This is a genomic window from Pseudomonas sp. Ost2, assembly GCF_018326065.1.
In the GTDB taxonomy this organism is placed as follows: domain Bacteria; phylum Pseudomonadota; class Gammaproteobacteria; order Pseudomonadales; family Pseudomonadaceae; genus Aquipseudomonas; species Aquipseudomonas gingeri.
The window spans coordinates 5,732,501-5,845,345 of sequence record NZ_AP021904.1; the positions used below are offsets into that span (position 1 = coordinate 5,732,501).

The following is a 112,845-nucleotide window of genomic DNA, read 5'->3' on the forward strand; positions in this document are numbered from 1 at the left end:
CATTGATCCGTTCGCCCGGGCGTATCGAGGCGCTGGAGGCAAAGCGGTCATGCAGGCTGAACAGTTGACGCAGCGGTGCCGAAGGCGACCAGCCCGGGAAGCAGTTGTAGCTGACGTAAAGCAGACCACCAGGCTTGAGATGCCGACGGACGAATTCGACGATCAGTTTCTGGTTATCGCGACTGACCCAGGTCCAGATGCCATGCAGGCTGATACTGTCGAATTGCGGCAGATCCTTACGGGCCAGCAATTGTTCGAAGCTGTCGTCATAGAGTTGGGCATTACCGCCGTAGCTGCTTGCCAGCGTGTTGGCATGGGCCGCCTGGGCCGGATGGAAGTCCGTGCCCACGTAGCTTCCCGGATTCGCCGCGGCATGGATATTAACCGAGACACCCTGGCCGAAACCAAGCTCGCAGTGATAGGCATCTGCACTCTCCAGGCTCGCAAAACCACGCAACAACAAGCAGTAGCGCTGGAACACCGGATTGATTTCCCGGCAATACCCGTAGGTATAACCTTCGTCCGTGAAATAGCCTTCATTCCAAGCTTCGCCCATGATCGATGTCCCTCTATCTATTATCGAAAGCAGAAAGGCTTTTCTTATAAAGGGTGGCCATTGCCCACCACAAGCGAAAAATCCTGTCTTCAGCGCGGCCGACCTGAACGGCCGTTTTCGGGGGCGGAGTTCGCACTGGCAGCCACCTGCCGTCATGAGCCTGGCGCTCACTTCGCATTGATAGCTGGATGCTTTGAATTGGGATGGTGTCCCAGGGCAGGTTCGAACTGCCAACCTTCCCCTTAGGAGGGGGATGCTCTATCCAATTGAGCTACTGAGACAACGAGCGACCACCCGGACGGGCGGCGCAAAGGACGGCGTGCATGTTAACGGGCATGCCACCGTTTGTCATGTCGTCCGGGGGCTTTTTGGTGCGTAGGTCGGAAAACCCGCCTCCCTACCCCCTATTGCACCGTTCGTCCACTAGATAATCGGCCAAATGCCACTATCCTCTAACAGTAGAGGCAAAAGGCCAGATCACCGCGTAGCATATGCGGCAGGGAGGTTTGATGCCTTCAGACGGGCTTGGGATGGCCGATCAGAGCGCCGCACCGGGAAAAACTTTCAAACCAGTGCGCATTTCTGATAATTGGTGCTGGCATATTGCCTGTGTCCAGTTCAATATTTGTCACAGAATTGACGCCAATGATCTGGCAAATTTGAGGCATGATGCGGGCCTCTTATCAATTCAGGTTGAACATTTGGCAAAGCATGCTGTCCTACTGACATCCTGCGGCCAATTCCGAGAACCGCTCCCCTGAACTAACCGGTTTAAAACTATGCGCCCATTGAAACAGGCAATTTATTCCAGCCGTACCGCTGACAAATTCGTCGTGCGTCTGCCCGATGGAATGCGTGAACGCATCGCCGAGGTGTCTCGTAACCATCACCGAAGCATGAATTCCGAAATCATTGCACGCCTGGAGCAGAGTCTTATTCAGGAAGGTGCACTGGGTGACGAACTGAGCATGCGCCTGGACAGCCCCGAGCTATCCCTGCATGAACGCGAGTTGCTGCAGCGCTTCCGTCAACTTTCCCACCGCCAGCAGAATGCCCTGGTGTCGCTGATTGCACACGACGCCGAAATGGCCGCAGACGCCAACTGATTCATCCCTGAAAGCTCAAGCCAGCCTCGCGCTGGCTTTTTTTTTGCGTGGAATTCGGGAGAGGCAATACACCAGGGCCGACAAGCCCGGGGATAACGCAGAGATGGCGCAGCCGATCCCATGGGGAGGCTGCGCCGGAAGACTCAGAGCAGGAAAATCGTCGCCAGCCCGAGGAAGATGAAGAAGCCGCCGCTGTCGGTCATGGCAGTGATCATCACACTCGCCCCCATCGCCGGGTCACGCCCCAGCCGCGCCAGCGTCATCGGGATCAGCACGCCCATCAAGGCCGCCAACAGCAGGTTCAAGGTCATCGCGGCGGTCATGACGACACCCAGCGACCAACTGCCATAGAGCAGATACGCCACGACACCAATCACACCACCCCACATGACCCCATTGATCAGGGCGACAGCCAGCTCCTTGCGCATCAGCCGCGAGGTATTGCCGGTACTGACCTGGTCCAGCGCCATGGCCCGCACGATCATGGTGATCGTCTGGTTGCCGGAGTTGCCACCGATGCCCGCGACGATAGGCATCAGCGCAGCCAGGGCAACCAGTTTCTCGATGGACCCTTCGAACAGACCGATCACCCGCGAGGCGAGAAAGGCCGTGATCAGGTTGATCGCCAGCCACGCCCAGCGGTTGCGAAGGGACTTCCAGACCGACGCAAAGATATCTTCCTCTTCCCGCAGACCCGCCATGTTGAGGACTTCGCTTTCGCTCTCCTCACGGATCAGGTCGACCATTTCGTCGATGGTCAGACGGCCAATGAGCTTGCCGTTCTTGTCGACGACCGGCGCGGAGATCAGGTCATAACGCTCGAAGGCCTGCGCCGCGTCATAAGCATCCTCGTCCGGGTGGAAACTCACCGGATCGCTGGCCATGACCTCGGCCACCTGCTTGTCGGGATCATTGACCAGCAATCGCTTGATCGGCAGCACGCCCTTGAGCACACCGTCGTAATCCACCACAAAAAGCTTGTCGGTATGACCCGGCAGCTCCTTGAGCCGACGCAGATAACGCAACACCACTTCCAGGCTGACGTCTTCGCGGATGGTAACCATCTCGAAGTCCATCAGCGCGCCGACCTGCTCCTCGTCATAGGACAGCGCGGAGCGAACGCGCTCACGCTGCTGACCGTCAAGGGCTTCCATCAGCTCATGGACCACGTCCCGCGGCAGCTCGGGGGCGAGGTCAGCGAGTTCGTCGGCATCCATCTCCTTGGCCGCGGCCAGGAGCTCGTGATCGTCCATGTCGGCGATCAGCGTTTCTCGTACGGAGTCGGAAACCTCGAGGAGGATGTCGCCGTCGCGCTCGGCCTTGACCAGTTGCCAGACGGTCAGGCGATCGTCCAGGGGCAAGGCTTCAAGAATATAGGCAACGTCGGCGGAGTGCAGATCATCAAGCTTGCGCTGCAACTCGACGAGGTTCTGCCGGTGAACCAGGTTCTCCACCCGGTCCTGATGATGACCTTCCTGACGATGGGTCAGGTCCTCGACCACTCGCTGGCGCTGCAACAGCTCAACGACTTGAGCGAGGCGGTCCTGCAAACTGTCTTGTGATTTCTTTACTTCAACTTCGGTCATAGGCGAACTCCACTCCCAGCAGCGGGGCACGCCGGAAGGATCAATCAGTCAATTCATGATTGGTAAAGCGGGGTACTGAGTAACTACTGGGTAAGTCCATGGAGGTATTCCACAAGCCCCGGCGGGGCTGACGGGCGCAATCATACACCGCCTCAGGTGCTTTAACGGCAAAAATCTTGGCAAGAACAAGCGCTTGCGAGACAAAGCCGAGCATTCTTCGGCTGCTTTCTACTCCGACGACTCATCCTGAAAAGAAAACACACGCCCGATGAAAAAGTCAGCGACTAGGCTTGGGTGACAACCGTCATGGAGGACGTCCGATGCCCACCAGAGCCTGCTGCCTGCTGATTCCCCTCGCGCTCCAACTGCCTTCCTGCGCCAACGCGGCCATCGTGCAGCGCTGCGAAGACAGCAGCGGCCATATCACCTTCACCACGCTGGGCTGCACACAGGAGCAGCGCCTGCAGATCCAGCGGGCCGATAACCCGCCACCTGGCGGCAAGCAGTTCGCCGTTACACCGAAAGCGCCGCCTCAGGCAAAAAGCACCGCCACCCGGGAACTGATCGTAGTCGGCGAACATGACGATGGATGTGGCAATCAGCTCGACGCCAGAAGCAGACGCCAGGCCATCATCCAGCAGCAGGTGCGTCCGGGCATGAATCGCCTGGAAGTGGAAAGCGCCCTGGGCAGGCCGGACAGGATCAGCACGAGCAACAGCGCCACGCGTTATCACTACAACCTGAAGAAAGGTCGCAGCAGCCTGGTGCTGTTCGATGAGAAGGGTTGTGTCAAACGCTAGACAGCAAAAAGCCCGCAACCAGTGCGGGCTTCTTGGTGTATGGTGCACTCGACAGGATTCGAACCTGTGACCGCTCGGTTCGTAGCCGAGTACTCTATCCAGCTGAGCTACGAGTGCAAGTTGTGTTTTTATACCAGATCACAACTGGTTGAAGCCACGCTGTTTGTATCACTACCAACAACGCTTAAATGGTGCACTCGACAGGATTCGAACCTGTGACCGCTCGGTTCGTAGCCGAGTACTCTATCCAGCTGAGCTACGAGTGCATTTGTTGCCGCGCATTATAGGCCGTCAAATCTCTTTGTAAAGCACTTTTTCTAGTAATTTCAACAACTTACAGAAGAAGCCAGATTGTAACGTACTAAACGAATAATGGCGGAGAACGGGGGATTCGAACCCCCGACACCCTTTTGAGGTGTACTCCCTTAGCAGGGGAGCGCCTTCGGCCACTCGGCCAGCTCTCCGCAACACGGGGCGTATATTAACCAGCTTTCTCCCCGTTTGCAAACAAAAAAAACGAGAAAAATTAATGGCTTGGTTCTTCGTCCTTCTCTTTCTTGATCCGCAGGTAGATTTCCTCACGGTGCACGGCCACCTCCTTGGGGGCGTTGACACCAATACGCACTTGATTTCCTTTGACGCCGAGCACGGTCACAGTGATTTCACCATCACCAATGATCAGGCTTTCTGCGCACCGACGAGTCAGAATCAGCATACCTATCTCCTCACGCATTTCAGTTCAGGGACAACACAGTCTGCAAAAAAAAGGGCTTCGGCCTACATGCTAGATAGCCATAGCCCTACGCACCTAAGTATTGACGAGCCCGGGCAAAAGGACAGCGCTTGCCCGCGCTTATCAAAAAACACGAAGGGCGCGGTTCAACCGCGCCCTTCGGCATGACGCATCACTCGCCCTGGCGGGCCGGTGCGTCCAGTTCAAACGCCGTGTGCAATGCACGCACGGCCAGTTCCAGGTACTTCTCCTCGATCACTACCGAAACCTTGATTTCGGAGGTCGAGATCATCTGGATATTGATGCTTTCCTTAGCCAGCGCTTCGAACATGCGACTGGCCACGCCTGCGTGGGAGCGCATGCCAACACCGACGATCGACACCTTGGCGATCTTGGTATCGCCGACCACTTCCCGCGCACCGATTTCACGCGCGGTGTTTTCCAGCACGGTCTGCGCCGCCTGGTAGTCGTTGCGGTGAACGGTGAAGGTGAAGTCGGTGGTGTTATCGTGCGCGACATTCTGCACGATCATGTCGACTTCGATGTTGGCGGCGCTGATCGGGCCGAGAATCTTGAAGGCCACGCCCGGGGTATCAGGCACGCCACGGATGGTCAGCTTGGCTTCATCGCGGTTGAAGGCGATGCCGGAAATGATCGGCTGTTCCATGGATTCCTCTTCATCAATAGTAATGAGGGTACCCGGACCCTCCTTAAAGCTGTGCAGGACGCGCAGCGGAACGTTGTACTTGCCGGCGAACTCGACCGCGCGGATCTGCAGCACCTTGGAACCGAGGCTGGCCATTTCCAGCATCTCTTCGAAGGTGATCTTGTCCAGGCGCTGGGCCGAGGACACGACACGCGGGTCGGTGGTGTAGACGCCGTCGACATCGGTGTAGATCTGGCACTCGTCAGCCTTCAGGGCTGCCGCCAGTGCAACGCCGGTGGTATCGGAACCGCCACGACCGAGGGTGGTGATATTGCCGTTCTCGTCGACGCCCTGGAACCCGGCGACAACAACCACACGCCCTTCCTTCAGATCGGCACGAATCTTCTGATCGTCGATCTGCAGGATGCGTGCTTTATTGTGCGCGCTATCTGTCAGGATCCGCACCTGGTTACCGGTGTAGGACACCGCCGGCACACCACGCTTGATCAGTGCCATGGCCAGCAACGCAATGGTCACCTGCTCACCGGTGGAAACGATCACATCCAGCTCACGGGGAACCGGCTGGTTTTCGCCACTGATTTGTTTGGCCAGATCGATCAGGCGGTTGGTCTCGCCGCTCATCGCAGACAGCACAACCACCAGGTCATCGCCGGCTTCGCGGAATTTCTTCACCTTGTCGGCGACCTGCTCGATTCTCTCGACGGTGCCGACCGAGGTGCCTCCAAATTTCTGTACGATCAAAGCCATTTCTAAGCCGCCTCAGCCCGTAAAGGGGCGCCCATTAATCATTCAAACCACAGCCCCGTTGCCCGTCACTAGACGACGGGCATTGGCGAGGCCTTAAACGCCATGCTCGACAAATGGCACGGTCAGGGCCAGTGCTGCATCCAGTGCCGCGGCGTCGATACCACCGCCTTGCGCCATGTCCGGACGACCACCCCCCTTCCCGCCCACTGCCGCAGCGGCCTGCTTCATCAGATCACCGGCTTTGAGTTGGCCGGTCAGGTCCTTGGTCACGCCTGCGACCAGAACGACCTTTTCCTCATGGACACTGCCGAGCAGGATCACTGCGCGGCCGAGTTTGTTTTTCAGTTGATCGACCAGTGCCAGCAGGGCCTTGCCATCCTGGCCATCCAGGCGCGCGGCCAGGACTTTCACACCCTTGACGTCCTGGGCTTGCGCCGACAGGTCGTCACCCGCGGCGCTTGCGGCCTTGGCCTGCAATTGCTCGAGCTGTTTTTCCAGCAGGCGGTTGCGCTCCAGCACAGCCGACAGCTTGTCGATCAGGTTGTCGCGGCTGCCCTTGATCAGGTTCGCGGCTTCCTTGAGTTGCTCTTCGGCGGCATTCAGGTAGGCCAGTGCCGCGGCACCGGTGACTGCCTCGATGCGCCGTACACCCGATGCCACACCACCTTCGCTGATGATTTTCAGCAGGCCGATGTCACCGGTACGGTTGGCGTGGATACCGCCACACAGTTCGACGGAGAAATCCCCGCCCATGCTCAGGACACGCACACTGTCGCCGTACTTCTCACCGAACAGCGCCATGGCGCCCTTCTTCTTGGCGGTGTCGATATCGGTTTCTTCGGTTTCCACCGCCGAGTTCTTGCGGATCTCGGCGTTGACGATGTCTTCCAGGGCCTTGATCTGCTCCGGCTTGATGGCTTCGAAGTGGCTGAAGTCAAAGCGCAGGCGCTGACTGTCGACCAACGACCCCTTCTGCTGGACATGCTCGCCCAGCACCTGACGCAATGCAGCGTGCAGCAGGTGGGTGGCCGAGTGGTTCAGCGAGGTGGCGTGACGCACATCGGCGGCGACCTGGGTTTCCACCTGGCTGCCGACCAGCAGGCTGCCCTGGGCCAGGACACCATGGTGCAGGAAAGCCCCGCCGGTCTTGGTGGTATCGCGGACATCGAAGCGACCGGCAGCCGCCTGCAGATACCCGCAATCGCCGATCTGACCGCCCGACTCGGCGTAGAACGGTGTCTGGTCCAGGACCACAACGCCTTCTTCACCTTCATTCAAGACGTCGACCGACTGCCCTTCTTTATAGAGCGCGATCACTTTCGCCGAACCACTGGTGGCGCTGTAGCCGGTGAACTCGGTGGCCACATCGACCTTGACCAGGCTGTTGTAGTCCATGCCGAAGGAACTGGCGGAACGCGCGCGCACCCGCTGGGCTTCCATCTCGCGCTCGAAACCGGCCTCGTCGAGGGTCAGGTTGCGTTCGCGGGCGATGTCGCCGGTCAGGTCCATCGGGAAACCGTAGGTGTCGTACAGCTTGAACACCACGTCACCCGGAACCACGCTGCCCTTGAGCTCGGCCAGGTCCTGCTCGAGGATCTTCAGGCCCTGCTCCAGGGTCTTGGCGAACTGCTCTTCCTCGGCCTTCAGCACACGCTCGATATGCGCCTGCTGGGATTTCAGCTCAGGGAAGGCCTCACCCATTTCGGCGACCAGGGCCGCGACGATCTGGTAGAAGAAACTGCCCTTGGCCCCGAGCTTGTTGCCGTGACGGCAGGCGCGACGAATGATCCGGCGCAGCACGTAGCCACGGCCTTCGTTGGACGGCAGCACGCCGTCGGCGATCAGGAAACCGCACGAGCGAATATGGTCGGCGACCACTTTCAGCGAAGCCTGGTTGTCATTGGTGCAACCGATGGCCTGGGCCGAAGCGCTCAGCAGGCTCTGGAACAGGTCGATTTCATAGTTGGAGTGAACGTGCTGCAGCACCGCGCTGATCCGCTCCAGGCCCATGCCGGTGTCCACCGACGGTGCCGGCAGCGGATGCAGCACGCCATCGGCGGTGCGGTTGAACTGCATGAACACGTTGTTCCAGATCTCGATGTAACGGTCACCGTCTTCTTCCGGCGAGCCGGGTGGCCCGCCCCAGATATCGGCGCCGTGGTCGTAGAAGATCTCGGTGCAAGGACCGCACGGGCCGGTATCGCCCATGGTCCAAAAGTTGTCAGAGGCGTAAGGCGCGCCTTTGTTGTCGCCGATACGGACCATGCGCTCGGCCGGTACGCCGACTTCCTTGGTCCAGATATCGTAGGCTTCGTCGTCGCTGGCGTAGACCGTGACCCAGAGCTTTTCCTTCGGCAGGTTCAGCCACTGGTCGGAGGTCAGGAAGGTCCAGGCGAAGGTGATCGCATCGCGCTTGAAGTAGTCGCCGAAGCTGAAGTTGCCCAGCATTTCGAAAAAGGTGTGGTGACGAGCGGTATAACCGACGTTTTCCAGGTCGTTGTGCTTGCCGCCGGCGCGTACGCACTTCTGGCTGCTGACGGCGCGGGTGTAGGCGCGCTTTTCCTGGCCCAGGAAACAATCCTTGAACTGGTTCATCCCCGCGTTGGTGAACAGCAGGGTTGGGTCATTGCCCGGAATCAAAGAGCTGGAGGCGACACGGGTGTGGCCTTGCTGTTCGAAGAAGCGAAGGAAGGCTTCACGGATTTCTGCGCTTTTCATAGGTTCTTCCACGGAGTCTGCGGCCGGAGGCAAGTGCATCACGTCTGAATGGATTTGCGACTTGCAAAGGGCCGCATTATATCGGCCCTGAGCCTTGGGTACAGTGTGTTTATACGATAGAAACCGTCAATTGGACGGCCTGCAGGCTCATTGGCGGTTAAATTCGGCAAATACCGCGACCACCTGCTCGATTTGTGCACGGTCGACGTCCATGTGGGTGACCATCCGCAGGCGCGGCGCGGCGCTCAGGCGCACCCCGCGCTCGGCGGCAAACGCCTTGAGCGCGTTCGCCCGCTCGCCGAGGTCGGCGTAGACCATGTTGGTCTGTACCGGCTCGATCCGATAGCCAGCCTCACGCAAGCCATCGGCCAGGTGCAACGCATTGGCATGGTCGTCGGCCAGGCGCGCGACCTGGTGATCCAGTGCATACAGCCCCGCTGCCGCCAACAGGCCGGCCTGGCGCATACCGCCGCCGACCATCTTGCGCAGGCGCCGTGCCTTGCCGATCAGTTCCTCGCTGCCGCACAGCACCGAACCGACCGGCGCGCCCAGGCCCTTGGACAAGCAGACCGAAACCGAATCGAAGTGCCGGGTGATTTCACGCGCATCGACGCCCAGCTTGACCGCCGCGTTATACAGCCGAGCACCATCCAGGTGCAGTGCCAGTCCCTGTTCCCGGGTCAAGCGACGGGCCGCCGCCAGGTATTCCAGCGGCAGGACCTTGCCCTGCATGGTGTTTTCCAGGGCCAGCAGGCGGGTGCGGGCAAAATGGAAGTCATCGGGCTTGATCGCCGCCCTGACCTGCGCCAGGTCCAGCGAGCCGTCGGCCTGGACTTCCAGCGGCTGCGGCTGGATCGAACCGAGCACCGCGGCGCCGCCGCCTTCATATTTATAGGTATGGCACTGCTGGCCGACGATGTACTCGTCACCGCGCTCGCAGTGGGCCATCAACCCCAGCAGGTTGCTCATGGTCCCGGTGGGCACGAAGAGCGCCCGGGCGAAGCCCAGCCGATCGGCCAGTTCGCTTTCAAGGCGATTGACCGACGGATCTTCGCCATACACATCATCCCCCAGGGGCGCATTCGCCATGGCCTCGCGCATACCGGCGCTGGGTTGGGTAACGGTGTCACTACGAAGATCGATAACAGTCATGAAACAGGCCTCGGCAATGGAGCGCTGATGTCGGGAATATCCCTTTCGAAAGCAATTACTGCGGTCACGGCGAGGGATAATCAAGCTCTGCCGCAGGAAATGTCGGAGAGCCGCCATGAAAATTCGATGGTTATTATCGTAAAGGCGGCATGCACACCTGTGAAATATATGGTAAAAATCGGGCGCCGCCAGAAAAGCTGGCGGCAACGTTCTCAGGGCGGGGTGTAATTCCCCACCGGCGGTAATTGCGCGCAATGCGCATAGCCCGCGAGCGCTTGGCGAGTCGGACGGTCTCGACGGTCCCTCGGCAAGGTCAGCAGACCCGGTGTGATCCCGGGGCCGACGGTCATAGTCCGGATGAAGAGAGAACGGGATTGACACCCAAGGGCCGTCCACCGGATCCCCGTGCGCATGCCTGGCAGCATCGCACAGCCGACCTGAACGTACCCTTGAATCCCATTCGATTCATAACGCCCTGTTTTTCACACAAACAGGAGTCAGAACAGATGCAACCCACCACCCTTCACCACACTCAGCGGATCGCGTTCATCCAGGCTTGCTGGCACAAGGATATCGTTGATCAGGCTCGCCACGGCTTCGTCTCGGAAATCGCCAAGCTGGGCTACCAGGAAAGTGATATCGACTTCTTTGAAGTCGGCGGTGCCTTCGAGATCCCCCTGCATGCCAAGCTGCTGGCCAAGTCCGGCCGTTATGCCGGCGTCGTCGCTGCCGGCCTGGTGGTCGACGGCGGGATCTACCGCCACGACTTCGTCGCCACGGCAGTGATCGACGGCCTGATGCAGGTCCAGCTGGACACCGAAGTACCGGTGTTTTCCGTGGTCCTGACCCCCCACCACTTCCACGCCGGCGAAGAGCACCAGAAGTTCTTCTTCGATCACTTCGTGCACAAGGGTCAGGAAGCCGCGAAAACCTGCGCCGACACCCTGAGCAAACTGCGCGCGCTGCCGCGTCCCGCAGCACAGAAACTGGCGGTCTGATCCATCTGCGCACCTGCCGGCCCCCTCGCCGGCAGGTCATAACTATCTACCCTCTCCCAGCGGCGCTGATGCGCTTAAGTGGATTCGACAGTGCCTTTTGCGGGCACCCTCGCCCCCTATCCACTGCGGAGACACCCCAGCATGAACGACTTTTCCCGACTGGGTCCGGCGATGCCTGTACAACCCGATAATGAACATTGGATTGACGGCAGCCAGGAACACCCACAGCCCTCCAGTCAACCCCTCGACCAGTACCCGGACGACCGGCGCATCATGTATGAGCACAGGCTCCACAAGGACGCCACGGCCACGGTGCAACGCAGAAAGCTCGAGGCAACTCCCAATTATTGGGGACCGATCGATCATCTGGTCTTCACCACCCGTGACGGCGCCGACCAGGTCCACCTGTACCACACCGATCATCCGGTCATCGATATCAATGACCAGCGATACCACCTGAAAATGGCCTCCTCCGGGCAAGTCATCGTGTTGCGCACTGCTGGCGGCAAGGACAATATCCGGGTGGACGACCACGTGCAGATCACCGTCTTCATCGAGTCGGGCAGCGGCGACGACTTGATACTCTGCGGCGGCGGTTTCACCAAAGTCGACGCTGGCTCCGGCAACGACAGGGTCTTCACCCGCTCCGGCGCAAGCTATATCGAGGCCGGCGAGGGCGACGACGTGGTCATTGCCAAGGGCAGCGGCCCGATGACGGCATATGGGGGCAAAGGCCATGACCTATTGTTCGGCGCAGGAGGCCCCTGCTTCATGGATGGCGGTCAGGGCAACGATATGCTGATGGGCGGCACAGGCCACAACGTGCTCAGCGGTTCCGACGGTAACGACCACATCACTCCCGGCCCGGGCCGCAACACGCTTTACACCGGCACCGGCGTAGATTTCGTCGAAAGGCTGGGGCCCGACACGCAGTTGTTCAACGCCTACGCCGCCGACGGACCGGTGCCCTCGACCCTCCACCAGGCCTCCGGCATCATCATCGCCGCCAAGGGACTGGAGCACTGTGGCGTGGTGGTCGAAGGCTCGCCGCAGTTCCAGGAGCGGGTCAAGGATGATCTGCGGCTGTTGCTGGGTTCAGGCAACGGCCAGCAACTGCTCGGTGCCCTGGGCGATGCAAAGGCAAAAAGTGGCGTACCGGTGGTGATCCGGGAGTTGACCGAAGAGGAAAACGGCATGTGCTTTGCGAACCTCTCACACCCCGACGATCCATCTGATGACGAGCACCCGTTCATCCAGGACGGCCACGCCGGCATTCCGGCCAAAGGTTGCCATGTGTATTACGACCCGTCCTTCCTCAAGGGCGAAGTCACCAGCATCATTAATCTCTACCATGAGTTGTGCCACGCCTATAACTACGTCACGGGGACAATGTTCCCGGGCTTTGGCGACGACGGTGTGGACGGGTACAAGCGACGTCACAGAGTGCCTAACGGCGAACTCCAGGCCGTCGGTTTGAAAGCCGACGTGCCGCCATTCGACTTCGACGGGGACCCCGCGACGCCACCACTCGACAGCAACCCCGAGGCCTTCACCGAAAACGGCCTGCGCAAGGAATTAGGTATTGCCCCGCGCAAGCAGTACCAGACTGACTGACCCGGCCTGGTTTTCCGTGGTCCTGACCCCCCACCACTTCCACGCCGGCGAAGAGCACCAGAAGTTCTTCTTCGATCACTTCGTGCACAAGGGTCAGGAAGCCGCGAAAACCTGCGCCGACACCCTGAGCAAACTGCGCGCGCTGCCGCGTCCAGCAGCACAGAAACTGGCGGTCTGATCCATCTGCGCACCTGCCGGCCCGTCGCCGGCAGGTCATAACTATCTACCCTCTCCCGGCAGCGCCAATGCGCTTAAGTGGATTCGACGCCAGGCCCCCTCAAGGGCTTTCGAAACCCACCGCCCGCGGAGACACCGCACATGAACGACTCCCCCACACCCGACACGGCCCCGCCGCTCATGCCCTATCAGGAGCATTGGATCGACGGCCAGGCCCGCTCCATCGACGAGCGCTACCAGATCCTCCAGGAATACCGGGACGACTACAAACCGACATCAACCTACCGACTCTCGGCAGAGAATGATCCGATCCTGATAGAGCGAAAGATCGTTTCGACGTCCTACAAGCCGCCCCACTCGACGCTGGACTACCTGATATTCACCACCGGCGACAGTGCCGACACCGTGAGGGTCCATTGTCCGCAGGAGCAATTGATAGTCGACATCAACCATGAGCGTTACCTGATCAGCCCGGCCTCTCTGCAACAGATACTGGTCATCCGCACCCGCGGCGGGCCCGACAGGGTGACGGTCGATGAACAGGTGAAGCTGCGGACCATCGTCGAAACCGCCGACGGCGACGATGTGATCCACAGCGAAGGCGCCGAAATCCAGATCCATGCCGGCCCGGGCGATGACTTCATCACCACGGGTGCAGGCGGCAAGGCTTACGTCGAGGCCGGAGAAGGCAACGACATGGTCTTTGTCGAAGGTGACGCCACCGTCTATGGCGGCGCCGGCAACGATCATATCAGCGCCACCGCCAGCCGGGACGACAGTCGCCATCTGCTCAACGGCGGCCAGGGCAACGATCTGCTGATCGGTGGCCGCGGGCACAGCATCCTCAGTGGCAGCGACGGCGACGACTCTATTCTGGCCGGCGTCGGGACCAACACGATTTACACCGGGGCCGGACAGGACACCGTCATGCTGATCAAACCGGCGGATAACGTCTTCAGCAACGATACCCGCGACCAGTTGTTCCAGGCCGCCCCCCAACCACCCGCCAATGCCGAGGAGCTGCGTGTGCAGGCATCGTCTGCCGAGGGCTTGCGGATCACCCTGCTCAGCCATCTTGGCCTGGAGCATACCGGTCTCGTGGTCAACGGTTCCCCGGCATTTCAGGACCGGGTCAACGATGACCTGAGATTGCTCGGTGGCTCGCCCGTGGGCAGCCAGCTGTTATCGGTGCTGGATCAAACCGCCAGGGCACAGGGCATCGCCGTCACGATCAACCCGCTGGAATATGAGCACAACGCGCTGTTTCTGACCGATGCCCAGGCCCAGGGCGATATCTATATCAGAGACACAAGCGCGGGAGACGGGCGCCCGGGAGGAAACATCCACTACAACCCGGCCGTTGAAATCGACGCGACTCCCGGCCTCGTCCTGCTCTACCACGAACTCTGCCACGCCTATAACCGGGTGACCGGAACGTCTTTCCCCGGGGATGGCTTCGACGGCCCCCGTGGCGACAAATCCCCACGCACGGTGCCGAATGAGGAGCTGCAGGTCATAGGCCTGCCGGCAGCGGTAACACCCTTCGATTTCGACGCCGATCCGAATACTCCGGCGCTGGACACCAACCCGACGCCCTTCACCGAAAACGGCTTGCGCGAAGAGCTGGGCTTGGCCCCGCGAAACTGGGCACAGCCACGCTAAACCAGCGTCTCGTCTCCCGACGGCACCACCAGGATCCCCGCCCGCAGGCCGTTTTTCACCTTCGGGTTGGGGAAAATGATCCGGGCGCCCTGCTCTTCCACCACCCAGCGACTGTTCGCCAGGTCTTCGGCCAGCAGGTAGCCCTTGGGCAGTTCGGTGAAATTCTCGATATCCGCCGGCAGGTGCAACAGGAAGGAATCGCTGTGCTTGATGATTTCCCGCGCCACGCTGAACAGTTGCAGGCCATCGAGGCTGTCATCGACAACCGGCTCGCTGCCCTCGATCAGTTGCTTGAGGCAGCGCTCCAGGCGGGAAACGTCAACTCCCTGGTTCTGGCCGAACGGCCGGGCCTTGCCCAGCTCCAGGGTAAAGGACTCGGCGCCCAGCTTGTCGTAGGTGTAGCTGCTGAAGACGATGGAGGGCTTGTTCTGCAGCAGCACCGCCGACATGCCGGCGGCGCGCAGGCGGGCCAGTTCGCGACGGGAATGGGCACGCCCTTCCTTGTACGGGTAGAGCGCGAACTGTTCGATCTTCGAACCGCGAATCGCCGTGTGCAGGTCGTAGTGCACACGACCGCGATCGGCGACGCTGAAGAAACTCGCCGCCAGCCGCTCCAGCTCACAGGCACGCAAGGCTTCGCTGCCACTGCTTTGTTCATGCCGGCCGTTGAACAGCCGGTTGACGTCCTGCTCGACATAACGCTCGCCGCGACGCATCGCCTCGGGGTTGCCGAACAGGAACAGAATGCGTGCCCGAGGCTTCAGGTCGCCCCGGGCAATGTCGTGCAACAGGCGATCGAGCAATTCGATCGGCGCTGTCTCGTTACCGTGGATACCGGCGGACAGCAGCAGGTCCTGGCCGTTATCCCTGGCCTCGGGAGGTCGCACTTCCAGCGCGCCCTCGCTCAGCCAGCGCATCCGCACGCCTTCGACCGTCAGTTGAGTCTTCTCTGCCGGTTCGCGACCGGCGAGGGTCAATTCAAGCAGTTTGCCGAGGGCGAGCATAATGCGCTGTTCCTTGATCAGTGATCGTGGTTGCAATCGGGGCCGTGCACGTGATCGTCGTCGCCGACGTCGGCCGGTTCCATTTCCAGTTGCAGACTTACAAGATTAGTCGCCAATGGGCGAAGCAGCAGGTTGGCGTATTCGGCATCGCCCTCTTCGACATCGACGCCGATCAGCAATTGGCCGCGACCGTCGTGCTGGATCCACAACTCCTTGCCCTGCCATATCACGGCAACGCGCGTGCAGGAGGTTTCCAGTTGAGTGCCGTCGGTGTCTTCAAGAATCAGCTGCAGGGTATCGCTCATGGTCGTGCTCTCATCTGGAGGAAAAGCCGGGCGCCCGACCTTCTGGCAAAGAAGGCCGGGCGCGCGCTTTCAATTGATCTGGAATGGATAAACCGCGCCCAGTTTAAGGATTTGCGTCAGTTCATCCAGTGCCGTCCGGCACTCCAGCAGCAACTGCGGGTCTGCCAGGTCGCTTTCGCGCAGGGAGTCGCGGTAGTGCTTTTCGACCCATTGGGTCAGCGTGTCGTACAACGGCGCGGTCATGATAACCCCTGGGTTGACCGCCGCCAGCTCGGTTTCATTCAGCGCGACACGCAGGCGCAGGCACGCCGGCCCGCCACCGTTCTGCATGCTCTGCTTGAGGTCGAAGACTTTCACCTCGCGGATCACCCCGGCGGCGGCCGTCAGGCCCTGCAGGTACTGCCAGACGCGCTCGTTCTTGCGGCACTCTTCCGGCACGATCAGCATCATGGTGCCGTCGGCGCGGGTCAGCAGCTGGCTGTTGAACAGGTAGGAACGCACCGCGTCATCCACCGTCACCAGGGCGCGCGGCACGCAGACCGCCTGGAAGTTGCCGCCGCACCTGGCCAGTTTGTCGCGCAGTTCGGCCAGCACCCGCTCGGTGTCGAGGAAGGCATCCTCGTGATAGAACAGCACCTCGCCATTCCCCACCGCGATCACATCGTTGTGGAATACGCCCTGGTCGATCACCGCCGGGTTCTGCTGGGCATAGACCACACCGTCATCGCTCAGGCCGTGCAGGCGGGCGACCGCCTGGGAGGCTTCGAGGGTCTGCCGTGCCGGGTATTTCTGCGGCGCCGGGTAGCGGGTATCGAAGGCACTGCGGCCGAACACGAAGAACTCGACACCGGCCTCGCCGTATTCACGACAGAAGCGGGTGTGGTTGGCCGCGCCTTCGTCGCCGAACTGGGCGACGGCGGGCAACGCCGCGTGGTGGGCGAAGTGCTTGCTGTCAGCGAACATCGCGCCGAGCACACGGCTGGTGGTCGGGTGTTCGATGCTGCGGTGATACTTGCAGTTCAGGTTGGCCGCGGTGAAGTGCACGCGACCGTCGGCGGTGTCGGCACTCGGGCTGACGGTGCCGGCGTTGGCCACCCACATGCTCGAGGCCGAGCAACTGGCGACCAGCAACGGCATGGCCTGCCTGGCCGCCTGCTCGATCACCTGCGCGTCGGTGCCGGCAAAGCCGAGCCGGCGCAGGGCGGCGACATCCGGACGTTCCTGGGGTGCGAGCACGCCCTGGACAAAGCCCATCTCCATCAGCGCCTTCATCTTCGCCAGGCCTTGCAACGCCGCTTCCTTCGGATTGGAAGCCTGCTGGCTGTTGCTCTGGGAGGCGACGTTGCCGTAGGACAAGCCGCCGTAGTTATGGGTCGGGCCTACAAGACCGTCAAAATTGACTTCAAAGGATTTCATCGGCGAGGCTCCATGAATCTGTTTTTATAAGCACAAATCATCTGCGTATGACGACCGCTTCGCGGTCATCGCTGACAAGCCAGCTCCTACAGGGGTCCAGGTACATTGCGCGTTGTTGTGTACGCCGCAGAACCTTGTAGGCGCTGGCTTGCCAGCGGTAGGACCCGAAGGCCCGACGGCTCAGGAAAGCCGAACACCCGGCGTCAGTGTCGCCGGAACCGTCAGGCTCGGCGTTTCCAGCGACGCCACCGGGTACGCGCAATAATCCGCCGCGTAGTAGGCGCTGGCGCGATGGTTACCCGAGGCCCCTACCCCACCGAACGGCGCGCTGCTCGCAGCACCGGTCAATTGCTTGTTCCAGTTGACGATCCCGGCACGGCTTTGCAACCAGAACTGCTGGTAGCGCGCCTCGGAATCCGACAGCAGGCCAGCCGCGAGGCCGAACTGGGTGTTGTTGGCCTCGGCAATCGCCGCGTCAAAATCGGCGTAGCGGATCACCTGCAGCAACGGCCCGAAGAATTCCTCGTCGACACGCTCACTCACCGCCGTCACATCGAGAATCCCCGGTGTCAGCAAGGCCGCGCCGGCCTGTGGTTGAGTCATCGGCAACAGCGCCACGGCGCCGTGACCCAGCAGGTGCGCCTGCGCCTCCATCAGCGCCCGGGCCGCGCCCAGGGAAATCACCGAGCCCATGAACGGTGCCGGCTGCTGGTCGAACGCACCGACCTCGATGCCCGAACTGACTTCGACCAGGCGCGCCAGCAAGCGGTCGCCCCAGGCCCCTTCGGGTACCAGCAGGCGCCGGGCACAGGTGCAACGCTGGCCGGCCGAAATGAAGGCCGACTGGATAATGGTATAGACCGCGGCATCCAGGTCTTCGACCTGATCCACCACCAACGGGTTGTTGCCGCCCATTTCCAGGGCCAGGATCTTGTCCGGACGCCCGGCGAACTGCTGGTGCAGGTGATTGCCGGTACGACTCGAACCGGTGAAGAACAGGCCGTCGATCCCCGGATTCGCCGCCAGGGCGATACCGGTTTCGCGCGCACCTTGCAGCAGGTTCAGCACGCCCGCCGGCAGGCCGGCCTCGATCCAGCACTTGACCGTCAGTTCGGCGACTTTCGGGGTCAGCTCGCTCGGCTTGAACAGCACGCTGTTACCGGCCAGCAGCGCCGGCACGATATGGCCGTTGGGCAGATGACCAGGGAAGTTGTAGGGACCGAACACCGCCACCACGCCATGGGGCTTGTGGCGCAGTACCGCCGTGGCGTCGCCCAGCGGGCCGCTCTTCTCGCCGGTCCGCTCGCGGTAGCTCTGGATCGAAATGGCGATCTTGTTGACCATGCTGGTCACTTCGGTCGCCGACTCCCACAGCGGCTTGCCGGTTTCCTCGCCGATGCACCGGGCCAGTTCGTCGGCATGACTCTTCAGGCTGGCGGCAAAGGCTTCGAGCACGACGATACGCTCATCCAGGCTGCGCCGGGCCCAGGCCGGGAATGCCTCGCGGGCGTTCTGCACGGCCTGTTCGACCTGTGCCGCGCTGGCGCCGTTGCCGGACCACAGCACCTGCTGGGTCACCGGGTTCAGCGACTCGAAGGCTTCGCCCTGGCCGGCGTGCCATTGGCCTGCGATGTAAAGCGTGCTCATTATTTCGACTCCCGGGAAGCAGACAACGGAACCGCGCGGACCTGGTCACCCGCACTCAATTGAAGACGTTTGGCGGTCAACGGATCGACCACCAGCGTGCCCGCCGCGAATCGCGCGGGAGCCGCGGTGATGCGGCAGTCTTCGCGCTTGCGGTTGTGGATCAGGAACGGCGTGGCGTCATCGCCTGGCGTACCGATGGCCAGCACCAGCGCCTGGCTGTCGCGTACCGCGCGGATCTTGCCGGTTTCGCACTCCACCGCCGGGCCGGCGTCGAAGATGTCGACATAGCCCTGGTAGCTGAAACCTTCGCTCTTGAGCATCGACAGGGCCGGCTCGGTATCGGTGTGCACCTTGCCGATCACCGCCCGGGCATCCTCGGAGAGGAAGCAGGTGTACAGCGGGAACTTCGGCATCAGTTCGGCAATGAAGGCCTTGTTGCCGACACCGGTCAGGTAGTCGGCCTGGCTGAACTCCATCTTGAAGAAGTGCCGCCCCAGGCTCTCCCAGAACGGCGAGCGCCCGGCTTCGTCGGACATGCCGCGCATCTCGGCGATGATCTTGTTGCCGAACAGTTGCGGGAACTCGGCGATAAACAGCATCCGCGCCTTGGCCAGCATCCGGCCATTCAGACCGCTGCGGTAGTCGGCGTGGAGGAACAGCGAGCACAGTTCGGAGTTGCCGGTCAGGTCGTTGGCCAGGAACAGCGTCGGGATCTCGCGGTAGATATTCAGTTCCTGGGAGGCACTGACCGTCAGGCCGACCCGGAAGTTGTACCAGGGCTCGCGCAGGCCCACGGCACCGGCAATCGCCGAAATGCCGACCACCCGGCCATTGTCGTCTTCGAGCACGAACAGGTAGTCCGCATCGGCACGCCCGGCGTCGCCCCGGAAGGTTTTTTCCGCCCAGCCGACACGATGAGCCAGACGCTCTTCGTTGGCCGGCAAGGTGGTCAGGCCGGTGCCGGTGCTGCGGGCCAGGTCGATCAGAGCGGGTAAGTCGCTGCTGCGTACGGGACGAACGATCATGCTATCTCCTCAAACGGACGCCGACTGACGGCACCCGCGAAACTCGCTGTAAGGCTGCTTGCGATACCGGCCTCAAACCGCCACCAGGCGCACGCTGGCACCTTCGCCGACGCCCAGGGCTTCGGCCGCTTGCAGATCCAGGGTGACCGGCTTGCCCGGCGCGTAATCGAGCTCCAGCAGCACGGCGCGATAGTCCTGCAGCAATGCGTTGGACACCAGGTACTGGCGACCGCCGCCCCTGGTCTCGCCGATCTTCACCGGCACCACGCGGCTCTGGGCAATCGAACGGATCCCGGTGACCCGCGCATGCAAGGTCGGGCCGCCGTCGAAAATATCGATGTAGTGATCGGTCTCGAAACCCTCGCGCATCAGGATGTCGAAGGTGATCTGCGCACGCGGATGCACCTGGCCCATGGCTTCCTGGGCGGCGTCCGGCAACAGCGGCACGTAGATCGGATAATGCGGCATCAGTTCGGCGAGGAAGGTCCGGCTCTTCAAGCCGCACAGGCGCTCGGCCTCGGCGTAGTTCAGGTCGAAGAAGTTGCGGCCGATGGCGTCCCAGAACGGCGAGTCGCCATGCTCGTCGCTGTAGCCGACGATCTCGGTCACCACCGAATCGGCGAAGCGTTCCGGATGGCTGGCGACGAACAACAGGCGGCCACGGGAGTTGAGCTCCGACCAGGCCGAACCCACCAGTTCCGGCACCACATAGAAGCTGGTCAGCAAGCTGTTGCCGGTCAGGTCGTGGCACTGGGAAAGCACGTGGATCTTGTTGTGGATCTTCAGCTCGCGCGACGCATGGACGAAGGTCTCGTTGCGGAAGCTGTAGAACGGCTCCGAGTAACCGGCCGAGGCGACGATCGCCGAGCAACCCACCAGCTTGCCGGTGTCGGTATCTTCGAGCACGAAGAAATAGCTTTCTTCACCGTTGAAACTGACTTCGGCGGCAAACGAGGCTTCGCTCGCGGCGATCTTGTCGCGCAGGCGGCCTTCGTCATCCGGCAGGGAAGTGACACCGATCGGGCTGTCGGCGGCCAGACGCCGTACCTCGTCCAGGTCAGCCATTTGCGCGGGGCGCATCACCAGCATGGTGTCACTCCTTACTGAAAAACAGATCGGCAGAATCGGCCGACACAGGGAAAAAAATGCCGGGCAGGCCCGGCACAGAAAAAATCTGCTCGTCGCCGACCCATGGGCCGACGACGGCGGTACTACGTTTCGCTCAAGCCTGTTTCGCTCAAGTCCGGCTCGCTCAAGCCTGGGTCAGCTTGGCTACCGCACGCTCGAAACGGTCCAGGCCTTCCTTGATGTCCGCGTCCTCGACCACCAGGCTCGGGGCGAAACGGATCACGTCCGGACCGGCTTGCAGGATCATCAGGTTTTCTTTCTCGGCCGCGTTGAACACGTCCTTGGCCTTGCCCTTCCAGGCATCGGCCAGCACGCAACCGAGCAACAGGCCCATGCCACGGACCTGGGTGAACAGGCCGTACTTGGCGCCGATCTGCTCCAGGCGGGTCTTGAAGGCATCGTGCTTGGCATTGACGCCGTTGAGCACTTCAGGAGTGTTGATCACGTCGATCACCGCATTGCCGACCGCGCACGCCAGCGGGTTGCCGCCGTAGGTGGTGCCGTGGGTGCCGACCACCAGGTGCTTGGCCAGCGCTTCGCTGGTGAGCATCGCGGCAATCGGGAAACCGCCGCCCAGGCTCTTGGCGCTGGTGAGGATGTCCGGAGTCACGCCGTAGTGCATATAGGCGAACAGCTTGCCGCTGCGCCCCATGCCGGTCTGCACTTCGTCGAACACCAGCAGCGCGTCGTGCTGGTCGCACAGCTCGCGGGCACCCTGCAGGTAGGCCTGTTCGGCCGGCAGTACGCCGCCCTCGCCTTGCACGGGTTCGAGCACCACGGCACAGGTCTTGTCCGAGATCGCCGCTTTCAGCGCGTCCAGGTCATTGAACGGCACATGGGTGATACCGGTGATTTTCGGACCGAAGCCGTCGGAGTATTTCGACTGGCCACCGACGTTCACGGTGAACAGGGTGCGGCCGTGAAAGCTGTTGAGCGCGGCGATGATTTCGTATTTTTCCGTACCGAAGCGATCGAATGCCACGCGACGGGCCAGCTTGAACGCGGCTTCATTGGCCTCGGCGCCGGAGTTGCAGAAGAACACGCGCTCGGCGAAGGTCGCGTCCACCAGCTTCTTGGCCAGGCGCAGGGCCGGTTCGTTGGTGAAGACGTTGGAGACATGCCACAGGTTGTTGGCCTGCTCGGTCAGGGCACCGACCAGCGCCGGATGGGCATGGCCCAGCACGTTGACCGCAATCCCGCCGGCGAAATCGACCAGCTCCCGGCCCGCCTGGTCCCAGACTCGGGAACCCGCGCCACGAACAGGGATAAAAGTCGCAGGTGCGTAGTTGGGAACCATTACCTGGTCGAAATCGGCGCGTTGCACCGGAGCTTGCTCAACGGACATCGGAGTCTCCTGAAGAGGAACGCCTGCCTGAAACTGGCGAGCGATGGGGGGATTGTAAGGACAGATTTCAGTCCGGCCTTGTCGCCAAGCGACAACTTCTTATAGCGCCAAACCGGGTTTTGCCGGGGTTGTCGGCAATGCGACAAATAGCATCGCAAAGGCGCAGTTTAAACGGTGGGAGGCTTTTGATGCAGGGTCGGCGGGATGAGATTTTCGACTGACGACCGTCGCCGCGTGAATTCCTGTGAAATGTTGTGAATTCGAGTGGACAGCCCGCCGGGCCTGGACAGGGCGAACGATCATCGCAGCGCCACTTTGCCGTTCCTCACCCGGCCGACAAGCGGGCAGATACCCTCGCCCTCGGAGCCCGCGGCAAATGGCCTTTCGAGCCAAGGTTGCCAGTATTGCGCCAGCCACTCGGCCGCCCCGTCGAAACCTGTCGGCAGGTGCCTGGCCCGCCTGTTTACATGGCTTTTGGCCTGCAATTAGGCCGGGAAATATGTAACAAAATGTACACAAGTCTCGGGCTTCATGAGCAGGCCCCCGCTCAAGCGGCGGGTCGCCGACAGCGACCCGGTAACCCCGACCACACACTCGCTTCCCTTCAGCCAGCGCCGCCCGCGGCCAGGCCGGAGCAAGGCCGTGTGCCTGGAAAACGACCCTCAGGGAGGTTCTGCATGACCCCGATACGCACCGCTACCGACCCCGCCGACCGCAAGGTCGATGCCGCCCAGAACAAATTCGAGGTTGCGCTGTTCCAGGCCGGCAACCAGCCGGTCTTCGATCCGTCAAAGATCCGCGGCAACAACCTTCCAGTACCCTTCCAGGATGTCCAGCCACCCAAGGACGGCAGCATCACCTATACGCCACTGGGCAGCGACAAACCAGTGACGGTCAAGGAAAAGGATGACCCGACCCTGTACAAGCAGGTGCTGAACCAATACCAGTTGAACCAGAAGAGCGATGCCCATGAAGCCGGTATCGTCCAGAGCCAGAAGGACGGCTACGCGCTGGCCGACAGCAGCACCGTCGCCCCGGGCCTGGCGAACTACAAGGCGATCGGCGCCGCCGACGAGGTTGGGCCGGGGCTGATCCGCTACGAGACCTTCAGCGGCGAAAAGGTCGTGGTCAGCCAGAAAGACAACCCGACCCTGTTCGACCAGGTCAGCCAGGACCATGACAAGCTGATCGCGATCAACCAGAGCGAAGCCGAGGGCTATCGACTCGCCGGCCCCAACGAAACCTTCGACGCCATGCACCTGGTAGGAGCGCCTGAAGAAGTCGGCCCCGGCCTGATCCGCTACGAAACCGACTCGGGGCAGAAGATCATCGTCTCCAGGGACATGACCCCGGAGCTCTACAACCAGGCCGCCAACGAATACAAGGGCGTTACCGGTGCGCCCGGTGCCAGCGACAACAACTGGATCGACAAGTCCGGCTACGCCGCCGGCGCCAAGGACTGGGACAAGATCACCGGCAACACCGGCACCCAGCCGACCCAGGAAGAACTCGATCTGAACCGGCCCATCGCCGCCGCCGAAATGATCTCGGCCAACTGGAACGCCTGGGGCCTGCACGACGCCCCCATCGACTTCGCCAACCCGCCGAGCAGCCTGCCGCCCGAAGCCCAGGCCGCGCTCAAGTATGTCGCCAGCAGCCCGTCGCTGATGGCAGCGCTGGATACCGGTGGCCGGGGCAAGGCCGACGCGGTGATCACCCACGCCGATGTCGACCGTTTTATCGGCAACGCCAAGGGCGATCTGTCCGCCGCGTCGAGTTCCTACTCGAAGTTCCTCGGCAACAACCCTGGCGACCTGGCCAAGGCCAACGCCAAGTCCGCCGCGATCCTGATGGCCAACAACTCGCTGGTCGCCAGCGCCGGTCCGAACATGACCACCGGCAGCAGCGACCAGCGCGAAAACAAGGGCGAGATCCACATCGACAACCTGACCGGCCTGGCCAGCGACCCGGGCCTGAGCTCGGAACTGACCGGCGCCGCCGATCTCTGGTCGCGCCCCGGCATGATGCGCTCGCTGGACCTGGGCGGTGACGACCCGGTGCTGTACCACGAAGACAAGGTCATCGTGCGCGACAACATAGGCGCCTGGCTGGAAAAGCAGGCACCCAAGACCGACTCCGACACTCTGACCTTCCTCGACGGTGCCGCCGTACGTGACGAAGTGGCCGATGTCGACACCTCCAAGCTGACCGCCGACGTACTGCAACACCCGGAAAACTACGACGGCAAGACCAAGGCCGCGGTCCTCGTCCAGCTGACCGACACCCAGACCCGCCTGGCCCTCAGCGACTACAAGGACAACGACACCGGCCTGCTCGACAAGTACACCTCGCCCAACAAAGGCCTCAACCCCAACGAGGACAAGATCAAGGGCCAGGTACAGGACGCGATCCGCACCCTGATGGCCGACAAGGACGTCCAGGGTTTCCTGCAGAACAACCGGGGCCCGGCGCTGCAGGACATCGTCAACAGCGACCCGGAACTGAAGATCGCCCTGCAGTCCTACAAGGCCAACCAGCTGGACACCGGCAATGTCCTCAACACCGACCTCAACGCCAAGGGCCCGGACGGCAAGCCGCTGCCACCCGGCGTCGCCCTGCAGAACGCGGCCAACGACATCACCATCGCCAACCTCGCGCTGGGCGGCAACGGTGACGTGGACCTGCATGCCATCGCGGAAAAGTCCGGGCAGATGGACAATCTCTACAACACCTACAAGAACGACTTCGTCTCGGGCCAGGCGTTCAAGGACATGGTGGCCAGCGGCATGGACCCGGTGGAGGCAGCCAGCAGCTTCGCCGCCAGCGCCTCGGCCTTCCAGGCCTTCCTCGGGCCCAACGCCACCTCGGGCGACGCCGCGACCCTGCAGGTCAACTTCAACGAAGCGCTGTCCGACGCCCTGGTCAACAGTGCCGACAGCAACAGCCTCAACATCACCCTGGGCGATGCCAACGGCAACTTCGACGAAGCCAAGGTCACGGCCGCCCTGAACGCCGCCGCCGAGGCCGACCCACAACTGTTCACCGCGTCCGACGGCACCAAGATCGACCCGGCGCAAGTGGTAGGCATGCTGCGCTCGGTGTGGGACAGCGGCCGCCAGAACGACAAGATCATCGACGCCCTGCCCAAGGCCATCGACGGCTTGAAACTGGGTAATGTCACCGACGCCTACAAGCAGGGCCTGCTGCATATCGGCAGCGCCATCCTCGCCGGCGGCGTGCTGATCGCCCGCTCCGCCACCGGCAGCAACACCCCCATCGCCGACGCCAGTCGCGTCTCGGCGGGCCTGCAATTCGCCGGTCTGTTGATGGAGGGTGGCACCAAGTACGCCAAGGAGTTCGGCTTTGGCACCAGCTGGGTCATCGACAAGAACGTCGGTGAAGGCATCGGTGCCTTCCCGACCCGCGAACTGACCGGCAAGGGTCCGTTGAGCGCCGACGCCATCGCCAAGCTGGGCAACGTCGGCAAGCTGGTCGGTGGCGCCGGCAGCTTTATCGGTGGTGTGCTGGGCATCATGGGCGGTATCCAGGGCATCACCCACGGCGAGCCCGTGAGCGGCGCCTTCGGCCTGGCCGGCGGCATCCTCGGCACCGGCGCCGCCACCGCCAGCCTGATCGAAGGCGGCGCCGGCCTGTTCGGCCTCAGCGACATCGCCGCCGTCGCCGGCTCCATCAGCGGTGTACTCGGTCTCGCCGGCGCGATCCTCGGCGGCATCGGCAGTGCCTTCATCCCCTTCGCCCTGGCCGATGCCCGCGGCAAGGAGCAAGACAAGTTCTATGGCGAACTGGTGCCGATCCTCAAGCAGTACGGCCTGACCGGCGGACCGGAACAGCCCGGCGACTATCCGGAGGATCCGATCCCAGCAATCAACACCTGACACCACGAAAGTCCGAGCGGTCGCCTCCGTGGCGGCCGCTCCCCCGTCCCCACTGCTCACGTAAAAAGGTAACACCATGAATTCCAGCGATATCGTTCACATCCCGGCACAGGGTGCCGTGTACACGACAGACAGCCTGGAGCATGAAATCCATTTCGGGCCCTTCAAGCTGGTGCCCTGGCAACAGGCACTGTTCAGGGATGGCCAACGCGTCACGCTCGGCAGCCGGGCCATGCAACTGCTGATCTGCCTGGCATCGCGTGCCGGCGAGCTACTGGAAAAGAAACAACTGATGGCGCTGGTCTGGCCCAAGGCGATTGTCGAGGAATGCAACCTGCGCACGCAGATCCGCACCTTGCGCCTGGCCCTGGAGGAAGATGAACAGGCCCCGCATATCGTCACCGTGGCGGGACGCGGCTATCGCTTCGTCACCCCGACCACCCTGCGCCCGGCCGCGCGGACCATCGCCGTCCAGCCCAAGCCGGACTATGCCGCCAGCTTCCTGCCACGGGCCATCGCCCAGTATCAGGTCAACGTCAACCTGAGCCTGGCCTATTCAGGCCCGGGCACGCGCGCGCGGGACGACCTGTACCGGGAAAGACCGACGATGTTCTAGTCGCGAGGGACGCTCAACCGCGCTCGGAAGGGACCGAGGACAGTTCGAACGGGCTGCTGCTGCGTCGCTGGTTGCGATCTTCCCGCGGCGTGGCGCCGAAGAAGTTGCGGTAGGCACTGGAGAAATGCGGCCCCGAGGAGAAACCGCAGGACAGGCCGATCTGGATGATCGACTTGCTGGTCTGCATCAGCATCTGCCGGGCCTTGTTCAGGCGCAGCTCCAGGTAGTACTGGCTGGGCACCCGGTTGAGATACTGCTTGAAGATCCGCTCCAGTTGCCGACGGGAGACACAGACATGCTGGGCGATCTCGTCGGTGGTCAGCGGCTCTTCGATATTGGCTTCCATCAGCAACACCGCCTGGGTCAGCTTCGGATGGCTGGAGCCCAGGCGATTCTGCAACGGAATGCGCTGGCGCTCGCCGCCTTCGCGGATGCGTTCGACCACCAGTTCCTCGGATACCGCACCAGCCAGTTCGGCGCCATGGTCGCGGGCCAGGACCGCCAGCAGCAGATCCAGCACCGACATCCCGCCACAGGCCGTCAGGCGATCGCGATCCCAGTCGAACAGATGACTGGTGGCAATCACCTTGGGGAAACGCTCGGCGAAATCATCCTGCCAGCGCCAGTGCACGGCGGCACGATAACCATCGAGCAAACCCAGTTGGGCCAACGGATAGACACCGGCGGACAAACCACCGATCACACAACCGGCGCGCACCAGTTGCTTGAGGGCACTGCTGAGTGCCGGCGCCAACACCGTCGGTGGCTCATCGGCCAGCAGGAACAGTTTCTGACAACCTTCGAGCCTGCCGGCCCAAGGCTCGCCCGGCAGCTGCCAGGCGCCCGGCAACGCGGCGTCGGCGGGCGCCTCGGCCTGCAGGAACGACAGCTCGTAGACCACCTCCGGATGCACACGCTGGGCGACACGCAAGGCCTCCTCGGCCAGCGCCAGCGTCAAGGCTTTAGTGCTGGGCCAAATCAGGAAACCAATTCGATGGGCAGTCATGGCGTGCAATCCGAAAACAGAACAGAGTGAAAAGCCGAGGGCAGCCAACTCAAAGTAGACCACACCGCGCACGGCGCGCAGCATGACCTATTTTGGTGCGCAACGGCAGCATAAAAAGCGACGACTATTTCAGGCTGCCCGACAGGAATTGCTGCAGACGCTCGGATTGCGGGTTGACCAGCACTTCGCGGGGATTGCCACGCTCTTCCACCACGCCCTTGTGCAGGAACACCAGCTGGTTGGAGACTTCACGGGCAAAGCCCATTTCGTGGGTCACCACGACCATGGTCCGACCTTCCTGGGCCAGGGCCTGCATCACTTTCAATACATCGCCGACCAGTTCCGGGTCGAGGGCCGAGGTCGGCTCGTCGAACAGCATGACCTCCGGCTCCATCGCCAGGGCCCGGGCAATCGCCACGCGCTGCTGCTCGCCACCGGACATATGGCCCGGATAGGCATCCTTGCGATGGGCCACGCCGACCTTGTTCAGGTAGTGCTCGGCCTTTTCCAGCGCTTCTTTCTTCGATACGCCCAGGACATGCACGGGGGCTTCAATAATGTTTTCCAGCGCGGTCATGTGCGACCACAGGTTGAAGTGCTGGAACACCATCGACAGCCGCGAGCGCATGCGCTGCAACTGTTTCGGGTCGGCGGCCTTCATCGCGCCGTCCTTGTTCGCCACCAGCTTCAGTTCTTCGTTGTTGAGCAGGATCCGCCCGGCGTGGGGCTGTTCCAACAGGTTGATGCAGCGCAGGAAGGTACTTTTGCCGGAGCCACTGGAGCCGATGATGCTGATCACATCACCCGCCTGGGCGGCCAGGGACACACCCTTGAGCACTTCGTGACTGCCATAGCGTTTATGCAGGTCTTGGACTTCAAGCTTGTACATGCGGTCGGTTCTCACAAAAACAGTCAGGTCAGTCGCTGAGCAGGCGCCCGTGGCGAAGAGGCTCGCGCCCCGCCACCTTGGCCAGCCAGATCGCGGGTTGGGCGTAACGCAGCCGTTCTACGGCATACAACACACCGGCTGTGCCGGCACACACGGTGCTGACCCGGTCGGATAAAGGATCAATCACTTCAAACAGCGGCTCGCCGGGCTCGACCCAACTGCCCACCGGGCACAGATAGCTGACCACGCCGGCATGGGGCGCGTAGAGCAACTCGGTGCCTTCGAAGGGCATGGCTTCACAGGCTTCATGTTGCGGCGCCGGCCACTCGCCGCCGATCAGGCCCTGCCCGGCGAGGAACGCGAGGATGCCTTCGGCGTGCGCCTCGGCCTCGGGTCGACCGGTATCGGCCTGGCCGCCCAGTTCGATGGTGGTGGACATGCCCGCCAGCGGAATCGACGCCTGCGGGAACTGCCGCGACAACTGCAACCAGGGCAGCGAACAGGCTTCATCGAAGGAAGTACCGCCCGACTCTTCCGCCAGCAACGCCACTTTCACATCCAGGTACGCCGCCAGGGAGCGCCACTGCGGCCAGTGTTGCGGCAACGCATACATGTGCAGCGCCGCCTCGCAATCGCAGTGCAGGTCCAGCACCACGTCGGCATCGCAGGCATGGCCGAGCAAGATCCGCTGCATCCCCTGCAACGGGCTGTTCGCCGGCGGCAAGGCCGCCAGCACATCGCGCATGGCCTGGCGGATCAGCTGGACATTGGCATGGGGATCGTCCCCCAGCCTGTCGCCCACCATGGCCGCGACCGGCTCGGCCAGCGCCACGAAGTCTCGGTTGAAATTCTTGCCGCTGGCGTATTCGAAACGGCCCTGGTGATTGCCTTGCAGCAACTGCCCCAGGCCAATCGGATTGGCCACAGGGACCAGTTCGATAACCCCCTTCAGGGCCCCCCGGGCTTCCAGTTCGAGCAGGCGCTTCTTCAGCTCCCAGGCAGTGCGCATGCCCGGCAGTTCGTCGGCGTGCAGGCTGGCCTGGATATAGGCCTTGCGCTCGCCGCTGCCGAAACGGAATACCGACAGCTGGCGCTCGGTGCCCAGGCTGCCCCAGGGCAGGGAATGATCGATACGTTCCATGCTCAGTGCTTCCGTGGAGCCAGGTAGCCCAGCCAGCGGCGCTCGGCCAGCTTGAACAGGCGCACCAGGATAAAGGTCAGGCACAGGTAGAACACGCCGGCAGTGATGTAGGCTTCGAACGGCAGGTAATACTGGGCGTTGACGGTACGCGCGGCGCCGGTGATATCGATCAGGGTGACGATGGAGGCCAGGCTGGTGGTCTGCAGCATCATGATCACTTCATTGCTGTACTGCGGCAGCGCCCGGCGCAGGGCCGATGGCAGCAGGATGCGTCGATACATCTTGTAGCGCGACATGCCCATGGCCTTGGCCGCCTCGATCTCGCCATTGGGCGTGGCCCTGAGGCTGCCGGCGATGATTTCCGCGGTATAGGCGCTGGTGTTGATGGCAAAGGCCAGGCATGCACAGAAGGTCGCGCTCGACAGCCAGGGCCAGAGAAAGCTCTCGCGCACCGCTTCGAACTGGGCCAGGCCGTAGTAGATCAGGAACAACTGCACCAGCATCGGCGTGCCGCGGATCACGTAGGTGTAGAGCCAGGCGCTGGTGTTCACCAGAGGCTGCCTGGACACCCGCATCAGGCCCAGCGGCAAGGCCGCCAGCAGGCCGAACAGCAACGACAAGGCCAGCAGTTTCAGGGTGGTCAGCAAGCCGCCGAAGTACAGCGGCATGGCCTCCCAGATGACGTTGTAGTCGAAGATCATAGATCAGCCGCCCTTACGCCTACCGAGTAGCGCTTCTCGAGGTGACGCAATGCCAGCAACGAGACACTGGTGATCACCAGGTACATCGCCGCCACTGCAAGGAAGAAGGTGAAAGGCTCGCGGGTGGCGTCGGCCGCCTGCTTGGCCTTGAACATCATGTCTTGCAGGCCGACCACGGAAATCAGTGCGGTGGCCTTGGTCAATACCAGCCAGTTGTTGGTGAAGCCGGGAATCGCCAGGCGAATCATCTGTGGCACCAACACCCGGAAGAACACTTGCAGGCTGCTCATGCCGTAGGCCATGCCGGCCTCGGCCTGCCCCTTGGGGATCGCCATGAAGGCACCGCGGAAGGTTTCCGACAGGTACGCCCCGAAAATGAAACCCAGGGTACCGATACCGGCCGCCAGGGGATTGAGATCGATGTAGTCGTCATAACCGAGCAACGGCGCGACACGATTGAGCAGGTCCTGGCCGCCGTAGAAAATCAGCAGGATCAGCACCAGGTCGGGAATCCCGCGGATCACCGTGGAATACAGGTCGCCGAGCCAGGCCAGCCAGCGCACCGGCGACAGGCGCAACGCCACCCCGATCAGACCCAGGACAATGGCCAGGGCCATGGACGACAAGGCGAGCTGAAGCGTCAGCCAAGCGCCATCGAGGATAACCGCCCCGTAGCCTTTCAACATGATTCAGGTCCTCGAAAACAGGGATGAAAAAATGGCGCAAACCTCAGGGAGCCTGTTGCTTGCGCCATTTCGGACGAACTGCGGCGATGACTTACTTGCCGTAAATATCGAAGTCGAAGTACTTGTCCTGGATTTGCTTGTACTTGCCGCTGGCACGGATCGCGGCGATAGCGGCGTTGATCTTGTCCAGGTCGGCCTTGTCACCCTTGCGCACGGCGATGCCGATGCCGTCACCGAAGTACTTCTCGTCGGTGAATTGCGGGCCGACGAACGCGAAGCCCTTGCCGGCGTCGGTTTTCAGGAAGCCGTCCTGCAGCAGGGTGGCATCGGCCACGGTGCCGTCGAGGCGGCCGGCGGCCACGTCGAGGTAGATCTCGTTCTGCGAACCGTAAGGCTTGATCTCGGCACCCAGCGGAGCCAGGACCTCGCGAGCGAAACGCTCGTGGATCGAGCCGCGCTGCACACCGATATTCTTGCCCTTGAGTTCGGCGAGGTTGGCGCTGATGACAGTGCCTTCCTTCATCACCAGGCGAGCCGGGGTGTTGTAGTACTTGTTGGTGAAGTCGACGGACTTCTTGCGGTCTTCAGTGATCGACATGGACGACAGGATCGCGTCGATCTTGCGCACCTTGAGCGCCGGGATCAGACCGTCGAACTCCTGCTCGACCCAGACACACTTGACCTTCATCTCTTCGCACAGGGCGTTGCCGATGTCGTAGTCGAAACCGACGATGCTGCCATCCGGCGCCTTGGAAGCGAACGGAGGGTAAGCCGCTTCGATACCAATTTTCAGAGGCTTTTCATCGGCGAATGTCGGCAGCGACAGCACGGACAGTGCCAGGGCGCCAAGAAGCACGAGTTTCTTCATCTTAGGACTCCATCGGTAAAGGGCAAAAACGGCAGAGTGAGCGTGAGCCCAATATGCGGATGGGTTAAACGGGATAGCGTTGCCGCGTCCTGCAGGCGCTGGTTCGAGTCCAGCCCAGGCAACGACGAGGGAGTGATCGGCATTCTAACGACAGGCCCGAAGTCGATATTTCTTCAATGCGACAACTAATTACAGAAGCATCGAGAATGCCGACCCGGCACATTGACAGCCCTTGAGTTTTATGCAAGAGCAAAAGACAGGCAACCGATCTATGTTGCAAATTGCGGGCCTATTATTCGCAAAGCCTTCTATTCCGGCAAGCACAGCGTGCAACGATGTTTTTTCCGCAGGCCTGGCAGGCCGAAAAACAGTGGCGGGCGTTTCCCTTTGCCCCGGTTATGGGCGACAGGTGACATATTCGGTTACTTGAAGGTGCAAGGGTAACAACCGGAAATGCCCTACGGCAAAAACCGATATTTATCTCTTTCTAACTCAAATACGCCTGCTCTTTGCAGGCGCAGGCTTGCCGACGAAGAGCCCCCTGAGCTCCGCAGAGCCCCTCCTGCCGCCATCGCCGGCAAGCCGGCTACAAGTAAAAAGCCCCGCCCGGCTCACGCCGGACGGGGCTCGATGACCTTGAAGCGCCTCAGGCGACGTTCATGGTCTTGTGGGTATCGATCAAGTGTTGCACCACACCCGGATCGGCCAGGGTGGAGATATCACCCAGCCCATCGTATTCCGCCGTGGCGATCTTGCGCAGGATACGGCGCATGATTTTCCCCGAGCGGGTCTTCGGCAACCCCGGCGCCCACTGGATCACGTCCGGCGAGGCAATCGGCCCGATCTCCTTGCGCACCCAGTTCTTCAGCTCCAGGCGCAACGCCTCGCTCGGCTCCTCGCCACTGTTGAGAGTGACATAGACATAGATGCCCTGGCCCTTGATGTCATGGGGCACGCCGACCACCGCCGCCTCGGCGACTTTCGGGTGGGCGACCATGGCGCTTTCGATCTCGGCGGTGCCCATGCGGTGCCCGGAAACGTTCAACACGTCATCGACACGGCCGGTGATCCAGTAATAGCCGTCTTCGTCGCGACGGGCGCCGTCACCGGTGAAGTACATGCCGCGGAATGTCTTGAAGTAAGTGTCGACGAAACGGTCGTGGTCGCCGTACAGCGTACGCGCCTGGCCCGGCCACGAATCGAGGATCACCAGGTTGCCTTCGGCCGCCCCTTCGATGATGTTGCCCAGGTTGTCCACCAGAGCCGGTACCACGCCGAAGAACGGACGGGTCGCCGAGCCCGGCTTGAGGGCATGGGCGCCCGGCAGCGGGCTCATCATGTTGCCGCCGGTCTCGGTCTGCCACCAGGTATCGACGATCGGGCAGCGGGACTTGCCGACATTCTTGTAGTACCAGTCCCAGGCTTCCGGGTTGATCGGCTCGCCCACCGAGCCGAGCAGGCGCAGGCTGCTGCCATCGGCGCCTTCGACGGCCGCGGTGCCCTGGGCCATCATGGCGCGGATGGCCGTTGGTGCGGTGTAGAGGATATTGACCTTGTGCTTGTCGACGATCTTCGCCACCCGGGTGATGTCCGGGTAGTTCGGCACACCTTCGAACAGCACGGTGGTCGCGCCGTTGGCCAGCGGCCCGTAGACGATATAGGTGTGGCCGGTGACCCAGCCGACGTCGGCGGTGCACCAGTAGACTTCGCCCGGACGGTAGTCGAATACACGTTCGTGGGTCAGGGCCGCATACAGCAGGTAGCCGCCGGTGGTGTGCTGGACACCCTTGGGCTTGCCGGTGGAACCGGAGGTATAAAGGATGAACAAGGCTTCTTCAGCGCCCATCTCTTTCGGCGCGCAGACACTGCCCGCCACTTTCATCAGGTCTTCGAACCAGATGTCACGATGCTGGTTCCACTTGATGTCGCCGCCGGTGCGCTTGCACACGATGACTTTCTGGATGCTGCTGGTTTCCGGGTTGGTCAGGGCATCGTCGACGTTGGCCTTGAGCGGGATCTTCTTGCCGGCACGCACGCCTTCGTCAGCGGTGATCACCACTTTAGAACGGCAGTCGATGATCCGTCCGGCCAGGGCTTCGGGCGAGAACCCGCCGAACACCACCGAGTGGATAGCACCGATCCGGGTACAGGCCAGCATGGCGACCACGGCTTCGGGAATCATCGGCATATAGATGGTCACCACGTCGCCGCGATGGACATCCTGCCCGCGCAGGGCGTTGGCGAACTTGCAGACCTGCTCGTGCAGTTCGCGATAGGTGATGTTGCGCGAATCGGCAGGGTCGTCACCCTCCCAGATGATCGCGACCTGATCGCCGCGCTCGGCCAGATGGCGATCCAGGCAGTTATAGGAAACGTTCAGGGTGCCATCGGCGAACCATTTGATATCGACATGGTGATCGTCGAAGGAAGTCTGCTTGACCGTGGTGAAAGGCTTGATCCAGTCGAGACGCTTGGCTTGTTCGCGCCAGAAGCCGTCAGGGTTGACGACCGACTGCTGGTACATCGCCTTGTAGGTCGCCTCGTCGGTCAGCGTAGTCGCCAGGACCTCAGGACGAACGGGGTACAGGGAAGCCGCACTCATCTTTCTTACCTCGGTGGATAGTTGTTGTTTTATGGCCCTGTTGTAGCCGGGCTGACGCGGGTGGGCCATTCGACGATGGTAGTAACAAAACCCTACAAAACATCGTATTAACCGCCGGCAAGGCTCAAGCACGCCGCCCGCAGCGTTTTCTGGCCCGGTGAAAATAACTCGGATCCGGGGTGTGCGAGACGTTTTTCGACGATTGTTACAGGTTTTGTCAATAGTCTTTATCAAATGCCCCTCTATATGAATGGTTTGCGCACTCTTAAAATCAACTTCGCCAACTAAGGCAACGAATTAACCAAGTGACAGCCCCCACGAAGGCCGTTAATTCGAATTCAAACTTTCGACAGCTTCACTCGCGGCCTCACAAGGGCCGCGTGCCCCCACACGACCGTCAATAGGTGAACCCGATGAAACTTTTTGCCGCTTTAATCCTCAGCAGCCTGTGTGCCACAGCCATGGCCGGCGAGGCGGCGACTGATGTAGCCAACCAGAACCTGCCCGTAGAGGAATACACTTACTCGGCACACCCGGATATTCACAAAGTTATCTCCATGAGTGAAATCCCGGAAGTTTGCGAAGTTGTACCGGCGCGCATGGTCTACGAAGATTCCCAGGGTGTCCGGCATATCATGGAATATCGCGTAATGGGTAACGGTTGCTCCAACGGCTGATAGCCGGCATAAAAAAACCACCCGCCGCAGGCAACGAGTCCTGCGGCAAAGGTGCATCCCCCGTCAAACCACCCCCTCCGGTCAAAAAACTCTTTTGCCGCCAAAGCCCTGCAAATCCGAGGCGCGTCCTGAAAAGCACGCACAAGGTCGGAATCCGTCACACCATTGACCCGAAAAAGCCCTTATAATGTCCCGGTAAACGGGCTCGCAACATTCCCTTGCAAGGTAGCGTTCTCACGCTGGCATCACTGCAGGAACAGGCGTCATTCCCTGCGCCACCCGCCCCTCGAGGGCCCCGTACAAATTTTCCGTTGTTTGCCTGCGTAGCTTTGCCTGCATAGCCAGGGCGACAAACGATTCCATCTATCCAACGCGGCCGTTGGCCGTGTGAAAAACCGACCATCAGTGTTTTCACACGGGCGACAGGCCCTCACGCAGGAGACGACACGTCATGCTGAGCTGGGACGAATTCGACAAAGAAGAAGGTGAAGCCGCGCCCAAGGGTGCCAACGCCGGCCATGCCACCGAAGCCAACATGGACCGCCTGGACAGTGCCGGTGGTGCCGCCGCCCTCGAGGCCCGTGCCGTGACCGCGTCCGACTCGGCCGCCATCGCCCGCGCCAAGGCTGCCCTCGACGCCCTCGACGTTGCCGAAGGCCTGGCCGAACTCGACGGCGCCTCGGCCCGTGTCGCAGTCGATGAAAAGCGCATGATCAACTGCCGCGCCGACCTCAACCAGCTCGTCCCCTTCAAGTACGACTGGGCCTGGCAGAAATACCTCGACGGCTGTGCCAACCACTGGATGCCGCAAGAGGTCAACATGACCGCCGACATCGCCCTGTGGAAAAACCCGGAAGGCCTGACCGACGACGAGCGCCGCATCGTCATGCGCAACCTCGGCTTCTTCTCCACCGCCGACTCCCTGGTGGCGAACAACCTGGTGCTGGCCGTCTACCGCCTGATCACCAACCCCGAATGCCGCCAGTACATCCTGCGCCAGGCCTTCGAAGAGGCGATCCACACCCACGCCTACCAGTACTGCATCGAATCGCTGGCCATGGATGAAGGCGAGATCTTCAACATGTACCACGAGATCCCTTCGGTGGCGAAAAAGGCCGCCTGGGGCCTGAAGTACACCCGCTCGATCTCCGATCCGAAGTTCGAGACCGGCACCGTCGACACCGACAAGGAACTGCTGCGCAACCTGATCGCCTACTACTGCGTGCTGGAAGGCATCTTCTTCTACTGCGGCTTCACCCAGATCCTGTCCATGGGTCGGCGCAACAAGATGACCGGCGTCGCCGAGCAGTTCCAGTACATCCTGCGCGACGAATCCATGCACCTGAACTTCGGCATCGACGTGATCAACCAGATCAAGATCGAGAACCCGCACCTGTGGGATACCGAGATGAAGGAAGAAGCCACGCAGATGATCCTGCAGGGCACCCAGCTGGAAATCGAATACGCCCGTGACACCATGCCCCGCGGCGTACTGGGCATGAACGCGGCGATGATGGAGGACTACCTCAAGTTCATCGCCAACCGTCGCCTGTCGCAGATCGGCCTGAAGGAAGAGTACCCGGGGACCACCAACCCGTTCCCCTGGATGAGCGAGATCATGGACCTGAAGAAAGAGAAGAACTTCTTCGAGACCCGCGTGATCGAGTACCAGACTGGCGGCGCGTTGAGCTGGGATTGATCTTCGTCCTGCACCAATAGTCCGGAAAGCAAAAAGCCCTGAACTTGTTCAGGGCTTTTTTATTTGCCTTGTCCCGTCCTGAATAAGGTTTACACCTTCTGACCTTTTTTCAGGAGGACGCAATGGATTCAGGCAAAAGGCGCAGTCAGCGAGATTACACACTGGCTTTTAAATTGTCGGTCATCGATCAGGTTGAAAAAGGCGAGTTGAGTTATAAAGAAGCTCAACGGCGCTATGGTATCCAGGGCCGGTCTACGGTGTTGGTGTGGCTACGCAAGCATGGTCGGCAGGATTGGAGCCAAGGCGCGTCTATTCGAGTGTTGAGGACCAGGTCCATGACCGAGCCAACTCTACCGCTGACACCCGAGCAGCGAATCAAAGAGCTTGAAGAACAGCTGGCGCTGAGTAACCAGAAAGCTCAGTTTTTCGAAGCCGTCGTGAATGTTCTGAAAAACGACTACGGTATTTCCGTCGTAAAAAAGCGACCCGGCAAGTCCTCTCACAAGGGCAAATCGAAGACCTGAGCATCACCAGGGCTTGCCTGTTCATGGGGATTTCTCGTCAGGCCTATTACAAGCGCAATCGGGCTTATGATGCACGGCTCAGCCACAATCAACGGATAGTGGATTTTGTCTTGGAAAAGCGGCGGCGTCAGCCAAGACTTGGAACACGTAAGCTGCACCATTTACTGCAGAGCGAAGCAGAAACGGTGCTGCAGGTAGGGCGGGACCGCTTGTTTGCAATCTTGCGAGAGGTGCGCGAACTGGTCCCGCGCAAGCGGGCTTATCACAAAACGACTCATAGCCATCATCGCTTTCGACGCCATCCCAATCTGCTCAAAGCAGGTCCGGATCAAGTCGTTGCCAATGGGCCTGAACAGGTATGGGTTGCGGATATAACCTATCTGCCCACCCAAGAAAGCGTGGCTTACCTGAGCTTGGTAACTGACGCTTACTCGCGAAAAATAGTGGGCCATCATGTGCATGAAAGCCTGCATACAGAGTCAGTCATCAGGGCGTTGAAGAATGCCGTTGCAGAGCGCAAAACCAAGCAGACGTTGATACATCACTCGGACCGTGGTGCCCAGTACTGTTCTGATCTTTATCAACGACTGCACATCAGGCACGGCATTATCTGCTCGATGACGGATGGTTATGACTGCTATCAGAACGCTCTGGCCGAGCGCATAAACGGAATTTTGAAGACCGAGTTCCTGTTGCATCGCCCAAGGGACTTGGCAGAGGCGAAGAAAATGGTGGATGAATCGGTCCTGATCTACAACGGAGAGCGGCCGCATTTGTCCCTGAAATACAAAACGCCCAATGCGGTGCATCGGGCGTTTTGAGTGAAATAGGTGTCAACCTATTTCAGGACTAGACACCTACCTGTATCAGGAAGCTACACGCTGCTCTTTCAGCCCTCGCGTTTCGATCACATCAAATACGTCACTGGCATCCTGTAGCAACAATCGCGAAATAGCGGCAATGTTGCCCAGATCTTGCGGATCGCTATCGCTCAGCCGGCTACAGGTAAACAAGGTCATCAACTTGTTGACCGCCCGATTGCCTCCCTCCCAGTCATCTCGCTTTGGATATGAAGGCGTTCAGGCATACAACTCACGCAAGGCCGCCGTCGCCAGAAAGCCGGAGCGTGAGGCATAGCGTTGATCTTTTTGGACACGTTCGTCGATCCGCTCAAGCAGGTGCTCAGGCAGTGACGCGTTGAATCTCACCGACTTGCCCAGGTAAGGCGTCAGATCAAAATCGACAAGGGCCCACAACCCACCCGCGTAATCAGGCACGTCCAGATAGACATCCACCTCCCGTGCATGAGGCAGCGGCTGCCCATCGGCCAACAGACCTTTTATACACACCACACACAACCAACTTTCTCCCCATCAAAGCAAAGGCAGTTACAGAAAATGTCATCTGCTGGGTGCACCCGCCATCGCGGCTCCCATACCGATAATCGGAATCCTGAAAAACCGGTTGATCAGGCTTACAAACAACTGTACAAAAACACAGTACATTTCATCCTGATCGATACCGGAGAACAGCATGTCCTGCCCAGCCAGCCTTTCAGTGCCAAGGACCACCGCCGAGCGCATCGTGCTTCATCAATTCACGCCCAAGCACTGTGCCCAGGCCCGCGTCATGCTGGGCTGGAGCCAGGAGCAGTTGTCACGGGAATCCGGCGTCTCGGTGGCCGCCATCCAGCGTTTCGAGGCCGGTGAACCGCTCAAGGATGTCACCCGCCTGGCACTGGCCTTTCGCCTGGAAGCCGAGGGCCTGGTATTTTTCCCCGGCTTTGCACCAGGTCGGGGGATGAATATTCGCGGCTGCACGCCGGATCCGATCAAGCGCGAAGATTTCGAAATGATCGAATAAGCGATGAGTGCCCACCTGGCGGCAGGAAGTCCGAAGATGGCTTGAGCAAAGCGCTGATGTCAGCGGGCGATTGATGCCCGGTCAAGCTCTTCGATCACACGGTCGACCAGGGCTTCTACCGGATAATGAGTGGAGTCCACCCGCAGCAACGGGCATCCCAGTTCCTTGATCCAGGTTTCATGGCGTTTCAGGCTGCGGGTGCCGTGGTCACCCGTGTCATAACCGGCGGCCCAGTCCAGAAAGGTCTGTGTGGCAAGAAAACGTTCACCACCCGGATATATTCGTGCACCGTAACGCTGGAACTCCCGCCAACGCAGACGTTGCAAGCGAACCTCGGGGTCCAGCCGGACGAAAACGGCATGGGTAAACGCCGGGATCAGTGCATCGCCCCAACCGCACAGCGAACCGGAGAGTATCCAGCTGTCATGCCCGGTAAGCTGTTCACGTAACAGGCGTATCCGTTCGTCCCTCGGCCGCTTGCAACTGAAGGGCTGTTCACTGGGCTGCCAGTAGAAGTTGTCCGAGTCGAAATGCGCGATACCCAGGCGCTCGGCCAGCGCCCGGCCCAGGGTCGTGGTGCCGGAGCCGGAGGCACCGAAAAGGTGGATTCTGTAGGCCATAAGGATTCCTGAGCACATCCTGTCTCACACACCATGATAGACCGGCGGCCTCCCAGGCCCTGGCACGCGCACTTACCCGGCGACGGGCAGGCCTTCTTGTGCAGCGTCTAGAGCTGCAGTTGCAGCGACCGCCGTATGACCTGCGGCGGCTGTCCGTAGGCCCGCAGAAAGGCCCGGCGCATGCGCTCGGCGTCACCGAAACCGGTGTCTCGGGCGACGATATCGATGGAATGCCAGCCCGACTCCATCATCAACCGGGCCGCCTCCAGGCGCAGGTGTTCAATGGCCTTGGCCGGGGACTGGCCGGTTTCCGCCCGAAACAGGCGGCTGAACTGACGGGGACTGAGATGCGCCACCTGCGCCAGTTGCTCCACGGACAGATCCTCGCGCAGGTTCTCCTGGGCAAAGGCCAGGGCGCTCTGCACGCGATCGGACTTCGGATCAAGGGCCAGCAGCGCGGAAAACTGCGACTGACCACCCGCCCGGCGGTGATACACCACCAGGGTGCGTGCCAGCTCCCGGGTCACTTCCACGCCCAGGTCCTGCTCCACCAGGGCCAAGGCCAGGTCGATACTGGCGGTCATGCCGGCCGAGGTCCAGATCGGCCCGTCCACGGTGAAGATCCGATCCTCTTCAAGCCGGACACCCGGATACCGCTGCCGGAAGATTCGCGCGTGATACCAGTGGGTCGTCGCCCGTCGACCCTCGAGCAGGCCGGCCGCGGCCAGATGAAACGAGCCGGTGCAGGCCGAGGTGATGCGCCGGGCAAAGGCCGGGGCAGCACGCAGATAGTCAATCAAGCCGCACGCGCCGGGCACCAGGTCGTTATCGCCCACCACCAGCAGGGTGTCGTACTCCTGTGCACCGAACGGCCTGGTCTCGACACCAAAACCCATGGAGCTCCTGACCACGCCGCCGTGCTCGGAAACCAGATCGACCCGGTAGACCTCACGCTCCACTTGCAGATTGGCATGCTCGAAGACCGAACCGGTAGCCAGCGTCAGCGCCTGGAAACCCGGGAACAGGATAATGCCGACGCTGATCATGGAAGGTTCTCCGGGATGTCCTAAAAGGTGGGATATCTGACATTGCTGACAATAAATTACCACCATAATCTTAGTTCCAGCAACGCCGACATCTCGCCGGCCATTCTGGAGACTCGTTATGACTCAAACATCCCACCCAGGCGTGGCCCTGATCACTGGCGCCTCCTCCGGCATTGGCGCCCTGTATGCCGATCGCCTGGCGCGCAGCGGCCACGACCTGATCCTCGTCGCCCGCAATCGCGAACGCCTGGAAAAACTGGCACTGCGCCTGGGCCAGGAAACCCAGCGCACCATCGAAGTGGTCCAGGCCGACCTGAACGACAACCGCGACCTGGCCCGCATCGCCCATATCCTGGAAACCGACAGCCGTATCCGTGTCCTGATCAATAACGCCGGGGTGGGCGCCGCGTCCCCGCTTCTGGAGTCCGAGCAGGCCAAGATGGATGCGATGATTCAACTGAACGTCGTCGCCCTCACCCGCCTGGCAAAATCTGCCGCGGCCAGCTTCGTGGCTCGTGGTGAAGGGACGATCGTCAATATCGCCTCCATCGTCGCCCTGGCGCCGCAACTGCTGAACGGGGTATATGGCGGGACCAAGGCCTATGTGCTGGCATTCACCCAGTCGCTGCACCATGAACTGAGCGACAAGGGCATCAAGCTCCAGGCCGTGCTGCCAGGCGCCACCAGCACCGAGTTCTGGGACGTGGCCGGCCTGTCGGTCCAGCACCTGCCGAGCGAGATCGTCATGAGCGCCGAGCAGATGGTGGACGCCGCCCTCGCCGGCTTGGCCCAGGGAGAACTGGTGACCATTCCGTCGCTGCCGGATATCGCCGACTGGCAGGCCTACGAACAGGCTCGACTGGCACTGGGCCCCAATCTGTCCCACAGCCGGCCGGCGCCACGTTACCTGACCGGCGCCTGACCCGCCCCGGAGCAAGCCCGCCAACGGGCTTGCTCACTTCACCGGGTGAATTCAGGGCAGATCCGGGTGGACCAGTTGCGCGGAAACCTGTTCATAGCCATAGGCAACCGCCAGCAGCTCGGCCTCGCTCCAGCGGCCGGCGAAGAAGTGAACCCAGGTCGGCATGCCGTCGACATCCAGCCCCGAAGGCACGGTGATCCCCGGGTATCCCGCCAGGGCGACGCTGGCGACTTCCAGGAATGCCCACGGATGCGGGTCACCCAGGATTGCATCCAGACCATGCTTGACCAATACACTGTCGATATTTGTCCGGGCTTCTCCTCCAAGTTCGGAGACCAGTTGCAGGTACTTGCCTTCGTCCAGTACCAGCGCATTGGCCCTTTTCAACAGATTCTGGTTATGGTTTTCCTCTGCCGGCTGGCTTTCGTTGTAATCAATCAACCCTTGCAACGTGGAGACCGGCAGGCCGGGGCGGCTGGCGAGATAATCCGGCAGAACGCGCTTGATCGACATGTCGAACAAACGGTCCAGGCGTGCCGTTTCACCCTGGCTCCAGTCGGTATGTGGCAGATCGACCGGAACCAGTTGCGCCCCCGCCTCCTTCATGGCCGCCAGCGCCCTGGCAAACTGCGGATGATCCTCCATGGCCTGGCTGCCAGACTGGAAACGGCTCGGATAACCGATGACCTTGCCCTTCAGCGCATCCTCTTTCAGCAATGCACTGTAGTCCTTCGCCACCGGCACCTGTGACGTGGCCGGGTCCTTCGGGTCAAGACCGGTCATTGCATTGAGCATCAGGGCGGCATCCCGCACCGACCGGGTGATCGGGCCGGCGCTGTCGAGTTCACGCGAACCCGGGACGATACCCGAGCGACTCAACAGGCCCACCGAGGGTTTCAACCCCACGACACCATTCCTCTGCGCCGGGCAGATAATCGAGCCCAGGGTTTCGGTCCCTACCGACAGCGGCGCAAAACCGGCGGCAACCGCAGCCGCCGAGCCCGAACTGGAGCCACAGACATCGCCGTCGAGTTTGTGGGGGTTATGGGTCTGCCCGCCCCGGCCACTCCAACCGTCGGGGAGTTCGTCGCCGCGGAAATTCGCCCACTCACTCATGTTGGTCTTGCCCAGGATGATCGCTCCGGCCTCACGCAGCCTGGCGACGATAAAGGCATCCCGTTGCGCCGGTTGGCCGACCATGGCCAGCGAGCCGGCCGCGGTCTGCAGGCTGTCGCCGGTTTCGATATTGTCCTTGAGCAGCACCGGTACGCCATGCAACGGACCGCGGACTTTTCCCTGTCGGCGCTCTTCATCCAGCGCCTGGGCAACCTTCAGCACTTCGAGATCCAGCTCGAGGACAGCGTTGATCGCGCGCTCTTCAATCATTTTCTTATCGAGACGGCGGATGCGCTCGTTCAGGTGCCGAACCAGGGCCACCGAGGTGAAGCACCCTTGCGCCAGCCTTTCGCCAAGGTCACTGGCACTCAAATACTCAGCACCCTGCAGAGCCTGGTCCTGGGTCGGCGGTGACGACGCGGCAACGGCCGTCTCGCAGATGCCTGCCAGGCTTGTCGCCGGAGTCAGGTACAAGGCATTCAACAAGGCGGCCTGGGCAAGCGCCAAGGCACATTTTTTGAACGGTAAAGACATGAATCGTGTCCTGATCAAACCAGAAGCCAGTGAGTCATTTCACTGGCGCCGGTCATCCTAATCGGCACTTGTGCAAGAAGCGCCGGACACGGGTCGTTACGGGTCGAGCCAAAAGTCGACGGTTGGAGTCAGATGCCTTAACGCGCGGCAGCCGGCAATTCGGCGCTTACCGTCTGCTCGACATCCAGCCACCAGGCGCGGCCACGATGGGGTTGCAGCAGATTGAACGCCTCGCCCATCTGCGGCGTGGTGATCGCCACATTGCGCTCCCAGGCCAGGGCGAGAATCCGATCGAACGGTTCATGCCAGGCATGGAACGCCAGGTCGAACGTGCCGTTGTGGATCGGCAGCAACCAGCGCCCCTTCAGGTCCAGGTGGGCCTGCAGGCTCTGTTCGGGCTGCATGTGCACATGGGGCCAGTCGACGTTGTAGGCACCGGTCTCCATCAGGGTCAGGTCGAACGGCCCGTAGTGCTCGCCGATCTGCTTGAAGCCATCGAAATAGCCGCTGTCGCCGCTGAAGAAAATCCGTACATCACCGACGATCATCACCCAGGACGCCCACAGGGTCTGGTTGTTGTCGAACAGCGTGCGCCCGGAGAAGTGCTGCGACGGCGTCGCGGCGAAACGGATGCCATCGACCGTGGTTTCCTCCCACCAGTCCAGTTGCCGGACCTTTTCGGCGGGAATACCCCATTTGACCAGCAGATCGCCCACGCCCAGCGGTGCGAGGAAGTGCCGGGTCTTCTCGGCCAGTTGCAGGACCGTTTTGTAGTCCAGATGGTCGTAGTGATTGTGGGAAAGAATCACCGCCTCGATGGGTGGCAACTCTTCCAGGCTGATCGGCGGCTGGTGGAAACGTTTCGGTCCGGCCCACTGCACCGGCGAGGCGCGCTCGACGAACACCGGATCGGTCAGCCAGAACTTGCCGTGCAACTTGAGCAACAGGGTCGAATGGCCAAGGCGGAACACGCTGAAGTCGGGCGCGGCCAATAGTTGCTCACGGCTCAACGCCGCGACCGGTACGCGGTTCGCCGGACGGGTATTGCGCGGTTTCTGGAACAGCATTTTCCAGAAGATGCCCAGGGTCTTGCCCAGACCGCCGTGAGGAGTCGGGGCCTGGTTGCGAAACAGCCCCTGCTCTTGCAGGGACGGGGATTTGTCGGGGGTGCGCGAACGAATAGCCATGACAGGGTGACTCCCGGGAACCCAGCGCAGTTCCCACGTTCAGTACGGAGTGATCGATGGCCGCCGCACGCAAGCCTTGATCCGGTAATATTGCAAAAAACAAACTACACTACACAGTGTAGTTTCTAGCTTGCAACAAAGCGCCCGACAAGTAAACTGCCGAGTGTAATTTTTATCAACCCTTTTGAAGCCTGCCCATGACCGTTCCCCTGCGCCTGACCGACCGTAAACGCGAAGCCATTATCCAGGCCGCCATCGAGGCCTTTCGCGCCGACGGTTTCGAGGTCACCAGCATGGACCGGATCGCCGCCATCGCCGGGGTCTCCAAGCGCACCGTGTACAACCACTTCCCGAGCAAGGAAGAATTGTTCGCGGAGATCCTGCACCGCCTGTGGGCCAGCAGCGCTTCGCAACTGGATATGTCCTACCATCCGGAGCGCTCGCTGCGTGACCAGTTGCGCGATTTGCTGACGCTGAAAATGCGTCTGCTCAATGACGGCAACTTCCTCGACCTGGCCCGGGTGGCGATCGCCGCCACCATCCATGCCCCCGAGCGCGCGCAGGATATGGTTTCGCGCCTGGCCGAGCGCGAGGAAGGTTTCAAACAGTGGATCCGTGATGCCCAGGCCGACGGTACCTTCAAGGCGGTCGACCCGGAATTTGCCGCCCAGCAACTGCACGGACTGCTCAAGGCCTTCGCCTTCTGGCCACAGATTACCCTCGGCCAGCCACCGCTGGATCTCCCGATGCAGACCCGCGTCATAGAATCGGCGCTGGATCTGTTCCTCGCCGGCTACGAAATCGTCAAATAGCCGGCGCAGACGCCTGAATCACCTTCCAGACCTTCGAAATGGCTTGGAAGGACACTGATTATTCTTTACGGAATGCTCGACAATATTCATCTTGCTTATCCGATGAACGGCCGTTCCGTGCAGAGCACAGCTTTTGTGCTCAGATAAAGAAAAAAGTGGCGCATAGACCTATGGAAATCCAACGTGGCAAAGGGCAGTCGTTTGCCAGACGCATTTACCTGCCCCGAACGGTAGGCGTTGGCATCGGTTGTTTCAGCGTGATCGCCGCACTCGCTCCCCTGTCGATGCCAGCCTGGATCTGGGGTCTGCTGCTGCTCAATGCCGTCGCCTGGCCGCACGTGGCGTACCGGGTCGCCCGCCACTCCAGTTACCCCTACCGGACCGAGCGGCGCAATATTCTGGTCGATTCGCTGATGGGCGGGTTCTGGGCGGCGACCATGCAGTTCAATCCCCTGGTCACCGTCAACATGCTCTCGCTGATGACCATGCACAACGTCGCCGCCGGTGGCCCGCGGCTGATGGCCCAGGGCGTGGCCGCGCAAGCGCTGGGGATCGTGGTGTCCTGGCTGATCTTCACTCCGGCGTTCAACCCGGTGACCACCCAGCTGCAGATCTATGCCTGCCTGCCGGTGCTGATCCTGTACCCGATGGTCATCGGCATGGGTTGCTTCAAGCTGGCGATCAAGCTGGCCGAGCACAAGCGTGCCCTCAGCGCCCTGAGCCGCACCGACAGCCTGACCGGCCTGCTCAATCACGGTTCCTGGAAAGACCTGCTGCACGTCAAGTTCCACAAATGCCGGCAAGCGCAATGCCAGGCCACGATCGCCGTGATCGATATCGACCACTTCAAGAGCATCAACGACACCTACGGCCACCTGATCGGCGACAGCGTGCTGCGCCAGTTGAGCCGCGACCTGCGGGCCAACCTGCGTGAACACGACCTGGCCGGGCGCTATGGCGGCGACGAGTTCTGCGTGATCCTGCCGGATATGTCGCTGGCCCAGGCCAACGAGGTCATGGAGCGGCTGCGCCAGGTGTTCAGCAATTATCGCAGCGAGGAAGTGCCGGAGTTGCGGGTCACCCTGAGTATCGGCCTGGCGCCCTGCCGCGCCGACTTCAAGGATGCCGGCGCCTGGCTGAACGAAGCCGACAAGGCGCTCTACATGGCCAAGAACACCGGGCGCAACAAGGTCAACAGCGCCGACAACACCAGCGCCGATCCGTCCACCGAGTTCCTCGCCAACTCCGCCTGACGTCCGCTCGCCTCGTACAAAAAGCCGTACGGCGGATTTCTGTACAACTCCCGGCAGATTTGTATGACGATAAGGGCAAAGTGCCACCTACGGAACGCTGGCAACCGGTCCCCTGCCTGACGGGGTGAGCCGGGCTTCGACAGGGACTGACCCTAACGCTGTCCCTTCTCCGAGCGAACACCATGTTCTTTGCCGCCCACAAGAAAGCCATCCAGACCCTGCAACAGACCATCGATCAACAAGCCCACCTGCTCGCCGCCATCGACCGCTCCATGGCCGTCATCGAGTTCGATCTCAACGGCACGGTGCTGCGGGTCAACGACAATTTCCTCAAGGCCACCGGCTATCGCCAGGAGCAGGTCCTGGGCCAGCCCCACCGCTTGTTCTGCACACCGGCCTATGCCCGCAGCGCCGAGTACAGCCAGCTCTGGTCACGCCTGAAGTCCGGGCAGTTCGAGTCCGGCACCTTCGAGCGCGTCGCGGCCGATGGGCGCAATCTCTGGCTGGAAGCCAGCTACAACCCGATCCGCGATGAAAGCGGCAGCGTGGTGAAAATCGTCAAGTACGCGCTGGACGTGACCGCCAAGATGCAGCAGGAAAGCGAAGCCAATGGCAAGTTGCAGGCCATCGACCGGGCCATGGCCGCCATCGAGTTCACCCCCGACGGCACCGTGATCTGCGCCAACCAGAACTTCCTCGATCTGATGGGCTACAGCCCGGCCGAGATCCAGGGCAAGAATCACCGGGTCTTCTGCACCCCGGCCACCGTCGGCAGCAGCGACTACCAGGACTTCTGGCGTCGCCTGAACCAGGGCGAATTCTTCAGCGGCCAGTTCGAACGCGTGACCAAGCGCGGTCAGACGGTCTGGCTGGAGGCCAGCTACAACCCGGTCTACGACGCCAGCGGGAAGCTGTGCAAAGTGGTGAAGTTCGCCTCGGACGTGACCCAGCGGGTCGAGAAACACACCCAGGACGCCATGAGCGCCAGCGAGGCGTATCACATCTCGGTCGAGACCCGCAAAGTCGCCGAGCAAGGCACCCAGGTGATCCAGCAGGCCGCCACCGAAATGCGCGAGATCGCCTCGAACATCGAGGGCTCCTCCGCGCTGATCGCCAAGCTGGGCGAACGCTCGGAGCAGATCACCGCCATCGTCAACACCATTCGCGGGATTGCCGACCAGACCAACCTGCTGGCCCTGAATGCCGCCATCGAAGCGGCACGGGCCGGCGAGCAGGGACGCGGGTTTGCCGTGGTCGCCGATGAGGTCCGCTTGCTGGCGGCGCGCACCAGCGGCTCGACCGCCGAGATTTCCAGCATGATCGACATGATCCAGAACGAAACCCAGCAGGCCATCCACAGCATGAACGGCACCCGTGACCGGGCGGCCAAGGGGGTCGGTCTGGCGGACGAAGCCGGTACGGTGATCCTGCAGATCCGCGATGGCGCCAGCAACGCCGTGCAGGCGGTCAGCATGTTCGCCAACGACCAGGGACATTGACGGGGAAACGCCAGGAAAGGGGCACTTGCCAGCGGGCGACAGGTCTATAGTGAGGCCTGTTTCCACGCCCTGAAGAGTGCCCCATGACCGCCGACACGCTCGAAGTAAAACCTGAAGAAAAAGTCGATCACCTGCGTTTCCATCGCGCCCATGCGCACCTCGGCCCGACCTTTGGCAACGACAACTTTGCCCTGAAGGCCGAAGCCTTTGCGCGGTTCTTCGGGACACCGACCTTTCTTGGCGCCCAGACCCTGATCGTATTGCTCTGGGTGGTGCTCAACGTCACCGGTATCACCCACTTCGACGTCTATCCGTTCATCCTGCTCAACCTGGCCTTCAGCCTGCAATCGGCCTATGCCGCGCCGCTGATCCTGCTGGCCCAGACGCGCCAGGCCGCCCGCGACAAGGCCCAGTCCGACGCCGACGCCCAGCACCGCGAAGCCCTGGCCATCGCCAACACCGAGCGCCAGGCCACCGCCGCAAAAAACACCGCGCAACTGTTGGAGTTGCTGGAGCAGAACACCCGCCTGACGGAAATGACCAAGCAACTGACCGAGCGCATCGAGAACCTGACCTCGGAGATGCACGAGCATTTCGTGCGCAAATCCTGACACCTCGTAGCCACACAGGCCACTAGAGACGGATTGACCGGGCCAGCTCATCGAACAGCGTCACCACCGAGCGCAAGGCACGGCAATCCGGGCGGGTCAGCAACCACAGGGCCGACTCATGGCAAGACAAGGGCGGGTGTAACGCCCGCATGCCCTGCGCCTCGCTGATCATGAAGTCCGGCAGCACCGCGATACCCAACCCGGCCCCTACCAGTTCGGCCACCGACAACATGCTGTTGCAGCCATAAACCGGGCGCACGCCAGGCAAGTGCTGCCGGCGCCAGGTGACCGTCGGGTGATCGGGCAGCGAGTCATCCGGCGCGATCCAGGCCAGCCGCTGCGCATCCTCGTGGCCAGCCGCCCGCAGGTAGGCCGCGCTGCCACACACGCGATAGCTCACCTGCCCGAGACAACGCCCCACCAGATGCTCGGGCGGCGACGTCGTCAGGCGCACCGCGATATCCGCGTCGCGTCGGCTCAGGTTGGCGAAATCGTTGGTCGTGCTCAGTTCCAGGGTCAGCGCCGGATAGGCCGGCATGAACCGCGCCAGCGCCGGCAGCAGCAGGCTCTGCAATACCGAATCGGTACAGGTCAGGCGCACGGTGCCGCTGATCACCTCGCCGCCCTGCTCGATGCTGATACACGCCGCCTCCAGTGCCTGCTCGGCACGTTCGGCCTGCTCGGCCAGGGATTGCGCCAGGCTGCCGGGCAGATACCCGGCCCGGCTCTTCTCGAACAGGCTCTGGCCCAGTGCCGCCTCCAGCCGCCGCACCGAACGGAACACCGTCGATACGTCGACCTTGAGCAACGCCGCCGCTCGCGCCAGGGAGCGGCCACGCACCAGCGCCAGGATCAAGGCCAGGTCCGCATGCTCAAGTCGATAGTGCATCGATGCATTGTTCACTTGGATAAACGCCTATATTGAATGCGCCAGCGCCACCTTATAGTTCGCGCCAGAGATCAACAAGCCAAGGGAAAGACGGATGTCCATTCAACCCAGTCTCCGGATTGCCCTGGTCGGCGATCACGATCCGCAGGTCACGGCCCACCGGGCCATCCCGGTAGCCCTGCAACTGGCGGCCCAAACCGTCGACGTGACGGTGCGGCCCCACTGGCTGGCCACCGACAGCATCGAAGCCGGCACCGATCTCTCGGTCTTCGACGGTTTCTGGTGCGTACCGGCCAGTCCGTATCGCAGTCTCGAAGGCGCGTTAATGGCGATTCGGCATGCCCGCGAGCAGCAACGACCGTTTCTCGGCACCTGTGGCGGATTTCAACATGCCATTCTCGAATATGCCCGCCATGTGCTCGGCTGGGCCGATGCAGAACATGGCGAGGAGGTGCCCGATTCGCCACGGGCGGTCATCTCGCCCTTGAGCTGTTCGCTGGTCGAAGCCACGGACAGCATCACGCTGGTGCCGGGCACGCGGATCGCCAGGGCCTATGCCCGCCTGCAGATCCACGAAGGATATCGCTGCCGCTACGGGATCAACCCCGAGTTCGAGGCCGCCTTTCTCGACGCCGGGATATCGGCCAGCGGTCGCGATACCCTGGGCGACCTGCGGGCGGTGGAACTGAAGAACCACCCGTTCTTTGTCGCAACCCTGTTCCAGCCGGAACGGGCCGCCCTGCAAGGCAACCCGCCACCACTGGTTGCTGCCTTCCTCAGCGCCTGCACGGAACGCTCGCAATAGGTAGAGCGAGCCTATCGCTTCGATCGCTGAGCAGAGCCGGCACGTCAGGTAGCGAGCACCCGGCGCAAGGCAGCAATCTCCGGAATATCCACGCGCCGCATATACACCCGCAGCGGTTCGCTGACAGCGATCCGATCATCGATATTCTGATCCAGCAGCAACTGAATACGCTCGCGGCTCAGGCACATGGTCTCCTGCGCCGCTGGCAACCAGACGAATTCGCTGGCGGGAATGATCGCGTCATCCGCCACGTCCATGCCGAAGGCGTCTTCGCTGAAACGGACAATGTATCGGCCGGTCTTGCGGTTCAGGCCGACAAAACCCTGGAGCCGGTCGGCGGCCTGGCAGATGAGTTCAGAGGTGATGCGCATGGTAAACCTCACTGGAGAGCCGGAAGGCTCATGGGTCGATGGTTTACACACAAGGCAGGCGGTGCGTTTCCCTCTGGAGGGGAAACTGCGACTCGAGCGTATTGCAGATTCCATCACGATTACGCCGGCAAAAAACGACGCATGTCAGCTTTATGTCGGTTTCGCGATAGCACTTGAAGCATTCAATTGTTAAAAGGAGTTCCCCCCGCTTCCACGAAAGGAATTCGAAATGCCCGTCACCTTCAGCAAAAGTACCCTGATCGTGAGCCTGTTGCTGGCCATGGGCCTGAGCAGCGCGCAGGCCAGCACCGCCTCGGCCGATCTCGCCGCCACCCACGGTATCCCGCATCCGGCCGTTATCGCCCACCGTGGCGCCTCGTTCGATGCCCCCGAATCCACTGCGGCGTCCTACACCCTGGCCCGCGATCTGGGCGCCGACTACCTGGAAATGGACCTGCAACGCAGCAAGGACGGTGTGATCTTCGCCCTGCACGACAACAACCTGTCGCGCACCACCGACGTCGCCAGCAAGTTCCCCGAGCGCAAGGACAGCCCGGCCAACGAGTTCACCTGGGCCGAGCTGCAGACCCTGGACGCCGGCAGCTGGTTCAACAAGGCCTACCCGGAGCGTGCCCGCCCGGCCTATGTCGGCCTGAAGATCCTCAGCCTGGACCAGATCATCGATATCGCCCAGGCCAACCCGAAACACCAGCCGGGCCTGTACATCGAGACCAAGGAGCCCAAGCAGTTCCCCGGCATCGAACATGACCTGAAGAACAAGTTGCAGGAACGCGGCCTGCTGAGCGCCAACACGGTGGTGTCCAAGGAACAGCCCCAGGTCGGCCAGGGCAAAGGCAAGGTGATCCTGCAGACCTTCGAGAAGAGCAGCCTGGAGCTGTTGCAGAAGGAAATGCCGGACACCCCGAAAATCCTCCTGCTGTGGGTCGGTGAAGGCAGCATCGAACCGAAGTCGAAGGTCAGCTTCGCCGACTCCGGCGAGAAGACCAAGGCCGCCTACTACGCCCGGCAGGAACCCAAGGACAAGGCCGAATTCGAGCAGTGGATCGACTACGCCAAGGCCCAGGGCGCCATCGGCACCGGCCCGTCGGCGGAGCTGACCCATGGCGGCGACCAGAGCTATTCGGACCTGGTCAAACCCTGGATGAACAAGTACACCCATGACAAGGGTCTGCTGGTGCACGTCTATACCGTCGACGAACCCCAGGACTTCAAGAAGGTCCTCGACGCCGGCGTCGATGGCATCTTCACCAACCGCGCCTCGGAACTGCTGAAGTACTTCAAGCGCGCTTCACCGAAGACCGTGCCGCAGATCCTCGAGGCCAACGGCTACTGAGCCGCCTCGCCCCATGGACCGGCGCCCCGGAGCGCCGGTTTCAGGGATTAAGGATGAATTAAGTTGCAACACCTAAGCTGATCCCACTGAAGCCATTCAATCAAGGGATCTTCCAGATGAAACCATTTACCACACTGCTGACTGCCACCGCCCTGACCCTCGCCGCCGGTTTCGCCCAGGCCGACGTTCGTCCGGACCATATTCCCGGGCTGCTCAAATCCGGCGCCATCGCCGACTTCGAGAAGCTCAACCAGGCCGCCCTGGCCAAGCACCCCGGCGCCACCATCACCGACACCGAACTCGATCAGGTCGCCGGCGGCGGTTATGTCTACGAGGTCGAACTGACCGGCACCGACGGCGTGAAATGGGAAGTCAAGCTCGACGCCAAGACCGCCGCTTTCCAGAGTGAAAAGAAAGACAAGTGATCCACCCGCCTGCGCAAAAGCCGCGCCCTCAACCATGAGGGCGCGGCTTTTCTGCTTCCCCTTCAGCCGAATGGAACGGCGTTATCCCGGGGCCTACCAGAGCGCCAGGGTGTAGCTGAGGATCAGGCGGTTCTCGTCCAGGTCATTGCCAAAGTTCGAGCGCACCGTCGCGTTGCGCCATTTCACGCCCACGCCCTTGAACGTACCGTCCTGCACCACGTAGCCGATGTCGGTGTTGCGCTCCCATTCCCGCCCTTCGCCCGGCGCTGCGCGTTGCACATTGTCGCCGGACACGTAGCGGGTCATGAAACTCAGGCCCGGCAAGCCGAGGGCGGCGAAGTTGTAGTCATAACGCAGCTGCCAGGAACGCTCGTTGATATTGGCGAAGTCGCCGATCTGCACGAAGTTCACCAGGTACGGGTCGCTGTGGCCGATGTACGGAAACGGATCGTCGCCACTCATGCGCTGATAGCCCACGCCAAGGGCATGGCCCTTGAGGCTGTAGGTGAACATTGCGCCCAGGGCCCGGTTGTCCAGTGGCCGGAAGTTGCCGTCCTCGGTGCTGCGGGCGTAGCGCAGGTCGCTCTTCAGGCCCTGCCCGGCCCCCAGGTCCCAGTTATGCACCAGGCCGACGAAGTTCTGCTGGTAGATGTCCTGCAACTTGCCGTAGCGATACTGGGTGAGCAGGTTCGGCAGCCACTGGTAGTCGGCCCCGGCGAACTGGAACTTGTCGCTGACGCCGCCAATGCGGTTGGCGCTCATGTCCTGGTAGTCGGTGGAGTCGACATAGTTGATCTGGCTCAGTTGCCCCGCCGTCAGCTTCAGCCGGTCGATCTCCTGCACGCTCAACACGCCGCCCTTGAACGTGCTGGGCAGCAGGCGGGTGTCGTTGGAAATCACCACCGGATCCTTGAGCTGCAGGGTCCCGACTTTCAGCACGCTGTTGGACAGGCGCACCTTGGCGGTCAGGCCCAGCTCGCCGTAGCTGTCCTGCGAACCGCCCTTCGACAGGTCGGCCGGCAACAGGCCGGTACCGGCGGTGCCGCGCCCCGAGTCGAGCTTGAAGCCGGTCATGCCCAGGGCATCGATGCCGAATCCGAGGGTCCCGGCGGTGAAGCCGGACTCCAGGCGCAACATGAACCCCTGGGCCCATTCATCGGCCTTTTCCCGCGAGCCGGGCTGGCGGAAGTCGCGATTGAAATAGACGTTGCGCGCCTCCAGGCTGCCCTTGCTGTCGGCGATAAAGTCCGCCCGGGCGCCGGGTGCGCAGAGCAGTCCCAGGCCGAGCAGAGTGCCGATGGAAAGCGGTGAACGTGACAACGTATCGAAGTGCTTCATGGTGTGCTCCTGTTTTGCGGGCACGAGCCGGCCCTCTCGGGGGCGTTGGGTTCGCGACCGATGTGGTGAAAAGCGTAGGGGTGACAATGGCCCGGGCCGTGGCGGCCCGGGCGTGCCAGGGTTCAGGACTCGAGTTGTCGGCCGCGGGTTTCCGGCAGGCTCAGGGCCGCCAGGATCACCACCCCGTAGGCCCCGGCGGCGAACACGCCGATACCGGTGCCGATGGGCAGGGTTTCACTCAGGGCGCCGATAAACAGCGGAAACAACGCGGCGATGGAACGGCCGGCGTTGTAGCAGAAGCCCTGGCCCGAACCGCGCATGCGCGTTGGAAACAGCTCGGTCAGGAACGCCCCCATGCCGGCGAAGATGCCCGAGGCGAAGAAGCCCAGGGGAAAGCCGAGCCAGAGCATCCAGGTGTTATCGATGGGCAACTGGGTATAGGTCAGGACAATGGCCATCGAGCCGACGGCAAAGAGGATGAAGTTCTTCTTGCGGCCAATGGCATCGGTCAGCAGCGCACTGGTCACATAACCGACGTAGGAACCGACGATCACCATTGCCAGGTAACCGCCGGTGCCCAGCACGCTGAGGCCGCGCTCGGTCTTCAGGTAGGTCGGCAGCCAGGTGGTGATCGCGTAGTAGCCGCCCAGCGCACCGGTTGTCAGCAGCGAGGCACGCAAGGTAGTGCTGAGCATCCGCGGGGCGAAGATCTCGAAGAAGGCCCAGGGTGAAGCCTTGGCGGGGCGCTCCTGGCGGGCCTGCTCGAAGGTGTCGGATTCCTTGACCAGGCGCCGGATCACCAGCACGAACAAGGCCGGCACCAGGCCGATCATGAACAACGCCCGCCAGGCCTGCTCCGGCGGCAGGAAGCTGAACAACCCGGCATACAGCAGCGCCGTCAGCCCCCAGCCCAGGGCCCAGCCGGCCTGCACCATGCCCACCGCCTTGCCCCTGTCCTGCGAACGGATCACCTCGCCGATCAGTACCGCCCCCGCGGTCCATTCGCCGCCGAAACCAAAGCCCATCAGGGTGCGTGCCACCAGCAACTGGTCATAGTTCTGCGCCAGCCCGCAAAGAAAGGTGAAAAAGGCAAACCAGAGGACCGTCAGTTGCAGGGTGCGTACCCGGCCGATGCGGTCGGAGAGAATCCCGGCGATCCAGCCACCGGCCGCCGAGGCGAGCAAAGTGCTGGTACCGATCAGCCCGGCTTCGCCCTTGGAAATACCCCAGGTGGCGATCAGGGTGGGAATCACGAAGCTGAGCATCTGCGTGTCCATGCCATCGAGGCCATAGCCGATCTTGCAGCTCCAGAAAGTACGCTTTTCATTTTTGCTCAGTGGTCCGTACCAGCCGAACGGGCCGGCACGGCGCGCCCCTGAAGGCACGTGGTCAGTCATGGTGTTGTCCATGGAGGTTCCTGCGGCAGCAAAGGAAAGTGACGGACACGCCTCGTTGTTTTGTTGTGAAGGCGTTGTCGTGGGGGAGCCGACGCAATGCGCTGCGTCGTGGAGCGGATTCTTCGCGCCGGGCCACACCAGCGTCAAACGGGAAAAAAGCCGGTCAATGCATAAGAAAAATTGATGAGCTGCGTCATCAACTTTTCTTGTTCACAACACCAGATTTTCTGGTTGGACAGCCTGACCCGGTTTTTTTACAAAGAGCCCTGCAAAGGCCCCTTCGGCCCCAGGAGACGCTTCGATGAACCAGCCCGCCATGCCCTTCGACCCATTGCGCCAGCGTACGCCGTTCGACCTGCGCCAGGAGATCGCCGCCGGACGCTACCAGGGCCACACCAGTGGGCTCGGCCAGGGTCGGGTGCAAGCCAATATCGTGATCCTGCCGGGTGACTGGGCCGATGAGTTCCTGCGTTTCTGTACCCTCAATCGCCAGGCCTGCCCGCTGCTGGACGTCACCGAGCCGGGCGACCCGATCTTCCGTCACCTGGGCCAGGCCGTGGATATCCGCCATGACGTGCCGCGCTATCGGGTCTACCGCGACGGCGTCCTGAGCGAAGAACCACTGGATATTGCCACGCTCTGGCAGGACGACCTGGTGGCCTTTGCCATCGGCTGCTCGTTCTCCTTCGAGCAGCCGCTGCTGGAGGCCGGGATCGGCCTGCGGCATATCGACCTGGGTCGCAACGTGGCGATGTACCAGACCGCTATCGACACCCGGCCGACCGCACGCCTGCAAGGCAAGCTGGTGGTCAGCATGCGCCCGCTGAAAGCCGCCGCGGCGATCCAGGCCATCCAGATCACCGGGCGCATGCCCAATGTCCACGGCGCCCCGGTGCATATCGGCGACCCGGCGCTGATCGGCATCCGCGACCTCGCCGCACCGGACTATGGCGATGCCGTGCCGGTGGCCGACGACGAGATCCCGGTGTTCTGGGCCTGCGGCGTGACCCCGCAATCGGTGGTGCAGGCCTCACGTCCGCCGCTGTGCATCACCCATGCGCCAGGCTGCATGCTGGTGACCGACCTGCACAATCACGCCCTATGATCAGGCGGTGGTGTTGACCGTACCGCCCGAGGTGCTGCCACCGGACTCCTGCAGGGCCTGGGTCAACGCCGCGCTGACGGTCTGCAGCGAAGCGGAAATCGTCGCCACCTGGGATTCCGCGCTCGCAACGGCGGCGGCCTTGGCATCAGGGCTTTCGTTACTCGACTGCGCCTTCTGCATGGCCTGCTCCTGTTCCTGCAACTGCTTCTGCAGTTCGGCCAGTTGCTTGCGCAGTTCCTTGACGGTATCGGATTCCGTACTGGAGCTGTCGCTGCTGCCCGAGGCGCCACCGGCACCTGCCGGCTGGCCGCCAGCGACCTTGGTGGTATCAGTGGCCGCCGCGGTCGTGCCGGCAGTGGTGGTGCCGTCGGCGCTGGCCGCCTTGGTGGCGGTGCTGGTCGACAGGCTTGGAGTGATGGTGACCGACGTGATGCTGACCATGGGGATGTTTCCTGTTCAGGTAGTGATATCCCCATCATCGACAACGCCGCCGCGTGCTTGAGACCTATCCTGTATCCCCTTGGTCAGCGGCCCGATACACAAGCGTCTGAGCCTGCGTTCCGCTACGTCGGCAATCGTACTCGGTGAGCGGCCGGGACCTTTCAGGTCGAGCCCCTCAGGCGGACACGCCAAGCTGTAACAAAAATGTCAAAAAGCCTTGAGATGATGCGGCCCAAGCGAACCTGTAAAAAAATGTTTCGGGCGCTTCATTCCTGCGAGCCTCCATGAACCACAGCCTTGACCAAAGCCACCGCGACTCGGACCTGTTCGGCCTTCTTTATGGCTTTCGCTTTCGCGCCGGCGAACGCGGCGAGGAGATCGACTCCGCCACCGCCCTGCAATGCCTGCAACAACCCGAAGACCCCGAGCAGTTTCTCTGGCTGCACCTGAACCTGGCACACGCCGCGTGCGAGCGCTGGATGAAGGCGCACCTGTCGTTGCCCGAAGAGTTCTTCGAAGCGCTGCACGAAGGTTCGCGTTCGACCCGTATCGAACATGTCGACAACGCCTTGCTGGCGGTGGTCAACGACGTGGTGTTCAACCTCAGCAGCATGGTGTCGTCGGATATTTCCACGCTGTGGGTCTGTGCCCGCAGCAAGCTGCTGATCAGCGCCCGCCTGCAACCGCTGCACTCGGTGGACAAGCTGCGCTCCTCGGTCAAGGCCGGCGAGCGCTTCCGCTCGCCGCTGGAGTTGCTGGTGCATCTGCTGCGCGACCAGGGTGAAGTCCTGACCCAGATCGTGCGCAAGACCAGCATCAGCGTCGACCAGATCGAAGACCAGTTGCTGGCCCTGCGCCTGAGCAACAACCGCGCGGAGCTCGGCGCCATGCGCCGGGTGCTGGTGCGCCTGCAGCGCCTGCTCGCCCTGGAGCCGGGCTCGCTGCTGCGCTTGCTCAACCGACCGCCGCAGTGGCTGCAGAAGGAGGACGTCAAGGAGTTGCGCAAGTCCACCGAGGAGTTCTCGCTGATCCTCAGCGACCTCGAGGCCCTGGGCGAACGGATCAAGCTGTTGCAGGAAGAGATTGCCGCCAACCTCAACGAGCAGAGCAACCGGACCCTGTTCACCCTGACGGTGGTGACGGTACTGGCGCTGCCGATCAACATCATCGCCGGCTTCTTCGGCATGAACGTCGGCGGCATTCCGCTCGCGGGCGACCCGGAAGGGTTCTGGATCCTGGTGGCACTGGTGGCGACCTTCACCGTGCTGGCCGGGCGCTGGGCCTTTCGCAAGCGTCAGGATTATTGACACGACCTGCGGCCGGACCAGCGGAGCCACTAAATCCACTGAACACTGACCTGCCGCAGTCTCTCTGTAACATTTCGCAATGATCATGACTGTTATCCGTTCCCAAACAGGATTTCAGGCATGGCTACCCCTTCACTGACTGCCGCTTCGCCCGCTGCCGGCGACGGCAGGCCGCATCTCGAAAGCAAACCCCGCGTCTTTACCGCCGTGATCTTCTTCGCGGTGCTGGCCATCGGTCTGTTGTTCACGGCCTACAGCCTGGTGCATGACATGCACGACCTGGGCACCACGGTCACCACCTGGACGCCCTTCCTGCTGCTCGGGGTAGCCTTGCTGATCGCCCTGGGCTTCGAGTTCGTCAACGGTTTCCACGACACCGCCAACGCCGTCGCCACCGTGATCTACACCCACTCGCTGCCGCCGCATTTCGCGGTGGTCTGGTCCGGCTGCTTCAACTTCCTCGGTGTGCTGCTCTCCAGCGGCGCGGTGGCCTTCGGCATCATCGCGCTGCTGCCGGTGGAACTGATCCTGCAAGTGGGCTCGTCGTCCGGCTTCGCGATGATCTTCGCCCTGCTGATCGCCGCCATCCTGTGGAACCTCGGCACCTGGTGGCTGGGCCTGCCGGCCTCGTCGTCCCACACCCTGATCGGTTCGATCATCGGTGTCGGCGTGGCCAACGCGCTGATGCACGGCCGCGACGGGACCAGCGGCGTCGACTGGAGCCAGGTCACCAAGATCGGCTACGCGCTGCTGCTCTCGCCGATCGTCGGCTTCGCCTTCGCCGCCCTGCTGCTGGTCGCGCTGCGCCTGTTCGTGAAAAACCGCGCGCTGTACAAGGCGCCCAAGGGCAAGGAGCCGCCGCCCTGGTGGATCCGCGGCCTGTTGATCCTGACCTGCACCGGTGTGTCCTTTGCCCACGGTTCCAACGACGGCCAGAAAGGCATGGGTCTGATCATGCTGATCCTGGTCGGCACCCTACCGATGGCCTACGCCCTGAACCGCACCATGCCGGCCGAGCAGGCCCTGCAGTTCGCCGCCGTGGCCGAAGTCACCCAGGCCGCGCTGGTCAAGGCCGCCCCGTTGCCGGCACCCGCCGACCCGCGCCCGGTGCTCACCCTGTATATCCGCACCAAGCAGATCACCCCGGAACTGATCCCGGCGCTGGCGTCCCTGACCGGTCATATCGGTGACGAAGTGAAGGGTTACGGTTCGCTGGCCAAGGTGCCGGCCGAAGCCATGGGCAACGTGCGTAACGACATGTACCTGAGCTCCGAAACCATCCGCATGATGGAGAAGGAAAAGGTCGGCAACTTCGACGCCGACACCCAGGGCAAGCTGCAGTTGTTCAAGCAACAGATCGACAACGCCACGCGCTTTATCCCGCTGTGGGTGAAGATCGCCGTGGCGATCGCCCTCGGCCTGGGCACCATGGTCGGCTGGAAGCGCATCGTCGTCACCGTCGGCGAGAAGATCGGCAAGACCCACCTGACCTACGCCCAGGGCGCCTCGGCGGAAATGGTCGCGATGCTGACCATCGGCGCGGCGGACATGTACGGCCTGCCGGTATCGACCACCCACGTGCTGTCCTCGGGCGTGGCCGGGACCATGGTCGCCAACGGCGGCGGCCTGCAGATGAAGACCATCCGCAACCTGGCGATGGCCTGGGTCCTGACCCTGCCGGCGGCGATCCTGCTGTCGGGCAGCCTGTACTGGTTGTTTACCAAGCTGTTCTGATTCAGCGCCGGCGCGACACCGACAAACCCCACCCCGGTGGGGTTTGTCGTTTCAGGCCAGGGTCTGCAGTATCTCCACCAGCCATTCCATGAACACCCGCACCCGCCGCGGCAAGTGTCGCTGCTGGGCATACAGCAGGGACACTTCCAGCGGCGCGGGCAGGTAATCGGGCAGCACCGCCACCAGCTCACCGCTGTCCAGATGCTTGCGCACACCGTGGCGCGGCGCCTGGATCAGGCCGAAACCACCCAGGCAGGCGGACTCGTAGCAATCGGTGCTGTTCACCGTGACGCTGCCGTCCATGGGCACCTGGACCCGCTTGCCGTTGTGCAGGTACTCGAACCCCGCCGAGCGCGATCCCAGCACACCGACGTAGTGCACCAGCCGGTGCCCGGCAAGGTCCTCGGGAGTCAGCGGCGTGCCATGGCGCCGCAGATAGGCCGGACTGGCACAGTTGACCATCTGCAACGAACTCACATGCCGCGCCACCACCGATTGGTCCGGTTGCGCGCCGACCCGCAGCACACAGTCGAAGCCCTCGCCCAACAGGTCGACCCGACGATCGGTGCTGCTGATCTCCAACTCGATCCGCGGATGACGTGCCATGAACTCCGGCAGGCGCGGCATGATCACCCGACGTGCCATGACGCTGGGCATATCGAAACGGATCCGCCCGGAGAGCAGCGCCGCATCCTGGCGAAACAGCCCTTCCAGTTCATCCATGTGCGAGAGCAGGTCCTTGCTGCGTTCGTACAACACCAGGCCGTCCTGGGTCGCCTGCACCTTGCGCGTGGTGCGCTGCAGCAAGCGCGTGCCCAGCAGTTCCTCCAGGGCCTGGATATGCTCGGAAACGCTGGACCTGGGCAAACCCAGGCTTTCGCTGGCCAGGGTAAAGCTCGACAGTTCGGTGACACGGATAAAGGTACGCAGCAGTTCCAGCTTGTTCATCACGGGCGGCCCTTGATTGTTCGGATAAAGCGATCAGTCTTTCCGATTCCGCTGAGTTTATCGCCTGCCCACCGGACAAATACACTTTTCCTCGAGGTCACCCATCACTTGAGGAATACCCATGACTCGCAAAATCGCACTGATCACCGGCGCCAGCCGCGGCCTGGGCAAGCACGCTGCCCTGCACCTCGCCGCCCAGGGCGTGGACATCATCGGCACCTACAACAGCCGGGCCGAGGACGCCCAGGCCGTGGCAAGCGAAATCGAACGACTCGGCGGACGCGCCGCCATGCTGCAACTGGATGTCGGTGTCATCGCCGGCTTCAAGGCTTTCGGCGAAAGCGTCGCCAAGGTGCTCGACAGCGTCTTCGGCCGGGAGCGCTTCGATTTCCTCGTCAACAATGCGGGCGTCGGAATCCATGGCCTGTTCGTCGATACCCGGGAAGAGCAGTTCGACCAACTGTTGAATGTTCACTTCAAGGGGCCGTTTTTCCTGACCCAGCAGCTGTTGCCGCTGATGGCCGACGGTGGCCGCATCATCAATATCTCCAGCGGCCTGGCCCGCTTCAGCCTGCCGGGCTACGGCACCTATGCAGCGATGAAGGGCGCGATGGAGGTCCTGACCCGTTACCAGGCCAAGGAACTGGGGGCACGCGGGATCAGCGTCAACGCCCTGGCACCTGGCGCCATCGAGACTGATTTCGGCGGTGGCCATGTGCGTGACAATCAGGAGCTGAATGCCTTTGTCGCCAGCGTCACGGCGCTGGGACGGGTCGGATTGCCGGATGATATAGGCGGGGCGATCGCGCTGCTGCTGGGCGAAGGTGGGCAGTGGATCAACGGGCAGCGGGTCGAGGCTTCAGGAGGGATGTTCTTGTAAATTGCGCTGTCCGGGCTGACGCTTTCGCCGGCGAGCCGGCTCCCACAGGGGCCAGGTCGTGTGCAGCACGGGTACTCGACGCGATCGTTCCCACGCTCCGCGTGGGAATGCCTCTCTGGACGCTCTGCGTCCGCTCCTGTGGGAGCCGGCTTGCCGGCGAAGAGGCCGGTCAGCCGTGCACACCACTACGGATCAACAGATCCTTCAGCACCGTCAGCAATTCCACCTGGCCCTTGCGTGGCTCGCCGGCAAATTCGATCCAGCCTTCGTTGAAGCCATCGATCATCTGCATGCGCGGCAGCGGGTTGTTCATGCCCTGGCTGCTGAACAGCGCCTGCCAGGTATCACGCGCGACCACTTCCATCCGCACCGGCTTGCCCAGCAGCTCGGCGAAACCCGCGGCGATCTGGTTCGGCGTGACCCGTTGCGGCCCCTCCAGTTCGACGATGCGCTTGCCGCTCCAGCTTTGTTGCAACAGTTGCGCCGCCAGGCGTCCGACATCCGCCGTGGCGATCATCGGCACCGGCTTGTCCAGCGGTTGCAGAAAGCTCGGGACAACCCCCGTTTCAACGGCTGCCGCCACATCCCACAAGGCGTTTTCCATGAACCAGCCCGGACGCAGGAAGGTCACCGGCAGTTCCAGGCTGCCCAGCCCCTGCTCGAGGATCTGCAGTTGATTCAGCAGGTTCGGCTGGGTGGCCTGGGCCCCGATGGTCGACAGACAGACCACCCGCCCCGGCCGCGCCTGCTCCAGGGCCGTGCGCAGGGTTTCCACCACCTGCCGGGCCTCGGGGAACCCCGGGTCGGGTCGAAGTTCGACGGCATCATCACAAAGACGGCGTCGACACCCCTGAATGCCTGCGTCAGCGCCTGGACATCATCGACATCGGCCAGCGCCACCTGGCAACCCTGCCCGGCCCACAGTGCGCCCTTCTCCGCGCTGCGCACCACCGCGCGCACCGGTTGCCGGGCGGCCAACAAGGTCCGGGCGACAGCGCCACCGACCTGCCCGGTAATGCCCATGACTGCGTACATAGAATTTCCTCCAGCGAGAAGCGACGTCTGTCGCGATGGCGAGAATTATCCGGCGCGGGCATGGATTCTCCGATAGCATGGATGTCATTGAATAAGTGACAAGGAATCACCAATGACCTTCGACTCCAGCCTCGCCAGCGGCATGGGCGTCCTCAGTGCCGTGGTCGACAGCGGCAGTTTCGCCAAGGCCGCCGACAGTCTCGACATGACGCCTTCAGGGGTCAGCCGGGCCATTGCCCGACTGGAGAAGCGCCTGGGTATCCGCCTGTTCGACCGCACCACCCGCTCGATCAAATTGACCGACGAAGGCCGTCGGCTGTACGAGGAAATCACGCCGTTGCTGGCCGGGCTGGAAGAGGCCGCCCACGCCGCCAGCGGCAGTGCCAGTAGCGTGCGCGGACGGCTGCGGGTGAATATCGACCCGTACTTCTCCCGGCTGATCCTCGGCCCCGCCCTCGGCGAATTCATGAGCCGCCATCCGCTGTTGCAGCTGGAACTCTATACCCGCGATCACCTGGGCGACGTGGTGGCCGATGGCTTCGACCTGGCGGTGCGCTTCGGCCATCCGGCGTCCTCGTCGCTGGTGGCGCGCAAGCTGCTGGACGTGCGCGTGCTGACCTGCGCGTCGCCGGCCTACCTGAAACGTCATGGCCGGCCGCTGGCCCCACTGGACATGGAAGACGAACGGCATGTCTGCGTATCGTTCCGCGACCCCGAGAGCGGTCGGCCGTTTCCCTGGGAGTTCCATCGGGGCGGGCAACGGGTCGATGTGCGCAACAATGCCCGACTGGTGCTCAACGATGTCGGCACCTTGCACAGCATCTGCGAAACCGGCTACGCGATTGCCCAGGTCCTGGACCTGGGCGTGCAGCCGATGCTCGACAGCGGCCGGCTGGTGGAACTGTTTCCCGACTGGCCCGATGAGCGCTTCCCGCTGTATGCCCTGTATCCGTCACGGCACCTGCCACCGGCCAAGGTCCGCGCCTTTCTGGACTTCATCATCGAGCTGAGTTCGCGATAACCCTCAGCGAGCCAGCCGGCGCAACAGCACACGCTCGCGCAGCACATCATAGGCCCAGTGGTAGACATAGGTGTACGGCAGGAAAAACAGCAGCACACCGATATCCAACAGCAACGCCGTAAGCAGGCTCAACTGCAGCCACCAGGCGATCAGCGGCACGCTCACCACGACCAGCCCACCTTCGAACAGCAGCGCATGCAGCAGCCGGGTCCAGCCGTTTTGAGCAAGGACCAGACGCTCGCGCAGCCGGTCGAACAGGCCGTTGAACAGCACGTTCCAACCCAGGGCGATAAAGCAGTTGAAAACCGTGACCACGCCCATGTCCAGCAGCGGCTTGTCCATCATCCAGGCAAACAGGGGCGTGCACAGCAGCACGGCGAAAAACTCGAAGCCGATGGCCTGGAAAACACGTTCGGTAAAAGACTTGCCGGTACTCATGATGGGTGCCCCCAAGGTGTCGAGGGTTGTGATTATCGCCATTCATCCAGATACTAAAAGTCGATTACCATCGAGTGAGACGATAGTTCATGGCCTCCAATGAAATGCTCCAGGCCTTTGTCCAGGCCGCGACCCTCGGCTCGTTTTCCGCCGCCGCCCGCAAGCTGGGCAAGAGCCAGTCCACCATCAGTGCCGCCGTGGCCGGGCTGGAGATCGACCTGGGCTTCGAACTGTTCGACCGCAGCACCCGCAAGCCCGGCCTGACCGCCGCCGGCCATGTGATGCTGCAAAAGGCCGAGGATATCCTCGCCGCCAGCAACCGCCTGGAGATGGCCGCCAGCCAACTGGCCCAGGGACTGGAACCGAAATTGACCGTGGTGATTTCCGACACCTACCAGTCCGATCGCTTCGAAGCTTCCCTCAGCGGTTTCGCCGCGCGCTACCCGGACCTGGAACTCGAATGCCTGATCGCCGAATGTGCCGATCTGGTGGAACTGGTCCAACATGGCCGGGCGCACGTGGCCTTTGCCGAAACCCAGGACAGCTACCCGCCGGACCTGAGCAGCGCCACCGTCGACGAGCGCACCGAGTTCGCCGTGTTCGTCCATCGCGACCATCCGCTGGCAGCCTTGAAAAAGGTCGACCAGGCGGCCTTGCAGCAACACCGCGAATTGCTCCTGGCGACCATCGTCAATCCCTATGAAACCCGCGCGCAAGGGCGGGTCTGGTCGGCGTCGAGCTACCTGATGCTGCTGGAGATGGCCCAACGCGGCTTTGGCTGGGCGCCGCTGCCGCGCTGGCTGGTAGGACGTTTCGACAGTGGCTCGCTGGTGGAACTGCAGGTTCGCGGCTGGCCGAAACCGGTATCGGTCGATGCCCTCTGGTCGCGCCTGCATCCACCCGGACCGGCGGGCAGCTGGTTGCTGGCGAAGATGCTCGAATAGAACGGCGTCAGGCGACCGCGGCAGACGGCGGCCGGTTGGCCTGGAAGTATTCGTGCAGGGCCCGCAGGGTTGGCAATTCCAGGGCCTGGGCCGCATAACACAGGCCTACCCGGCGACTCGGTGCCGGCAGATGCAGGGGCCGGACCTTTACCCCGGCATGCCCGGCCGCCAGGGAATGCGGCAACATCGCCACGCCGATCCCGGCGGCCACCATGTGCAGGGCCTGCTTGAGCGAATCGGCATGCCCGGCCACGGCTTCCGGCGACCGTCCGTACAGGGCCATCAAGCGCTGGTGGGAGTCATGACCCGGGCAGGTGATCCAGTCGCTGATCGGTACCCAGGGTTGACCGACAGCAGCGTTCGCCATCGGGTGCTCGCCCGGCAGGGCCATCACATAGGATTCCTCCCAGAGCGGCAGGAACAACTCGTCCTCGCAGCATTGCTCCTCCACCGCCAGCCGGGCATCGCCGTGGCAGCCTTCATGCACGGTCAGCAGCAGATTCGGCATGGCCTGGCGGGCCAGGCGCAGGAAAGCCTCGACCTGGCTGTCGGCAATATCGCCCTCGACGCCCAATGCCAGCGGCGCCCGGTCCTCGCGTCCGCGAAACAGCCGACCGAGGGCTTCCGCCTCGGCCACCATCCGCCGCGCCTGGGGGTACAACACCCGCGCTTCGTCACTCACCTCGACCCCACGCGGCTGACGCACGAACAGCGCGGCCCCGAGCTCCTCTTCCAACTGCCGGATCGTCACCGACAAGGTCGGCTGGCTGATAAAAAGGCGCTGGGCCGCCGAGGTGATATTGCGTTCCTCGAAGACCGCGAGAAATGCTTTGAGATGGCGAATATCCATAGAGAATTCCGATAGCAGACAGAGAAATAAGGCATTTTTAAGCAGAAGAGCGCCTGAATATACTGCCCGCCATTGTCAGGCATTGGTTTTTATTATTTCAGGAGAGTCCCATGAGTAAGCCACTGGTCATTATCACCGGCGCCAGTTCCGGTATCGGCGAAGCAACCGCCCGCCTGCTGTCGGCAGCCGGTCATCCGCTATTGCTGCTGGCCCGGCGCACCGAACGCCTGGAAGCCCTGGCCCTGCCTGCCACCCTGAGTCGCGGTGTCGACGTCACCGACCGCGGCGCCCTGCTGGCGGCCGTTGCCGAAGCCGAGGCGCTTTACGGGCCGGCCGATGCGCTGATCAACAATGCCGGGGTGATGCTGCTGGGCAACATCGGCGAACAGGACCCGGAGCAGTGGGACCGGATGTTCGATGTCAACGTCAAGGGCCTGCTCAATGGCGTGCATGCGGTGACCGCCGGGATGATCGAGCGCAAGCGCGGCACCCTCATCAACGTCGGCTCGGTGGCCGGGCGCAAGACCTTCCCCAACCATGTCGCCTACGTCGGAACCAAGTTCGCGGTACACGGGCTGTCGGAAAACCTGCGCGAGGAACTGGCGCCGCACAATGTCCGCGTGATCACCATCGCCCCTGGCGCCGTGGAGACCGAACTGCTGAGCCACACCACCGACGCCGCCATCAAGAGCGGTTACGAAGCCTGGAAGGCCGATGACATGGGCGGTGTGGTCCTCAGTGCCGAGGATGTGGCGGCGGCCATCCGTTATGCCTATGAGCAACCGCAGCATGTGTGCATCCGCGAAATCGTCCTGGCGGCGACGCGGCAGCAGCCGTAAGGCTGATGGAGTGCCTGTGCGCCCCTCTTCGCGGGCAAGCCCGCTCCCACAAGGTGGATGTCGTCCAAACGGATTGGGCACGACGCGAACACTGTGGGGGCGGGCTTGCCCGCGAAGGCGCCGTCAGGAGCAGCCCGAACCATCCGGCCAGTCACTACTCCTCCAGCTCATCCAGCCGGCCCTGGATAAAGCGCTGCTCCGGGGCCTGTTGCGTGAGTTGCAAGGCCCGCCGGTAAGCCGCCCGCGCTTCGTCAAGGCGGCCCAGTCGACGACAGAAGTCGGCCCGGGCCGAATGGGCCAGGTGATAATCCTGCAACTCGCCCCGCCCCAGGATCTCTTCCAGCAACACCAGCCCGGCCAAGGGCCCGTCGCGCATGGCCACGGCCACCGACCGGTTCAACTCGATCACCGGTGATGGCACCGCCCGCAGCAACAGGTCATACAGCCCGACAATCTGCGCCCAGTCGGTTTCATCGGCGCTGGCCGCCTCGGCATGCACCGCCGCTATCGCCGCTTGCAGGCCATAGGGGCCGAAACGTCCGGCACCCAAGGCCCGCTCGACCCAGCCACATCCTTCGGCGATCAGTTCGGCATTCCACAGCGAGCGATCCTGGACATCGAGCAACACCAGATCGCCACTCGCCGACAGCCGTGCCTGGCGCCGCGACTCATGCAGCAACATCAACGCCAGCAGCCCCATGACTTCGGGATCCGGCAGCAACTCCAGCAGCAGCCGCGCCAGGCGGATCGCCTCCGCGGTCAGTTCGTCACGGGTCAGGCTGCCGCCCAGGGAGGCCGAATAACCTTCGTTGAACACCAGGTAGATCACCCGCAGAACGCTATCCAGGCGTTCGGGCAGCTCGGCCAGGGATGGCACCTGGTAGGGAATTTTCGCATCGCGGATCTTCGCCTTGGCCCGGACGATCCGCTGGGCAATGGTCGAAGGCGTCGAGAGAAACGCGCGGGCGATCTCTTCCGTGGTCAGGTCGCAGACTTCCCGCAGCGTCAGCGGCACCTGGGCATCCGCCGAGAGCGCCGGGTGACAGCAGGTGAAGATCAGCCGCAGCCGGTCGTCCTGCAGATCCTCGACGTCCCATTCGGTCTGTTCGAGCGCTTCGGCCTGGGCGATCAACTGCGCCTGGGAGGCCGCGAAACGCGCCCGCCGGCGCAACACATCAATCGCCTTGAAGCGTCCGGTGGAGACCAGCCACGCTCGCGGGTTGGCCGGCACGCCATCGCTCTGCCAACGCTCGACCGCGACAAAGAACGCCTCGTGCAAGGCTTCCTCCGCCAGGTCGAAATCGCCGAGCAGACGAATCAGGGTCGCGAGAATCCGACGGGACTCCTGGCGATAGACGAGTTCGACCTGGCGCTTGACGGCCTCCGGCGTCCCCGTCAATCCGGCAGCCCCTGTTCGAGCAGCAAGGCCAGGCGGTCGAGGCTTTCACCCCAGCCCTGGTGAAACCCCATCCCTTCGTGGGCGTCTCGCTCCGCCGCGTTCCAATGCATCGCACTGGCGGTATAGAGGGTGCCGCCCTCGGCTTCTTCCAGGGTGATGCGCGCGGTCATGAATGGCTTGCCGGTGGGAATCCAGCCGGGGCCGAAGGCATCGGTGAAGACGATCCGTTCGGGCGCGGCGATCTCCAGGAACACCCCTTGATAGGGATACTCGGTGCCATCCGGCGCCCGCATGACCGTGCGAAACAGGCCGCCGACCCACAACTGCATATCGCAGACCGGCGTGGTCATGCCATGTGGGCCCCACCAGCGGGCGAGCAGGCGAGGTTCGGTCCAGGCCCGGAACACCTGGTTGCGCGGCGCCTCCAGCAGGCGGCTGATGGACAACTCGAATTCCGCGCCGGTCGGGGCCAGCGGTAGATTGCTCATGGGAACGCTCCTCTTATTGTTATTGGCTTGTATCCGCTTGAGGTTCGGCGCGGCTAACAGCGCTTCTACAGATTCAACTCCCGAACCGGACGGACTTCAACACTGCCGACACGGGCAGCCGGAATATTTCCGGCAATCTGCAAGGCCTCATTGAGGTCCTTGGCTTCCACCAGATAGAACCCGGCAAGCTGCTCCTTGGTTTCGGCAAACGGCCCGTCGGTGATGGACAGCTTGCCACCGCGCATGCGCACCGTGGTGGCGGTCTGCACCGACTCCAGCGGCTCGGCGGCCAGCATCCGGCCACTGGCCTGGATCGACTGCGCGTACGCCAGGCACTCGGGATCCTTGGGGCTGTCGGGATGGGAGTGCAACAGCTCTTCGTTACTGTAGATCAGGCACAGGTATTTCATCGCAGGTCTCCAGGACAGTCGGACAACTATGGCTGCTGTTTGAGAATCCGGCTTCGACATTTGTCGAAGCCCCCCACCTCCAGGCGGGAACATTGACTAGTCGAACAGGCTGGGAGCCAATCGACAACCTCCCGGGGATTTCGGAAAAAAAACGGCGTGTCCGAGAAAGCCGATAGAATCCTGCACTCTTGCCTACAGGAAAAAAGGACCCGCTGTCGTGAGAACCACCCTGGTCGACTATAAGACCCTGAACCCGGCCCAGCTCGAACAACTGAACCTGATTCAAGTCGATGCGGCGCAGAAAGAATTCTCCAGCGATATCGCTGGCGGCCTGGCCGTCCTGCACGCTCATCAGGGCAACGATGTGAAGGGGTTTGTCCTGTTGGACGGGGAGTTACCGGTGGCCTTCCTGCTGCTCAAGCGACCGCCCGCCTCACCGGCCTGGGCCACCGGCACGACCTGTACGCTGCACGCCTTGCAGGTCGATAAAGAGCAACAAGGACGCGGCCTCGGACGACGCTGCATGGAGGCCCTGCCTGCCGTCGCCCGTGCCGCCTGGCCCGAGACCACGCACCTGATGCTGGCCGTGGATGCCGGGAATCACGCGGCTCGCGGGCTCTATCTGAAACAGGGTTTTATCGATAGCGGCGAAACCTTTTACGGTCGGGTCGGCGAAGAACGCCGGCTGACCCTGGCCCTATGAACACCGCCCCGGCACCTGCGGCAACTGCCGGGGCACTCACTTCAGGTAGTGACATGCAAACCCGTCTGGCCTGCTACCACGAGCTGTCGGCCCTGCAACGCGAACAGCTCGACGGGCTGCAGGTGCATCCCGAACAGTTGCCGTTCTGCGGCGATATCCAGTGCGCCCTGTATTTTCTGCCCCGTGATCCCCATGCCGGGGTGAAGGGACTGGTGCTGCTGGAGGGGGAAACCCCGGTGGGCTTTCTGCTGCTCAAGCGCCATCCCCTTGTCCCGCACTGGGCCGGCAGCGGCAGCGTCACGCTGCACGCCGTGCAGGTGGACAAACGCGCCCAGGGCCGCGGCGTCGGTGCGGCCCTCATGCAAGCCTTGCCCGACACCGCGCGCCGACTCTGGCCCGAGGCGCTGGAACTGGTGCTGTCGGTCGGCAACGACAATCCGCACGCCATGGGGTTCTACCTCAGGCAAGGCTGGGTCGATACCGGCGAGGCGTACCAGGGCGAACGGCGCCTGGCGCTCAGGCTCTAGCGATACCCGGCCGGACAGCTCCCTTTGAGCGATGATGGCAATTACAGGGTGGCCATATATATGAGATCAACTTTTCATCACTGGTAAAACTTGAGCGCTTTGCAAACCTGTCTTTCGGTTATTAAATCAGACCGTCTCTGCTTCGGCATGAAACAGGGAATCGTTTTGTTAATAACCTGAAAGGACTCAATAATAAATGGACATACAAAACAGAACTTCAAATGATGCGCCTCCAGCCTCCGTCAGCATCGACCGGGAAACCGCCAACACCGCCGGTACACACGACTTCGAGTTCGGTGAGCACGGGGACGGCCTGGTCATTTTCTCGGAAGCAGGCCCGGGTTTTATCGGACCCTCGATATTGCAACGCGATGGCCGTCATTTCTTTATCGGCGTGCATGAATCCTCGTCAACCAGTTTGATGCAGGCAGACTTCAGTGCCGAGGGTTTTTATTATAATTACTTCACTTCGCCTCTCCCGGGCTCGAGTCGGGCACTGATCAATACCGTACTGGATAACGAAGACAAGTTTGTTGTCCTCGGAAACTTCCGCTCCGATGAACAGGCATTTTGCACCCGCCTCACGGCCACCGGCGAAACGGACCCGACCTTTGGCGAGCAGGGTGAATTCATACTGCCCTACAAAGCGCCCTGGACCGGCTACGGCCGCCGGCTCGCCGTGCAAGCGAATGGTCATATCGTCCTGCTCCTGAGGACCGCCGACCTCGGCAAACCGGACAGGGGCGTCATTGTCCGCCTGACACCCGCCGGCAGCTTTGATCCGGGCTTCGGCACCTGTGGCGTGGTCACGGCACCCGAGCCGGGCATGACCTTCGAGGCGGTTCGCATCCAGGCGGATGGCAAGTTGGTGATCGCCGGCAGGCGCGGCCGGCGGGCGGTACTGATGCGCTATGGCATCACCGGCCTGCCGGACAAGACCTTCGGCTGCACCGGCTATCTGGAGCTGGAGTCGGCTACGGAAGGCAGCGCGGCACTGTTCGATGTCGCCATACAGGCCGATCAGAAAATAGTCGCCGTGGGCTCGGCGGACCTGGCGCAGCAGGTTGCACTGCTCATTCGGGTCACCGCCGAAGGCACGCTGGACCCACTGTTCAACTCAGGAACGCCCTGGGCGTTTCCAGGCTTGGGCCTGGGTTTCGCGACCGCCATCCAGGAAGACGGGAAGATCGTCAGTTCCGGCCACAAGGACCTCGGTGGCCATACCTGGTTGATGCGCCATCTGGCCACCGGTGAGCCGGACCGGGGCTTTGGCGACAGGGGACTGAGCCGGGTCAACAGCATTCCAGGCAGTACCAGCTATCTCTCCCACTTGGAACTGCAGCCCGACGGCAAGATCCTGATTTCCGGACGCTACGCCACGCACTCGGCGGTCATTCGCTGCCACGGGGGCTGAACGAGTCTTCTTGCAGGCGCCCCGATGGCGCCTGCAAGAGGCAGGACAAGCGGGAACGCCGGTCTACAGTTCGAGGATCATTTCGTGCCAGACCATGCCACCGTGATCGGACTCCGACGGCTTGCTGTAGATAAAACCGAACGTCTGATAGAACGGCACCAGGCGCTCCTGGCACATCAGGTGAATGCTCGCCTTGCCCAGGTCGCGCATCTGCTCGATAAAGGCACTCATCAAGCGCTTGGCCAGGCCTTGTCCCTGATAGTCCGGATGCACCACCACCGACATGATCACCACGTGGGGACCCTGCGGGTCGTGGCCGATCAGTTCCTTGAATGCCTCGTCGGACATCTGCACGTCGAACGCCGAGCCGGAATTGACGAAACCGGCGACCACACCGTCAACCTCAAGCACGATAAAACCTTGCGGCCAGGTCGCGATACGGGTGGCGATCTTTTCCCGGGTCGCGGCTTCATCGCCTTCGTAGGCGATACTCTCGATGGCGAAACAACGGTCCAGGTCAGTGGTCAAGACCTGGCGGATAATGGAATTCGAAGGACTCATGGCAGTTCAGGCAACCTTGTAACAGGAAAAATAATCGGCATCAGGGAAGCGAATCCAGCCCGCTTCGTATCTGGCTCATATTGTTGTGGGAACGGTCCGTAAAGCTTTCATATAGTCGATGTCTTTGCTATCGGTTTTCGACTATTTCTCTGCAGGTCGCCGCCTTGTGCGGTGTTTTGCGGAGTGCTGCCATGACCAATATTCAGATCGGCCTGCTGATGTTGCTGGGTATCAGTGCGTTTGGCGTGATCACCCTCTACCTCGATTTCTGGCGCGCCACCAAGGCGCAAAGAGACCACAAATAAACCGTTACAAACCGACCAGGCGATAGCCAACCTGCAGTTCCGTGATCAGGTACTGCGGCTGTGCCGGGTCGGCTTCGAGTTTCTGCCGCAGATGTGCCATGTGTACCCGCAGGTAATGGGCACGATCGACATAGTCCAGCCCCCAGACATCCAGCAGCAGTTGCCGATGGGTCAACACCCGGCCCTGGCCGCGGATCAGTGCGCTCAACAGGCGAAATTCGATAGGTGTCAGGTGCACGCTCTCGTTGCCACGACGCACCTCATGGGTCGCCAGGTCGACCTCGACCTCACCGAAACGCACCTTGCTGCTCAGCGCCGCCGTGCCAGTCTGCACCTGCCGACGCAGTTGCGCGCGGATGCGCGCAAGCAATTCGGGAACGCCGAACGGCTTGACCAGGTAATCGTCGGCCCCGGCATCCAGCGCCGCGACTTTCTCGTCTTCACGGTCACGGGCCGACAGCACCAGGATCGGCACGCTCATCCAGCCGCGCAACTCGCTGATCAGGTCCTTGCCATCGCCGTCGGGCAGGCCCAGGTCGACGATCACCAGGTCCGGCTGGCGGCTGGCCGCATCGATCAGGGCGCGCTTGCTGCTGTCGGCCTCGAACACCTGGAAGCCCTCGTCTTGCAGGGCGATGCCGATAAACCGGCGAATATTGGCTTCATCCTCGACAATCAGGATACGGCTGCTGCTCATAATGATTCCATGGACGGCGGCTGACCCGCCGGTAAGCTGATGATAAAGGAAAGCCCGCCGCCCGCCCGGGCCCGGGCGACTACCTGGCCGCCGTGGGCCTCGACGATGCGCCGGACCAGTGCCAGGCCCAGCCCGATGCCGGACACCGCTGACTCCTGCTGGCCACGACTGAAGGCTTCGAACAGTTGCTCCGGGAGGATGCCGAGAGGACAGCCCGGCCCGCTGTCCGAAACCTCCAGCACGATATGGGATTCCTGCGGGTAAGCCGCGATGGTGATCGACGTACCGGGCGCAGTGTATTTCGCGGCGTTGTCCAGCAGGTTGACCAGGACCCGTTCGAGCAACAGCGCATCGACCTCCACCAGGGGCAGGTCTGCCGGCAGCAGGGTCCGCACGCCATGGCGGGCCAGCGGTTCACGCAGTTGGCGCAGGGCACTGCCGACGACTTCCTCCAGGGAGTGCCACTGTCGATTGAGGCGCACGCCGCGATCCTGCAGGCGAGCCATATCGAGCAGGTTCTCGATCAAGCGCTGCATGGCGCTGGCCTGGTCGTGAATCCCCGCCAGCAGATCCGCCAGCACGCCGTCCCGGGCATGGGGCGCCGCCGCATCGGCGGCACCGATAATGGTCGTCAGCGGCGTGCGCAGGTCATGGGAGATCGCCGCCAGCAGGGTGTTGCGCATCCGCTCGCCTTCCATCTGTACCAGGGTGCTCTGCGCCACCTCGACGAAATGCACACGCTCCAGGGCAATCGCCAACTGGCTCATGCAGGCTTCCAGCAGGCGTTGTTCCTGCGGGTCTTTGAGGCGCTCGGGATCGCTCAGGTCGAGAACCAGCACCCCACGCACGCGCATCGGCGCCTTCAACGGAAAATAGCAACCCGCCGCGGCCGCCAGGGTGTCGCTGCCGCGCCCCGCAGGACGCCCGTGATCGTAGGTCCACTGGGCGATGCTTTCATCCGCCGCAAACACACTGCCGGCCATGGACCGCACCGCGTCGCCGGGATCCGGCAGGGCCAGGGCGACCCGGGCCTCGAACACGGCAGCGAAAGTGCGTAGCGCCACCTGGGTGATCTGTTCGACCGTCAACGCTGCCGACAAGTCCCGCGCCAACAGCGCCAAGGAAGTGGCCCGCCGCTCCCGGGCGGCCGCTGTCCGCGCCTCATGACGCAGGCGCGCGGTCAATTGCCCGGTGATCAGGGCAATCCCCAGCATCAAGGCGAAGGTGAAGAAATACTGGGTATCGTTGACCGTGAACGACCACACCGGCTGCACGAAAAAGAAGTCGAAACACAGGACCGCAAGCATCGCCGCCCAGATCCCGGGGCCGCGTCCCAGGCGCAGCGCCACCAGCACCACGGTCAGCAGGAACAGCATGACCACGTTGGCCGGGTCGAAAACCTGCAGTAACAGGGCCGCCAACGCCGTGGCCGCGAAACAGGCCAGGGTGGCCCAGAAATACGCCAACCCGCGACCCACGCTCGGCTCGGGCGCCACTTGAGGTTTTGCCGCCACCTTCGGCAACGCCCCCTGGGCAATGACAATCTGGTCGATCTGCGGGTGCTGGCGGCTGATCCGATCGCTGACCGACTGGTGCCAGAACCGCCAGCGCCGACGCGGCCGATGGCCGAGCAACAGGCGGTTGGCATTGCGCTCCCGGGCGCAGGCGACCAGGGCATCGGCAACGTCGATGCCGGCGAGGATCGCCGTGTCGGCACCGAACTCGGCGGCCAGCGCCAGGGTCTTCATCGCCTGGCTTCGGCGCCCCGCCACCGACCGGCGTGCCGTGGACGACTCGACGTGCACCACGATCCAGTCCGCCTCGAGCTTCTGCGCCAGACGCGCCGCTTCGCGCACCAGGCGTTCGTCCTCGGGCACTCCGGCAATCCCCACCAGCAGGCGCTCGCGGGCGGCCCACAGGGTGTCGATGGAGCGCTCGCGACGATAGACACGCATCTGCGCATCGACCCGGTCGGCGGTACGTCGCAGGGCCAGCTCGCGCAACGCCAGCAGGTTGCCCTTGCGAAAAAAGTGCCGCGATGCCCGCTCGGCCTGGGGCGCGAGGTACACCTTACCGTCCTTGAGGCGTTGCAGCAGTTCATCGGGCGGCAGATCGACCAGCAGCACTTCGTCGGCACCGTCGAACAGATGATCCGGCACGGTTTCCCGGACGCGGGTCCCGATGATGCCGCTGACCAGGTCGTTGAGGCTTTCCAGGTGCTGGACGTTCAGGGTACTCCAGACATCGATCCCGGCCCGCAACAGCTCCTCGACGTCCTGCCAGCGCTTGGGGTGGCGCGAGCCGGGGACATTGCTGTGGGCCAGCTCGTCCACCAGCAGCACCGCCGGGCAACGGGCCAGGGCGGCATCCAGGTCGAACTCCGGCAATCTGCCGCCCCGGTGTTGCAGGGTATGACGCGGCAGTTGCTCCAGCCCTTCGAGCAAGGCCGCGGTGTCGCTGCGGCCGTGGGTCTCGACGATACCGGCGACCACCTCGCGCCCCTGCGCCTGCTCGCGGCGGGCCGCCTGGAGCATGGCGCAGGTTTTCCCGACGCCGGCGTTGGAACCGAAGTAGATGCGCAAACGGCCGCGTCGGGCGGCCTGTTCGTCCTGTTGCAGTTTCTCCAGCAGCGCATCCGGGTCGGGACGACCGTCGCGGGATGTGTCGTTCAAAGCCATGTCATTCCTTGTGCCCCCATTGCTCGCGAAGCCACTCCTTGTGAACGGATCCCGCGAACGTTGCCCTGTGGCGAGCAGGCGAGCCCCCTCGCCACACGGTCATCCGGCCTATACCAGCCCCAGCCCCGCCAGCAGCATATCGATCAGCTTGATCCCGGCGAACGGCACCAGCACGCCCCCCAGCCCATAGATCAGCAGGTTGCGGTTGAGCAACGCCGCCGCGCCGATGGCCCGGTAGGTCACCCCCTTGAGCGCCAGGGGAATCAGCACCACGATGATCAGCGCGTTGAAGATCACCGCACTGAGAATCGCCGAGTTCGGGCTGCTCAGGTGCATCACATTCAGCGCCGCCAACTGGGGATAAGTCGCCACGAACGCGGCAGGCACAATAGCAAAATACTTCGCCACGTCATTGGCGACGCTGAAGGTGGTCAGCGCGCCCCGGGTCATCAGCATCTGCTTGCCCACCTCGACCACTTCGATCAGCTTGGTCGGGTTGCTGTCCAGGTCGACCATGTTTCCGGCTTCCTTGGCCGCCTGGGTGCCGCTGTTCATCGCCACGGCGACATCGGCCTGGGCCAGTGCCGGGGCATCGTTGGTGCCGTCGCCGGTCATCGCCACCAGCTTGCCCTGGGCCTGGTAGTCGCGGATCAACTGCAACTTGTCTTCCGGGCGGGCTTCGGCGAGAAAATCATCGACCCCGGCCTCCGCCGCAATCGCCGCCGCGGTCAGGTGATTGTCGCCGGTGATCATCACCGTCTTGATACCCATGCGCCGCAGCTCGCAAAAACGCTCCTTGATCCCGCCCTTGACGACATCCTTGAGCTCGATCACTCCCAGGGCCCGCGCGCCCTCGCACACCACCAGCGGCGTGCTGCCCCGCCGCGCGACTTCATCCACCCGGGTTTGCAGTGCCACGGGAAAACCGCCGCCGAGGGCTTCCACATGCCGACGGATCGCATCGGCGGCCCCCTTGCGGATCACCCGCCCATCGGCCAGGTCGACGCCGCTCATGCGGGTCTGCGCGGTAAACGTCACAAAGCTGGCAGCCAGGCGATCGAGATCCGGCTCGGGCAGCTCGAATTTCTGCCGGGCCAAGGCAACGATACTTCGCCCTTCCGGGGTTTCATCGGCCAGGGAAGCCAACTGCGCCGCCAGTGCCACTTCACTGTCCCTGATCCCGGGAGCGGCCAGGAAAGCACTGGCCTGACGGTTGCCCAGGGTGATGGTGCCGGTCTTGTCCAGCAGCAACACGTCCACATCCCCCGCCGCCTCCACCGCCCGCCCCGAGGTGGCGATCACGTTGGCCGCCATCATCCGACTCATGCCCGCCACGCCGATGGCCGACAACAGGCCGCCGATGGTGGTGGGGATCAGGCACACCAGCAATGCCACCAGCACCGTCGCGCTGACGACATTGCCCGTACCGCTCATGCTCACGGCAAAGATCGAATACGGACTGAGGGTGACGATGACCAGCAGGAACAGCGCGGTCAGCCCCACCAGCAGAATGGTCAACGCCACTTCGTTGGGCGTCTTCTGCCGTTTGGCGGACTCGACCATGGAAATCATCCGGTCGAGGAAGGATTCGCCGGGGTTGACGCTGATGCGCACCACCAGCCAGTCCGACAGTACTCGCGTGCCGCCGGTGACCGAGGAGAAATCGCCACCGGCCTCGCGGATCACCGGTGCCGACTCGCCGGTGATCGCGCTTTCGTCCACCGACGCCACGCCCTCGATGACGATGCCGTCCAGCGGCACCAGATCGCCGGCCTCGATCAGCACCACGGCGTCCTTGCGCAGATCGCTGGCCTGCACCGGTAGCCATCTGGCGCCGTGGTGCGGCTGGTTCAGCAACTTGGCCAGGGTCTGGCGCTTCATGCCACGCAAGCTGGCGGCCTGGGCCCGGCTGCGTCCCTCGGCCAGGGCCTCGGCGAAGTTGGCGAAGAGCACGGTGAACCACAGCCACAGGCAGATGCTCAGGATAAAGCCGCTGGAGGCCTCGCCCTGACCGCCCCATGACTGGAACCACAACAGGGTGGTCAACAGACTGCCCAGGTAGACCACGAACATCACCGGGTTCTTCCACTGGGCCTGCGGCAAGAGTTTCCTGAAGGCATCCAGGCCCGCCGCGAGCAGCAGAGCACGGTCGAACAACGGCAAACGGACTTTCATTTCACTCATGGTGGTTCTCTTGTTCACTGACCGCGAGAGGGAGCTGGCGCGATGCCGCCAGGGCGTCCAGCGCCAGGTTGAGTTGCAGCACATTGACCCGTGGCTCGCCCAGCAGGCCGAAGGTGCGCCCGGCGGTATGAGCCCGGACCAGCTTCAGCAGCCCGTCCTCGGGCAACTGCCGCAGGCGGGCAACCCGCCGGGCCTGGATCAGTGCATTGGCGACCGAGATATGCGGGTCCAGGCCGGAGGCCGAGGCCGTGACCGCGTCGACCGGCACCTGGGCCTGCGGGTCCAGGCCATTGAGGCGACGGTAGGCTTCGACCCGCTCCCGGACCGCGTCCAGCAAGCGCTGGCTGATCGGGCCGAGGTTGCTGGCGCCGCTCAGGCCGGCGTTGTACGGCGTGGTGACGGTCTTGGCCGGATCGCTTGGATCGGTGCCCTGAGTCACGCTCGGCCGTGACTGGAAGTACTCCGGGCGATCGAACTGCTGGCCGATCAGCAACGAGCCGACCACCCGTCCGTCACGCTCCAGCAGGCTGCCCCCGGCCTGGAACGGAAACAGCAGGTTGGCCGCCACGGTGGTGACCAGCGGATAGGCCAGGCCGGTCAGCAACATGAAAAACGCCGAGGACACCAGCACCGGCCGCAACAGGCCTCGCAGCAGCGATGGGGTCGCCACCTGCGTTGACGTGGAAATACGCGTTGTCATGGGTTCATCCTCACTTGTAGGTCTGGCCGGAGAGCAGTTGCAGTTGCTCGACGATCGGCCCCAGCGCGAGCGCCGGCAAGAAGGTCAGGCCGCCGACCACCAGCACCACGAACACCACCAGGAACATGAACAGCGGTGTCGCGGTGGGAATGGTCCCGGCACCGGCCGGCGTGCTCTTTTTCATGGCCAGGCAGCCGGCGACCGCCAGCATCGGCAGCATGGTGAAGAAGCGTCCGAGCAGCATTGCCAGGCCGATGGTGGTGTTGAAGAACGGTGTGTTGGCATTCAGCCCGGCGAATGCCGAACCGTTGTTGGCAGTACCGGACGTGTAGGCGTAGAGCACTTCGCTGAAACCGTGGGGGCCGACATTGTTGAGGCTGTCCAGGGTCGCTGGCCAGAGTGCCGCCAGGGCGCTGAAACCGAGGATGCAGATCGGATGCGCGAGCACCGACAGCATCACCAGTTTCATCTCCCGGGCCTCGATGCGCTTGCCGAGGAATTCCGGGGTCCGGCCGATCATCATGCCCACCAGGAACACGGTCAGCAGGGCGTACTGGATCAGGTTGATAAAGCCCACGCCATCGCCGCCGAACACGCAGTTGAGCATCATCTGCGCCATGGGCACGAAGCCGCCCATGGGCATCAGCGAATCATGCATGGCATTGACCGAACCGGTGGTGGCGCCGGTGGTGGTGGCAATGAACAGGCTGGTATCGGCGATACCGAAACGCAGTTCCTTGCCTTCCATGTTGCCGCCACTCTGGAACGCCGACAGCGACTGGTCCGCCCCCAACCGGGTGAGCAAAGGGTTACCGCCCTGCTCGGCACTGAAGACCACCGCCAGGAAACCGATGAACATCACCAGGAAGGTGCCGAAGAAGACCCAGCCCTGGCGACGCCGGACCAGCATGCTACCGAACGCATAGGTCAGCGCCGAGGGAATCAGCAGCATGCTCAGGATATGCAGGGCATTGGTCAGCGGGGTCGGGTTTTCGAACGGATGGGCAGCGTTCATGCCAAAGAAACCACCGCCGTTGGTGCCGATATGCTTGATCGATTCGAAGCTCGCCACCGCACCGACGATCACCTGTTGTCGCGCGCCTTCCAGGGTGCTCGCCAGTGCCTCGGACGACAGGGTCTGGGGCATGCCCTGCCAGACATAGACCAGTGCCATGACCAGGCACAACGGCAGCATCACCCGGTACAGGATGCGGGTGAAGTCCACCCAGTAGTTGCCGATATCCGCCGAGCGGGACCGGCTCAGGCCACGGATGAAACCGGCCGCCGCGACAACGCCGGCGGTGGCGCCGACAAACATCAGGAAGGTGATCACCGCCATCTGGCTGAAGTTGGACAGGCTGGTCTCGCCCGAATAGGCCTGCCAGTTGGTATTGGTGATAAACGAGGCGGCGGTGTTGAACGCCAGGTCCGGGCTCTGGGCAGCCAGGCCCAGCGGGTTGATCGGCATCGTCCCCTGCAGGCGCAACAGCAGGTAGCCGAGCAGCATCATCGCGCCGTTGGACAGCAACAACGCCGAACCGTAGCGGGCCCAGCCCATGGTTTCGCCGGGGTCGACACCGAGCAGCCGATAGGTCGCGCGCTCCGCCCAGCCATGACCGGTGCCGCAGAAGACGCGGGTCAGCCAGCGCCCCATCAATACCGCGAGCCCGGTCATCAACCCGAGGATCAGCGCGTATTCCAGTAATACGGTCAACATGTCGAAGCTCCGTTCAAATCTTGTTCAAGGCGACAATGAACAAGGCTGTCGCGCCGAAAAACACCAGGGTCGTGCCGACGAAAATCAGGTCGTACATGGTCGATGTCCTTGCCCGGTACGGGAGGTGAGGGCTGCGCGGGCAGCCGCTGTCGAAACGTGCGGGTTCATCAGAAGTCTTCTGCGCGGATCAGCGCATAACCCAGGTAGGCGAACAGCCCGACGGCACCGAGCCCGCTGATCAGGTAGATAAGTTTGAGTGTCAACACGATGCTTCCCCTTGCTCAGTCGAAGCGTCCAGGGCGGACGCAGGCGGGGGAATTCCAGGCACCGGACATCGGGTCCGGGCCAGCCTGAATCCCCACCTCCCAGCGTAGGGAAGGCGGTATCAAGGGCGGGCACTGATTGCAGCGGGGAATGTTAAGACGGCGTATAGAAACAACCCGTGCCCTTCCCGCGGGAAGGGCGCGGGACACACAGGATCAGGGCTTGATCGGCAACCAGATCTCGACCTTGCCGGTGCCTTTTTCCGGGTTGAAGTCAGCGCTGTAGCGCTCGAACTCCGGCGCATCGGCGGCCTTGTGGCCGGAGGTGGGCAGCCACTGCTGCCAGATCGCCTCGAAGGTCTGCTTGAGGGTGTCGAGGGATCCCTGGTGCTCGAAAACCGCATAGTGCTGGGGTTGCACTTCCACCCAGCGATACAGGTCGGGCAGGTCGTCCAGCTTGCTGATGGCTACCCCGGCGATGTACTCGAAACCACCCTGGCCGTCTGGATTGCAGCAGATACCGTACGTCTCCTCGCCCACCTGGCCGGGTACATTTCCGATATGCGGTATGAAGGCGTCCCACAGATCGGGGATGGTCCCGGACGTGTCGGCGGTAAAACGCCCGCCCAATCCCGCGATCAATTGAAAGTGACCATGCTCGAAGCGTGGCGGTGACAGTGCGTGGCTAGATGCGTCGTCCATGGGTACTGAGCTCCGTAGGAAAAGTGGTGCGCATCGCAGTATAGAAGCAAAAAATAGGCTGGACAGAGTGCCATCAGCGCCTTTATCTTCAGCGCCGCAGGCCACCGCAGTGGCCGACGTCGCTCGGACGGTTCCGGGCGCTTACGTATTCAGAGGCCACCATGGCAGACCAAGGTTCGCCGCGCCGTTTCTCGCGCATCGATCGACTCCCCCCGTATGTATTCAATATCACTGCCGAGCTGAAGATGGCCGCCCGTCGTCGTGGCGAAGACATCATCGACTTGAGCATGGGCAACCCCGACGGTGCGACTCCGCCGCATATCGTCGAGAAGCTGGTGACCGTCGCCCAGCGCGAAGACACCCATGGCTACTCCACCTCCAAGGGCATCCCACGGCTGCGCCGGGCGATTTCCCACTGGTACAAGGACCGCTACGACGTCGAGATCGACCCGGAAAGCGAAGCCATCGTCACCATCGGTTCGAAAGAGGGCCTGGCGCACCTGATGCTCGCCACCCTCGACCAGGGCGACACCGTGCTGGTGCCCAACCCCAGCTATCCGATTCATATCTACGGCGCGGTGATTGCCGGCGCCCAGGTGCGCTCGGTGCCGCTGGTACCGGGCGTGGACTTCTTCGCCGAGCTGGAGCGGGCCATCCGTGGCTCGATCCCCAAGCCGAAGATGATGATTCTCGGCTTCCCGTCGAACCCGACCGCGCAATGCGTGGAACTGGACTTCTTCGAACGGGTGATCGCCCTGGCCAAGCAGTACGACGTGCTGGTGATCCACGACCTGGCCTACGCCGACATCGTCTACGATGGCTGGAAAGCCCCGTCGATCATGCAGGTGCCGGGGGCCAAGGACATCGCGGTGGAGTTCTTCACCCTGTCCAAGAGCTACAACATGGCGGGCTGGCGGATCGGCTTCATGGTCGGCAACCCCGAGCTGGTCAGCGCCCTGGCGCGGATCAAGAGCTACCACGACTATGGCACCTTCACCCCGCTGCAAGTGGCGGCCATCGCCGCGCTGGAAGGCGATCAACAGTGCGTGCGGGATATCGCCGAACAGTATCGGCAGCGCCGCAATGTGCTGGTCAAGGGCCTGCACGAGCTGGGCTGGATGGTCGAGAATCCGAAGGCGTCGATGTATGTCTGGGCGAAGATTCCCGAGGCCTATGCACACCTGGGATCGCTGGAGTTTGCCAAGAAGCTGCTGGCCGAGGCCAAGGTCTGCGTCTCGCCGGGTGTCGGTTTCGGCGAATACGGCGATGATCATGTGCGCTTTGCCCTGATCGAGAACCAGGACCGGATCCGCCAGGCCGTGCGCGGTATCCGCGCGATGTTCCGGGCTGATGGCCTGGTGAAGAAAGCCGAAGGCTGAGTTTGCCCTTTCTCCGAGGGAGCAGACTCATGTGGGAGCGGGCTTGCCCGCGAAGCTTCTGATGGCCTCAAGGCCTTCTTCGCGGGCAAGCCCGCTCCCACAATCGGCCACCCGCTCCATTGGCCGGGTGATCAGACCACCAGCGACAGCAGCATGATGAAGCCCAGGCCCACCACCGACAGGATGGTTTCCATCGCGGTCCAGGTCTTGAAGGTCTCGGCCACGGTCATGTTGAAATACTGCTTCACCAGCCAGAATCCCGCATCGTTGACGTGAGACAGGATCAACGAGCCCGCCCCTGTTGCCAGCACCAGCAGTTCACGATTGACCCCGGGAATCAGGTCCACCACCGGCATCACGATACCGGCCCCGGTGATGGTCGCCACCGTCGCCGACCCCGTCGCGACGCGAATCACCGCCGCCACCAGCCAGGCCAGCAGGATCGGCGAGATCTGCGCATTTACCGCGATATGGCCGATCACGTCGCCCACGCCGCTGGTCACCAGCATCTGCTTGAAACCACCGCCGGCGCCAATGATCAGAATGATCGCCGCCGTAGGCGCCAGGCTCGCGTCCAGCAATTTGAGGATGCGTTTGGAATCCATGCCCTGGCGCTTGCCGAAGGTGTACAGCGCCAGCAGCAAGGCCAGCAGCAGGGCGCTGATCGGGTGGCCGATCATGTCCATCCAGATACGGAAGAAATGCCCGTCCGGCAGGGCGATATCGGCAAAGGTCTTGAGCAGCATCAGGAACACCGGCAGCAACACGGTGACCAGGGTCACGCTGAAGCTCGGCAGGCTGCTGGATTCCGGCTCGCGGGCCAGTTGGTCGACCAGTTCCTGGTTCGGGTTGCCCGGAATGTACCTGGCGATAAAAGAGCCGTAGATCGGACCGGCAATGATGGCGGTCGGCAGGGCGACGATCAGGCCGTAGAGGATGGTCTTGCCGATATCGGCGTTGAACACGCCGATCGCCAGCAGCGGCCCCGGATGCGGCGGCACCAGGCCATGCACCGCGGACAGGCCGGCCAGCAACGGAATGCCGATCTTGATCAACGACACACCGGTGCGCCGCGCGACGATGAACACCAGCGGGATCAGCAGCACGAAGCCGATTTCGAAGAACAGCGGAATCCCCACCAGGAACGCCGCGAACATCATCGCCCACTGCACCCGCTCCTTGCCGAAGGCGCGGATCAGGGTCTGGGCGATCTGGTCGGCGCCCCCCGAGTCGGACATCATCTTGCCGAGCATCGTCCCCAGCGCGAGGATGATTCCGACAAACCCGAGCACCCCGCCGAAACCGTCCTGGAAGGCCTTGATGATCTTGTCCGCCGGCATGCCCGAGGTCAGGCCGAGGAACGCCGAGGCAATGATCAGGGCAATGAAGGGGTGGGTCTTGAAGCGGGTGATCAGCACGATCAGCCCGATAATGGTGACCACTGCATCCAGGAGCAGATAGGTCTCGTGGGACAATCCAAACATAAGGTGTCTCCTGCTTGTTGTTTTTATCGTATTCGTGAGTGAAGGACAGCTTTCAGGACAGCGCTATCTTTTCCAGCCAGCATTTTTTATCCGGTAATCAGGCCGTGCGCTCCAGGCCATGGGCCTGCCACCAGCGACTGGCCGATTGCGCCAGTTGCGCCACTTCCCGGGTCGCATCGAGCGCCAGGGTCAGCGGTTCGCCCACCGGCGACTCAAGGGCGGCGAACTGGCTGTCGATCAGGGTCCCCGGCATGAAATGACCGGGACGATGATTGACCCGCTCGGCGGCGACAGCCGGGGTCAGTTCGAGAAACACGAAGCCCAGGCCCGGCACGGCGCCGCGCAGGCGTTCGCGGTAGCGCAGCTTCAGCGCCGAACAGGTCAGTACCGGGCGCTGGCCGGCGGCCACGGCACGCCGCAGTTCGTCGCACAGGCTGTCGAGCCAGCCGGCACGGTCTTCATCGGTGAGGGGAGTGCCGGCGCTCATCTTGGCGATGTTCGCGGCGGGGTGAAAACTGTCGCCTTCGATCAGGGTGGCCGCGCTGAGCTGGCAGATAGCCTCGCCCACGCTGGATTTGCCGCAACCGGAAACACCCATGATAACCAGGGCAGTGATGGGTTGACTCATGTAACACCTCAGCACGCAGACAGCGCTGTCTTTGCCAGAGCTTTCAATATTGCAAAAGCAAAGCACAAAACACGCGTCGCCGACGCCTTCTTGTCATTTTTATGGGTTGCCGCGGTCAAGCTTTCCAACAGGACCAGGCGAGTTCAGGCAAACCGCGCCCGGGCATTTGCAGGCCCGTCGAGACAGCGCTACCTTAGTGCCTCGAATTTTGTTTGGCAAGCCGTCCGATGACCTCGACCAAGAACGACAAGAATCCCCGTACCACGGGACGTCCCACCCTCAATGAAGTCGCGCGCCTCGCCGGTGTCAGCCCGATCACCGCGTCCCGGGCCCTGCGCGGGATCAGCAGCGTGGCCACGGAACTGGTGGAAAAAGTCCGACGGGCGGCCGATGAGCTGAACTACGTGGTCAATCCGGCGGCCCGCGCCCTGGCCTCGGCCCAGAGCCATTCGGTGGTGGTACTGGTGCCGTCGCTGTCCAACCTGCTGTTCATCGATACCCTCGAAGCCATCCACAAGGTCCTGCGGCCCCGCGGCTTCGAAGTGCTGATCGGCAACTACCACTATTCCCGCGACGAAGAAGAAAACCTGCTGCGCAACTACATGGCCTACCAGCCCCGTGGCCTGCTGCTGACCGGCTTCGACCGCTCGGAAAGCGCCCGGCGGATGATCGAGGCGAGCAATGTGCCGTGCGTGTACATGATGGACCTGGACCCTGGCGCCGGCGTGAACTGCGTCGGTTTCTCCCAGCAGAGCGCCGGGGCCACGGCCGCCGAGCACCTGATCTCCCGTGGTCGGCGACGCCTGGCCTATATCGGCGCGCAACTCGACCAGCGCACCCTGCTGCGCGGCGAAGGCTTCCGCCGGGCGCTGCAGGCGGCCGGGCTCTACGACCCGGACCTGGAACTGCTGACGCCGCGTCCGTCGTCGGTGGGCCTGGGTGGCGAACTGTTCCTGCAATTGATGAGCAGCCATCCACAGGTCGACGCGATCTTCTTCGGCAACGACGACCTGGCCCAGGGCGCCTTGCTCGAAGCCATGCGCTGCGGCATCAAGGTGCCGGAACAAGTGGCGGTGCTGGGCTTCAACGACCTGCCCGGCTCGGCCTTCATGGTGCCGCGCCTGAGCAGCATCCGCACCCCGCGCGAAGCCATCGGCCAGCGCGCGGCCGAGCAGATGCTCAACCTGATGGCCGGTAATCCCGTGCCCCAGCCAGTGGTGGACATGGGCTTCGAATTGATGGTGCGCGAGAGCAGTTGAGACTCACCAAGGGCTGGCCGACGGTCGGTCAGCCCTCCCCCGGCCACTGCCCCCACGATACCTCTGGCCTGACTCGTGATCGCACGGGGAGCCGCAGGTCCGGCGATACCGTACAAGGCCGGGGATTTTCAGGCAGGGTTCGGACAATGGTCTACTGTGAGTATTCACCGAACCGTCATCTCCCTGTCAGAGTTCCTACTAGGAAGTCAGTATGAATCCGCTCAGAGTCCTGCTTACAGGCGCCTGTGGCCGTATTGGCAAGACCTTTTTCCTGGCTGCGCAGAACCGCTATGACTTTGTCCTCGCCGACCGCCACCAACCGGACTTTGCCATCGGCGAGCATCGTTTCGTCCGCCTCGACCTGGACGACAAGGACGAGGTAGGCGCGCTGGTCGAGGGTATCGACGTGGTGGTGCACCTGGCAGGCATTCCCTACGCGGACTCTTCCTTCGAAGAACTGCTGCCCAACAACATCATGGCCACCACCTACCTCCTGGAAGCCGCCGCCAGGGCCAGGTGCAAGCGCGTGGTGTTCGCCAGCAGCGCGCAGGCCATCGAAGGTTACGCGCAGGATCGCCAGGTCACCCCGGGCATGCCGGTGATGCCCGCCAACCTGTATGGCGTGAGCAAATGTTATGGCGAGGCCTTGTGTGCGTTCTATGCCACCCGTCGGGGCCTGTCGACCATCGCCCTGCGCATCGGCGCCTTCGAGTTCCCCGACAGCCAGGACCTGCACGACGTCGACCTGAACACCTGGCTCAGCCCGCGCGATGCCGTGCAACTGCTGCAACGGGCCATTGAAGTGGAGGACGTCCAGCACCTGGTGGCCCACGGCATTTCCGACAACCGCTTCAGGCGCCTGGACCTGAGCGAGACCACCCGGGTCCTGGGCTATCAACCGCTGGACGACAGCTTCCAGACCTTCGCTATCCCCGTACCCGTGCAGGCACTCCACCGCTGAAGAGCGATTCGGCCATCCGCCGCGACGGATGGCCGCCCCTTCAGAGAGAGTTGACGTACACCGACTTGGACACCAGGTACGGTTCCAGGGCCTCCGGTCCGCCTTCGGAGCCGTAGCCCGAATCCTTCACGCCACCGAACGGCATCTCGGCCCAGGGCGTCATCGCCTGGTTGATCCACAACATGCCGGACTCGACCCGCTGGGTCAGGCGATGCACGTTGGCGAACGAACGCGTGAAGGCGTAGGCGGCCAGGCCATACGGCAGCCTGTTGGCTTCAAGAATGGCCTCGTCGAGCGAATCGAATCCGCGAATGGCGGCAACGGGACCGAAGGGTTCGTTGTTGAACACATCGGCGTCGAGAGGAACATCCGCCAGTACGGTCGGCGCGAAGAAGTTACCCGTGGTGCCGATCCGCTCGCCGCCGGTCTCCAGGCGTGCCCCGCTGGCCAGCGCACTCTCGACCACCCGGCCCATCGCGGTCAGGCGACGGCTGTTGGCCAGGGCGCCCAGGGTGGTATCCGCCTCGAGACCGTTGCCGACGTTCAGGCCCTGCGCATACCGGACCATCTCCCGGGTGAATTCGGCGCGGATGCTGTTGTGCACCAGGAAACGCGTCGGCGAGATGCACACCTGCCCGGCATTGCGGAACTTCGCGCCGGCCATGGCCTTGACCGCCGCCGTCACGTCCGCGTCCTCGGCAATGATCACCGGCGCATGCCCGCCCAGTTCCATGGTGGCGCGTTTCATATGCTGGCCGGCGAGCGCCGCCAGGTGCTTGCCCACGGGGGTCGAACCGGTAAAGGTCACCTTGCGGATCACCGGGTGCGCGATCAGGTAGGACGAGATCTGCGCCGGGTCGCCGAAAACCAGCCCGACCACACCGGCCGGCACGCCGGCGTCGACAAAGGCCTGCAACAATGCCGCCGGCGATGCCGGGGTTTCCTCGGGGGCCTTGACCAGGAAGGAGCAGCCGGTTGCCAGGGCGGCGCTGAGCTTGCGCACCACCTGGTTGACCGGGAAGTTCCACGGCGTGAAGGCCGCGACCGGGCCGACCGGTTCGCGCACCACCGTCTGCTGCACGGCCAGGTTGCGCGACGGGACGACGCGACCGTAGACCCGCCGCCCTTCGTCGGCGAACCACTCGATGATGTCCGCGGCGGAATTCACTTCCACACGCGACTCGGCGAGCGGCTTGCCCTGCTCCTGGGTCATCAGTTGCGCGATGGTTTCGGCCCGCTCGCGAACCAGCGCCGCGGCCTTGCGCATGATCAGCGCGCGCTCGTTGGCCGGGACCCAGCGCCAGTTGTCAAAACCACGCTGGGCAGCCGCCAGGGCGAGATCGAGATCGGCGATGTCGGCATGGGCGACCTTGCCGATCACCAGGCCGGTGGCCGGATTCAGCACGTCGAGGGTCTTGCCGCTGCGGGCATCGCACCACACGCCGTCGATCAGGAGCCGGGTGTTCACGTAGCTTGCGTTTGTCATCAGTACTCTCCAGTTCAGATGGCCAATTCAGATGGCTGCATCGAGGGGTCATGGCGTCAGAACACCGACCAGTGCAATCACTATCGGGCCGGACTGCAAATGAAATTTCCCGCCGCCCGAGCGGCAAGCACGGCGGCAAGGGTTTTCCGCTTGCCGGCCAGGGACTGCAGGTCTGTATCGGCCAGAGCGCGACAGACCGGGCTTTGTAGCAATCGGCATACAAATTGCTCGTAGCCGAGGGTATTCTCAAACCCAGGTGTTTATCCCATGTTGGTCAATGCCCGCAACCAGACTCACGCGATCCAGCCGTCGAACCGTTCCGACCTGGATCCGACCACCGCCGCCAATAACGCGCTTTCCAGCGGTTTTGTGCAAAGCGCCCAGGCCGCCGCCGGCCTTACCTCGGCCCCGGCCGCCCAGAACGCCGCCAACAAGGCGGCCGACAAGGTGGCCGATAACGTCAACGCCGCGTTCGCCAAGACCCGCGTACACCTCCAGGCCAAGGTGCCGGATGTGGCCGCTGCCGCGACCATGACCGCCACCCCGCCGACCACCCGCACCGCACCCACTGCCACCAGTAATGACAGTGATGCGATGAAGGAATTCAAGGATTACATGAGCAAGTCGCCGGTCGAGCGCCTGCGCGAACAGATGCTCAAGGAACAGGGGCTGACCGAGGAAAGCTTCAACGCCTTGCCACCGGAACAGCAGCAGGCGATCAACAACAAGATTGCCGAGCGCATCAAGGAACAGTTCAGCGCCCAGACCGACAAGAACAGCCCGAACCCGGTCGACAAGCAGGCTGCCAGCGCGTTCCTGGCGACCAACAACTAACCGCGGGAGCGGGTTGATGTGGGAGCGGGCCTGCGTGGGAGCGGGCGTGCCCGTGAAGAGGCCCTCGAGAGCGGCAAAAGCCTCGGGGGCTAGCCCCCTCCCACACAGACTCAGGGCAACTGCAATGTCGCGTTGATCTGGCTGATCGCATCCACCACATGCTTGGAGCCCTGCTGGATTTCCAGGATCGCTTCCCCCGCCTCGTTCGCCAGTTCCACTCCGCGCCCCGTTCGACTCAGGCTCGACTGCATGCTGCTCACCGCGCTGTGGGACAGTTCGTGGTTCTTGCTGACCACCGCGACGATCTCCAGCGTCGCCTGGCTGGTGCGCGCCGCCAGGCTGCGTACCTCGTCGGCCACTACAGCGAAACCGCGTCCGTGCTCACCGGCCCGCGCCGCCTCGATCGCCGCATTGAGGGCCAGCAGGTTGGTCTGGTCGGCGATGCCGCGAATGGTCTGGACGATGGTGCCGATGATGTCGGACTGACGGTTCACCGCATCGATGCTTTCGGCGGCGTCATTCAGGTTGCGGGAAATCTCCTGGATGATTTCCACCGTCTGCTGCACCACCTGGGACCCCTTCTGGGCACAGGCGTCGTTCTGTACGGAAGTGCTGTGCGCCGACTCCGCCGCCGATTGCAGGCTGATCACCTGGGAGGTGATATCGCTGGCGAACTTCACCACCTTGTACAGACGGCCCTTGGAATCGAAGATCGGGTTGTAGGAGGCTTCCAGGTACACCGTATGCCCATGCTTGTCGACGCGCTCGAAACGCCGCGAATGATATTCGCCGCGATTGAGCGACGCCCAGAAGGCCTTGTAGCCCTGGGACTCGCTCTCGCTGCGATGGCAGAACATACTGTGGTGCTGGCCCACCACTTCGTTGAGCGAGTAGTGCATGGTCTTGAGGAAGTTCTCGTTGGCGGTGATCACCCGGCCGTCCGGGCTGAACTCGATCAACGCCATGGAACGTCCCAGTGCATTGACGATGCTCTGGTTCTCATGTTCGTAGTGAATGCGTTGGGTAATATCCGACGCCACCTTGATCACACTTTCTACCTGCCGGTCGGCATTGATCACCGGCATGTAACTGGCCTCCAGCCAGACTTCCCGGCCATTCTTGTCGAGCCGCAGGAAGGTCCCGCTCAGCGGCTCGCCACGGGCCAGGTCGCGCCAGAAGCGGGCGTAGTCCTCGCTCTTGGCAAAGTCCTCTTCGCAGAAGATCCGATGATGTTTGCCACGGATCTCATCCGCCGAATAGCCCATGACCTTGCAGAAGTTTGCATTGGCTTCGAGGATATGACCGTCTGGCGTGAACTCGATCATGGCCATGGAACGACCAATCGCCGCCAACTTGGCGTTGGCCTCGGACAGCGCGCAGGAAAAGCGTTGAATTTCCAGCAGGTCGGACTTGCGATGAGAATCAAACATGGCTCAAATCCCTTTAGCACTGTCGAAAGACACTCGGAGTTGATAACTTCGCTTCAGTAAACACGCTCTTTATCGCCAAACCACCTGACAGGCACACTCCCACCGCCCGGGGGCAGTAACAGAGCATTGAACGATGTTTGATCCGGGTATCCCTGGGTATCGTTCTCATCAAGCTATCCGTGACTCAACGTCCTGATTGCACAGGCAATCTTCCTCAGAACAACAGCTTGTCGTTTATGCAGGACATAAACATGGCTACTTGGGGGACAGTAATAAGCACGCGTTTGATGGCATTCCTCATACAATCCTGCCCAAGAGCATAGACAGCCGCGGGCCGGATGCAAGCCAATCGCCAGCTACTCCTGCCGGCAACAGTACCGAGACATTACCGAGGGTGATTCAACCCAGCATATCGAACAACGCCGTCACCGCCGCCGAGTTCGTGCCGGCCACCGAAGCCACCAGCGCGAACCGGCGCTCGACGGGGGTTTCCAGACGCAGGATGCGCAGCCCCTTGCGCTCCTTCGGCAAGGTCAGCTCCGGCACCAGGCTCACCCCGAGGTTCTCCCGCACCAGGGCAAAGGCGCTGTTCCACTCGCGGACTTCAACCCTTATATCTTCGAGCCGCAGGCCGGTTTCAGCGGCAATACTGCGCGCATTGACCGTGCAGCCGCCGGTGGCCAGCACAAAGGGTTCGGCGACCAGCTCCGCCAGACTGACACACCCGTCGACACCACGCGCCGCCAGGTGATGCTCGATGGAAACCACCGCGACCCAGCTGTCGCGTCCCAACTCGCGGGCCGCCCGCCCCGGCTCGGGGTTGAGCACGACGCCGACGTCCACCAGTTCACTGGCGAGCATGCTCTCCACCTCATGATCACTGACCTCCAGCGCGACCAACTCGATACCGGGGTGGCGCTGGCGAAAGCGCCGCAACAGCGGCGGCAGCAACGTGCTCAGGACCATGGGAAAACTCGCCAGGCGCAGGGTGCCGTGGGTCAGCCCCCGGGCCCTGTCGACCTGCTGGCGAATCTTCTGCAGCGACCCGAGCATCAGTCGCGCCTCTTCCAGCACCTGCAGGCCGACAGCCGTGGGCACGGCCTGCCGCGCTTCGCGCACGAACAGTTGCGCGCCCAGCCCCTCCTCCATCGCGGCCAGGGCCTGACTGGCCGCCGACTGGGTCATGCCGACCTGCTCGGCGGCACGGCTGATGGTGCCGGTATCGAGGACCGCCACCAGCAGGCGCCAGTGCATCAGGTTCATCATGCCAGTAGCTGCCCTTATGGTTGGTTTATGAAGTATTAATTATACCGGGAGCCAGGGCCAATACGAGAATGCGGGCCCCCATCCCGTCCGCCCTGGAGTCCTCCTTCATGAAGTTGTACTACGCCCCCGAAACCTGTTCGCTGTCACCGCATATCGTGCTGCGCGAACTCGGCCTGCCGTTCGAACTGGTACGGGTCGACAACCGCAGCAAACTCACCGAGCACGGTGACGACTTCCTCGCCATCAATCCCAAGGGGTATGTCGCGGCGCTACAACTGGACAACGGCCAGGTGCTGACCGAAGGCGGCGCCATCGTGCAGTTTCTCGCCGACCTCAAGCCCGACGCCGGGCTGGCGCCGGCCAATGGCAGCTGGCAGCGGGTGCGCCTGCAGGAATGGCTGAACTTCCTCGGCAGCGAGGTCCACGGGACCATGGGCCCACTGTTCAATCCGGCGATCCCCGACGAGGTCAAGGCGATCTTCCGGGCGCGTCTGTTCCAGCGTTTCGCCCTGCTGGAAAACACCCTGGCACGCCAGGACTATCTGCTCGATGACGGCTTCAGCGTGGCGGATATCTACCTGTTCACCGTGATGCGCTGGAACCGCTTCTTCGACATCGACCTGCTGCCCTGGCCGGCGCTGGGCCGCTTCATGGTGCGGATCGGCGCGCGAGCCGCGGTGAAGGCCGCGCTGGAAATCGAGCAGGCCGCCTGACGATCAGCCGACGATCTCCGGCCAGCCGCGGGTCTCGATCAGCGCCAGCAACGCCTGTACGTCCCAGGCCCCCGGCCGATCCCGATCCAGCCGGGGCACCTGGCTGCGCACCGCCTGGTAGATCGAGGCACTGCCCTGCCCCAGCCGCCGTTCTCCACGCAAGTCGACCGCCTGGGCGGCGGCAATCAGTTCGATCGCCGCCTGGGTCTGCAGCAGTCGGGTCAGCTCGCGGGTTTTCTCGATCACCGCCAGGGCCTGGCCGGCGTAGTCTTCCACCCGGTCGGCCACCGGAATGCATACCGCCGGCATCGGATTGGCCAGATGGCCGATCTGCGCCACCAGGGCCGCCGAGGTCCGTTGCAACGCCGCCAGGCCGACATGCCCCGGTGTCTCGATCAGGAAGCGCGGCAGTTCGCTGGAACCCGGCGACAGCAGCTTGGCCAGGCGCTCCGCGGAGCACACCGCCAGTCGGCTGAACGCCAACCCCAGCCCTTCGCTCGCCAACGCCAGATGGGTGCTGTCGAAGTTGGCGTTGGCCAGCACCTGTCCCTCTTCGACAATCAACGCCGGGTTGTCGGCCCCGCTCGCCAGCTCCATCGACAGCGTTTCACGCAGTTGCTCCCAGGCGTGTCGGGCAGCGCCCTGGACCACGCCGCCACAACGAAAGCTCAAGGGATCCTGCAAGCGTCTGGCCGATTGCGGCTGCTCCAGTTCCCCCCCCTTGAGCAGCGCCAGCAACGCAGCGCATTGCCGCGCGTGCCCACTGGCCGGATGCAGTCGCGCCGCCCACGGCTGGAACGGACTGAGGTTGGCCCGGTAGCCTTCACAGGACAACGCCAGCGCCGCCAGCAGCGAATCCAGGGCCCGGTCGGCCTCTGCCAGCAGCAAGGTCCCGAGGCCGACACTGGCGGCATTGGCCGAGACCAGCGCCAGGCCGTCCTTGCCGGACAGCCGCGCGACGGGCAAACCACTGCGGGCCAGGGCCTGCGCCGCCGGCAAACGCTGCCCCTGCCATTGCACCCAACCCTCGCCCAGCAAGCCCAGGCTCAGGTGCGCCAGGGGCGCGAGATCGCTTTCGCCCAGCGATCCGGTCAGGGGTATCTCCGGGCAGATATCGGCATTGAGCAACGCCAGCAGCGCCTGCGCCGTCTCCAGGGAAATCCCAGAACGGCCCTGGGCCAGTCCGGCCAGGCGGGCACAGGCGATCGCCCGTACTTCCTCGCGACTGGCCAGGCGCCCGACACCCACCGCGCGGCCCAGCGGGATCCGCTGCTGCACCGCCGGATCATCCGCCAGCAGACGGATATCCACTGCCGCGCCAAGGCCCGTGGTGACCCCATAGATCGCCTCGCCCGCCTCGGCCCGGGCCAGCAGCAAGCCGTGGGCCGCAGCGATCCGTTGCCGCGCCTGGACGCTGAACCGCAGCGGTGCGCCGTCCCGCGCCACCCGCAACAGCGCCTGTGGGGACAGCCCCTGGCCGTCGAGCTCGATCGTCGTCATGCGAAGCGCAGCCGCTGGCCGATCCCCAGGCGCGCGGCCTTCTGCAACAAGGCGTGGCCCAGGGCGATATCGCTCAGGCTCAAGCCGCGGTGCCAGAACAGAATGCGCTCCTCGGGGCTCTGCCGACCGCTCTTCAAGCCGGCGACGATCTGCCCCAGTTCGGCATGCAGGGTCTGCTCGCTGAGCTTGCCCGCTTCCACGTGGGCCCGCAGCGAACCGAACATCCCGCCCTTGCATTGGCCCCAGTCGTCGACCACCAGCTTGGCCATGATATCGGTCAGCGACAGCTCCACCGCGCTCATGGTGCCGTAGGGCACGACAAAGGCGCCGGGCGCGATCCACTCGGTATGCAGCAACGGTTGCGGCTGGTCCAGGCGCGAGGCCTCGACCACGATATCGGCGCCACGCACCGTGCTCTCCCAGTCATGGGTCACGATGACCGGCTTGCCCAGGTCGCGGCGCAGCTTCTCGGCAAAGGCCTCGCGGCTTTCCTCCCGGCGCGAATGCACGCGTATTTCGTCGAAGTCGAACAGGTGATCGAGCAGCCGCACGTTCCAGTAGGCGGTGCCCCGCGCGCCGATATGACCGAGGATCTTGCTGTCGGGCCGGGCCAGGTACTTGGCGCCGATGGCCGTCACCGCGCCGGTGCGCATATCGGTGATCGCCGAAGCGTCGAGAATCGCCTTCGGCACGCCGGTGGCCGGGTCCAGCAGGTTGAGAATCGCCAGCTCCGACGGCAGTCCCTGGCGATAGTTGTCGACGAAGTCGCCGACCACCTTGACCCCGGCATAGCCGATATCACCGCCCAGCACGCCGCGCAGGACGTTGAAATGGCCGTTGATCCCGCCTCCGGGAATCAGGTGCGTGCGTGGCTCGATCACCGCTTCGCCGCGCCCCTGGATAGCCAGGCTGGCTTCAATGGCGGCGAGGATCTCGTCATTGCCCAGATCCAGGGCTGCGATATCCAGCCCGTTGAGAAAGTCGATATAAACAGGTTGCATGGAAGGTGGTTTCCTCTGCGTGGCTCAGTCGGCCTTGAAGACAATCTGCTGCACCTTGATCGCCTTTGGGATCAGGTGATTGGCAAAGAACAGATCGGCGGTGCGTTGCTGGGTATCGATGGTGGACTGGTCGATGGTCTGCAGCGGCGCCCGCGAGCGATGCTCGAAATAGCGCTCGACCACCGCCCGTTGCAGGCCGAGGGCCTGGGTCATCAGGTCGATGCTTTGCTGCGGCTGGTCGAAAGACAGCCGCTGGGCCTGGCCAAGGGCCTTGAGCACCGGCGCGATGCTCTGCGGGTGCTGGCGAGCGAAGGCACCGCTGGCGATATACAGCGTACCGCTGGGGTTGAGGTCCTGGCCGTCGCTGAGCAGACGCGCGCTGCCGTCCAGCAGTGCCGCCGAGTAGTAAGGGTCCCAGATCACCCAGGCATCGAGCTTGCCCTGCTCGAAGGCCGCCCGGGCATCCGCCGGCGACAGGTAGGCGAGGTTCACGTCGCTCAGTTGCAGGCCCGCCTTGATCAGGCTCTTGAGAAACAGATTGTGAGCGCTGGAGCCCTTGAGCAAGGCGACACGCTTGCCCTTGAGGTCCGCCACGCCGCGCACCGTGCTGGCCGCCGGCACGATGATCGCGTCGGTCTTGCCGTTGGCCGGCTCGACACCGATATACAGCAGGTCGATACCCGCGACCTGGGCAAAGATCGGCGGGATATCGCCGATATTGCCCACATCGACGCTACCGCCGTTGACGGCCTCGATCATCTGCGGCCCGCCGGGAAACTCGATCCATTGCACCTGCGTGCCAGGCAGGGCCTGTTCCAGCAGTTTGTGCTCGCGAGCCAGGACCATGCTCACCGAACTCTTCTGGTAACCGACCCGCAAGGTCGCGGGGTCGCCGGCCTGGGCCAGGCCGGTCACCAGGCCGAGGATCGCTGACAGCCAGATACGCTTGATCATCACAGGTTCGCCTTCACACGTTCGGCCACCGCGGCCGGTACCCACTGGCTCCAGACCTGGGGTTGCTCACGCAGGAAGGCTTGTGCCACCAGGCGTGGTTCCAGGCGCTTCTCGCTCATCTGCGCCAGGGTGCGGTTCAGCAGGTCGATGGGCAGGTCGACTTTCTCGAAGACCCCGACCAGTTCCGGGTATTGCTGCTTGAACGCGGCGGAGACACCGATTGCCAGGTGCGCCGGCATCGAGCGGGTGCCACGCGGGTGCGGGTTGTTGGCATCGGCCAGGGTTTTCCAGGCTTCGGCATCGAACGGCGGCTCTTCCAGTTTCACCAGGTTGAAACGCCCCAGCAGCGGGGTTGGCGACCAGTAGTAGAACAGCACCGGCTTGCCGCGCTTGACCGAGGAGCTGACTTCGGCGTCCAGTGCCGCGCCGGAGCCGGTGCGGAAATTGACGAAGCTGTCGGTCAGGCCATAGGCCTTGAGCTTCTGGCTGTTGACGATTTCCGAGGTCCAGCCGGTGGGGCTGTTGAGGAAGCGGCCGCGGGACGGGTCCTCGGGGTCGGCGAAGACATCCTTGTAGCGCGGCAGGTCGGCCACCGACTTGAGTTCCGGCGCCAGTGGCTTGATGCCCCGTGCCGGGTCGCCCTTGATCACGTATTCCGGGACCCACCAGCCTTCGGTGGCGCCCTTGACGGTATCGCCGAGGCCGAACACCTTGCCTTCGCTTTCGGCCTTGACCCAGGCCGGGCTGCGGCCGGCCCATTCCTCGCCGATCACCTGGATATCGTTCTTGGCCAGGGCGGCTTCGAGGCTCACGGTGCTGCCGGGCAAGGTATCGGTCGGATAACCGTAACCTTTCTCGACGATCAGCCGCAGGACCTCGGTGATCAGGCTGCCGCTTTCCCAGGTGATGTCACCGAAATGGATCGGTGCCGGCTTGTCGGCGGCGGGCGCCTGTTGGGCCAGCAGGCCCAGGGCCAGTAGCGAGCCGCCGAGCAGGGTCTTGATGGATGTCATGGTCACCTCGTGGTGGTTTGGTTTTCATGTTGGGTGAAGCAAGAAACAGCGTGGTGATCGTTCCCGAGCAGCGCCCGGGAACGATCGGTGTCAGGTTCAGAAGTCGTAGCTCAGGCGCGTGTAGTAGAAGGCCCCCTCCGGTGCGGCGGGCGACAGGTAGCTGTATTGCTGGCCCGGCGTCTGGCGCAGTTGCTTGTTGAAGTCATCCGGCGTGCTGCTGAACAGGTTGTTGGCCCCGACCGACAGGCGCAGTTGCTTGCTGAACGCGTAGTTCACATCCAGGTCGGTGGTCCACTGGGCGGAAAAGGTCTGGTCGTACTGGGCATTGGCTTCGGAGGCCGCGTATTTGCGGTACTCGCCATAGCGGGTTTCGTTCAGGGCCACGGTCCACGGGCCGTAGCGGTGGGTCGCGCCGAATACCAGCTTGTCTTCCGGGTAGCCGTGTTCGAGGAAGCCGCGCGCCTCGCGGGTCAGCACATCGAAGCCATACGGGTTGGAGTTGATGCGCTCGATGATGGTCTTGGCCTTGGTGTAGCCCGCGCTCAGGGTCAGGCCGCCGTACTGCTGCAGGTCGAGGTTGTACTTGCCGACGATGTCCACGCCACGGGTGCGGGTGTCGGCGGCGTTGGTCATGAACTGCGCCCAGGTGTACTGGCCGTAGCCGGCGGCCTGGAGAATCTGCTCGGCCCGGGGACCGGAAATGCCGCCGCTGTAGAGCAGGCGGTCACGAATGCTGATCTGGTAGGCATCGATGGTCAGCGAAGCCTGGTCGGTCGGACGCAGCACCAGGCCAAGGGAGAAGTTGGTGGACTTCTCCGGTTTCAATGGCTGCGCGCCCAGGGCCCGGGCGGCCGGGTTGTCGGCCGGCAGCATGCGGGTCAGCACCGGGTTGCCGTTGATATCGACGTTGGTGGTGGTGGTCCAGGAGGTGCCGATCTGGCCCAGGGTCGGCGCACGGTAGGCGTTGTTGACGGTGGCGCGCAGGCCGACCTGCGGCGTGAAGTCATACCGCGCCGAGACCTTGCCGGTGGTCGCCGAACCGAAGTCCGAGTAATGCTCGGTACGCCCGGCCAGACCGAACTGGAACTTGTCGGTCAACTGGTTTTCCAGGCCGAAGTACACCCCGCCGACATTGCGCGTATAGGTCCCGGCATCGTCCGGGGTCAGGCCCGAAGCCTGCACCGCGCCGACCTGGACGCCGTTGATCCCGCCGAACGAGTAGGAGTCGGCATCCCCCGCTTCGAGCCGGTAACGCTCGTTGCGGTAGGCGACACCGGCCGAGACCGTCAGCGGATGCTTGGACCAGTCGACGTCCAGGTCCTTGGCGTAATCCAGGCTCAGGTTGGTCTGTTCATTGATCAGCGTCGCCACGTCGAACTTGGTCGGGCTGTTCGCGCCGAAGCTCGGGTTGACCGTGTTGTAGGCCAGTTCGTCGTGGGTATCGCGACCGTAGGTGGCGCTCAGGTCGAAGCGTCCCAGGCTCGCGTCCTCGTAGCGGCTGCCGACGGTCAACGCACCGTCTTCATAGCGGTAGCGGTACTTCGGAATGGTGCCGTTGGGATAGATCGCCGCCACGTTGTTCGGGTTGCCCGCCAGCAGCGGCGGCGTGTTGTTGACCGAGGTGTCCTGACCAAAGGTGGCGAAGCTGTAGAGGCGCCACTGATCGCTCAGGCCGACCTCGGCATTCGCCACCAGGTTGTACTTGTTGCGCCCGGCGCCACCCCAGCGCGGGTCCTGCTCGCGGCCGTCGGCAATGTATTTGTCGCCGATATCGTCGGGACGGTTGTTCAGGCTGTTGAAGCTCAGGGTCAGGAAACCGTCCCCCGGCAAGCCGATGCCGTACCAGCCGTCGGCGGTCTTACTGAAACCGTCGCCCTGGGAGTACTTGCCCAGCTGGGTGTTGAGCTGGCCGCCACTGTCGCGCTCCTTGAGCACGATGTTGACCACCCCGGCCACCGCATCGGAGCCGTACTGGGCCGAGGCGCCGTCACGCAGCACTTCGACATGGTCGATGGCGCTCAGGGGAATCATGTCCAGGTCCACCGGCTGCGCGCCAATGAACGGCACGCCGCCGGAGATGTTCACCACCGCCGAGGCATGCCGCCGCTTGCCGTTGATCAGCACCAGCGTCTGGTCCGGCGCCAGGCCGCGCAGCGAGGCGCCCTTGGGGTTCTGCCCGCGGGTCGCGCTCTGGTTCTGCGGGTAGTTGAACGAGGGCAGCAGCTGGAACAGCGCCTGATTGAGGCTGGTGGCGCCGGTCTGTTTCAGTTCTTCGCTGGTGAGCACATCGACCGGCGCGGCGCTGGTCAGTGCCGTGGCATCGTTGCGGCGGGTGCCGAGGGCGATGACCCGGTCGAGGGTCGGCACGGCTGCCTCGCTGGTGTGCACCTTGGCATTGGTCTGGGCCCTGGACTGCGCGCTGGCCTGGGTCGGCGTGGCGCCTTCCTGGATGATGAACGCGCCGTCCGGGCTGACCTGCAATTGCAGGCCGGTGCCGCGCAGCGCTTCGCTGACCGCCTGCCGGGCCGACAGGGAACCGTCGACCTGGGCCGAGGAGTAGTTGCTCAACTGCGGCGTGAAGGAAATCACCTGGCCGCTTTGCCGGCTGATGCTCAGCAGTACCTCGTCGAGCGGGCCCGAGGCGATGTGATAGACCTGCCGGGCGTCTTCGGCCGCCCAGGCCCCCGTGGCGAACAGCAGGCCGGCCAGCGGCGCGATGGCCAGGGCCCGAAGCGGATGACGCGAATAGGTCGTGGTGTTGGACGAACGCAAAATGACTCCCCCCATGGAATCGAACAACGCTGCTCCCTCGGCAGCGCTTACGGGAGTGATGTGCAGTGACCGACGAAAAACTTGCAGACCCTTTGGTTATGGTCTTAGAACCAACCCGCTACGCCGGGCTCAAGGTCACCCACAGGTCGGTATGCCGGTCGACCCGGATCGGCAGCGTGCGGGCCAGGGTGTCGAGAATCTGCTCAGGCCGGTCGAGCCGGAACAGGCCGCTGACCCGCAGCGAGGCAATCGCCGGGTCGAGGCGCAAGACACCCGGACGCCAGGGCCGCAGGGCCTCGACCACTTCGCCGAGGGTGCCGTCGCGCACTTCCAGCAGACCGTCGACCCAGGCCGTGGCACTGCCGTGACTGGGACGGATCGGGCCGAACCGATAGCGGTCATAGGAGACTTCATGGCCGGCCGGCAATTGCAGGCGTTCACCCGTCGGACCGACGATTTCCAGGGCCCCGCCCAAGGCCACCACATGACCCAGGCCGTCCCGCTCACGGACCAGCAGGTGATCGCCATAGGCGTGTACCCGGGCCTGCGGGGCCTGGACCACGAAGGGTCGCGAGGCATCCCTGGCGATCCTCGCCAACAGTTCGCCATCGAGCAGGCGCACCTGCCGCCGCTGGTGGTCGAAGTCGATATCGGCGGCGCTCCTGGCGTTGAGCTGCAACTCGCTGCCATCGGGCAATTCGAGGCTGCCGCGCTCGGCGGTGCCGGTACGCAGGTCGGCCGTCAGTTCGGCCAGGGAGGTGCCGGCGCCGCCCAGCAGCAGGCCGGCACCGAGCATCACGCCGACGCCGAGCAAGGCGCCCTGCAACAATTTGCGGCGACTGGCCGGAGCGCTCAGTGCCCGTTGCAGCAGTTCGCCACTGATGCCCTGGTCGATGGGAATCCGGAACACCCCGAGACGGGTTTCCAGCTGGCTGCACAGTTGCTCATGGCGCGGATCCTGATTGCGCCATTGCTGGTAGGCACGCCGGTCGGCGTCGCTGGCCTGGCCGGAACGCAGGCAGACGATCCAGCGCGCGGCTTCTTCGATCAGCGGGTCCGGGTCCTGTTCGCGGCTCATCTCAGTCCAGCCTCGCACGCAGGCAGCGACTGATTGCCCGGGTCATGTAGTCACTGACCGAGCGCTGGGAAATACCCAGCTCGACCGCGATCTCGGGATAGGTCAAGCCATTGACCTGGGACAGCAGGAAGGTCGCCTTGACCTTGTCCGGCAAGCCGTTGAGCAGGCGGTCGATGGTCTCCAGCGCTTCGAGCATCTGGGCCAGGTCTTCCGGTGACGGCACCTGCGCTTCGTCCTCCTGTTGCAGGGCGTCGAGGTAGGCACGCTCCAGGTCGCGGCGGCGCCAGAGCTGGTACATCAATCGCTGGGCAATGGTGGTCAGCAACGCACGGGGCTGGCGAATTGGCAGGCTGTCCGCGGCCATCAGCAGTTGCACGAAGGTGTCGGCGGCGATGTCTTCGGCGCTGGCGCTGGAATCGAGATGGCGGCGCAAGCGGGCGCAGAGCCAATCGTAATGCGTGCGGAATAACCCGCCCACGTAATCGCTGTGAGGTGTGTCGGCGCCGGACATGATGGCTCCAGATCAAGAGAGTTGCGCTGTATGTCCGGTGTTCCGGTGGCAGGATGCTACCAACACGGCTTATTCTTTAATAATACTTAAAAGGTATTTTTATATAACCATAAACACTCTAGCAGCGGCAGGCTTGCTGGCGCTCACGAGCGCTTGGTCGACATCGCTGTCGCCTGATAAACCGCTATCGCCAGCAAGCCGGCTCCTGCAGGGGGACGCTGACAGGAGGGCGTCATGCGCCCAGTCTGGCCAACCCCAGCCGCTGGGCTTCATCCCGGTAATCGAGGAGGATCTGGTAGTCCGCCTCGCTGGCCGGCAGCACCTCGGCCAGGCCCAGCACCTCGGCCACTGCGGGCAACTCGCGCAAGGCGTGGTTCATCGCCTCGCGCAGCCGCCCGAGCTGTTCTTCGTCCAGGCCCGCCGGCCCGATATACGGCAGGCAAGGGCTCGGCGCACTGCGTTGCACTACCCTCAGGCCGGCCACTTCCTCGGGGGCGAAGCGCGCCAGATAGGCGAAAGTCACGCTGTCCACCGCCGCCAGGTCGGCCAGGTCTTCGCGCAGCCAGCGCAGGCTTTCACGGTGGGCGCCGCTGTAGTCGACGCTGGCGAAGAAGCGGCCATCGCGCTGCAGCGGGGCCAGGCACTGGCGCAGCAGGTTCATGCCACTGTTGGAGCCTTCGTCATTGAGCACGCCGCGACTGTCGCGAAAGTCCTCCAGGGTCACGCGCGGGTTGTCTTCGCGGGTCAGCAGCAGACTGCAATGATTGCCCGCGCTGGCGTCCGGCAGTTCATACCGCGGGCGCCCGATAACCGTCACCTGGCCGCGCAGCAGGGTCATCAGCGGGTAACCGCAGGTCTGCGTCAGCAGCAATTGCGGGGACAGCCACAGCTGCCTCAGGTCCAGTTCCGCGGCCGGAAGGCGGCTGACGCCGAGCGTCTGGAGAATCCGCCCCAGCCATTGTTCGTTGGCCTGCTGCACGGCTGGCGGGGCCACGTACATGAGCAATTCGGCGTAGCGGGCAGTCATGGCGACTCCTCAGGAAAACGGGTGTTGGGGGCTGTCGATGGCTTTCACGGCATGGCGCCGCAGCAGCTCGCCGTAGCCTTTTACTAGAAAGCCGCCGCTGCGCGCCAGCCACTGGTCACGGCGTGCGCGGTAGACCCGGGGCAGGAAGTACCAGGGCAGCTTCGGCAGGTCGTGGTGCATCAAGTGCAGGTTGTTGTTGAGGAACAACCAGCTCCAGGGCCAGCCGGCTTCATTGATCACCGTGCGCTGCTCGGGTTCGGCGTGGGGACGATGTTCGTAGTAGGAACGCAGCATGGCCACCGACAACGCCGGGATACTGACCAGCAGCAGGTAGTGCCAGACCGGGATAATGCTGTGGCGGGCGACAAACACCAGCATCAGCACGGTCAATGCACCGTGGGTCAGCCACATCAGCCAGGCCCGGCGCTCGCCGCGCCGCAAGCGCCGGCCTTCTTCACGCACCAGAGTGAGCAAGGCCAGCGGCGCGCCCACCAGCAGGCGACCGAAGACCGTCTTGTTCAAGCGGTGCAGGGCCTTTTCGAACAGGGAACAGCGCTGCCAGTCCTGTTGCCGCAGATAGCGGCTCTCGGGGTCGATACCGGGCAGGGTCAGGTCTTCGTCGCGGTGATGGATCAGGTGGCTGTCACGATACAGCGTGTAGGGATACCACACGGCAAACGGCGCGTAGCCCAGCAGCTTGTTCAAGCCGTCGAAACGCGTCGGGTGACCGTGAAGCAGTTCGTGCTGCACCGACAGCCACAACGCGACCAGCACGATCAGCAACAGCGTGCTCGGCCACAGCCCCAGGTGCGGGCTGCCGAGCAGGACAGCGAACCAGCCGCCATGGACGGCGATCAGCAACAGCCAGGTCGGCCATTCGGTACGCCCGGTAAAGGTGCGGGACAGGGAAAGGATTTCTTCACGGTGAACAGGGTCGAGGTAGTTGGGCATCGATCGGCTTCGCACAGGACAGGCCGAGGGACAAACCCCGGCTTTATCCCCTGATGTGCATCAGCAACGCAAAATCTTGCAGATCGATTGGTTATCAGCTTAGAACGATTGCAACTCAGTGCCCGAACACGTTGGCTTTCTTGACCTTCTTCTCCGCCCGTTTCTCGTCGGCGGTCTTGGCCGGTTTCTTCTTCGCGGCTTTCTTTGAATCCATGCCCTTGCTCATGATGCGCACTCCGTCAGGATTTAGATTCAGGTATACACCTATCCGCGGGCGCCGGCTGTTTTATAATCGGCCCCCGCCCTGCCGTTGCCCGCCCCTCATGCCGACCGCCGACTACGCCCAGCTCCCGGAGCCCTTGCGACCGCTGCTGAACAAGTTCTATCGCGCCCACAACTCGTCGATGCGCTCTGCCGGCGACGGCCAACTGTGGGTCGCGCGGTGCGACGGGATCATCGCCGGGCTGTCCCTCACCGCGGTCGCCGAAGGTTTCTGGCTGACCGGCCTGCTGGTCGATCCACGCTGGCGGGGCCAGGGCATCGCCGGCCAGTTGATCGCCCGGGCGCGGCGCGATGCCGAGGGCCCGGTCTGGCTGTTCTGCCATCCGGACCTGCGGGACTTCTACACGCGCCAGGGCTTCAGCCTCGCCACGACCCTGCCCCAACCCCTGGCGGACCGTCTGGCACGCTACTCGCGCAGCAAGCCGCTGGTGGCGCTGGGCATAGAACCATTGGTTAGATCGACCGAGAAAAATGTGTGATCGGCCGCTCGGGGCTGCGTGATAGCCTCGTTCGTCCACCCGTTCCTGCCAGGATGATCATGAACCGCACCCTCGTGGCTTTATCCTTCACCGCCCTGCTCGCTCCAGCCCTCGGCCAGGCCGCCGTCACGGCAGTCATCAGCGACGCCCAGTACGCCAAGGTCCTGGCCGGCAGCTGGCGCGCCTCGGAAAACAGCGTCCGTGACGTCTATCGCCACCCGCGGCAGACCCTGCAGTTCTTCGGCCTGCGGGCCAACCAGACGGTGATCGAAATCACCCCCGGCGGCGGTTGGTACAGTGAGGTGCTGGCGCCCCTGCTCAAGGATCACGGGCAGTACATCGCCGCCGTGCAGGCCGCCTCGAGCAGCGATTACGCCAGGCGCTCGGCCGACGGCCTGAAACAGAAATTCGCCGAGGACCCGACGCACTACGCCAAGGCCGCCGTCGTCGAGTTCGATCCCCAGGCGCCGGTGCTCGGCAAGCCGGGCTCGGCCGACCGCGTGCTGACCTTCCGCAACGTGCACAACTGGGTCATGGCCGACGATGCGCCGGCCATGTTCTCGGCGTTCTTCAAGGTGCTCAAGCCCGGCGGCGTGCTCGGCGTGGTGGATCATCGGGCCAAGGACGGTGCGGATCTGGAGAGCATCAAGCAGAGTGGCTACCTGCCCACCGCCTACGTGGTGAAGCTGGCCACCGATGCCGGCTTCGTGCTGGAGGGACAGAGCGAGATCAACGCCAACCCCAAGGACACCAAGGACTATGCCGGCGGGGTCTGGACCCTGCCACCGTCGTTGCGCCTGGGCGAGCAGGACAAGGCCAAATACCTGGCCATCGGTGAGTCGGACCGCCTGACCCTGCGCTTCGTCAAGCCCGGCAAGGTGGCGTCCCGTTGAGGGTCAGTCGTCGGCGCTCGGATCGAGGTCGGGGAACAGCACTTCGGTAAAACCGAACTTGCGGAAGTCGCTGATCCGCGACGGATACAGGCGACCGATCAGATGATCGCATTCGTGCTGCACGACACGCGCGTGGAAACCTTCGGCGCTGCGCACCAGCGGCTCGCCCTTGGGCGTGAAACCTTCGTAGCGGATCCGCGCGTAGCGATCCACCGCACCGCGCATCCCCGGCACCGACAGGCAGCCTTCCCAGCCCTCTTCCAGCTCCGGGCCCAGGGGTGTGATCAGCGGGTTGATGAGGATCGTCTGGGGCACCGCCTCGGCGTCCGGATAACGCTCGCTGTGCTCGAAACCGAAGATCACCAGTTGCAGGTCGACGCCGATCTGCGGCGCGGCCAGGCCGACTCCACCGACATGCTCCATGGTCTGGAACATGTCGTCGATCAGTTGCCAGAGCTCGGCGCTGTCGAACATCTCCGGGGGAACCGGCGGGGCGATGCGCAGCAGGCGCTCGTCGCCCATTTTCAGGATTTCACGGATCATGATCAGGTTTCGTCAGTAGTCGGTTTCAGGGAATGGTCGCGCCCCAGTCCGGAGACGGGCATCTTGTCGTGGTGTTCGTGGAAGTCCTTCTCGCCGGGATTCTTGCCTTCCGACGACATATGTTCGATCACCGCATTCATTTCCGCGCCCAGCAGCAGCACCGCCGCGGAAATATAGAAGTACAGCAGGAGCACGATGATCGCACCGATACTGCCATACATCGCGTTGTAATCGGCGAAGGTTTTCACGTAGTAGCCGAAACCCAGCGATGCCACGATCCACACCACCACCGCCAGCACCGAGCCGGGGGTGATAAACACGAACTTCTGCTTCACGTCCGGCATCACGTAGTACATCAGGGCCACGGCGAACATCAGCAACAGCACGATCACCGGCCAGCGCAGGATGGTCCAGAGGGTGACCACGAAGTCTTCCATGCCGATCTGCCCGGCCAGCCAGCTCATCACCTGCGGCCCGAGGACCATCAGCGCGGCGGCGGCCAGCAACATGCCGGCGATGCCCACGGTGTAGAAGATCGACAGCGGGAAGCGCTTCCAGATCGGCCGGGCCTCGACCACGTCGTAGGCGGCGTTCATCGCGCTCATCATCAACCGGACGCCGGCCGAGGCGGTCCACAGGGCGATGACGATACCCACCGAGAGCAGGCCGCCCTTGGATTGCTGCAACTGATCGATCACCGGGTTGACCTGGTCCAGCGCCTGGGGCGGCAGCACCAGCTCCGACTGCATGCGCAGCCAGGTGAAGAAGTCCGGCAGATGCAGGAAGCCGATCAGGGCAATCAGGAACAGCAGGAAGGGGAACAGCGAAAACAGCATCTGGTAGGCCAGTGCCGAGGCATAGGTCGACATTTCGTCGTCGACGAACTCCTGAACCGTGCGTATCAGCACTCGGTGCAGGGGAAGACCACGCAAGTCCGGAAAAATCATAGCGTCTCCTTTCGCCGCAATCATGGGGGCCAGGTCAGCAGGCGACTCAAGGGCTGGTTTCTTGCCTAGGGTAATAGGTCCCACGGTAGCGCAGTTGGCCAGCGCTGAACAATTGCCCTGTCTCGTTTGCAACTGCGATACACAAGAACGGCCATCCTGGGATGGCCGCTCGATCGATCGGAACGCGGTCTATTTATCGACTGCCTTCTTGATCGCCTCCTTGGTCTTGCCCACCGCTTTCTGCGCGTCGCCCTTCACTTCCTGGGCCTTGCCTTCGGCGCGCAGCCGGTTGTTGTCGGTGGCTTTGCCGACGGCCTGCTTGACGTTACCAACCGCCTGATTCGCTGTGCCTTTGATCTTATCGCCAGTGCTGCTCATGGTCGTTCTCCATCAGTTGAGTGCGGGGCGTCAGTGTCCCGACATAAGGTTGACCCGAGGTTTTTGCACGGAGTTTCAATTATTTTCGACCGGTTGTTGATCACAGACCGCAGGTTTGCCTTTATGTTTGCCCGCCGACCCATGAGAATAGCCGCCAGATTCAGGCTCAGGCGCTGAAGATCGATAACGGTAGGAAAGTGATGAAACTCGATAAAAAGCAGGCCATTGCCCGCAGGAACCAGGAACTGGGCGGTGCCGTGCTCGGCGTGAACAACTGCCATTTCACCGAATTGAACCGCAACCGCAACATCTGGTGGTTCGATATCCCCCTGGCGCGCCTGGCGATCGGCCAATACGAATGGGTGCACCTGCTGCTGCATACCCCGGCCACCGACGAGTTGCTGCACCTGAAGGTGCCGACCGTGTTCCTGCGCGAACGGATGGAAGGCCTGGTGGTGCGCAACGCCGGCAAGCGCAAGCCGGAGCTGAGCCTGGAACTGAGCGCCGACAAGGACTCGTTCCTCAAGGACGTGCGGCCGGCGGGGGCCGGTGTAGGATTCGCGCAGTTCCAGCAATCCTGAAACCTGCAGGAGCCGGCTTGCCGGCGATAAGGCCCTTGAGGACGCTGGAAGCTTCGCGGCGGGCGGCGTTCCGACAAGCACCGCTCCGACATAAGCCTGCTCGCCAGGCATAAACGACAAAGCCCCGCATCGGCGGGGCTTTGTCGTTTATGCAGGGTCAGGCGATCTTCTTCAGGCCCAGCTTCTTCAGTTCTTCATCGCGCAGCTCGCGGCGCAGGATCTTGCCGACGTTGGTGGTCGGCAATGCATCGCGGAATTCCACGGACTTCGGCACTTTGTAGCCGGTCACGTTGGCCCGCATATGCTCCATCACCTGGTCCTTGGTCAGGGTCACGCCCGGCTTGGCGACGATGAAGATCTTAATCACTTCGCCCGACTTCTCGTCCGGCACGCCGATGGCCGCGCATTGCAACACACCCGGCAAGGTCGCCAGCACGTCTTCCAGTTCGTTCGGATAGACGTTGAAACCGGACACCAGGATCATGTCCTTCTTGCGATCGACAATGCGCATGTAGCCGTCCGGCTGGATGATCGCGATGTCGCCGGTCTTCAGCCAGCCTTCGCTGTCGAGGATCTCGTCTGTGGCGTCCTGGCGCTGCCAGTAGCCCTTCATCACCTGCGGGCCCTTGATGCACAGTTCGCCGATCTCACCCAGCGGCTGCTCGACGCCTTCGTCGTTGATCACCTTGCACAGGGTCGACGGCACCGGAATGCCGATGGTGCCGGGCTGGATCTTCTGGCTCGGGTTCACCGAGGCCACCGGACTGGTTTCGGTCATGCCGTAGCCTTCGCAGATGGAACAGCCGGTCACCGCCTTCCAACGCTCGGACGCCGCCAGTTGCAGGGCCATGCCCCCCGACAGGGTGACCTTGAGCGCGGAGAAATCCAGCTTGCGGAACGTCTCGTTGTTGCACAGGGCGACGAACAGGGTGTTGAGGCCGACAAAGGCGCTGAACTTCCACTTCGACAGTTCCTTGACCATCGCCGACAGGTCGCGCGGGTTGCTGATCAGGATGTTGTGGTTGCCGATCAGCATCATCGCCATGCAATGAAAGGTGAAGGCATAGATGTGGTACAGCGGCAGCGGGGTGATGACGATCTCGCAGCCTTCATTGAGGTCCGAACCCATCAGTGCCTTGCACTGCAACATGTTCGCCACCAGGTTGCGATGGGTCAGCATCGCGCCCTTGGCCACGCCGGTGGTGCCGCCGGTGTATTGCAGCACCGCGACGTCGCTGCTGGCCGGATTGGCTTCCTTGACCGGCTGGCCCTGGCCCTTGCTCAGCACGTCGTTGAACTTGACGGCCTTGGGCAGGTGATAGGCCGGCACCATCTTCTTCACGTACTTGATGACACTGTTGATCAGCACACGCTTGAGCGGGGGCAGCAGGTCGGCCACTTCGGTGACGATCACATGCCGCACGCCGGTCTTGGGCACCACCGCTTCGGCCAGGTGGGCCATGTTCGCCAGGCACACCAGGGCCTTGGCGCCGGAGTCGTTGAATTGGTGTTCCATTTCCCGCGCGGTGTACAGCGGGTTGGTGTTGACCACGATCAGCCCGGCGCGAATGGCACCGAACACGGCGATCGGGTATTGCAGCAGGTTGGGCAACTGCACGGCGATCCGATCGCCCGGTTGCAGGTCCGTGTGCTGTTGCAGGTAGGCGGCGAAAGCACCGGACAACTCGTACAACTCACCATAAGTGAGCGTCTTGCCGAGGTTGCTAAAGGCCGGTTTGCTGGCGAATCGTTGGCAAGACTGTTTCAATACCGTCTGAACATTCGGGTACTCATCGGGATTGATGTCGGCAGCAATCCCAGCCGGGTACTTATCCTTCCAAAAGTCTTCGATCATGGAAGCCCACTCCTCAGCAACGCGAATTCAGCACCGCATTTGATGCGATTATTATTTGTCTGTGTTTTTTATTGGGTGAATCTGGCTTTAACTTACGCCGAGAAGTCACAAAGCGCGCCGAGAGTAGCAGCTTTGCCAAGGGTCGCCTAGAGCCAAAGATGGGCTCGCCGGTCATGAATATGACTCAAGAAACAGCAATGGTCATTTTTAGAGTAAAAAGTCTATTACCCGGAATTTGGCTCTGGTTCGAGGGTTTCAGCTCTTTTAAAAGCTTCGCGGGCAAGCCCGGCTCCTGCAGTTCGCAGTTGTGCACCTTATTTGCGTACCACCGAAAACTGCAGGAGCCGGGCTTGCCGCGGTGTCGTGAAGGGCCCCTCAATAACCCCCCATCAATCACGGCCTATGGGTTATCCCGCAACTCCCGCCGCAGGATCTTGCCCACCGGCGTCATCGGCAGCGAATCCCGCAGCACGATATACTTGGGTACTTTGTAGCCAGTGAAGTTTTCCTTGCAGTAGGCCTTCAGTTCTTCAACGCTGACCCCCGCCTCCCGCGCCACCACGAACAACTTCACCGCCTCGCCCGAACGCTCGTCCGGAACGCCGATCACCGCGCAATTGGCAACTTTCGGGTGGGCCATCACCACGTCTTCGATTTCATTCGGGTACACATTGAAACCGGAGACGATGATCATGTCCTTCTTGCGGTCGACGATACGGACAAAACCATCCGGGTCGATCACCGCGATATCGCCGGTCTTGAACCAACCGTCGGCATCCAGCACTTCGCGGGTCGCTTCCGGTTGCTGCCAGTACCCCTTCATCACCTGCGGCCCCTTGATGCACAACTCGCCGCGCTCGCCCAGCGGCTGCTCGACACCGTTGTCATCGGCGATCTTCAGGCTGGTGCCGGGCACCGGGATGCCGACCGAGCCCAGGCGGCCCTTGTCGCCATAAGGATTGGTGCAGGCAATGGGCGAAGTCTCGGTCAGACCGTAGCCTTCGGTGATGCGGCAGCCGGTGGCCTTCTCCCAGCGCTCGGCGGTGGCCTTGACCAAGGCGGTGCCGCCGGAGTTGGTGAGCTTCAGACTGGAAAAATCCAGGGTCTTGAAGTCCGGGTGCTCCATCAACGCCACGAACAGGGTGTTGAGCCCCAGCAGCGCGGAAAAGCGCCACTTTTTCAGCTCCTTGATGAAGCCGCCGATATCCCGCGGATTGCTGATCAGCACGTTATGGTTACCGGTGACCATCATGCACATGCAGTTCGCGGTGAAGGCATAGATGTGGTATAGCGGCAGCGGCGCGATCATCACTTCCTGGCCTTCCTTGAGCAGCGGATGACCGTCGGGCCCGGGCTGGGACAGGCAGGCCCGCGCCTGCTGCATGTTCGCCACCAGGTTGCCGTGGGTGAGCATCGCGCCCTTGGCCAGGCCCGTGGTGCCGCCGGTGTATTGCAGCACCGCGAGGTCATCGAGGCTGACCTTGAGCGGCTGGATGCTCTGGCCCCGGCCCAGGTGCAAGGCACTCTTGAACGAGATCGCCTGGGGCAACTGGTAAGGCGGCACCAGCTTCTTCACCTTGTCGACCACCAGGTTGGTCAGCCAGCCCTTGGCCGGCGCCATCAGGTCGCCCATCTTCGCTTCGATCAGGAACTCGATCCGGGTATCGGGCAGCACTTCCTGGACCCGCGCGCCGAACAGGTTCAGGTAGACCAGCGCCCGGGCACCGGAGTCCTTGAACTGGTGGCGCATCTCGCGGACGGTGTACAGCGGGTTGGTGTTGACCACGATCAGCCCGGCACGCATGGCGCCGAACACGGCAATCGGATAATGCAGGACGTTGGGCAACTGGACGGCAATCCGGTCGCCGGGTTGCAGGTCGGTATTGGCCTGCAGGTAACCGGCAAAGGCCGCGCTGTAGCGTTCGAGTTCGGCGTAGGTCAGGGTCACGCCCATGTTGCTGAAGGCCGGACGGTCGGCGAATTTCTTGCAGGAGCGCTCGAATACCTCGACCACGGATCTATAGGCGCCCGCCTCGATATCCAGGGGTACGCCGGCGGGGCGCTTGTCGTTCCAGAAATCAGCTTGCATTGTTCTTGTCCTCTTGCCTGAGCCTCTCCGGGGCCGCGTTCGCGCGAAGCGAAAAAGCGGTGCTTAGCGGACGTTAGCAGCAATGTGGAATCAGGCAAATATGGCGGACACAGTCATCAACATCATGAATCTTGCTGCCAATGCGCAGCATGACCTGCTTCCTCGGCGAGGATGCGCTATACAATGGATCGACTCCGCATGCCATCCCGTGCCCTGTCTCGTCCCGTGCCGCCGTCTCATCTTGAGCAAAGGAACCGCCATGACCCATGACACTTTCTGGCTGACCGTGAGTGACCACAGCCGCCTCCACGTCAATCGCTGGTTGCCGGAAGGCGAGCCGAAGGCACTGGTCCTGCTGTCCCATGGCATGGCCGAACACAGTGGCCGGTATGCCCGCCTGGCCGCAGCCCTGTGCGAGGCCGGGTACGGACTCTACGCCCATGACCAGCGCGGACACGGCAAGACCGCCGAACACGGCGTGCTCGGGCATTTCGCCGATCGCGACGGCTGGTGCGCGGTGGTCAGCGA

General features: G+C 62.9%; 103 protein-coding genes, 4 tRNA genes, 2 pseudogenes and 1 riboswitch (2 of these 110 only partly in view). Of the genes and pseudogenes, 40 read left to right on the top strand and 69 right to left on the bottom strand.

Features of this window, described 5'->3' with window-relative positions:
• Together KI243_RS25255 and KI243_RS25260 are read right to left on the bottom strand one after the other, a co-directional pair.
• Window positions 1-556, bottom strand: the 5' end (the start) of a protein-coding gene (locus KI243_RS25255; RefSeq protein ID WP_212810035.1) for a class I SAM-dependent methyltransferase. Its footprint begins 989 nt before the window's first position; only the first 556 of its 1,545 coding nucleotides appear in the window; the start codon lies at window positions 554-556; its stop codon lies off the left edge, out of view.
• 204 nt (window positions 557-760) lie between these two features.
• Window positions 761-837: transfer RNA gene (locus tag KI243_RS25260), tRNA-Arg, on the bottom strand.
• Window positions 838-1,335: 498 nt separating this feature from the next.
• On the opposite strand from KI243_RS25260, the gene KI243_RS25265 reads away from it, so the two are divergent.
• Window positions 1,336-1,662, top strand: a complete 327-nt coding sequence (locus KI243_RS25265) for an Arc family DNA-binding protein (protein WP_042935290.1) — start codon at window positions 1,336-1,338, stop codon at window positions 1,660-1,662.
• 143 nt (window positions 1,663-1,805) lie between these two features.
• On the opposite strand, the gene mgtE is transcribed toward KI243_RS25265, so the two are convergent.
• Complete coding sequence (mgtE, locus tag KI243_RS25270) at window positions 1,806-3,248, bottom strand: magnesium transporter (protein ID WP_017126122.1); 1,443 nt, start codon at window positions 3,246-3,248, stop codon at window positions 1,806-1,808.
• 320 nt (window positions 3,249-3,568) lie between these two features.
• Here mgtE and KI243_RS25275 point away from each other — a divergent pair, with 320 nt between their 5' ends.
• Window positions 3,569-4,048 carry an outer membrane protein assembly factor BamE gene (locus tag KI243_RS25275; protein WP_017126123.1) on the top strand — a complete coding sequence of 160 codons (480 nt, stop codon included), beginning with the start codon at window positions 3,569-3,571 and terminating at the stop codon, window positions 4,046-4,048.
• Window positions 4,049-4,088: 40 nt separating this feature from the next.
• Here the strand turns inward: KI243_RS25275 and KI243_RS25280 are convergent.
• The 7 genes from KI243_RS25280 to ltaE form a co-directional block, all read right to left on the bottom strand.
• Window positions 4,089-4,165, bottom strand: a tRNA-Arg gene (locus KI243_RS25280).
• Between the two features lie 72 nt (window positions 4,166-4,237).
• Window positions 4,238-4,314 (bottom strand) — tRNA-Arg (locus tag KI243_RS25285).
• Window positions 4,315-4,421: 107 nt separating this feature from the next.
• Window positions 4,422-4,512 (bottom strand) — tRNA-Ser (locus KI243_RS25290).
• A 62-nt stretch (window positions 4,513-4,574) separates the two neighbouring features.
• Window positions 4,575-4,763 (bottom strand): carbon storage regulator CsrA, encoded by a 189-nt coding sequence (gene csrA, locus KI243_RS25295; protein WP_002554426.1) that lies wholly within the window; start codon window positions 4,761-4,763, stop codon window positions 4,575-4,577.
• A gap of 190 nt (window positions 4,764-4,953) precedes the next feature.
• Window positions 4,954-6,195: an aspartate kinase gene (locus tag KI243_RS25300; protein WP_017126124.1), complete on the bottom strand. Its 1,242-nt coding sequence runs from the start codon at window positions 6,193-6,195 to the stop codon at window positions 4,954-4,956.
• Between the two features lie 93 nt (window positions 6,196-6,288).
• Complete coding sequence (gene alaS / locus KI243_RS25305; RefSeq protein WP_212810036.1) at window positions 6,289-8,913, bottom strand: alanine--tRNA ligase; 2,625 nt, start codon at window positions 8,911-8,913, stop codon at window positions 6,289-6,291.
• A gap of 147 nt (window positions 8,914-9,060) precedes the next feature.
• On the bottom strand, window positions 9,061-10,065 hold the full coding sequence (ltaE, locus tag KI243_RS25310) for a low-specificity L-threonine aldolase (protein ID WP_177083853.1): 1,005 nt from the start codon (window positions 10,063-10,065) through the stop codon (window positions 9,061-9,063).
• 27 nt (window positions 10,066-10,092) lie between these two features.
• Here ltaE and KI243_RS25315 point away from each other — a divergent pair, with 27 nt between their 5' ends.
• The 5 genes and pseudogenes from KI243_RS25315 to KI243_RS25335 all read left to right on the top strand — a co-directional run bounded on the left by KI243_RS25315 (window position 10,093) and on the right by KI243_RS25335 (window position 14,516).
• Window positions 10,093-10,293: a hypothetical protein gene (locus KI243_RS25315; protein ID WP_158683233.1), complete on the top strand. Its 201-nt coding sequence runs from the start codon at window positions 10,093-10,095 to the stop codon at window positions 10,291-10,293.
• Window positions 10,270-10,439, top strand: a riboswitch (FMN riboswitch). It overlaps the preceding gene by 24 nt.
• A 132-nt stretch (window positions 10,440-10,571) precedes the next feature.
• Window positions 10,572-11,063: a 6,7-dimethyl-8-ribityllumazine synthase gene (locus KI243_RS25320; protein WP_017126127.1), complete on the top strand. Its 492-nt coding sequence runs from the start codon at window positions 10,572-10,574 to the stop codon at window positions 11,061-11,063.
• Window positions 11,064-11,204: 141 nt separating this feature from the next.
• The gene (locus KI243_RS25325; protein WP_212810037.1) at window positions 11,205-12,677 is read left to right on the top strand and encodes a M91 family zinc metallopeptidase; all 1,473 of its coding nucleotides are present in this window, start codon (window positions 11,205-11,207) and stop codon (window positions 12,675-12,677) included.
• A 10-nt stretch (window positions 12,678-12,687) separates the two neighbouring features.
• Window positions 12,688-12,855, top strand: a pseudogene (locus KI243_RS25330) (6,7-dimethyl-8-ribityllumazine synthase); the annotation flags it as partial.
• A 140-nt stretch (window positions 12,856-12,995) separates the two neighbouring features.
• Window positions 12,996-14,516 (top strand): M91 family zinc metallopeptidase, encoded by a 1,521-nt coding sequence (locus KI243_RS25335; protein ID WP_212810038.1) that lies wholly within the window; start codon window positions 12,996-12,998, stop codon window positions 14,514-14,516.
• Here the strand turns inward: KI243_RS25335 and astE are convergent.
• The 7 genes from astE to KI243_RS25370 all read right to left on the bottom strand — a co-directional run bounded on the left by astE (window position 14,513) and on the right by KI243_RS25370 (window position 22,386).
• Complete coding sequence (gene astE, locus KI243_RS25340) at window positions 14,513-15,520, bottom strand: succinylglutamate desuccinylase (RefSeq protein WP_017126129.1); 1,008 nt, start codon at window positions 15,518-15,520, stop codon at window positions 14,513-14,515. The two genes, KI243_RS25335 and astE, sit on opposite strands and share 4 nt — an antisense overlap.
• A 17-nt stretch (window positions 15,521-15,537) precedes the next feature.
• A complete protein-coding gene (locus KI243_RS25345) occupies window positions 15,538-15,825 on the bottom strand; it encodes a topoisomerase II (protein ID WP_103032975.1) in 288 nt (95 codons plus the stop codon).
• 69 nt (window positions 15,826-15,894) lie between these two features.
• Window positions 15,895-17,241: an N-succinylarginine dihydrolase gene (astB, locus tag KI243_RS25350; protein WP_017126131.1), complete on the bottom strand. Its 1,347-nt coding sequence runs from the start codon at window positions 17,239-17,241 to the stop codon at window positions 15,895-15,897.
• A 180-nt stretch (window positions 17,242-17,421) separates the two neighbouring features.
• Window positions 17,422-18,891 (bottom strand): succinylglutamate-semialdehyde dehydrogenase, encoded by a 1,470-nt coding sequence (astD, locus tag KI243_RS25355; protein ID WP_212811252.1) that lies wholly within the window; start codon window positions 18,889-18,891, stop codon window positions 17,422-17,424.
• Window positions 18,888-19,913 carry an arginine N-succinyltransferase gene (gene astA / locus KI243_RS25360; RefSeq protein WP_017126133.1) on the bottom strand — a complete coding sequence of 342 codons (1,026 nt, stop codon included), beginning with the start codon at window positions 19,911-19,913 and terminating at the stop codon, window positions 18,888-18,890. Before astA ends, astD begins: the two co-directional genes overlap by 4 nt.
• Window positions 19,914-19,985: 72 nt before the next feature.
• The gene (aruF, locus tag KI243_RS25365) at window positions 19,986-21,002 is read right to left on the bottom strand and encodes an arginine/ornithine succinyltransferase subunit alpha (protein ID WP_017126134.1); all 1,017 of its coding nucleotides are present in this window, start codon (window positions 21,000-21,002) and stop codon (window positions 19,986-19,988) included.
• A 163-nt stretch (window positions 21,003-21,165) separates the two neighbouring features.
• Complete coding sequence (locus tag KI243_RS25370) at window positions 21,166-22,386, bottom strand: aspartate aminotransferase family protein (RefSeq protein WP_017126135.1); 1,221 nt, start codon at window positions 22,384-22,386, stop codon at window positions 21,166-21,168.
• 677 nt (window positions 22,387-23,063) lie between these two features.
• Between KI243_RS25370 and KI243_RS25375 the strand changes: the two genes are divergently transcribed.
• The gene (locus KI243_RS25375; protein WP_212810039.1) at window positions 23,064-26,282 is read left to right on the top strand and encodes a type III effector HrpK domain-containing protein; all 3,219 of its coding nucleotides are present in this window, start codon (window positions 23,064-23,066) and stop codon (window positions 26,280-26,282) included.
• Between the two features lie 76 nt (window positions 26,283-26,358).
• Window positions 26,359-26,898 carry a winged helix-turn-helix domain-containing protein gene (locus KI243_RS25380; protein ID WP_052328573.1) on the top strand — a complete coding sequence of 180 codons (540 nt, stop codon included), beginning with the start codon at window positions 26,359-26,361 and terminating at the stop codon, window positions 26,896-26,898.
• Between the two features lie 13 nt (window positions 26,899-26,911).
• Here the strand turns inward: KI243_RS25380 and argR are convergent, their stop codons facing one another.
• From argR to acs, 7 genes are all read right to left on the bottom strand, one after another.
• Window positions 26,912-27,904 (bottom strand): transcriptional regulator ArgR, encoded by a 993-nt coding sequence (gene argR, locus KI243_RS25385; RefSeq protein ID WP_042935372.1) that lies wholly within the window; start codon window positions 27,902-27,904, stop codon window positions 26,912-26,914.
• Between the two features lie 124 nt (window positions 27,905-28,028).
• Window positions 28,029-28,793, bottom strand: a complete 765-nt coding sequence (locus tag KI243_RS25390; protein ID WP_103032974.1) for an ATP-binding cassette domain-containing protein — start codon at window positions 28,791-28,793, stop codon at window positions 28,029-28,031.
• Between the two features lie 28 nt (window positions 28,794-28,821).
• On the bottom strand, window positions 28,822-29,934 hold the full coding sequence (locus tag KI243_RS25395; protein ID WP_212810040.1) for a succinylglutamate desuccinylase/aspartoacylase family protein: 1,113 nt from the start codon (window positions 29,932-29,934) through the stop codon (window positions 28,822-28,824).
• A 2-nt stretch (window positions 29,935-29,936) separates the two neighbouring features.
• On the bottom strand, window positions 29,937-30,635 hold the full coding sequence (locus tag KI243_RS25400; RefSeq protein ID WP_212810041.1) for an ABC transporter permease: 699 nt from the start codon (window positions 30,633-30,635) through the stop codon (window positions 29,937-29,939).
• Window positions 30,632-31,321 (bottom strand): ABC transporter permease, encoded by a 690-nt coding sequence (locus tag KI243_RS25405; protein WP_017126140.1) that lies wholly within the window; start codon window positions 31,319-31,321, stop codon window positions 30,632-30,634. Before KI243_RS25405 ends, KI243_RS25400 begins: the two co-directional genes overlap by 4 nt.
• A gap of 91 nt (window positions 31,322-31,412) precedes the next feature.
• Window positions 31,413-32,189 (bottom strand): ABC transporter substrate-binding protein, encoded by a 777-nt coding sequence (locus KI243_RS25410; RefSeq protein ID WP_017126141.1) that lies wholly within the window; start codon window positions 32,187-32,189, stop codon window positions 31,413-31,415.
• Between the two features lie 646 nt (window positions 32,190-32,835).
• Entirely contained in the window at window positions 32,836-34,791 is a 1,956-nt protein-coding gene (gene acs, locus KI243_RS25415; RefSeq protein WP_103032973.1) for an acetate--CoA ligase, read from the bottom strand.
• A 413-nt stretch (window positions 34,792-35,204) separates the two neighbouring features.
• Between acs and KI243_RS25420 the strand changes: the two genes are divergently transcribed.
• From KI243_RS25420 to KI243_RS25430, 3 genes are all read left to right on the top strand, one after another.
• The gene (locus tag KI243_RS25420) at window positions 35,205-35,468 is read left to right on the top strand and encodes a DUF2790 domain-containing protein (protein ID WP_017126142.1); all 264 of its coding nucleotides are present in this window, start codon (window positions 35,205-35,207) and stop codon (window positions 35,466-35,468) included.
• Window positions 35,469-35,919: 451 nt separating this feature from the next.
• Complete coding sequence (locus KI243_RS25425) at window positions 35,920-37,167, top strand: ribonucleotide-diphosphate reductase subunit beta (RefSeq protein ID WP_212810042.1); 1,248 nt, start codon at window positions 35,920-35,922, stop codon at window positions 37,165-37,167.
• 122 nt (window positions 37,168-37,289) lie between these two features.
• A protein-coding gene (locus KI243_RS25430; RefSeq protein WP_212809915.1) for an IS3 family transposase occupies window positions 37,290-38,512 on the top strand; the annotation gives its coding sequence in 2 pieces (ribosomal slippage) (window positions 37,290-37,641 and window positions 37,641-38,512; 1,224 coding nt in all).
• 258 nt (window positions 38,513-38,770) lie between these two features.
• On the opposite strand, the pseudogene KI243_RS25435 reads toward KI243_RS25430, so the two are convergent.
• A pseudogene (locus KI243_RS25435) lies at window positions 38,771-39,031 on the bottom strand (type II toxin-antitoxin system HicB family antitoxin); the annotation flags it as partial.
• Between the two features lie 193 nt (window positions 39,032-39,224).
• Between KI243_RS25435 and KI243_RS25440 the strand changes: the two are divergent.
• Window positions 39,225-39,554, top strand: a complete 330-nt coding sequence (locus tag KI243_RS25440; protein WP_042935299.1) for a helix-turn-helix transcriptional regulator — start codon at window positions 39,225-39,227, stop codon at window positions 39,552-39,554.
• Between the two features lie 59 nt (window positions 39,555-39,613).
• Here the strand turns inward: KI243_RS25440 and KI243_RS25445 are convergent, their stop codons facing one another.
• Together KI243_RS25445 and KI243_RS25450 are read right to left on the bottom strand one after the other, a co-directional pair.
• Window positions 39,614-40,174 (bottom strand): AAA family ATPase, encoded by a 561-nt coding sequence (locus KI243_RS25445; protein ID WP_212810043.1) that lies wholly within the window; start codon window positions 40,172-40,174, stop codon window positions 39,614-39,616.
• Between the two features lie 107 nt (window positions 40,175-40,281).
• On the bottom strand, window positions 40,282-41,220 hold the full coding sequence (locus KI243_RS25450) for a GlxA family transcriptional regulator (RefSeq protein ID WP_017126151.1): 939 nt from the start codon (window positions 41,218-41,220) through the stop codon (window positions 40,282-40,284).
• 118 nt (window positions 41,221-41,338) lie between these two features.
• On the opposite strand from KI243_RS25450, the gene KI243_RS25455 reads away from it, so the two are divergent.
• Window positions 41,339-42,142 carry an SDR family oxidoreductase gene (locus KI243_RS25455; protein WP_177084528.1) on the top strand — a complete coding sequence of 268 codons (804 nt, stop codon included), beginning with the start codon at window positions 41,339-41,341 and terminating at the stop codon, window positions 42,140-42,142.
• 51 nt (window positions 42,143-42,193) lie between these two features.
• Here KI243_RS25455 and KI243_RS25460 read toward each other — a convergent pair whose 3' ends face one another.
• Together KI243_RS25460 and KI243_RS25465 are read right to left on the bottom strand one after the other, a co-directional pair.
• The gene (locus KI243_RS25460; RefSeq protein ID WP_212810044.1) at window positions 42,194-43,792 is read right to left on the bottom strand and encodes an amidase family protein; all 1,599 of its coding nucleotides are present in this window, start codon (window positions 43,790-43,792) and stop codon (window positions 42,194-42,196) included.
• A gap of 137 nt (window positions 43,793-43,929) precedes the next feature.
• A complete protein-coding gene (locus tag KI243_RS25465; protein ID WP_212810045.1) occupies window positions 43,930-44,979 on the bottom strand; it encodes an MBL fold metallo-hydrolase in 1,050 nt (349 codons plus the stop codon).
• Between the two features lie 197 nt (window positions 44,980-45,176).
• Here KI243_RS25465 and KI243_RS25470 point away from each other — a divergent pair, with 197 nt between their 5' ends.
• The 4 genes from KI243_RS25470 (at window position 45,177) to KI243_RS25485 (ending at window position 49,154) form a co-directional block, all read left to right on the top strand.
• Complete coding sequence (locus KI243_RS25470; protein ID WP_177107791.1) at window positions 45,177-45,791, top strand: TetR/AcrR family transcriptional regulator; 615 nt, start codon at window positions 45,177-45,179, stop codon at window positions 45,789-45,791.
• Window positions 45,792-45,961: 170 nt separating this feature from the next.
• The gene (locus tag KI243_RS25475) at window positions 45,962-47,044 is read left to right on the top strand and encodes a diguanylate cyclase (RefSeq protein ID WP_177084522.1); all 1,083 of its coding nucleotides are present in this window, start codon (window positions 45,962-45,964) and stop codon (window positions 47,042-47,044) included.
• 182 nt (window positions 47,045-47,226) lie between these two features.
• Window positions 47,227-48,543, top strand: coding sequence for a PAS domain-containing methyl-accepting chemotaxis protein (locus tag KI243_RS33125; protein ID WP_178990722.1), 1,317 nt, complete (start codon window positions 47,227-47,229; stop codon window positions 48,541-48,543).
• Between the two features lie 83 nt (window positions 48,544-48,626).
• Window positions 48,627-49,154 (top strand): DUF1003 domain-containing protein, encoded by a 528-nt coding sequence (locus KI243_RS25485; protein ID WP_017126157.1) that lies wholly within the window; start codon window positions 48,627-48,629, stop codon window positions 49,152-49,154.
• 22 nt (window positions 49,155-49,176) lie between these two features.
• Here KI243_RS25485 and KI243_RS25490 read toward each other — a convergent pair whose 3' ends face one another.
• Entirely contained in the window at window positions 49,177-50,043 is an 867-nt protein-coding gene (locus tag KI243_RS25490; protein WP_212810046.1) for a LysR family transcriptional regulator, read from the bottom strand.
• Window positions 50,044-50,137: 94 nt separating this feature from the next.
• Here KI243_RS25490 and KI243_RS25495 point away from each other — a divergent pair, with 94 nt between their 5' ends.
• On the top strand, window positions 50,138-50,848 hold the full coding sequence (locus KI243_RS25495; RefSeq protein WP_212810047.1) for a CTP synthase: 711 nt from the start codon (window positions 50,138-50,140) through the stop codon (window positions 50,846-50,848).
• A gap of 44 nt (window positions 50,849-50,892) precedes the next feature.
• On the opposite strand, the gene KI243_RS25500 is transcribed toward KI243_RS25495, so the two are convergent.
• Complete coding sequence (locus KI243_RS25500) at window positions 50,893-51,219, bottom strand: DUF2025 family protein (protein ID WP_017126160.1); 327 nt, start codon at window positions 51,217-51,219, stop codon at window positions 50,893-50,895.
• 229 nt (window positions 51,220-51,448) lie between these two features.
• Here KI243_RS25500 and KI243_RS25505 point away from each other — a divergent pair, with 229 nt between their 5' ends.
• Together KI243_RS25505 and KI243_RS25510 are read left to right on the top strand one after the other, a co-directional pair.
• The gene (locus KI243_RS25505) at window positions 51,449-52,573 is read left to right on the top strand and encodes a glycerophosphodiester phosphodiesterase (RefSeq protein WP_177084510.1); all 1,125 of its coding nucleotides are present in this window, start codon (window positions 51,449-51,451) and stop codon (window positions 52,571-52,573) included.
• Window positions 52,574-52,689: 116 nt separating this feature from the next.
• Window positions 52,690-52,998: a PepSY domain-containing protein gene (locus KI243_RS25510; RefSeq protein WP_017126162.1), complete on the top strand. Its 309-nt coding sequence runs from the start codon at window positions 52,690-52,692 to the stop codon at window positions 52,996-52,998.
• 93 nt (window positions 52,999-53,091) lie between these two features.
• Here the strand turns inward: KI243_RS25510 and KI243_RS25515 are convergent, their stop codons facing one another.
• Together KI243_RS25515 and KI243_RS25520 are read right to left on the bottom strand one after the other, a co-directional pair.
• The gene (locus tag KI243_RS25515) at window positions 53,092-54,336 is read right to left on the bottom strand and encodes an OprD family porin (RefSeq protein WP_212810048.1); all 1,245 of its coding nucleotides are present in this window, start codon (window positions 54,334-54,336) and stop codon (window positions 53,092-53,094) included.
• 122 nt (window positions 54,337-54,458) lie between these two features.
• Complete coding sequence (locus tag KI243_RS25520) at window positions 54,459-55,733, bottom strand: MFS transporter (RefSeq protein ID WP_085983778.1); 1,275 nt, start codon at window positions 55,731-55,733, stop codon at window positions 54,459-54,461.
• A 301-nt stretch (window positions 55,734-56,034) separates the two neighbouring features.
• Here KI243_RS25520 and KI243_RS25525 point away from each other — a divergent pair, with 301 nt between their 5' ends.
• The gene (locus KI243_RS25525; RefSeq protein ID WP_177128540.1) at window positions 56,035-56,838 is read left to right on the top strand and encodes a putative hydro-lyase; all 804 of its coding nucleotides are present in this window, start codon (window positions 56,035-56,037) and stop codon (window positions 56,836-56,838) included.
• Here the strand turns inward: KI243_RS25525 and KI243_RS25530 are convergent, their stop codons facing one another.
• Window positions 56,839-57,279: a hypothetical protein gene (locus KI243_RS25530; protein WP_212810049.1), complete on the bottom strand. Its 441-nt coding sequence runs from the start codon at window positions 57,277-57,279 to the stop codon at window positions 56,839-56,841.
• Between the two features lie 284 nt (window positions 57,280-57,563).
• Between KI243_RS25530 and KI243_RS25535 the strand changes: the two genes are divergently transcribed.
• Window positions 57,564-58,586 (top strand): transporter, encoded by a 1,023-nt coding sequence (locus KI243_RS25535; protein WP_017126167.1) that lies wholly within the window; start codon window positions 57,564-57,566, stop codon window positions 58,584-58,586.
• 120 nt (window positions 58,587-58,706) lie between these two features.
• Window positions 58,707-60,320: an inorganic phosphate transporter gene (locus KI243_RS25540; protein ID WP_017126168.1), complete on the top strand. Its 1,614-nt coding sequence runs from the start codon at window positions 58,707-58,709 to the stop codon at window positions 60,318-60,320.
• Between the two features lie 51 nt (window positions 60,321-60,371).
• Here the strand turns inward: KI243_RS25540 and KI243_RS25545 are convergent, their stop codons facing one another.
• Complete coding sequence (locus tag KI243_RS25545) at window positions 60,372-61,268, bottom strand: LysR family transcriptional regulator (protein WP_017126169.1); 897 nt, start codon at window positions 61,266-61,268, stop codon at window positions 60,372-60,374.
• A 121-nt stretch (window positions 61,269-61,389) separates the two neighbouring features.
• Here KI243_RS25545 and KI243_RS25550 point away from each other — a divergent pair, with 121 nt between their 5' ends.
• Complete coding sequence (locus KI243_RS25550; protein WP_017126170.1) at window positions 61,390-62,148, top strand: SDR family oxidoreductase; 759 nt, start codon at window positions 61,390-61,392, stop codon at window positions 62,146-62,148.
• 169 nt (window positions 62,149-62,317) lie between these two features.
• Here the strand turns inward: KI243_RS25550 and KI243_RS25555 are convergent, their stop codons facing one another.
• Window positions 62,318-62,926 (bottom strand): NmrA family NAD(P)-binding protein, encoded by a 609-nt coding sequence (locus tag KI243_RS25555; protein ID WP_348529707.1) that lies wholly within the window; start codon window positions 62,924-62,926, stop codon window positions 62,318-62,320.
• A complete protein-coding gene (locus KI243_RS33180) occupies window positions 62,827-63,183 on the bottom strand; it encodes an NAD(P)H-binding protein (RefSeq protein WP_348529708.1) in 357 nt (118 codons plus the stop codon). The genes KI243_RS25555 and KI243_RS33180 overlap by 100 nt, the downstream gene beginning before the upstream one ends.
• 112 nt (window positions 63,184-63,295) lie before the next feature.
• On the opposite strand from KI243_RS33180, the gene KI243_RS25560 reads away from it, so the two are divergent.
• On the top strand, window positions 63,296-64,204 hold the full coding sequence (locus KI243_RS25560; RefSeq protein ID WP_017126172.1) for a LysR family transcriptional regulator: 909 nt from the start codon (window positions 63,296-63,298) through the stop codon (window positions 64,202-64,204).
• Window positions 64,205-64,207: 3 nt separating this feature from the next.
• Here KI243_RS25560 and KI243_RS25565 read toward each other — a convergent pair whose 3' ends face one another.
• Window positions 64,208-64,642 (bottom strand): multidrug/biocide efflux PACE transporter, encoded by a 435-nt coding sequence (locus KI243_RS25565; protein ID WP_017126173.1) that lies wholly within the window; start codon window positions 64,640-64,642, stop codon window positions 64,208-64,210.
• Window positions 64,643-64,731: 89 nt separating this feature from the next.
• On the opposite strand from KI243_RS25565, the gene KI243_RS25570 reads away from it, so the two are divergent.
• Entirely contained in the window at window positions 64,732-65,586 is an 855-nt protein-coding gene (locus KI243_RS25570) for a LysR family transcriptional regulator (RefSeq protein WP_212810050.1), read from the top strand.
• Between the two features lie 7 nt (window positions 65,587-65,593).
• On the opposite strand, the gene KI243_RS25575 is transcribed toward KI243_RS25570, so the two are convergent.
• Window positions 65,594-66,436: a LysR family transcriptional regulator gene (locus tag KI243_RS25575; protein WP_017126175.1), complete on the bottom strand. Its 843-nt coding sequence runs from the start codon at window positions 66,434-66,436 to the stop codon at window positions 65,594-65,596.
• A gap of 110 nt (window positions 66,437-66,546) precedes the next feature.
• Between KI243_RS25575 and KI243_RS25580 the strand changes: the two genes are divergently transcribed.
• Window positions 66,547-67,275 (top strand): SDR family oxidoreductase, encoded by a 729-nt coding sequence (locus KI243_RS25580; protein WP_017126176.1) that lies wholly within the window; start codon window positions 66,547-66,549, stop codon window positions 67,273-67,275.
• Window positions 67,276-67,429: 154 nt separating this feature from the next.
• Here the strand turns inward: KI243_RS25580 and KI243_RS25585 are convergent, their stop codons facing one another.
• The 3 genes from KI243_RS25585 to KI243_RS25595 form a co-directional block, all read right to left on the bottom strand.
• Window positions 67,430-68,674: an RNA polymerase sigma factor gene (locus tag KI243_RS25585; RefSeq protein WP_017126177.1), complete on the bottom strand. Its 1,245-nt coding sequence runs from the start codon at window positions 68,672-68,674 to the stop codon at window positions 67,430-67,432.
• Complete coding sequence (locus tag KI243_RS25590) at window positions 68,671-69,162, bottom strand: SRPBCC family protein (RefSeq protein ID WP_017126178.1); 492 nt, start codon at window positions 69,160-69,162, stop codon at window positions 68,671-68,673. The genes KI243_RS25585 and KI243_RS25590 overlap by 4 nt, the downstream gene beginning before the upstream one ends.
• Before the next feature lie 65 nt (window positions 69,163-69,227).
• The gene (locus tag KI243_RS25595; protein WP_017126179.1) at window positions 69,228-69,572 is read right to left on the bottom strand and encodes a YciI family protein; all 345 of its coding nucleotides are present in this window, start codon (window positions 69,570-69,572) and stop codon (window positions 69,228-69,230) included.
• 217 nt (window positions 69,573-69,789) lie between these two features.
• Here KI243_RS25595 and KI243_RS25600 point away from each other — a divergent pair, with 217 nt between their 5' ends.
• From KI243_RS25600 to KI243_RS25610, 3 genes are all read left to right on the top strand, one after another.
• The gene (locus KI243_RS25600; RefSeq protein WP_017126180.1) at window positions 69,790-70,275 is read left to right on the top strand and encodes a GNAT family N-acetyltransferase; all 486 of its coding nucleotides are present in this window, start codon (window positions 69,790-69,792) and stop codon (window positions 70,273-70,275) included.
• A gap of 53 nt (window positions 70,276-70,328) precedes the next feature.
• Complete coding sequence (locus KI243_RS25605; RefSeq protein ID WP_017126181.1) at window positions 70,329-70,802, top strand: GNAT family N-acetyltransferase; 474 nt, start codon at window positions 70,329-70,331, stop codon at window positions 70,800-70,802.
• Window positions 70,803-70,998: 196 nt separating this feature from the next.
• A complete protein-coding gene (locus KI243_RS25610) occupies window positions 70,999-72,216 on the top strand; it encodes a hypothetical protein (RefSeq protein ID WP_017126182.1) in 1,218 nt (405 codons plus the stop codon).
• A 63-nt stretch (window positions 72,217-72,279) separates the two neighbouring features.
• On the opposite strand, the gene KI243_RS25615 is transcribed toward KI243_RS25610, so the two are convergent.
• From KI243_RS25615 to KI243_RS25650, 8 genes are all read right to left on the bottom strand, one after another.
• Window positions 72,280-72,777 (bottom strand): GNAT family N-acetyltransferase, encoded by a 498-nt coding sequence (locus tag KI243_RS25615; RefSeq protein WP_177107807.1) that lies wholly within the window; start codon window positions 72,775-72,777, stop codon window positions 72,280-72,282.
• 309 nt (window positions 72,778-73,086) lie between these two features.
• Window positions 73,087-73,779: a response regulator gene (locus KI243_RS25620; protein ID WP_177084484.1), complete on the bottom strand. Its 693-nt coding sequence runs from the start codon at window positions 73,777-73,779 to the stop codon at window positions 73,087-73,089.
• Complete coding sequence (locus tag KI243_RS25625; protein ID WP_017126186.1) at window positions 73,776-76,457, bottom strand: sensor histidine kinase KdpD; 2,682 nt, start codon at window positions 76,455-76,457, stop codon at window positions 73,776-73,778. Before KI243_RS25625 ends, KI243_RS25620 begins: the two co-directional genes overlap by 4 nt.
• A 108-nt stretch (window positions 76,458-76,565) precedes the next feature.
• Complete coding sequence (gene kdpB / locus KI243_RS25630) at window positions 76,566-78,632, bottom strand: potassium-transporting ATPase subunit KdpB (protein WP_103032990.1); 2,067 nt, start codon at window positions 78,630-78,632, stop codon at window positions 76,566-76,568.
• A gap of 1 nt (window position 78,633) precedes the next feature.
• A complete protein-coding gene (gene kdpC, locus KI243_RS25635) occupies window positions 78,634-79,341 on the bottom strand; it encodes a potassium-transporting ATPase subunit KdpC (protein WP_212810051.1) in 708 nt (235 codons plus the stop codon).
• Window positions 79,342-79,351: 10 nt separating this feature from the next.
• The gene (kdpA, locus tag KI243_RS25640; protein ID WP_017126189.1) at window positions 79,352-81,058 is read right to left on the bottom strand and encodes a potassium-transporting ATPase subunit KdpA; all 1,707 of its coding nucleotides are present in this window, start codon (window positions 81,056-81,058) and stop codon (window positions 79,352-79,354) included.
• 167 nt (window positions 81,059-81,225) lie between these two features.
• Window positions 81,226-81,324: a K(+)-transporting ATPase subunit F gene (gene kdpF / locus KI243_RS25645; RefSeq protein WP_017126190.1), complete on the bottom strand. Its 99-nt coding sequence runs from the start codon at window positions 81,322-81,324 to the stop codon at window positions 81,226-81,228.
• 213 nt (window positions 81,325-81,537) lie between these two features.
• Window positions 81,538-82,023 carry a GyrI-like domain-containing protein gene (locus KI243_RS25650; RefSeq protein WP_042935304.1) on the bottom strand — a complete coding sequence of 162 codons (486 nt, stop codon included), beginning with the start codon at window positions 82,021-82,023 and terminating at the stop codon, window positions 81,538-81,540.
• Window positions 82,024-82,184: 161 nt separating this feature from the next.
• On the opposite strand from KI243_RS25650, the gene alaC reads away from it, so the two are divergent.
• Window positions 82,185-83,402 (top strand): alanine transaminase, encoded by a 1,218-nt coding sequence (gene alaC / locus KI243_RS25655; RefSeq protein ID WP_177107812.1) that lies wholly within the window; start codon window positions 82,185-82,187, stop codon window positions 83,400-83,402.
• Window positions 83,403-83,533: 131 nt separating this feature from the next.
• On the opposite strand, the gene KI243_RS25660 is transcribed toward alaC, so the two are convergent.
• Both KI243_RS25660 and KI243_RS25665 read right to left on the bottom strand, forming a co-directional pair.
• Window positions 83,534-84,886 carry a GntP family permease gene (locus tag KI243_RS25660; RefSeq protein WP_017126193.1) on the bottom strand — a complete coding sequence of 451 codons (1,353 nt, stop codon included), beginning with the start codon at window positions 84,884-84,886 and terminating at the stop codon, window positions 83,534-83,536.
• A 97-nt stretch (window positions 84,887-84,983) separates the two neighbouring features.
• On the bottom strand, window positions 84,984-85,514 hold the full coding sequence (locus KI243_RS25665) for a gluconokinase (protein ID WP_017126194.1): 531 nt from the start codon (window positions 85,512-85,514) through the stop codon (window positions 84,984-84,986).
• Between the two features lie 227 nt (window positions 85,515-85,741).
• On the opposite strand from KI243_RS25665, the gene KI243_RS25670 reads away from it, so the two are divergent.
• Both KI243_RS25670 and KI243_RS25675 read left to right on the top strand, forming a co-directional pair.
• On the top strand, window positions 85,742-86,773 hold the full coding sequence (locus KI243_RS25670) for a LacI family DNA-binding transcriptional regulator (protein ID WP_017126195.1): 1,032 nt from the start codon (window positions 85,742-85,744) through the stop codon (window positions 86,771-86,773).
• Window positions 86,774-86,984: 211 nt separating this feature from the next.
• A complete protein-coding gene (locus KI243_RS25675; protein WP_017126196.1) occupies window positions 86,985-87,734 on the top strand; it encodes an NAD(P)-dependent oxidoreductase in 750 nt (249 codons plus the stop codon).
• Between the two features lie 40 nt (window positions 87,735-87,774).
• On the opposite strand, the gene KI243_RS25680 is transcribed toward KI243_RS25675, so the two are convergent.
• Window positions 87,775-89,220, bottom strand: a complete 1,446-nt coding sequence (locus KI243_RS25680) for an NAD-dependent succinate-semialdehyde dehydrogenase (RefSeq protein WP_017126197.1) — start codon at window positions 89,218-89,220, stop codon at window positions 87,775-87,777.
• Between the two features lie 267 nt (window positions 89,221-89,487).
• Between KI243_RS25680 and KI243_RS25685 the strand changes: the two genes are divergently transcribed.
• Window positions 89,488-90,054 (top strand): hypothetical protein, encoded by a 567-nt coding sequence (locus KI243_RS25685; protein WP_017126198.1) that lies wholly within the window; start codon window positions 89,488-89,490, stop codon window positions 90,052-90,054.
• A 110-nt stretch (window positions 90,055-90,164) separates the two neighbouring features.
• On the opposite strand, the gene KI243_RS33130 is transcribed toward KI243_RS25685, so the two are convergent.
• Both KI243_RS33130 and KI243_RS25695 read right to left on the bottom strand, forming a co-directional pair.
• Window positions 90,165-91,484, bottom strand: coding sequence for a PAS domain-containing methyl-accepting chemotaxis protein (locus KI243_RS33130; protein ID WP_017126199.1), 1,320 nt, complete (start codon window positions 91,482-91,484; stop codon window positions 90,165-90,167).
• Between the two features lie 399 nt (window positions 91,485-91,883).
• Window positions 91,884-92,750, bottom strand: coding sequence for a LysR family transcriptional regulator (locus KI243_RS25695; protein ID WP_177119288.1), 867 nt, complete (start codon window positions 92,748-92,750; stop codon window positions 91,884-91,886).
• A gap of 107 nt (window positions 92,751-92,857) precedes the next feature.
• Here KI243_RS25695 and gstA point away from each other — a divergent pair, with 107 nt between their 5' ends.
• Complete coding sequence (gene gstA, locus KI243_RS25700; RefSeq protein WP_177119289.1) at window positions 92,858-93,463, top strand: glutathione transferase GstA; 606 nt, start codon at window positions 92,858-92,860, stop codon at window positions 93,461-93,463.
• Between the two features lie 3 nt (window positions 93,464-93,466).
• On the opposite strand, the gene KI243_RS25705 is transcribed toward gstA, so the two are convergent.
• The 9 genes from KI243_RS25705 to KI243_RS25745 form a co-directional block, all read right to left on the bottom strand.
• On the bottom strand, window positions 93,467-94,963 hold the full coding sequence (locus tag KI243_RS25705) for an aromatic amino acid lyase (RefSeq protein WP_017126203.1): 1,497 nt from the start codon (window positions 94,961-94,963) through the stop codon (window positions 93,467-93,469).
• A complete protein-coding gene (locus KI243_RS25710; protein WP_017126204.1) occupies window positions 94,960-95,964 on the bottom strand; it encodes an ornithine cyclodeaminase family protein in 1,005 nt (334 codons plus the stop codon). The genes KI243_RS25705 and KI243_RS25710 overlap by 4 nt, the downstream gene beginning before the upstream one ends.
• A 24-nt stretch (window positions 95,965-95,988) precedes the next feature.
• Window positions 95,989-96,918 (bottom strand): aliphatic sulfonate ABC transporter substrate-binding protein, encoded by a 930-nt coding sequence (locus KI243_RS25715; RefSeq protein ID WP_017126205.1) that lies wholly within the window; start codon window positions 96,916-96,918, stop codon window positions 95,989-95,991.
• Window positions 96,918-97,931, bottom strand: coding sequence for an ABC transporter substrate-binding protein (locus KI243_RS25720; protein ID WP_017126206.1), 1,014 nt, complete (start codon window positions 97,929-97,931; stop codon window positions 96,918-96,920). The genes KI243_RS25715 and KI243_RS25720 overlap by 1 nt, the downstream gene beginning before the upstream one ends.
• A 96-nt stretch (window positions 97,932-98,027) precedes the next feature.
• Window positions 98,028-100,703, bottom strand: coding sequence for a TonB-dependent receptor (locus KI243_RS25725; protein WP_244861777.1), 2,676 nt, complete (start codon window positions 100,701-100,703; stop codon window positions 98,028-98,030).
• 118 nt (window positions 100,704-100,821) lie between these two features.
• Window positions 100,822-101,781 carry a FecR family protein gene (locus KI243_RS25730; protein WP_177146439.1) on the bottom strand — a complete coding sequence of 320 codons (960 nt, stop codon included), beginning with the start codon at window positions 101,779-101,781 and terminating at the stop codon, window positions 100,822-100,824.
• A 1-nt stretch (window position 101,782) separates the two neighbouring features.
• On the bottom strand, window positions 101,783-102,292 hold the full coding sequence (locus tag KI243_RS25735) for a sigma-70 family RNA polymerase sigma factor (protein WP_017126209.1): 510 nt from the start codon (window positions 102,290-102,292) through the stop codon (window positions 101,783-101,785).
• A 232-nt stretch (window positions 102,293-102,524) separates the two neighbouring features.
• On the bottom strand, window positions 102,525-103,319 hold the full coding sequence (locus KI243_RS25740; protein WP_212810053.1) for a PhnD/SsuA/transferrin family substrate-binding protein: 795 nt from the start codon (window positions 103,317-103,319) through the stop codon (window positions 102,525-102,527).
• 9 nt (window positions 103,320-103,328) lie between these two features.
• Window positions 103,329-104,270: a fatty acid desaturase gene (locus KI243_RS25745; protein WP_177107201.1), complete on the bottom strand. Its 942-nt coding sequence runs from the start codon at window positions 104,268-104,270 to the stop codon at window positions 103,329-103,331.
• A gap of 323 nt (window positions 104,271-104,593) precedes the next feature.
• On the opposite strand from KI243_RS25745, the gene KI243_RS25750 reads away from it, so the two are divergent.
• Window positions 104,594-105,031: a GNAT family N-acetyltransferase gene (locus KI243_RS25750; RefSeq protein WP_017126213.1), complete on the top strand. Its 438-nt coding sequence runs from the start codon at window positions 104,594-104,596 to the stop codon at window positions 105,029-105,031.
• Between the two features lie 59 nt (window positions 105,032-105,090).
• A complete protein-coding gene (locus tag KI243_RS25755; protein ID WP_212810054.1) occupies window positions 105,091-105,924 on the top strand; it encodes a class I SAM-dependent methyltransferase in 834 nt (277 codons plus the stop codon).
• A gap of 3 nt (window positions 105,925-105,927) precedes the next feature.
• Here the strand turns inward: KI243_RS25755 and def are convergent, their stop codons facing one another.
• The 3 genes from def to KI243_RS25770 form a co-directional block, all read right to left on the bottom strand.
• Window positions 105,928-106,467, bottom strand: a complete 540-nt coding sequence (gene def, locus KI243_RS25760) for a peptide deformylase (RefSeq protein WP_017126215.1) — start codon at window positions 106,465-106,467, stop codon at window positions 105,928-105,930.
• A 2-nt stretch (window positions 106,468-106,469) separates the two neighbouring features.
• Complete coding sequence (locus KI243_RS25765) at window positions 106,470-107,414, bottom strand: YihY/virulence factor BrkB family protein (RefSeq protein ID WP_017126216.1); 945 nt, start codon at window positions 107,412-107,414, stop codon at window positions 106,470-106,472.
• A 189-nt stretch (window positions 107,415-107,603) separates the two neighbouring features.
• The gene (locus tag KI243_RS25770; RefSeq protein WP_017126217.1) at window positions 107,604-107,792 is read right to left on the bottom strand and encodes a CsbD family protein; all 189 of its coding nucleotides are present in this window, start codon (window positions 107,790-107,792) and stop codon (window positions 107,604-107,606) included.
• Between the two features lie 200 nt (window positions 107,793-107,992).
• On the opposite strand from KI243_RS25770, the gene KI243_RS25775 reads away from it, so the two are divergent.
• Window positions 107,993-108,373 carry a hypothetical protein gene (locus KI243_RS25775; RefSeq protein ID WP_177084456.1) on the top strand — a complete coding sequence of 127 codons (381 nt, stop codon included), beginning with the start codon at window positions 107,993-107,995 and terminating at the stop codon, window positions 108,371-108,373.
• Window positions 108,374-108,530: 157 nt separating this feature from the next.
• On the opposite strand, the gene fadD1 is transcribed toward KI243_RS25775, so the two are convergent.
• Together fadD1 and fadD2 are read right to left on the bottom strand one after the other, a co-directional pair.
• Window positions 108,531-110,228 carry a long-chain-fatty-acid--CoA ligase FadD1 gene (gene fadD1 / locus KI243_RS25780; protein WP_103032785.1) on the bottom strand — a complete coding sequence of 566 codons (1,698 nt, stop codon included), beginning with the start codon at window positions 110,226-110,228 and terminating at the stop codon, window positions 108,531-108,533.
• A gap of 400 nt (window positions 110,229-110,628) precedes the next feature.
• The gene (fadD2, locus tag KI243_RS25785; protein ID WP_212810055.1) at window positions 110,629-112,317 is read right to left on the bottom strand and encodes a long-chain-fatty-acid--CoA ligase FadD2; all 1,689 of its coding nucleotides are present in this window, start codon (window positions 112,315-112,317) and stop codon (window positions 110,629-110,631) included.
• Window positions 112,318-112,576: 259 nt separating this feature from the next.
• On the opposite strand from fadD2, the gene KI243_RS25790 reads away from it, so the two are divergent.
• Window positions 112,577-112,845, top strand: the 5' portion of a protein-coding gene (locus KI243_RS25790) for an alpha/beta hydrolase (protein WP_212810056.1). Its footprint extends 676 nt past the window's final position; the window shows 269 of its 945 coding nt (coding positions 1-269); the start codon lies at window positions 112,577-112,579; its stop codon lies beyond the right edge, outside the window.

Bases quoted from the DNA above. Each gene is read 5' to 3' on its own strand.
- KI243_RS25265 (WP_042935290.1), top strand. From the start codon at position 1,336: ATGCGCCCATTGAAACAGGCAATTTATTCCAGCCGTACCGCTGACAAA.
- mgtE (WP_017126122.1), bottom strand. From the start codon at position 3,248: ATGACCGAAGTTGAAGTAAAGAAATCACAAGACAGTTTGCAGGACCGC.
- KI243_RS25275 (WP_017126123.1), top strand. From the start codon at position 3,569: ATGCCCACCAGAGCCTGCTGCCTGCTGATTCCCCTCGCGCTCCAACTG.
- csrA (WP_002554426.1), bottom strand. From the start codon at position 4,763: ATGCTGATTCTGACTCGTCGGTGCGCAGAAAGCCTGATCATTGGTGAT.
- KI243_RS25300 (WP_017126124.1), bottom strand. From the start codon at position 6,195: ATGGCTTTGATCGTACAGAAATTTGGAGGCACCTCGGTCGGCACCGTC.
- alaS (WP_212810036.1), bottom strand. From the start codon at position 8,913: ATGAAAAGCGCAGAAATCCGTGAAGCCTTCCTTCGCTTCTTCGAACAG.
- ltaE (WP_177083853.1), bottom strand. From the start codon at position 10,065: ATGACTGTTATCGATCTTCGTAGTGACACCGTTACCCAACCCAGCGCC.
- KI243_RS25315 (WP_158683233.1), top strand. From the start codon at position 10,093: ATGTCGGGAATATCCCTTTCGAAAGCAATTACTGCGGTCACGGCGAGG.
- KI243_RS25320 (WP_017126127.1), top strand. From the start codon at position 10,572: ATGCAACCCACCACCCTTCACCACACTCAGCGGATCGCGTTCATCCAG.
- KI243_RS25325 (WP_212810037.1), top strand. From the start codon at position 11,205: ATGAACGACTTTTCCCGACTGGGTCCGGCGATGCCTGTACAACCCGAT.
- KI243_RS25335 (WP_212810038.1), top strand. From the start codon at position 12,996: ATGAACGACTCCCCCACACCCGACACGGCCCCGCCGCTCATGCCCTAT.
- astE (WP_017126129.1), bottom strand. From the start codon at position 15,520: ATGCTCGCCCTCGGCAAACTGCTTGAATTGACCCTCGCCGGTCGCGAA.
- KI243_RS25345 (WP_103032975.1), bottom strand. From the start codon at position 15,825: ATGAGCGATACCCTGCAGCTGATTCTTGAAGACACCGACGGCACTCAA.
- astB (WP_017126131.1), bottom strand. From the start codon at position 17,241: ATGAAATCCTTTGAAGTCAATTTTGACGGTCTTGTAGGCCCGACCCAT.
- astA (WP_017126133.1), bottom strand. From the start codon at position 19,913: ATGATCGTTCGTCCCGTACGCAGCAGCGACTTACCCGCTCTGATCGAC.
- aruF (WP_017126134.1), bottom strand. From the start codon at position 21,002: ATGCTGGTGATGCGCCCCGCGCAAATGGCTGACCTGGACGAGGTACGG.
- KI243_RS25370 (WP_017126135.1), bottom strand. From the start codon at position 22,386: ATGTCCGTTGAGCAAGCTCCGGTGCAACGCGCCGATTTCGACCAGGTA.
- KI243_RS25375 (WP_212810039.1), top strand. From the start codon at position 23,064: ATGACCCCGATACGCACCGCTACCGACCCCGCCGACCGCAAGGTCGAT.
- KI243_RS25380 (WP_052328573.1), top strand. From the start codon at position 26,359: ATGAATTCCAGCGATATCGTTCACATCCCGGCACAGGGTGCCGTGTAC.
- argR (WP_042935372.1), bottom strand. From the start codon at position 27,904: ATGACTGCCCATCGAATTGGTTTCCTGATTTGGCCCAGCACTAAAGCC.
- KI243_RS25390 (WP_103032974.1), bottom strand. From the start codon at position 28,793: ATGTACAAGCTTGAAGTCCAAGACCTGCATAAACGCTATGGCAGTCAC.
- KI243_RS25395 (WP_212810040.1), bottom strand. From the start codon at position 29,934: ATGGAACGTATCGATCATTCCCTGCCCTGGGGCAGCCTGGGCACCGAG.
- KI243_RS25400 (WP_212810041.1), bottom strand. From the start codon at position 30,635: ATGATCTTCGACTACAACGTCATCTGGGAGGCCATGCCGCTGTACTTC.
- KI243_RS25405 (WP_017126140.1), bottom strand. From the start codon at position 31,321: ATGTTGAAAGGCTACGGGGCGGTTATCCTCGATGGCGCTTGGCTGACG.
- KI243_RS25410 (WP_017126141.1), bottom strand. From the start codon at position 32,189: ATGAAGAAACTCGTGCTTCTTGGCGCCCTGGCACTGTCCGTGCTGTCG.
- acs (WP_103032973.1), bottom strand. From the start codon at position 34,791: ATGAGTGCGGCTTCCCTGTACCCCGTTCGTCCTGAGGTCCTGGCGACT.
- KI243_RS25420 (WP_017126142.1), top strand. From the start codon at position 35,205: ATGAAACTTTTTGCCGCTTTAATCCTCAGCAGCCTGTGTGCCACAGCC.
- KI243_RS25425 (WP_212810042.1), top strand. From the start codon at position 35,920: ATGCTGAGCTGGGACGAATTCGACAAAGAAGAAGGTGAAGCCGCGCCC.
- KI243_RS25440 (WP_042935299.1), top strand. From the start codon at position 39,225: ATGTCCTGCCCAGCCAGCCTTTCAGTGCCAAGGACCACCGCCGAGCGC.
- KI243_RS25445 (WP_212810043.1), bottom strand. From the start codon at position 40,174: ATGGCCTACAGAATCCACCTTTTCGGTGCCTCCGGCTCCGGCACCACG.
- KI243_RS25450 (WP_017126151.1), bottom strand. From the start codon at position 41,220: ATGATCAGCGTCGGCATTATCCTGTTCCCGGGTTTCCAGGCGCTGACG.
- KI243_RS25455 (WP_177084528.1), top strand. From the start codon at position 41,339: ATGACTCAAACATCCCACCCAGGCGTGGCCCTGATCACTGGCGCCTCC.
- KI243_RS25460 (WP_212810044.1), bottom strand. From the start codon at position 43,792: ATGTCTTTACCGTTCAAAAAATGTGCCTTGGCGCTTGCCCAGGCCGCC.
- KI243_RS25465 (WP_212810045.1), bottom strand. From the start codon at position 44,979: ATGGCTATTCGTTCGCGCACCCCCGACAAATCCCCGTCCCTGCAAGAG.
- KI243_RS25470 (WP_177107791.1), top strand. From the start codon at position 45,177: ATGACCGTTCCCCTGCGCCTGACCGACCGTAAACGCGAAGCCATTATC.
- KI243_RS25475 (WP_177084522.1), top strand. From the start codon at position 45,962: ATGGAAATCCAACGTGGCAAAGGGCAGTCGTTTGCCAGACGCATTTAC.
- KI243_RS33125 (WP_178990722.1), top strand. From the start codon at position 47,227: ATGTTCTTTGCCGCCCACAAGAAAGCCATCCAGACCCTGCAACAGACC.
- KI243_RS25485 (WP_017126157.1), top strand. From the start codon at position 48,627: ATGACCGCCGACACGCTCGAAGTAAAACCTGAAGAAAAAGTCGATCAC.
- KI243_RS25490 (WP_212810046.1), bottom strand. From the start codon at position 50,043: ATGCACTATCGACTTGAGCATGCGGACCTGGCCTTGATCCTGGCGCTG.
- KI243_RS25495 (WP_212810047.1), top strand. From the start codon at position 50,138: ATGTCCATTCAACCCAGTCTCCGGATTGCCCTGGTCGGCGATCACGAT.
- KI243_RS25500 (WP_017126160.1), bottom strand. From the start codon at position 51,219: ATGCGCATCACCTCTGAACTCATCTGCCAGGCCGCCGACCGGCTCCAG.
- KI243_RS25505 (WP_177084510.1), top strand. From the start codon at position 51,449: ATGCCCGTCACCTTCAGCAAAAGTACCCTGATCGTGAGCCTGTTGCTG.
- KI243_RS25510 (WP_017126162.1), top strand. From the start codon at position 52,690: ATGAAACCATTTACCACACTGCTGACTGCCACCGCCCTGACCCTCGCC.
- KI243_RS25515 (WP_212810048.1), bottom strand. From the start codon at position 54,336: ATGAAGCACTTCGATACGTTGTCACGTTCACCGCTTTCCATCGGCACT.
- KI243_RS25520 (WP_085983778.1), bottom strand. From the start codon at position 55,733: ATGACTGACCACGTGCCTTCAGGGGCGCGCCGTGCCGGCCCGTTCGGC.
- KI243_RS25525 (WP_177128540.1), top strand. From the start codon at position 56,035: ATGAACCAGCCCGCCATGCCCTTCGACCCATTGCGCCAGCGTACGCCG.
- KI243_RS25530 (WP_212810049.1), bottom strand. From the start codon at position 57,279: ATGGTCAGCATCACGTCGGTCACCATCACTCCAAGCCTGTCGACCAGC.
- KI243_RS25535 (WP_017126167.1), top strand. From the start codon at position 57,564: ATGAACCACAGCCTTGACCAAAGCCACCGCGACTCGGACCTGTTCGGC.
- KI243_RS25540 (WP_017126168.1), top strand. From the start codon at position 58,707: ATGGCTACCCCTTCACTGACTGCCGCTTCGCCCGCTGCCGGCGACGGC.
- KI243_RS25545 (WP_017126169.1), bottom strand. From the start codon at position 61,268: ATGAACAAGCTGGAACTGCTGCGTACCTTTATCCGTGTCACCGAACTG.
- KI243_RS25550 (WP_017126170.1), top strand. From the start codon at position 61,390: ATGACTCGCAAAATCGCACTGATCACCGGCGCCAGCCGCGGCCTGGGC.
- KI243_RS33180 (WP_348529708.1), bottom strand. From the start codon at position 63,183: ATGTACGCAGTCATGGGCATTACCGGGCAGGTCGGTGGCGCTGTCGCC.
- KI243_RS25560 (WP_017126172.1), top strand. From the start codon at position 63,296: ATGACCTTCGACTCCAGCCTCGCCAGCGGCATGGGCGTCCTCAGTGCC.
- KI243_RS25565 (WP_017126173.1), bottom strand. From the start codon at position 64,642: ATGAGTACCGGCAAGTCTTTTACCGAACGTGTTTTCCAGGCCATCGGC.
- KI243_RS25570 (WP_212810050.1), top strand. From the start codon at position 64,732: ATGGCCTCCAATGAAATGCTCCAGGCCTTTGTCCAGGCCGCGACCCTC.
- KI243_RS25575 (WP_017126175.1), bottom strand. From the start codon at position 66,436: ATGGATATTCGCCATCTCAAAGCATTTCTCGCGGTCTTCGAGGAACGC.
- KI243_RS25580 (WP_017126176.1), top strand. From the start codon at position 66,547: ATGAGTAAGCCACTGGTCATTATCACCGGCGCCAGTTCCGGTATCGGC.
- KI243_RS25590 (WP_017126178.1), bottom strand. From the start codon at position 69,162: ATGAGCAATCTACCGCTGGCCCCGACCGGCGCGGAATTCGAGTTGTCC.
- KI243_RS25595 (WP_017126179.1), bottom strand. From the start codon at position 69,572: ATGAAATACCTGTGCCTGATCTACAGTAACGAAGAGCTGTTGCACTCC.
- KI243_RS25605 (WP_017126181.1), top strand. From the start codon at position 70,329: ATGCAAACCCGTCTGGCCTGCTACCACGAGCTGTCGGCCCTGCAACGC.
- KI243_RS25610 (WP_017126182.1), top strand. From the start codon at position 70,999: ATGGACATACAAAACAGAACTTCAAATGATGCGCCTCCAGCCTCCGTC.
- KI243_RS25615 (WP_177107807.1), bottom strand. From the start codon at position 72,777: ATGAGTCCTTCGAATTCCATTATCCGCCAGGTCTTGACCACTGACCTG.
- KI243_RS25620 (WP_177084484.1), bottom strand. From the start codon at position 73,779: ATGAGCAGCAGCCGTATCCTGATTGTCGAGGATGAAGCCAATATTCGC.
- KI243_RS25625 (WP_017126186.1), bottom strand. From the start codon at position 76,457: ATGGCTTTGAACGACACATCCCGCGACGGTCGTCCCGACCCGGATGCG.
- kdpB (WP_103032990.1), bottom strand. From the start codon at position 78,632: ATGAAAGTCCGTTTGCCGTTGTTCGACCGTGCTCTGCTGCTCGCGGCG.
- kdpC (WP_212810051.1), bottom strand. From the start codon at position 79,341: ATGACAACGCGTATTTCCACGTCAACGCAGGTGGCGACCCCATCGCTG.
- kdpA (WP_017126189.1), bottom strand. From the start codon at position 81,058: ATGTTGACCGTATTACTGGAATACGCGCTGATCCTCGGGTTGATGACC.
- KI243_RS25650 (WP_042935304.1), bottom strand. From the start codon at position 82,023: ATGGACGACGCATCTAGCCACGCACTGTCACCGCCACGCTTCGAGCAT.
- alaC (WP_177107812.1), top strand. From the start codon at position 82,185: ATGGCAGACCAAGGTTCGCCGCGCCGTTTCTCGCGCATCGATCGACTC.
- KI243_RS25660 (WP_017126193.1), bottom strand. From the start codon at position 84,886: ATGTTTGGATTGTCCCACGAGACCTATCTGCTCCTGGATGCAGTGGTC.
- KI243_RS25665 (WP_017126194.1), bottom strand. From the start codon at position 85,514: ATGAGTCAACCCATCACTGCCCTGGTTATCATGGGTGTTTCCGGTTGC.
- KI243_RS25670 (WP_017126195.1), top strand. From the start codon at position 85,742: ATGACCTCGACCAAGAACGACAAGAATCCCCGTACCACGGGACGTCCC.
- KI243_RS25675 (WP_017126196.1), top strand. From the start codon at position 86,985: ATGAATCCGCTCAGAGTCCTGCTTACAGGCGCCTGTGGCCGTATTGGC.
- KI243_RS25680 (WP_017126197.1), bottom strand. From the start codon at position 89,220: ATGACAAACGCAAGCTACGTGAACACCCGGCTCCTGATCGACGGCGTG.
- KI243_RS25685 (WP_017126198.1), top strand. From the start codon at position 89,488: ATGTTGGTCAATGCCCGCAACCAGACTCACGCGATCCAGCCGTCGAAC.
- KI243_RS33130 (WP_017126199.1), bottom strand. From the start codon at position 91,484: ATGTTTGATTCTCATCGCAAGTCCGACCTGCTGGAAATTCAACGCTTT.
- KI243_RS25695 (WP_177119288.1), bottom strand. From the start codon at position 92,750: ATGATGAACCTGATGCACTGGCGCCTGCTGGTGGCGGTCCTCGATACC.
- gstA (WP_177119289.1), top strand. From the start codon at position 92,858: ATGAAGTTGTACTACGCCCCCGAAACCTGTTCGCTGTCACCGCATATC.
- KI243_RS25705 (WP_017126203.1), bottom strand. From the start codon at position 94,963: ATGACGACGATCGAGCTCGACGGCCAGGGGCTGTCCCCACAGGCGCTG.
- KI243_RS25710 (WP_017126204.1), bottom strand. From the start codon at position 95,964: ATGCAACCTGTTTATATCGACTTTCTCAACGGGCTGGATATCGCAGCC.
- KI243_RS25715 (WP_017126205.1), bottom strand. From the start codon at position 96,918: ATGATCAAGCGTATCTGGCTGTCAGCGATCCTCGGCCTGGTGACCGGC.
- KI243_RS25720 (WP_017126206.1), bottom strand. From the start codon at position 97,931: ATGACATCCATCAAGACCCTGCTCGGCGGCTCGCTACTGGCCCTGGGC.
- KI243_RS25730 (WP_177146439.1), bottom strand. From the start codon at position 101,781: ATGAGCCGCGAACAGGACCCGGACCCGCTGATCGAAGAAGCCGCGCGC.
- KI243_RS25735 (WP_017126209.1), bottom strand. From the start codon at position 102,292: ATGTCCGGCGCCGACACACCTCACAGCGATTACGTGGGCGGGTTATTC.
- KI243_RS25740 (WP_212810053.1), bottom strand. From the start codon at position 103,319: ATGACTGCCCGCTACGCCGAATTGCTCATGTACGTGGCCCCGCCAGCC.
- KI243_RS25745 (WP_177107201.1), bottom strand. From the start codon at position 104,270: ATGCCCAACTACCTCGACCCTGTTCACCGTGAAGAAATCCTTTCCCTG.
- KI243_RS25750 (WP_017126213.1), top strand. From the start codon at position 104,594: ATGCCGACCGCCGACTACGCCCAGCTCCCGGAGCCCTTGCGACCGCTG.
- KI243_RS25755 (WP_212810054.1), top strand. From the start codon at position 105,091: ATGAACCGCACCCTCGTGGCTTTATCCTTCACCGCCCTGCTCGCTCCA.
- def (WP_017126215.1), bottom strand. From the start codon at position 106,467: ATGATCCGTGAAATCCTGAAAATGGGCGACGAGCGCCTGCTGCGCATC.
- KI243_RS25765 (WP_017126216.1), bottom strand. From the start codon at position 107,414: ATGATTTTTCCGGACTTGCGTGGTCTTCCCCTGCACCGAGTGCTGATA.
- KI243_RS25770 (WP_017126217.1), bottom strand. From the start codon at position 107,792: ATGAGCAGCACTGGCGATAAGATCAAAGGCACAGCGAATCAGGCGGTT.
- KI243_RS25775 (WP_177084456.1), top strand. From the start codon at position 107,993: ATGAAACTCGATAAAAAGCAGGCCATTGCCCGCAGGAACCAGGAACTG.
- fadD1 (WP_103032785.1), bottom strand. From the start codon at position 110,228: ATGATCGAAGACTTTTGGAAGGATAAGTACCCGGCTGGGATTGCTGCC.
- fadD2 (WP_212810055.1), bottom strand. From the start codon at position 112,317: ATGCAAGCTGATTTCTGGAACGACAAGCGCCCCGCCGGCGTACCCCTG.